Annotated in this window: 97 protein-coding genes (1 of these 97 running past the window's edge); 33 read left to right on the top strand and 64 right to left on the bottom strand. The window is 66.8% G+C overall.

Translation table 11 applies throughout. From position 1 onward, the window contains the following. Nucleotides 1-384, bottom strand: partial view of a PEP-CTERM sorting domain-containing protein gene (locus KF688_17050; protein MBX3427390.1) — the start only. It extends 417 nt beyond the left edge of the window; only the first 384 of its 801 coding nucleotides appear in the window; the start codon lies at nucleotides 382-384; its stop codon lies off the left edge, out of view. Nucleotides 385-806: 422 nt separating this feature from the next. Here KF688_17050 and sdhB point away from each other — a divergent pair, with 422 nt between their 5' ends. From sdhB to KF688_17035, 3 genes are all read left to right on the top strand, one after another. After that, entirely contained in the window at nucleotides 807-1661 is an 855-nt protein-coding gene (gene sdhB, locus KF688_17045) for a succinate dehydrogenase iron-sulfur subunit (protein ID MBX3427389.1), read from the top strand. A 447-nt stretch (nucleotides 1662-2108) separates the two neighbouring features. Continuing rightward, a complete protein-coding gene (locus tag KF688_17040) occupies nucleotides 2109-2447 on the top strand; it encodes an RNA-binding protein (GenBank protein ID MBX3427388.1) in 339 nt (112 codons plus the stop codon). Between the two features lie 423 nt (nucleotides 2448-2870). Next, a complete protein-coding gene (locus tag KF688_17035) occupies nucleotides 2871-3884 on the top strand; it encodes an alpha/beta hydrolase (GenBank protein MBX3427387.1) in 1014 nt (337 codons plus the stop codon). Between the two features lie 62 nt (nucleotides 3885-3946). Here KF688_17035 and KF688_17030 read toward each other — a convergent pair whose 3' ends face one another. Further along, a complete protein-coding gene (locus tag KF688_17030; GenBank protein MBX3427386.1) occupies nucleotides 3947-5401 on the bottom strand; it encodes a Gfo/Idh/MocA family oxidoreductase in 1455 nt (484 codons plus the stop codon). An 89-nt stretch (nucleotides 5402-5490) separates the two neighbouring features. Continuing rightward, nucleotides 5491-6117, bottom strand: coding sequence for a hypothetical protein (locus KF688_17025; protein MBX3427385.1), 627 nt, complete (start codon nucleotides 6115-6117; stop codon nucleotides 5491-5493). A 416-nt stretch (nucleotides 6118-6533) separates the two neighbouring features. Here KF688_17025 and KF688_17020 point away from each other — a divergent pair, with 416 nt between their 5' ends. Beyond that, the gene (locus KF688_17020; GenBank protein ID MBX3427384.1) at nucleotides 6534-6761 is read left to right on the top strand and encodes a small basic protein; all 228 of its coding nucleotides are present in this window, start codon (nucleotides 6534-6536) and stop codon (nucleotides 6759-6761) included. A gap of 66 nt (nucleotides 6762-6827) precedes the next feature. On the opposite strand, the gene KF688_17015 is transcribed toward KF688_17020, so the two are convergent. Continuing rightward, a complete protein-coding gene (locus KF688_17015) occupies nucleotides 6828-7271 on the bottom strand; it encodes a DUF393 domain-containing protein (GenBank protein ID MBX3427383.1) in 444 nt (147 codons plus the stop codon). A 204-nt stretch (nucleotides 7272-7475) separates the two neighbouring features. On the opposite strand from KF688_17015, the gene KF688_17010 reads away from it, so the two are divergent. Together KF688_17010 and KF688_17005 are read left to right on the top strand one after the other, a co-directional pair. Further along, complete coding sequence (locus KF688_17010; protein MBX3427382.1) at nucleotides 7476-9131, top strand: hypothetical protein; 1656 nt, start codon at nucleotides 7476-7478, stop codon at nucleotides 9129-9131. Nucleotides 9132-9254: 123 nt separating this feature from the next. Beyond that, a complete protein-coding gene (locus KF688_17005; protein ID MBX3427381.1) occupies nucleotides 9255-11513 on the top strand; it encodes a hypothetical protein in 2259 nt (752 codons plus the stop codon). A 6-nt stretch (nucleotides 11514-11519) separates the two neighbouring features. Here KF688_17005 and KF688_17000 read toward each other — a convergent pair whose 3' ends face one another. Further along, entirely contained in the window at nucleotides 11520-12452 is a 933-nt protein-coding gene (locus tag KF688_17000) for a histone deacetylase (GenBank protein MBX3427380.1), read from the bottom strand. 263 nt (nucleotides 12453-12715) lie between these two features. Here KF688_17000 and KF688_16995 point away from each other — a divergent pair, with 263 nt between their 5' ends. Next, nucleotides 12716-14083, top strand: a complete 1368-nt coding sequence (locus KF688_16995) for a hypothetical protein (GenBank protein ID MBX3427379.1) — start codon at nucleotides 12716-12718, stop codon at nucleotides 14081-14083. A gap of 13 nt (nucleotides 14084-14096) precedes the next feature. On the opposite strand, the gene KF688_16990 is transcribed toward KF688_16995, so the two are convergent. Next, nucleotides 14097-14645 carry a hypothetical protein gene (locus KF688_16990; GenBank protein ID MBX3427378.1) on the bottom strand — a complete coding sequence of 183 codons (549 nt, stop codon included), beginning with the start codon at nucleotides 14643-14645 and terminating at the stop codon, nucleotides 14097-14099. Nucleotides 14646-14822: 177 nt separating this feature from the next. Between KF688_16990 and KF688_16985 the strand changes: the two genes are divergently transcribed. Together KF688_16985 and KF688_16980 are read left to right on the top strand one after the other, a co-directional pair. After that, nucleotides 14823-15074 (top strand): hypothetical protein, encoded by a 252-nt coding sequence (locus KF688_16985; protein ID MBX3427377.1) that lies wholly within the window; start codon nucleotides 14823-14825, stop codon nucleotides 15072-15074. Nucleotides 15075-15078: 4 nt separating this feature from the next. Continuing rightward, entirely contained in the window at nucleotides 15079-15381 is a 303-nt protein-coding gene (locus KF688_16980) for a type II toxin-antitoxin system RelE/ParE family toxin (protein ID MBX3427376.1), read from the top strand. Between the two features lie 38 nt (nucleotides 15382-15419). On the opposite strand, the gene KF688_16975 is transcribed toward KF688_16980, so the two are convergent. Beyond that, nucleotides 15420-15974: a DUF4430 domain-containing protein gene (locus KF688_16975; protein ID MBX3427375.1), complete on the bottom strand. Its 555-nt coding sequence runs from the start codon at nucleotides 15972-15974 to the stop codon at nucleotides 15420-15422. A gap of 81 nt (nucleotides 15975-16055) precedes the next feature. On the opposite strand from KF688_16975, the gene KF688_16970 reads away from it, so the two are divergent. The 3 genes from KF688_16970 (at nucleotide 16056) to KF688_16960 (ending at nucleotide 19994) form a co-directional block, all read left to right on the top strand. After that, complete coding sequence (locus KF688_16970; protein ID MBX3427374.1) at nucleotides 16056-18233, top strand: enoyl-CoA hydratase/isomerase family protein; 2178 nt, start codon at nucleotides 16056-16058, stop codon at nucleotides 18231-18233. A 139-nt stretch (nucleotides 18234-18372) separates the two neighbouring features. Beyond that, a complete protein-coding gene (gene fadA, locus KF688_16965; protein MBX3427373.1) occupies nucleotides 18373-19533 on the top strand; it encodes an acetyl-CoA C-acyltransferase FadA in 1161 nt (386 codons plus the stop codon). A gap of 86 nt (nucleotides 19534-19619) precedes the next feature. Beyond that, entirely contained in the window at nucleotides 19620-19994 is a 375-nt protein-coding gene (locus KF688_16960; GenBank protein MBX3427372.1) for a hypothetical protein, read from the top strand. 59 nt (nucleotides 19995-20053) lie between these two features. On the opposite strand, the gene KF688_16955 is transcribed toward KF688_16960, so the two are convergent. The 8 genes from KF688_16955 to KF688_16920 form a co-directional block, all read right to left on the bottom strand. After that, complete coding sequence (locus KF688_16955) at nucleotides 20054-20377, bottom strand: divalent-cation tolerance protein CutA (protein ID MBX3427371.1); 324 nt, start codon at nucleotides 20375-20377, stop codon at nucleotides 20054-20056. A gap of 581 nt (nucleotides 20378-20958) precedes the next feature. After that, nucleotides 20959-21813, bottom strand: a complete 855-nt coding sequence (locus tag KF688_16950) for a hypothetical protein (GenBank protein ID MBX3427370.1) — start codon at nucleotides 21811-21813, stop codon at nucleotides 20959-20961. 147 nt (nucleotides 21814-21960) lie between these two features. Further along, nucleotides 21961-23172: a hypothetical protein gene (locus tag KF688_16945; protein MBX3427369.1), complete on the bottom strand. Its 1212-nt coding sequence runs from the start codon at nucleotides 23170-23172 to the stop codon at nucleotides 21961-21963. Further along, a complete protein-coding gene (locus tag KF688_16940) occupies nucleotides 23120-24625 on the bottom strand; it encodes a metallophosphoesterase (GenBank protein MBX3427368.1) in 1506 nt (501 codons plus the stop codon). Before KF688_16940 ends, KF688_16945 begins: the two co-directional genes overlap by 53 nt. A gap of 367 nt (nucleotides 24626-24992) precedes the next feature. Further along, the gene (locus KF688_16935) at nucleotides 24993-25232 is read right to left on the bottom strand and encodes a hypothetical protein (GenBank protein ID MBX3427367.1); all 240 of its coding nucleotides are present in this window, start codon (nucleotides 25230-25232) and stop codon (nucleotides 24993-24995) included. A gap of 308 nt (nucleotides 25233-25540) precedes the next feature. Continuing rightward, on the bottom strand, nucleotides 25541-25819 hold the full coding sequence (locus KF688_16930) for a hypothetical protein (protein MBX3427366.1): 279 nt from the start codon (nucleotides 25817-25819) through the stop codon (nucleotides 25541-25543). A gap of 425 nt (nucleotides 25820-26244) precedes the next feature. Continuing rightward, complete coding sequence (locus KF688_16925) at nucleotides 26245-26655, bottom strand: hypothetical protein (GenBank protein ID MBX3427365.1); 411 nt, start codon at nucleotides 26653-26655, stop codon at nucleotides 26245-26247. 192 nt (nucleotides 26656-26847) lie between these two features. Next, nucleotides 26848-27723 (bottom strand): CHAD domain-containing protein, encoded by an 876-nt coding sequence (locus tag KF688_16920; GenBank protein ID MBX3427364.1) that lies wholly within the window; start codon nucleotides 27721-27723, stop codon nucleotides 26848-26850. A 293-nt stretch (nucleotides 27724-28016) separates the two neighbouring features. Here KF688_16920 and KF688_16915 point away from each other — a divergent pair, with 293 nt between their 5' ends. Then, nucleotides 28017-29105 carry a calcium/sodium antiporter gene (locus KF688_16915; protein ID MBX3427363.1) on the top strand — a complete coding sequence of 363 codons (1089 nt, stop codon included), beginning with the start codon at nucleotides 28017-28019 and terminating at the stop codon, nucleotides 29103-29105. Between the two features lie 29 nt (nucleotides 29106-29134). On the opposite strand, the gene KF688_16910 is transcribed toward KF688_16915, so the two are convergent. Further along, nucleotides 29135-29806 carry a hypothetical protein gene (locus KF688_16910; protein ID MBX3427362.1) on the bottom strand — a complete coding sequence of 224 codons (672 nt, stop codon included), beginning with the start codon at nucleotides 29804-29806 and terminating at the stop codon, nucleotides 29135-29137. 573 nt (nucleotides 29807-30379) lie between these two features. Between KF688_16910 and KF688_16905 the strand changes: the two genes are divergently transcribed. Further along, on the top strand, nucleotides 30380-31168 hold the full coding sequence (locus KF688_16905) for an inositol monophosphatase (protein ID MBX3427361.1): 789 nt from the start codon (nucleotides 30380-30382) through the stop codon (nucleotides 31166-31168). Nucleotides 31169-31230: 62 nt separating this feature from the next. Then, the gene (locus tag KF688_16900; GenBank protein MBX3427360.1) at nucleotides 31231-31653 is read left to right on the top strand and encodes a DUF4405 domain-containing protein; all 423 of its coding nucleotides are present in this window, start codon (nucleotides 31231-31233) and stop codon (nucleotides 31651-31653) included. Nucleotides 31654-31741: 88 nt separating this feature from the next. Here the strand turns inward: KF688_16900 and KF688_16895 are convergent, their stop codons facing one another. From KF688_16895 to KF688_16850, 10 genes are all read right to left on the bottom strand, one after another. Beyond that, nucleotides 31742-32461 carry a sulfite exporter TauE/SafE family protein gene (locus KF688_16895; protein MBX3427359.1) on the bottom strand — a complete coding sequence of 240 codons (720 nt, stop codon included), beginning with the start codon at nucleotides 32459-32461 and terminating at the stop codon, nucleotides 31742-31744. Continuing rightward, entirely contained in the window at nucleotides 32458-34758 is a 2301-nt protein-coding gene (locus KF688_16890) for a cation-translocating P-type ATPase (protein MBX3427358.1), read from the bottom strand. Before KF688_16890 ends, KF688_16895 begins: the two co-directional genes overlap by 4 nt. A 91-nt stretch (nucleotides 34759-34849) precedes the next feature. Next, nucleotides 34850-35056, bottom strand: a complete 207-nt coding sequence (locus KF688_16885) for a hypothetical protein (protein MBX3427357.1) — start codon at nucleotides 35054-35056, stop codon at nucleotides 34850-34852. Nucleotides 35057-35138: 82 nt separating this feature from the next. After that, a complete protein-coding gene (locus tag KF688_16880) occupies nucleotides 35139-35465 on the bottom strand; it encodes a hypothetical protein (GenBank protein MBX3427356.1) in 327 nt (108 codons plus the stop codon). A gap of 67 nt (nucleotides 35466-35532) precedes the next feature. Continuing rightward, entirely contained in the window at nucleotides 35533-36381 is an 849-nt protein-coding gene (locus tag KF688_16875) for a cbb3-type cytochrome c oxidase subunit II (GenBank protein MBX3427355.1), read from the bottom strand. A 214-nt stretch (nucleotides 36382-36595) separates the two neighbouring features. Beyond that, nucleotides 36596-38011, bottom strand: coding sequence for a cbb3-type cytochrome c oxidase subunit I (locus tag KF688_16870; protein MBX3427354.1), 1416 nt, complete (start codon nucleotides 38009-38011; stop codon nucleotides 36596-36598). Next, a complete protein-coding gene (locus KF688_16865; GenBank protein MBX3427353.1) occupies nucleotides 38008-38643 on the bottom strand; it encodes a hypothetical protein in 636 nt (211 codons plus the stop codon). Before KF688_16865 ends, KF688_16870 begins: the two co-directional genes overlap by 4 nt. A 101-nt stretch (nucleotides 38644-38744) precedes the next feature. Continuing rightward, on the bottom strand, nucleotides 38745-39977 hold the full coding sequence (locus tag KF688_16860; GenBank protein ID MBX3427352.1) for a c-type cytochrome: 1233 nt from the start codon (nucleotides 39975-39977) through the stop codon (nucleotides 38745-38747). A 434-nt stretch (nucleotides 39978-40411) separates the two neighbouring features. Continuing rightward, the gene (locus KF688_16855; protein ID MBX3427351.1) at nucleotides 40412-40747 is read right to left on the bottom strand and encodes a hypothetical protein; all 336 of its coding nucleotides are present in this window, start codon (nucleotides 40745-40747) and stop codon (nucleotides 40412-40414) included. A gap of 329 nt (nucleotides 40748-41076) precedes the next feature. Then, nucleotides 41077-41847 carry a hypothetical protein gene (locus KF688_16850; GenBank protein MBX3427350.1) on the bottom strand — a complete coding sequence of 257 codons (771 nt, stop codon included), beginning with the start codon at nucleotides 41845-41847 and terminating at the stop codon, nucleotides 41077-41079. 909 nt (nucleotides 41848-42756) lie between these two features. Between KF688_16850 and KF688_16845 the strand changes: the two genes are divergently transcribed. Continuing rightward, complete coding sequence (locus KF688_16845; protein MBX3427349.1) at nucleotides 42757-43155, top strand: hypothetical protein; 399 nt, start codon at nucleotides 42757-42759, stop codon at nucleotides 43153-43155. Here the strand turns inward: KF688_16845 and KF688_16840 are convergent. From KF688_16840 to KF688_16820, 5 genes are all read right to left on the bottom strand, one after another. After that, a complete protein-coding gene (locus tag KF688_16840) occupies nucleotides 43064-44116 on the bottom strand; it encodes a hypothetical protein (protein MBX3427348.1) in 1053 nt (350 codons plus the stop codon). The two genes, KF688_16845 and KF688_16840, sit on opposite strands and share 92 nt — an antisense overlap. 98 nt (nucleotides 44117-44214) lie before the next feature. Further along, complete coding sequence (locus tag KF688_16835) at nucleotides 44215-44952, bottom strand: hypothetical protein (protein ID MBX3427347.1); 738 nt, start codon at nucleotides 44950-44952, stop codon at nucleotides 44215-44217. Between the two features lie 351 nt (nucleotides 44953-45303). Further along, nucleotides 45304-45786 (bottom strand): SET domain-containing protein, encoded by a 483-nt coding sequence (locus KF688_16830; protein MBX3427346.1) that lies wholly within the window; start codon nucleotides 45784-45786, stop codon nucleotides 45304-45306. Then, entirely contained in the window at nucleotides 45783-46178 is a 396-nt protein-coding gene (locus KF688_16825) for an S-adenosylmethionine decarboxylase (GenBank protein ID MBX3427345.1), read from the bottom strand. Before KF688_16825 ends, KF688_16830 begins: the two co-directional genes overlap by 4 nt. Nucleotides 46179-46632: 454 nt before the next feature. Then, complete coding sequence (locus KF688_16820; GenBank protein MBX3427344.1) at nucleotides 46633-47067, bottom strand: VanZ family protein; 435 nt, start codon at nucleotides 47065-47067, stop codon at nucleotides 46633-46635. Nucleotides 47068-47367: 300 nt separating this feature from the next. Here KF688_16820 and hemG point away from each other — a divergent pair, with 300 nt between their 5' ends. Next, nucleotides 47368-48840, top strand: coding sequence for a protoporphyrinogen oxidase (hemG, locus tag KF688_16815; GenBank protein ID MBX3427343.1), 1473 nt, complete (start codon nucleotides 47368-47370; stop codon nucleotides 48838-48840). Nucleotides 48841-48937: 97 nt separating this feature from the next. Here hemG and KF688_16810 read toward each other — a convergent pair whose 3' ends face one another. The 3 genes from KF688_16810 to KF688_16800 form a co-directional block, all read right to left on the bottom strand. Continuing rightward, a complete protein-coding gene (locus tag KF688_16810; GenBank protein ID MBX3427342.1) occupies nucleotides 48938-49597 on the bottom strand; it encodes a PEP-CTERM sorting domain-containing protein in 660 nt (219 codons plus the stop codon). Between the two features lie 300 nt (nucleotides 49598-49897). After that, on the bottom strand, nucleotides 49898-52765 hold the full coding sequence (gene uvrA, locus KF688_16805) for an excinuclease ABC subunit UvrA (protein ID MBX3427341.1): 2868 nt from the start codon (nucleotides 52763-52765) through the stop codon (nucleotides 49898-49900). 228 nt (nucleotides 52766-52993) lie between these two features. Then, the gene (locus KF688_16800; GenBank protein MBX3427340.1) at nucleotides 52994-53425 is read right to left on the bottom strand and encodes a hypothetical protein; all 432 of its coding nucleotides are present in this window, start codon (nucleotides 53423-53425) and stop codon (nucleotides 52994-52996) included. Nucleotides 53426-54103: 678 nt separating this feature from the next. Here KF688_16800 and KF688_16795 point away from each other — a divergent pair. Then, complete coding sequence (locus KF688_16795) at nucleotides 54104-54283, top strand: hypothetical protein (protein ID MBX3427339.1); 180 nt, start codon at nucleotides 54104-54106, stop codon at nucleotides 54281-54283. 93 nt (nucleotides 54284-54376) lie between these two features. Here the strand turns inward: KF688_16795 and KF688_16790 are convergent, their stop codons facing one another. The 6 genes from KF688_16790 to KF688_16765 form a co-directional block, all read right to left on the bottom strand. Next, complete coding sequence (locus tag KF688_16790; GenBank protein ID MBX3427338.1) at nucleotides 54377-54898, bottom strand: CBS domain-containing protein; 522 nt, start codon at nucleotides 54896-54898, stop codon at nucleotides 54377-54379. A 113-nt stretch (nucleotides 54899-55011) separates the two neighbouring features. Beyond that, a complete protein-coding gene (locus tag KF688_16785) occupies nucleotides 55012-56037 on the bottom strand; it encodes a 2-oxoacid:ferredoxin oxidoreductase subunit beta (GenBank protein ID MBX3427337.1) in 1026 nt (341 codons plus the stop codon). A gap of 186 nt (nucleotides 56038-56223) precedes the next feature. Further along, nucleotides 56224-58074 (bottom strand): 2-oxoacid:acceptor oxidoreductase subunit alpha, encoded by a 1851-nt coding sequence (locus KF688_16780; protein ID MBX3427336.1) that lies wholly within the window; start codon nucleotides 58072-58074, stop codon nucleotides 56224-56226. Nucleotides 58075-58274: 200 nt separating this feature from the next. Continuing rightward, nucleotides 58275-58766: a CBS domain-containing protein gene (locus tag KF688_16775; GenBank protein MBX3427335.1), complete on the bottom strand. Its 492-nt coding sequence runs from the start codon at nucleotides 58764-58766 to the stop codon at nucleotides 58275-58277. A gap of 385 nt (nucleotides 58767-59151) precedes the next feature. Then, the gene (locus tag KF688_16770) at nucleotides 59152-60063 is read right to left on the bottom strand and encodes a hypothetical protein (protein ID MBX3427334.1); all 912 of its coding nucleotides are present in this window, start codon (nucleotides 60061-60063) and stop codon (nucleotides 59152-59154) included. Next, nucleotides 60060-61043, bottom strand: coding sequence for an alpha/beta hydrolase (locus KF688_16765; protein MBX3427333.1), 984 nt, complete (start codon nucleotides 61041-61043; stop codon nucleotides 60060-60062). Before KF688_16765 ends, KF688_16770 begins: the two co-directional genes overlap by 4 nt. 150 nt (nucleotides 61044-61193) lie before the next feature. On the opposite strand from KF688_16765, the gene ribB reads away from it, so the two are divergent. Both ribB and KF688_16755 read left to right on the top strand, forming a co-directional pair. Continuing rightward, nucleotides 61194-62405: a 3,4-dihydroxy-2-butanone-4-phosphate synthase gene (ribB, locus tag KF688_16760; protein MBX3427332.1), complete on the top strand. Its 1212-nt coding sequence runs from the start codon at nucleotides 61194-61196 to the stop codon at nucleotides 62403-62405. Nucleotides 62406-62509: 104 nt separating this feature from the next. After that, nucleotides 62510-62944 (top strand): hypothetical protein, encoded by a 435-nt coding sequence (locus KF688_16755; GenBank protein MBX3427331.1) that lies wholly within the window; start codon nucleotides 62510-62512, stop codon nucleotides 62942-62944. Between the two features lie 25 nt (nucleotides 62945-62969). Here the strand turns inward: KF688_16755 and KF688_16750 are convergent, their stop codons facing one another. From KF688_16750 to purH, 4 genes are all read right to left on the bottom strand, one after another. Beyond that, a complete protein-coding gene (locus tag KF688_16750) occupies nucleotides 62970-63752 on the bottom strand; it encodes a hypothetical protein (GenBank protein ID MBX3427330.1) in 783 nt (260 codons plus the stop codon). Nucleotides 63753-63857: 105 nt separating this feature from the next. Next, complete coding sequence (gene glf / locus KF688_16745; GenBank protein MBX3427329.1) at nucleotides 63858-65006, bottom strand: UDP-galactopyranose mutase; 1149 nt, start codon at nucleotides 65004-65006, stop codon at nucleotides 63858-63860. Between the two features lie 212 nt (nucleotides 65007-65218). Next, on the bottom strand, nucleotides 65219-66340 hold the full coding sequence (locus KF688_16740; GenBank protein ID MBX3427328.1) for a DUF1559 domain-containing protein: 1122 nt from the start codon (nucleotides 66338-66340) through the stop codon (nucleotides 65219-65221). Nucleotides 66341-66733: 393 nt separating this feature from the next. Next, complete coding sequence (gene purH / locus KF688_16735; protein ID MBX3427327.1) at nucleotides 66734-68326, bottom strand: bifunctional phosphoribosylaminoimidazolecarboxamide formyltransferase/IMP cyclohydrolase; 1593 nt, start codon at nucleotides 68324-68326, stop codon at nucleotides 66734-66736. 573 nt (nucleotides 68327-68899) lie between these two features. Between purH and KF688_16730 the strand changes: the two genes are divergently transcribed. Together KF688_16730 and sdhA are read left to right on the top strand one after the other, a co-directional pair. Then, on the top strand, nucleotides 68900-69625 hold the full coding sequence (locus tag KF688_16730; protein MBX3427326.1) for a succinate dehydrogenase cytochrome b558 subunit: 726 nt from the start codon (nucleotides 68900-68902) through the stop codon (nucleotides 69623-69625). A gap of 134 nt (nucleotides 69626-69759) precedes the next feature. After that, entirely contained in the window at nucleotides 69760-71742 is a 1983-nt protein-coding gene (gene sdhA / locus KF688_16725; protein ID MBX3427325.1) for a succinate dehydrogenase flavoprotein subunit, read from the top strand. Between the two features lie 53 nt (nucleotides 71743-71795). On the opposite strand, the gene KF688_16720 is transcribed toward sdhA, so the two are convergent. The 7 genes from KF688_16720 to KF688_16690 all read right to left on the bottom strand — a co-directional run bounded on the left by KF688_16720 (nucleotide 71796) and on the right by KF688_16690 (nucleotide 77625). Then, entirely contained in the window at nucleotides 71796-72380 is a 585-nt protein-coding gene (locus KF688_16720) for a hypothetical protein (protein ID MBX3427324.1), read from the bottom strand. 77 nt (nucleotides 72381-72457) lie between these two features. Next, a complete protein-coding gene (locus KF688_16715; protein MBX3427323.1) occupies nucleotides 72458-73330 on the bottom strand; it encodes a serine/threonine protein kinase in 873 nt (290 codons plus the stop codon). A 267-nt stretch (nucleotides 73331-73597) separates the two neighbouring features. Next, a complete protein-coding gene (gene accD / locus KF688_16710) occupies nucleotides 73598-74446 on the bottom strand; it encodes an acetyl-CoA carboxylase, carboxyltransferase subunit beta (protein ID MBX3427322.1) in 849 nt (282 codons plus the stop codon). A gap of 98 nt (nucleotides 74447-74544) precedes the next feature. Next, on the bottom strand, nucleotides 74545-75153 hold the full coding sequence (locus KF688_16705; GenBank protein ID MBX3427321.1) for a histidine phosphatase family protein: 609 nt from the start codon (nucleotides 75151-75153) through the stop codon (nucleotides 74545-74547). Between the two features lie 119 nt (nucleotides 75154-75272). Then, a complete protein-coding gene (gene rpe, locus KF688_16700; GenBank protein MBX3427320.1) occupies nucleotides 75273-75962 on the bottom strand; it encodes a ribulose-phosphate 3-epimerase in 690 nt (229 codons plus the stop codon). Nucleotides 75963-76165: 203 nt separating this feature from the next. Next, complete coding sequence (locus KF688_16695) at nucleotides 76166-76864, bottom strand: SMC-Scp complex subunit ScpB (protein ID MBX3427319.1); 699 nt, start codon at nucleotides 76862-76864, stop codon at nucleotides 76166-76168. A 104-nt stretch (nucleotides 76865-76968) separates the two neighbouring features. Further along, on the bottom strand, nucleotides 76969-77625 hold the full coding sequence (locus KF688_16690) for a hypothetical protein (GenBank protein MBX3427318.1): 657 nt from the start codon (nucleotides 77623-77625) through the stop codon (nucleotides 76969-76971). Between the two features lie 127 nt (nucleotides 77626-77752). Here KF688_16690 and KF688_16685 point away from each other — a divergent pair, with 127 nt between their 5' ends. The 6 genes from KF688_16685 to KF688_16660 all read left to right on the top strand — a co-directional run bounded on the left by KF688_16685 (nucleotide 77753) and on the right by KF688_16660 (nucleotide 86717). Next, nucleotides 77753-78685 carry a mechanosensitive ion channel family protein gene (locus tag KF688_16685; GenBank protein ID MBX3427317.1) on the top strand — a complete coding sequence of 311 codons (933 nt, stop codon included), beginning with the start codon at nucleotides 77753-77755 and terminating at the stop codon, nucleotides 78683-78685. A 212-nt stretch (nucleotides 78686-78897) separates the two neighbouring features. Continuing rightward, nucleotides 78898-79269 carry a cupin domain-containing protein gene (locus tag KF688_16680; protein MBX3427316.1) on the top strand — a complete coding sequence of 124 codons (372 nt, stop codon included), beginning with the start codon at nucleotides 78898-78900 and terminating at the stop codon, nucleotides 79267-79269. Between the two features lie 95 nt (nucleotides 79270-79364). Further along, nucleotides 79365-80780 carry a class II fumarate hydratase gene (locus KF688_16675; protein MBX3427315.1) on the top strand — a complete coding sequence of 472 codons (1416 nt, stop codon included), beginning with the start codon at nucleotides 79365-79367 and terminating at the stop codon, nucleotides 80778-80780. Nucleotides 80781-81658: 878 nt separating this feature from the next. Then, on the top strand, nucleotides 81659-82297 hold the full coding sequence (locus KF688_16670) for an acyl carrier protein (GenBank protein MBX3427314.1): 639 nt from the start codon (nucleotides 81659-81661) through the stop codon (nucleotides 82295-82297). A gap of 102 nt (nucleotides 82298-82399) precedes the next feature. Beyond that, on the top strand, nucleotides 82400-83035 hold the full coding sequence (locus tag KF688_16665; GenBank protein MBX3427313.1) for a hypothetical protein: 636 nt from the start codon (nucleotides 82400-82402) through the stop codon (nucleotides 83033-83035). A gap of 238 nt (nucleotides 83036-83273) precedes the next feature. Next, nucleotides 83274-86717: a pyruvate carboxylase gene (locus tag KF688_16660; protein MBX3427312.1), complete on the top strand. Its 3444-nt coding sequence runs from the start codon at nucleotides 83274-83276 to the stop codon at nucleotides 86715-86717. Here the strand turns inward: KF688_16660 and KF688_16655 are convergent. Continuing rightward, nucleotides 86704-87573: a hypothetical protein gene (locus KF688_16655; protein MBX3427311.1), complete on the bottom strand. Its 870-nt coding sequence runs from the start codon at nucleotides 87571-87573 to the stop codon at nucleotides 86704-86706. The genes KF688_16660 and KF688_16655 overlap by 14 nt on opposite strands. Nucleotides 87574-88077: 504 nt before the next feature. Between KF688_16655 and KF688_16650 the strand changes: the two genes are divergently transcribed. Together KF688_16650 and KF688_16645 are read left to right on the top strand one after the other, a co-directional pair. Then, the gene (locus tag KF688_16650; protein MBX3427310.1) at nucleotides 88078-88467 is read left to right on the top strand and encodes a thioredoxin family protein; all 390 of its coding nucleotides are present in this window, start codon (nucleotides 88078-88080) and stop codon (nucleotides 88465-88467) included. 190 nt (nucleotides 88468-88657) lie between these two features. Then, on the top strand, nucleotides 88658-89896 hold the full coding sequence (locus KF688_16645) for a PQQ-binding-like beta-propeller repeat protein (protein ID MBX3427309.1): 1239 nt from the start codon (nucleotides 88658-88660) through the stop codon (nucleotides 89894-89896). A 21-nt stretch (nucleotides 89897-89917) separates the two neighbouring features. On the opposite strand, the gene KF688_16640 is transcribed toward KF688_16645, so the two are convergent. The 4 genes from KF688_16640 to cobB form a co-directional block, all read right to left on the bottom strand. Then, nucleotides 89918-93175: a discoidin domain-containing protein gene (locus KF688_16640; GenBank protein ID MBX3427308.1), complete on the bottom strand. Its 3258-nt coding sequence runs from the start codon at nucleotides 93173-93175 to the stop codon at nucleotides 89918-89920. A gap of 220 nt (nucleotides 93176-93395) precedes the next feature. After that, the gene (locus KF688_16635) at nucleotides 93396-94304 is read right to left on the bottom strand and encodes a PEP-CTERM sorting domain-containing protein (protein ID MBX3427307.1); all 909 of its coding nucleotides are present in this window, start codon (nucleotides 94302-94304) and stop codon (nucleotides 93396-93398) included. A gap of 46 nt (nucleotides 94305-94350) precedes the next feature. After that, nucleotides 94351-95067: a PEP-CTERM sorting domain-containing protein gene (locus KF688_16630; protein ID MBX3427306.1), complete on the bottom strand. Its 717-nt coding sequence runs from the start codon at nucleotides 95065-95067 to the stop codon at nucleotides 94351-94353. Nucleotides 95068-95500: 433 nt separating this feature from the next. Further along, a complete protein-coding gene (gene cobB, locus KF688_16625) occupies nucleotides 95501-96229 on the bottom strand; it encodes an NAD-dependent protein deacylase (protein MBX3427305.1) in 729 nt (242 codons plus the stop codon). Nucleotides 96230-96629: 400 nt separating this feature from the next. Here cobB and KF688_16620 point away from each other — a divergent pair, with 400 nt between their 5' ends. Both KF688_16620 and KF688_16615 read left to right on the top strand, forming a co-directional pair. Beyond that, nucleotides 96630-97877, top strand: coding sequence for a permease (locus tag KF688_16620; GenBank protein ID MBX3427304.1), 1248 nt, complete (start codon nucleotides 96630-96632; stop codon nucleotides 97875-97877). Nucleotides 97878-97915: 38 nt separating this feature from the next. Continuing rightward, a complete protein-coding gene (locus KF688_16615) occupies nucleotides 97916-99016 on the top strand; it encodes a glycosyltransferase (protein MBX3427303.1) in 1101 nt (366 codons plus the stop codon). A 76-nt stretch (nucleotides 99017-99092) separates the two neighbouring features. Here the strand turns inward: KF688_16615 and KF688_16610 are convergent, their stop codons facing one another. Continuing rightward, nucleotides 99093-99899, bottom strand: coding sequence for a glycosyltransferase family 2 protein (locus tag KF688_16610; protein MBX3427302.1), 807 nt, complete (start codon nucleotides 99897-99899; stop codon nucleotides 99093-99095). Nucleotides 99900-100269: 370 nt separating this feature from the next. On the opposite strand from KF688_16610, the gene KF688_16605 reads away from it, so the two are divergent. Then, entirely contained in the window at nucleotides 100270-101271 is a 1002-nt protein-coding gene (locus KF688_16605) for an N-acetylmuramoyl-L-alanine amidase (protein ID MBX3427301.1), read from the top strand. Nucleotides 101272-101364: 93 nt separating this feature from the next. Here the strand turns inward: KF688_16605 and KF688_16600 are convergent, their stop codons facing one another. From KF688_16600 to KF688_16570, 7 genes are all read right to left on the bottom strand, one after another. After that, complete coding sequence (locus KF688_16600) at nucleotides 101365-103791, bottom strand: PEP-CTERM sorting domain-containing protein (protein MBX3427300.1); 2427 nt, start codon at nucleotides 103789-103791, stop codon at nucleotides 101365-101367. 183 nt (nucleotides 103792-103974) lie between these two features. Then, a complete protein-coding gene (locus tag KF688_16595) occupies nucleotides 103975-104835 on the bottom strand; it encodes an HAD family hydrolase (GenBank protein ID MBX3427299.1) in 861 nt (286 codons plus the stop codon). Nucleotides 104836-105273: 438 nt separating this feature from the next. Continuing rightward, nucleotides 105274-105912, bottom strand: a complete 639-nt coding sequence (locus KF688_16590) for a hypothetical protein (protein ID MBX3427298.1) — start codon at nucleotides 105910-105912, stop codon at nucleotides 105274-105276. Between the two features lie 114 nt (nucleotides 105913-106026). Beyond that, the gene (locus KF688_16585; protein MBX3427297.1) at nucleotides 106027-108333 is read right to left on the bottom strand and encodes a hypothetical protein; all 2307 of its coding nucleotides are present in this window, start codon (nucleotides 108331-108333) and stop codon (nucleotides 106027-106029) included. Nucleotides 108334-108681: 348 nt separating this feature from the next. Then, the gene (locus tag KF688_16580) at nucleotides 108682-110772 is read right to left on the bottom strand and encodes a PEP-CTERM sorting domain-containing protein (protein ID MBX3427296.1); all 2091 of its coding nucleotides are present in this window, start codon (nucleotides 110770-110772) and stop codon (nucleotides 108682-108684) included. Nucleotides 110773-110969: 197 nt separating this feature from the next. Beyond that, nucleotides 110970-114476 (bottom strand): hypothetical protein, encoded by a 3507-nt coding sequence (locus KF688_16575; protein ID MBX3427295.1) that lies wholly within the window; start codon nucleotides 114474-114476, stop codon nucleotides 110970-110972. Nucleotides 114477-114950: 474 nt separating this feature from the next. Then, the coding region (locus KF688_16570) for a hypothetical protein (protein ID MBX3427294.1) at nucleotides 114951-115343 on the bottom strand (393 nt) is incomplete at its 5' end.

Below are 115343 nucleotides of genomic sequence, written 5' to 3'. Positions count from 1 at the left end.
GTCGGCCGCGGTGAGATACCACGGCAAGTCGTCTTCGCCCGCCTGACCGTCATACCCGCCGCTGGGGGTGTCGATGATCGGGATGGTCAGCGCCATCATGTTGTATTGGGGATTTCCGGGAGCGGCCACGAGATTGGTGACCACCTGCAACCAGTGAAATTCGGTGCACATGGTCAACCCGGCCCAAGCCTTGTCGAGCGTGAACGTCGCTGCCATCGTGTTGCCGTCGAGCGAGGCGTCGATCTTGCCGATGTTCTGAACGACGCCGTTGACCTTCAGATTGACGGGCGTGACGGCGATCGCCCCGGCGTGGGCGACCTGTTGCCAAGCGGCGCACGCCGCGACGACTGCGGCGACGCAGAATCGTCGAGTGAACGGACTCATGAGACTCTCCCTGGACTTCCCGGCAAGAACTAGCTGCGCTGGTCGCGGGGAAGGACGACTTCCCTGAACCGAGCAAAGCGGTGCGATGACCAGTCGACGAGCCTGCTTCTCCGAGCCTCCGTTCCGCCGGCGGCATTGTGGGGCGGGGCGAGGACGCCCGTCAAACCAAATACTTGGCAAATGAACTTTCGGCGGAACGGAATGCCTACGGCTTCGCCGCTCGGCGACCCTCGAAGCCCCCTGCCGCGCTGCGGCCCGACGGATTCCCGCCCTGAAGTCGCCCCAGCCCCTGACTGGTTCTCCTTGGCGGGTTTCGACGGGTGTCCTACAATCGGCAGTTGTCGGACTCGGCCCGTCGGCGGTTCCCATGATCAGGCCCTCCGCCGACGACCTTTTTCCCGCTCGATATGCCAGAGAACGCCATGATTGCCCACGCCGATCCCCACGCAAAGAAGCCCAACTCGTTCGAGGTTCGCATCTTGCGTCAAGCGGCCCCCGGCGAGCCAAGCTTCTGGGAACGCCATCGCGTCACCTATGAGCCCAATCTCAACGTGATCAGCGTGCTGCAAAAGATCGCCTCGCAGGCGACCACCTCCGACGGAGACAAAACCACCCCCGTCGCTTGGGACTGCAATTGCCTGGAAGAGGTCTGCGGCGCCTGCACGATGCTCGTCAACGGCCGAACCCGGCAGAGCTGCTCGACGCTGGTCGACACATTGCTCGAAGAGGACCCCGAAGGGTTCGAGCTGCGCCCCATGAGCAAATTCCCCGTGCTGCGCGATCTGTGCGTCGACCGGGGCCGGATGTTCCGGGCCCTGGAGCGGGTCCAGGCATGGGTCGAGGCGGACGACTACGGCGATCGGGGACCCGGACCGCGCGAGTCGCAAGAAATGCAGGGGACCCGCTACCCGCTGTCGGAGTGCATGACCTGCGGCTGCTGCGTCGAGGCGTGCCCGCAATACACCAAGGTCGAGCTGACTCAGCGAAGCGGCGAAAGCGACGCCGAGTTCGAGGCCCGTAAGAACGCCGCGTACGAGCAGGAATTCCTCGGCGCCGCGGCGATCAGCCAGGCGGTGCTGTTCAACGACCACGCGACGGGCCATTTGAACGCGTCGGCCCGGCTTGACGCCCTGACGGGTCCAGGCGGCATTCAGGTCTGCGGCAACGCCCAGAACTGCGTCGCCGTGTGCCCGAAAAGCATCCCGCTGACGACCAGCATCGCCCGGGCCGGCAGGCAGGCGACGATCCACATGATCAAGCGTTGGTTCGACCGGTAGGCAGCCCCCGCGGAACGAGCCGCGACCTCTCTGACGCTGCAAGCCGCAGCGTCCCTGCCGCAAATGGCCGCAAGCGGACGCTAGCGACTGGCCGAAAAGACGCATTTTGCCCCCTTGACAGAGTCGGGCAAATTCTCTCGACAAGGCGCACGGGAGCGTTACAATACGCGCACTCGGCGTTTTTTTGCGTTCGGACGACGGCCGGTTTTTGTCGCTTAACCCGCCGCCGTCTGCCCCGATGTTCGCCGGGGCGGTCACTGGTCGCACGAGGTGGGAGTTTGCAATTGTAGCGGGTCGAGTCGGCAACTCTCGCGGCGCATCCGGGGCTCGCGCCGTTCCCTCCCGACTGGCCTTCCGGTCCTTCTTTTCCCGCTTCCCGGGTCGCGCCTGCCGCGGCGCCCCGCTTTCGCCGGAAGAGTCCAGATCGGCGTTTGGAGCACGAGTTCGATGAAGCTGTACGTGGGCAACCTCTCTTATCAAACCACGCAGGACACCCTTTACAACGAGTTCGGGGCCTTCGGCCAGGTCCAAGAAGTGGCCGTCATCACCGATCGCGAAACGGGGCGCCCCCGCGGATTCGCGTTCGTCACGATGAACAACGACGACGAAGGACGCGCCGCCATCGACGGCATGAACGGCAAGGACGTCGATGGGCGCACGCTGACCGTCAACGAAGCCCGCCCGAAGGCCGATCGCGGCGGCGGCGGGGGATATGGCGGCGGCCGCGGCGGCGGAGGAGGAGGCCGGGGCGGATACGGCGGCGGCGGGGGAGGCGGTCGCTGGTAACGGCGCTCCGCACGGCCAACCTTCCGAGCGACGCCCGGCAATCTTCCCGCCGGCAGGTTCGACTTTTCGCTTCAACCCGTCGGAGACGCCCGCGCGCCTCCGACGGGCTTTTTCGTGCGAACTCGACAACGTCGGCGCATTGGTTGTTGGGCGGCGACTGTCGAGCTTTGTCTCGCCGCTTGAGAGCGCGCCGTGGATGCTAGCAGTCAGGTGAACAGCACAGGCACGCACGCACTGCGAAGCGATCCCAGAAACCGCAGAGCAATGCGGCTGGACGCAGATCAATCTCCGGTAAACCGCCTGCATCGGCGTTCCTCTGCGGTTTCTGAATTCGTCCCCCCTTCGCTCGCGGCGCGAGCCGGGTATGCTGTCCCGACGGGCGCACGGACGGAACGAGAAGTCTTAGGAACGAGTTCGATCACGATGCGCCTTCTTTCTCGCGACGCATCGTCGCGCCTGTCGTTGGCGCCGACGAGTTGCACCCCCCCGAACCGCCGGGCGGCGATCGCCCTGGGGCTGGCCCTCGTCTTCGGTCCCGGGATCGCCCGCGCCGAACCGAGCGCGGCCTCGGCCGGTCGCGGCGCCGTCACGCTCGCCGACGGTCGCCGGATCGAGTACAGCGAGTACGGCGACCCCCGCGGACCGCTGGTGTTGTTCTTCCACGGCACGCCCGGATCGAGGTTCGACGGACGAGTGGTCGCCGACGAGGCCCGGCGGGCCGGGATCCGGCTCGTCGCACCCAATCGGCCGGGGATCGGCGGTTCGACCTTCGCCCCCAGGCGAACGATTCTCGACTGGCCCGGAGACGTCGCCCAGTTGGTCGACGCGTTGGCCGGCAAAGGCGCCAAGTTCGGCGTCGTCGGCATGTCGGGGGGAACGCCCTACGCGCTCGCTTGCGCGAAAGTCATGCCGAACCGCGTGACGCACCTCGTGCTGGCGTCGTCCTACGCGCCGCGCGAAGCGCCTGTTCCGCGGGGGAGCGTCGACCGGACGCTCGATTTTCTCGAACGCCGGCCGCGGCTGAGCGAGACGGGGGTCGGCGTCATGCGGCGGCGTCTGGACAAGAAGCCCCAATCTGTGGTCGAGCGGATCGCCGCCAGTTGGTCCCCCCGCGAGCAGCAGGCCGTGCTCAGTTCGCCCCGGCTGCGCGACGACATTGCGGCGACGCTCGAGGAAGCGACCTTGCGCGGCTCGGCCGGGGTGGTGCACGACGCGCGGCTTCTCGGAGCCAACTGGGGCTTTCGCGTGAGCGAGGCGGCGACCGTGCCGATCGCCATCTACCACGGCGGCGACGACGCGGTGGCGCCGGCGGAGATGGCGCAGTGGCTGCACGCCCAACTCCCCGGCAGCAAGCTCTCGATCGCCCCCCCGTCGGGCCACGTGACGCTCATGCTTTCGCACGCCGGGGAGATGTTCGCGCGCTTCACGGCCGATTGAACCGCGACAGCGCGCCGGGGCGCAGCCTGGGCCTTGAACCTTCTCTTCGCCGCTCGGCTCGTTTACGCCTGGGCCGCGACCTGCGGGACCTCGAAGCCGGCGCGGTATTCGCGGGTCCACAACTTCGCGGCGGCGGCGTTGTCGACGACCTGCTCGGCGGTCGGATCGATCGTCAGCCAAGTCCCCGCGGTGAGGGCCCCGGGCGCCGAATCGACGTCGACCTCGTTGGCCCGCAGGTGGGCCGCCAAGCGGTCGAACGAACTGCTCAACAGCGGGTTGCTCGAGACCATCTCGGCGATCTCCTCGGCCGTCCGGACCTGGCCTGTGCGGTGGGAGACGTTTCCCACGTGGCACAGGGAGCTCGACAGGTGCCCGTCGCGCACCGGGCCGTTGAGCCGTGACGCATCGCCGGCGGCGATCGCTTCGACCCAGTTGGCAAAGTGGTTGCCGCCGCCGGTCCAGTGCTGGATCTGCTTGCCGTCGTTGTCGTAGGCCATCGCTTCGGTATACGTGTTGGGGGAGTAGACGCGGCCCCCTTCGCACTGGACGACCACGCCGATTTGCGAGCCGCGGTATCGCTCCATCCCCGAAGCCCAGCGCGCCTGGGCGGCCTTCGAGCGCGGCAGGCCGCGGGTCTCGAACACGATCGGCGCGTCGGGATAGTCGTGCAGCACGACTTGGCTGTTGGCCGTGTTGCCGGCGTCTTCGTAGCCCACGCGACCGCCGATGCTGATCGTCCGCGGCGGCAGCGCGTCGTGCCCCAGGAACCACCGCGCGACGTCCATCTGGTGGATCCCCTGGTTCCCCATGTCGCCGGCGCCGGTGTTGAAGTCCCAATGCCAGTCGTAGTGGAGATTCGGCCGGTAGAGGTCGACCTTGGCCGCGGGCCCGCACCACAGGTCGTAGTCGATCGAGTCGGGGATCGCGAGCGGTTGGTCGAGCTTGCCGATCGGCGGTCGCGGCTTGTAGCAGGTCCCCAGGGCGTACTGCACTTTGCCGAGCTTGCCGCTGCGGACGAACTCGACCGCCTGCTGCAGGCACCGGGCCGAGCGCGACTGCGTGCCGACCTGCACGATGACCCCGCTCCTCTCAGCGGCGGCGACCAGTTGGCGCCCTTCCCACACGTTGTGCGAAACCGGCTTCTCGACGTAGACGTGCTTCCCCGCTTGGATCGCGGCGATGCCGATCAACGCGTGGGTGTGGTTGGGCGTGGCGATCGCAACGGCGTCGTACGCGGGGCTGTCGATAATCTCGCGGTAGTCGCGAATCGCGGCGACTTTGCGGCCGTGGTCGGCCTCGAACTTGCCGACCCGCTGGGCGAGCACCTTGGCGTCGACGTCGCAAATGGCCGTCACGTAGCGCGACAGGCCCGCGAGGTGAGCCTGTCCGCGGCCGTTGACGCCGATGACGGCGACCCGCAGTCCTTTGGCCTGATCGGCTTGGGCCCAACGGGACGTGAGGGCGGCCCCGCTCGCGGCGGCGGCCAGCGACAGGAATTGGCGACGTGGAAGTGACATAGCGGGAGGAGGGGTGAAGGATGAAGGGATTAGGAGATGAGGCCTGAGACCTGCGGAGCGGGGACGTCGCTGGCGTCGGTTTGGTCGAGTTACTTCGGAGGTTCGACTTTCACGCCGCGGAGGACGACTTCGTCGAAGTTGCCGTGGTCATCGAACGTCCCCAGGCCGACGCGACCCCAGGCGAACGTTTTGTCCTCAGCCGTCATCAGCGGTTCGTCCATATCGTCGAAGTAGACCTCCATGGCCCCGTCGTCGACGCGGCGGACGACCTTCACCGTATGCCAGCCGTCGCGCCAGGGGGTTCCCTTGGCGGTCTTCACCGTGATCGGCGTGCGGGCCGCCTTGTTGACGATGAAGATCTGGCAGGCGTTGGGATCGCTGACCGCGCCGAAGTGGACGTAGTAGAACTTGGCCGGGTCCTGGTGGCCCCAGAACAAACACAGGTCGCGATGAGGGCCGGCGTCGGGCTTGGTGTTCTGGACCTTCACCGTCAGCTCAAAATCGCCGACGACAACATCCTTGGCTAAGGCGATGCTGTGGGGGCTGCGAAACGGGGGCTTGTAGTCGCTGAGGCCCGTCACCCGCAGGACATGCGTCGGCTTCTTGGCCGGGCCGGTCGTTTCGATCACTTTCCAGAACGGTTTAGCCGGGTCGGGGTCGGTCGTCTGCCAACGGTCCATCCCCTTCTCAAAATCGTCGGCGAAGACCACAGGCATTTCGGCCCGGACCGGGGACGCCAGAGCTAGCAGCAGGACGAAGCAGGGAGCGAATCGAGTCATGACGGGAGCCTATCGAGAAGAAGTCGAAAAAGTGCGCGTGACCGGAAAGGCCGCAAGCCCCTCTCGGGCCGCCAGTGGGGGTTGGCGAGATCGACCGGGGGCTCGGTTTGCCCCGACCCGGGCCGCCCTCCGGCGAGGGCGATCGGCCTGGCGACACGCCCTCCAGGGGCGATTGCGGGCCCCGGGGCAGCCCCCTATAATACCGGGCTGCCTTGGCTAAGGCGACCACCGTCCCTTGCAGGCCGATGACCAAACAGCGAACTGCGCCACGGTCCCGCGACCGGAGGCTCCCCCCTTACGAGACCGGCCGGCTGCCCGAATTTCGCAGCCCGACGCCGAGCGGAGACGATGCGATGACGATCGACAAGAGCCTCAAGGTGAAGCGCGGCGCCGTGAGCACCCGCACCGTGTTGACCCGCGCCGAGCGCGTCAAGAAGCTCCAGGAAATGGAGCGTTGGACCGAGGAATCGTCCCCCATCGGACTCCCCAAGGTGCGGGTCAAGAAGCTCTCGATGAAGAAGAAAAAGAAGAAGACCAAGGAAGACGATGCCGCCGCCGCAGCGCCGGCCAAGAAGAAGTAGCCGTCCGTCCCGCGGAACGGACTGTGCGTGCCGGCGCGCCCGTTGCGGCGACGATTGTTCTCGCTGCTATCGCACGTGCAGTTTGCACGCGCCGTTTTCGCACTGCTGGCCGCTGAGGCGGTAGCGGTTTCTGGCGATCCACCGGTACAGCGGCTTGCCCACGAGCATGCTGCCGGGAAAGTACGCCGCGGGCATCGCCCACCACAACCGTCGCAAACGCTTGGTGAGATAGCGGATCGCGTACGGCCCCCAGTGTCGCCGACCGGTGCGGTCGACGATGCACATCTCGTCGTAGAGCCGCTCGATCGGCAAGTCGGGCCAGCGCCGCGCCACCTCCGGGTCATGGAGCGACAGGTATGACAGCTTTCGCTGGCAATCCCACCAGAGAAGCCTGCGCACGCCGGTCGTGCAAATGCCGCAGGCCCCGTCGTACAGCACGACGTCGGTTCCCGGCCGCTCGGCCGGGGTCGGCAGCGGGGCGTCGGCGGCGGGAATCGAGCAAGACGTCATGGGATTGTCACGGGCGACAGGGGCGGCTGGCGTTCACGAATCGAGGGAAGCGGCCTGCTTGAGCCGCTGACCAATCCATTGTACCCCACAACCGGACGGACGGCTGGCGCCCAGCGTGACCCTGTCAGATCGCGGCGGTACAATGCCTGCTGGCGTGGCCGGCGCGGTCTTGCTCTCGCTCTTCCATTCCCAGGACGAATCGCCATGGACCAGTTGCGCGAACAGGTCGCTCGGGCGCGGCGGCGGATGTCGACCGAGTTGTTTCTCGACCGGCTCGTCGCCTGTCTCATGGCCGGGCTGGCCTCGGCGGTCGCGGGGATCGCGGTCCCCAAGCTCGTCGTCGTCGAGAACCTGCCCGCGAATTGGAACCTGCTCTGGCTCGTAGGCGGCGCGGGGCTGGCCGTTCTGTCGGCTCTGGCGTGGACTTGGTTCCGGGGGCGCAGCGATCTCGACGCGGCGATGGAAATCGATCGCCGCTTCGAACTCCGCGAGCGGGTGGCCAGCAGCCTGTCGCTCCCCCCCGAGGCGCTCGACACGCCTGCGGGCAAAGCGCTCGTGGCCGACGCCGTGCGGGCGATCGCCAAGGTCGAGATCGAATCGCGGTTCCAGGTCCGGCCACGGCGGCGAGCGTGGCTGCCGCTGGCGCCGGCGGTGATCGCCTTCGTCTTGGCGACCCTCGTCGACAACCGCGAGGCCAAAAGCACCGCGACCGACGCCGCGCTCACCAAGCAGCAGCTCGACGAGACCGCCAAAGCCGTGCGCGAACGGCTCGTCCAGCGCAAGGAGGAGGCCGCCAAGGCAGGGCTCAAGGACGCCGAGGAGTTGTTCAAGCAGCTTGAGAAGAAGACCGAGGAGATCGCGATCAAGGACAATCTCGATCGCAAGAAAGCGCTTCTCAAACTCAACGACTTGGCCCAGCAACTGGAGAAACGGCGCGAGCAATTGGGGGGCGACTCCGAGCTGCGCAAGCAGCTCGAAGGGATGAAAAACATGTCCAAGGGGCCGGCCGAGAAGATGGCCGAGGCCATGAAACAGGGCGATTGGAAGAAGGCCAAAGAGGAACTGGAGAAGCTCGCTCAGCAGGTCAAAGACGGCAAACTCGACGCCAACGCGAAAGAACAGCTTCAGAAGCAACTCGACCAGCTTGCCCAGAAACTGGGCGAAGCGGCCAAGCAGAAGAAGCAGGCGATGGAAGAGCTCAAAAAGCAAATCGAAGAAGCCAAACAGAAAGGCGACCTGCAACAAGCGGGGCAATTGCAGCAGAAGCTCGACAAGCTGGCCCAGCAGCAAACGCAGAACCAGCAAATGCAGCAGTTGGCCCAGCAACTGCAGCAAGCCCAGCAAGCGATGCAGCAGGGCGATCAGCAGGGCGCGGCCAAGGCGATGGAGCAGCTCGCCCAGCAGTTGGAAAACTTGCAACAGCAGATGGCCGAGGGAGAGATGCTCGAAATGGCGATGGACCAACTGCAGATGGCCAAAGACGCGATGGGCTGTCAGGAGTGCCAGGGCGCCGGGTGCGAAGATTGCAACGGCGCCGGCGGCCGGCAGTTGGGAAACAAGGGGGGCAAGTCGGGCGACGGCATCGGCAAGGGCCGAGCCGGATTCGGTCCTCGATCGGACAAGGACGACCCCGCCGCAGCTCGCGACTCGCAAGTGAAGCAGAAACTCGGCCAGGGCGCCGCGGTGATCGTGGGGGAAGCCGACGGCCCGAACCTCCGCGGCGAAGTCCTTGAGGCGGTCAAGGAGCAGATGACCTCGCAGGCCAGCGAACCGGCCGACCCGCTGGTGATCGAGCGGCTCCCCAAATCCCGGCTGGAGCACACGGAAGAGTACTTCCAACGTTTCCGCGACGGCGAATGACCCCCCGGCGAGAGCCGCGCCGCGCGCGGGCTCAAATGGCGGAAAGCCTTCCGTCTGGGTAAGATGGGCGGCAGTCGGCGGCCCCGGGTCGCTGGGACACGCTCCCCCGCGGATGAACGGTAGATGAAGGCGGCTTACACATTCTCGCGGCGCTTGAGCCTCTCGGGGCTGGCCGGCGTCGCCGCAGCTTGGTCGATCCTGGCCGGTGCGGGCGCCCGGTGGGCGTTCGCGGCCGATCCGGCGCCCTCGGCGGCTGCCGCACAAACCGCCGCCGCCCTGGCCGAGTTGCAAACGTGGCTCGGCGACGACGACAACGGCCGGCGGTGGAACGCTTACTTGCACAACGACCGGCTGGGCGAGTTGCTGGCCGATCCCGCCGACGCCCCCGCGGCCGATGCGGGGCGGGTCCTCGCCCGGTATCACGCCGACCGTCCGGGGCTTGCGGGGCCGAAGTTCCAGGCCGTCCGCTCGGCGCTCGACCAGTGGCATCGCGAGCTGCGTACCGCTCAATCGCAATCTGGTCGGCTGGCCGACGTCGCCGCGGCCGCGGCGGGGGACTATCGCACCGTCTCGCGGCAGGAATTCGAGGCGGCTCGGGGCGAGCTCCGCGCCCGGGCCGGCCAGTTGCACGAGCGGCTCGGCTCCGGCTCACCCCAGACGGAAAGCTGGAACAAATACCTCCGCTGGGACCTGCTCGCCCCGCAGCTTGCAGGGGACGACCTCCCCGACCGACGAGCGCTCGCCGATCTGGCCCTGGTCTCCGACCGTCTCTACGCAAACCATCCGGGACTTGAGCTGAAGGAGTTCCGCCGGCTGCGGCAGTCGCTCGATCGGTACCGGGCCGTCGCTGCCTGGCACGTCGCCGGCAAACAGCGCGATCCGGCCGCGGACTACGCCCGGTTGATCGGCCAATTGGGCCGCCAGTTGGAGCGGCTGAGCGATAAGCGAACGAGCGAAACCCCCTGGCTGGCGTCTCGTGTGCTGGGGGTCGTCGATGAACTCGGCGATTCGCCCGAGCTGGTCGCCACGGTGCGCCGCGAGCTCGCCCAACCGAATCTCTATGCGATCGTCTCGGGAGAGTTCGTCAATCGCGTCCCCCGTCCGCCGGTCGACACGGTCCGGCCGGTGCGGCAGACGATCCTGGGGACGCGGATCTACGGCACGTCGCGTACGCTGGGGGGCGTGCGGCTGCAGCCTGTGCCGTGGGACGATGCGATCGCGCTGGTCGCCCAATTCGAGGGCGACGCCTACGCCGACACCAACGGCTACAACGGCCCGGTGAAAATCCGCAGCACCTCGACCACCGCGCTGGCGGCCGTGAAGCGGGTGCACTTCAGCGACGCGGGATTCGTCACCGGGGCGGCGGTCAGCGACGCCGACACGCGGTCGAAGATTCACGCGATCAACAAGACCGGCGGTCAGTTCGCCCACAAGCTTATCGAGAAAGTCGCCTGGAAGCGGGCCGGCCAGCAGAAACGCCAATCGGAGATGATCGGCGCCCGCAACGCCGCGAACCAGCTTCGCGAGAACTTCGACGAGGAGCTGGCCGCCGCGGTCGCCGAAGGGCGGGCCCGGTATGAGGAGAAGGTACGCATCCCGCTCGTGCGGCAGGGATTCTTTCCCGAGGTGCTGCGGATGTCGTCGACGGCCGAGGATCTGCGCATCGTCGCGGCGCTGGCGCGACGAAACCAACTGGGCGCCGACGGCCCGCCCCCCGCGGCGAGCCGGTCGCGGGACCTGTCGGTGCGGCTCCACGAGTCGGCGGTCGACAACTACCTGGCTGTGGCAATGGCGGGCGTGCGACTGTCGCAGGACGCCGAGGACGCTCCGCTGAAAATCGCCGGCGACGCTCCCCCGTGGCTCAAAGAGGCCGCCGCGAAACCTCCTCGGGCAAAGCAAAACAATGTCGGAGCCGAAGACGCCCCGGTGCTGCATCCCCCGGCCGGGACGCCGCCGTTCAAGCCGTGGTCGATGCGGCTCAACGCCGAGGCGCCGATCGGCGTGACCTTCGACGACGACCTGCTGACGGTGCGGCTGCGGGCGGCGCGGCTCGCCTCGGACGAGGACGAGTACAAGGACTGGGACATCCTGGTGCGATACCGGCCGCAGCGTCGCGGCAATCGGATCGTGCTGGTCCGCACGGGAGACATCGAGGCGCTGCCCACCGGGTTCGATCCGGCCTGGGACACGCGGATGGCGGGCCGCGATTCGGCGTTTCGCAACACGCTGGCCAAGAACATGACCGCCCGCGCCGAGGCGGGGCAAGGATTCCCCGGCGAGATCGACGTCCCGCCGATCCGAATCGAGGGGCTCGGCGAATTGCGACTCGCCGATTTCCTCTGCGACGATCACTGGCTGACCCTCGGCTGGCAATTGCCGTAGTCCGGCTCATGCGCTCAGCAACTGTCCCAGGTGCAGGCTCACGCACTCAGCCAGCACGGCCGTGTTGTAGCCCCCCTCGAGCACGCTGACGACTCGCCCCGCGGCATGCGTCGCGGCGATCTGCTGCACGCTGCGGGTCAGTTCGATGTAGTCCTCGCTCTCCAGTCCCAGCGAACCGACCGGGTCGGCCCGATGGGCGTCGAAACCCGCGCTGACGACGATCAGTTGCGGCCGCACCCGGTCGGCCAGTTCGCCCAGGGCGTCGGCGAACCGAGTCAGGTACTCGCGCCGCGAGATGCCGAAGTGCAGCGGCAAGTTGCGCGTCGTCCCCAGCCCGGGGCCGGCCCCCGTCTCGTCCTCGTCCCCGGATCCGGGGTAAAAAGGCCACCGGTGAGCCGAGAAGAATCCGACCCGCGGATCGTCGTACAGCATCGCCTGGGTGCCGTTGCCGTGGTGGACGTCCCAGTCGACGACCAGAGCCCGCTCGAGCCCCAGGGCGTCGACGGCCAGCCGGGCGGCGATCGCCGCGTTGCCCAGCAGGCAAAACCCCATCGCATGGTGCGGCATGGCGTGATGCCCCGGGGGTCGCACGAGGCACAGGGCCGTGCGATCCTCGCCGGCGACGACCCGTCGCACCGCGTCGCACACGGCCCCCGCGGCGAGCAGGGCGACGTCGTACGACTCGGGCGAGACGACCGTGTCGGCGTCGGGTCGCCCGCCGCCGCGAGCGGCCATCTCGCACAAGGCGGCCAGATGGTCGGCCGTGTGGACCGCCTCGATTTCGGCCCGACCGGCCGGCTCCCAGGACGGTTGGACGCACCGCTCGGGCCAGCCGTCCGCTGTGAGCTGCCGGGCGATCGCCTTGAGCCGGCGGGGGGACTCGGGATGGACGCCCGTGTCATGGTCCAGAAATCGGGGCGAGGCGTACAGAAGCGTCATGGATCGCGGGGAGTTTGGACGTGAGGGGAATGCCGATTCGCGCCGCGACGGCCTGTTTTTCTCGGCCGGGATGCGAGGCCTAACTCCCTGCCAGCTTGACATTTCCGTCGCTCGGTGAGTAGTGTGCAAGAGGGGCGTTCTCGTCGCGGCGGCTCTGGCCGGGACCGGGGCGCTCCGCTTATCGACCCGCGCCGGCGATGGTTGCGTCGCTCTGTGCGCGGGACGTCCGGAACAGTCGATCTCGCCATCGAGGAGTCGAGGCCATGTGGGGATTCTCTCGCCAATGCCGCGTCGTCGGCCTGCTGGCCGCGGCGGCGGTCGGGCTGGCGCTCTTGCCGCGCGCCGGCGCCCAATCGGGTCGCTATGACGAAAGCGAACCGAAGCTCACCGACGCCAAGGGAAAGCAAGCGGCCCTTGAGGTCGGGAAGATCCTCCGTAACAGCGGCCCTCCGACCGACGCGGACAAGCGCGTGCTCGACGCCTTCTTCTCGGGATACTTCTTCCCGCTGATGACCAGCACCCGTGCCGACAGCCTGGGGAACCTCGCCAAGGCCCGCAAGGAGTTGTTCCAGCGGTACATCGGCTCGACCCCCTCGGCCGAGGCGCGGACGCATCTCAACACCTTGGCGATCAAGGAGTGCGGCAAAATCGCCTTCGGCAACTATCACCCCGCGTGTCGGTACAACGCGGTGCTGATCATCGGCGCCCTGGACGACAAGAGCGAGCGGGGCCAGGCGCCCGTCGTCTCGTCGACCGCCACCAGTGCGCTGTTGATCCTGGCCGAGAACGACGAATGGAAGGGGAACGAAATCCCCTCCTCGGTCAAGGTGGCCGCCCTGGTCGGGCTGCAGCGGCACGCCAAGTTCGGCGTCGACCCGAAGCTGGCCGAGCGCGTCGCCAAGGCGGCCCTGGGGGTGATCGACCGCGAGGAGATCCCGGACGACGTCACGCGAACGGTGTACAACTGGATGCGGGTGCAGGCGGCCGAAGTGCTTGCGAACCAATTCGCCCAGGGGCCGACCCCCGAGGTCACGGCCGCGTTTGCCAAACTGATCGGCGACGGTTCGATCAAGCTCCCCGAACGGTGCCAGACGGCGGCGCTGCTCAAGCAGATGAAATTCGCCCCCGGCGGGCCCGAGGCTCAGATCCTGGGCCCGGCCCTGGCCGACTTGGCGTGGGACGTGCTCACCGACGAACGCAAAGCGGCTCGCGATTACCAGGACGAATTGCTGGCCGGCGCCGGCGGGTTCGGCCCCGGATTTGGGGGAGGTTTTGGCGGCCCAGGAGGGGGGTACGGTAGAGGCGAGTTCGGCGGCGGTTTCGGCGGGGGCGGCATCGGCGCCCCGATGGAGACCGGCCCGCGCTACGAAAAGCGCCGGATGCTCGATCGGATCGTCGCGGTGGACGCCGGGCTCGAAGCGGTCCAGGCCGCCGCCCCGGAGCAACTTAAGCAGCGGATCACCGAGATGCGCGGCGTGATCAAGACGCTGGTCGCCGCGACGGTCGCGCGCGGAGCGATCGACGACGACGTCGCCGCAGCGGTGCTCGTCGCGGCCCGCGACATCAAGCCGCTGGTCGACGCTTGGCTGCCGGCGGCCGAAGAAGAGCCGGCGGGCGTCGCCGCGACCTAAGCGGCGCCCAAGCTCAAGCGAGTTGCCCGGCCGGAGCCGGCGTCTCGATCCACCGAGCCGCCGCCAGCGCGGCGACCACGGCGCCGACGTAAACCACGTCCCCCGCAAGCATCGTCCGGTAGAACGGAATCCCCGCGACATAGCACTCGGCCAGCCCCGCGAGGGTCGTCGGATAGTGGCTCTGAAAGGCCCAGACGGCAAAGTTCGTGACGAGGAAAAACGCCGTCGCGGGGACCACGCCCGTGGCGACCCAGCACCCGGCGCGGCGCCAACCGGTCGTCCGTTGGGCCAAACGCCCCAAGGCCAGCGGCAACAGCATCATCACGTGGACGCTCGCCAGGACGGCCAAGCTGTCGTGCGATCGCAAGCACAAGTCCGAAACGACCAGCGTCGCGACGGGCACAAGCAGCGCGGGAAGCCACTGCCGGAAGTAGAATCCGGCACACGCGGCCGTGGCGGCCAGCGGGGTGAAGTTCCACGTCGGCTGAGCCCAACGACCGGCGATCCCCAGGATCACCAACAGGGCGAAGACCAACACGTCGCGCAAGACCGATCGATTCACAGCAGACGCTCCCAGTTCGGCCGCTAGCCGCGGCAGGCGGGCAAGAATTTTCAGGGCCCCGAATTGTACCCCTCCGCGGCGAATGTCCACAAGACGCGGTCCGAGAGCGGAGGAAACCGGATTCGTTGGCCTGCCATCCCGCCTCAGGTATAATGCTCGACGAGGAGTTCACCGCGCATGTCTGCAAATTCACCCAGCGAAGTCCAGTTGTTCCACGACTTCATCGGTCCGCAGATTGCCGCCGGACGAGGGCCGGCGTCGCTTGAGGCGGCCGTCGAGCAGTTCCGCGAGCATCAGCGGCAACTCTTGGATCTGAAGGACAAAATTCGCGTCGCCGAAGAGCAAAGCGCCGCTGGTCAGAGCGCCCCGTTCGACGTCGAGGCGACGAAGGCGGCGCTCCGAACCCGGCTGGCGGCTGAAGGGCGCTAACGACGTGGCCTATGCCGTTCGTACCCCCGCCGCAGAGCAGGATCTGCAGGAGATCGCTCTGTTCATCGCCGTGGAGCAAGCTCGACCGCTCGCGGCCGAGCGGGTCGTCGAGAACCTCGTCGCAAAGTGCAACGAGTACGCCGCTCATCCGCTGATCGGCGAGGCGCGCCCCGATCTGGGTCTGAACATTCGCTGTTTTCCCGCACAGCGGTGGATCGTCGTCTATCGGCCAACTTCGGAGGGAATCGAAGTGATGCGGATTCTCGACGCAGCCCGCGACTACCCAGCCTTGTTCGACGATCGCTAGCGCTTTGCCTGCTCGATCATTTCGGGCTGGCGACAGGATCACTCCGTCGCCAGTTCGTCCTGCTCGTCCCCCGCGGCGAATCTCCACAAGACGCGGTCGCCGGGGTTGAGCTCGTGGACGCCGAAGCTGTCGTTGGCGGGGCGGTCGTTGACGAGGTATTGCCACCAGCGGCCCCCCGCGCCTTCGCCGGCCACCCCCTCAAGTGCGGTGAGGAACGCCCCGGCGCCGGTTCCTTGCTGCTCGTAGGCGATCCCCGGGCGGAATTCGCGCGCCGCCTCCATGAGATCGGCGACCGTCATCTGCGGGCGCCAGGGGAGGGCGGCGAACTCGCGCCGCGCGCCGTTGCCGAAGTCGATCGCCAGGCTCACCGAGTCGCCCTGCGGCGACGGCGAGGGGACGATCTGCGCGTCCGGGCGTCTCGTGTTGGGGAATTGTCCCCCGGTGGTCCAGAATCCGAAAGCCGCCACGACGCCGACCAGCAGCGCCAACATGAGCGGCAACGCCCACCACCGCTCCGCATCGACCGTGCGCACCGCTCCCCCGGCAAGCGCGGCGTCTGTGCGTAACGGGTCGGCGGTCATAAGATACAGCATAGCAATTGCGCGAGATCCGCAAGGCTGCGCCGCGCAGACGCATTCCGCTTTTCAAGACGCACGGTATTTTTGAGGCTTGTCATGGCCGACCCGGCGATTCTGTCGCTCGATTTCCCCGCGGAGGACATTGCGGTCCTCTCGATCAACGACCCGGCCAAGGGCGCGAACGTGCTGCTGCGGTCGGTGCTGCACGCGTTCGAGCAGAAGTTGGTCGCGCTGTCGAAGCGCCCCGGGCTGGCCGGGCTGGTGATCCGCTCGACCAAGCCGGGCAGCTTCATCGCGGGGGCCGATCTGCGGGAGTTTGCCGCGAGCATCAACGAACCGACCGCCGACGTGATGAAGCTTTCCCGCCAAGGGCACGAGCTGTTCGGCCGACTGGCCCGGGCGCCGTTCGTCACCGTCGCGGCGATCGAGGGGGTCTGCCTGGGGGGCGGGGCGGAATTGGCCATCTGGTGCGATCGCCGGATCATGGTGCGCGACGGCCGGACGAACTTCGGCTTTCCCGAGGTCAAGCTTGGGCTGCTTCCCGGCTGGGGGGGGACGGCCCGCACGCCGCGGGTGATCGGGCTGAGCAACGCGATCGAGCTAATCACCGGCGGCGAACCGATCGACGCCGACGCGGCCTGGGCCATGGGGCTCGTGTCCGACGTCGTCGCCGAGCATCCCGCCGGCGACGCCCTGTTGGCCGCCGCGGTGCGGCTGATTCGCGCCGAACAGACCTCGGGCGACTACCTCCGCGATCGCGAGCGGTGGTCGCAACCGCTGCCGATGTCGGACACGGAATTGGCGTTTCTGGCCGCGACCGCCAACGCGTACATCCAGGGAAAGACGGGGGGAAACTACCCAGCCCCGCTGGCGGCGCTCGAGGCGATGATCGGCGGCGCGACGGTCGATTTGCCCGCGGCGTGCGCGATCGAGTCCGAAGCGTTCGGCCCGCTGTGGGGCTCGCCGGTGAATCGGGCGCTGCTGCACGTCTTCTTCCTGCAGGACGGCCACAAGCGCAGCGCGAACAAGCTCGCCGAAACGGCGCCGCGAAACGTGCGGACCGCCGCGGTCGTCGGCGCCGGGGTGATGGGCCAGGGGATCGCCGCCGCGAACGCCAAGCGGGGCCTGCCCGTGACGCTAGCCGACGTCTCGATGGACGCGGTGCGGCGGGGCTTCGCGGCGACCGTCAACGAGGCGAGCTACGACCGCAAGCTCCGCGGTCCCGCGCCGGCGAAGGTGCTCGAAATCTCCTCGCTGGTGAACGGCACGATCGACGACGACGAAGTGGCGCTGGCCGATTTCGTCGTCGAGGCGATCTACGAGAACGGCGCCGCGAAACGAGCGCTCTACGCCCGACTCGAGCCGAAGCTCGCCCCGCACGCGATCCTGGCAACCAACACCTCGACGATCCCCGTCGCCCGCCTCGCATCAGGGCTCGCACATCCCGAGCGGTTCTGCGGGCTTCACTTCTTCAACCCCGTGCGGCGGATGCCGCTGGTCGAGGTGATCCGCGGCCCGGGCGCCAGCGACGCGACGATCGCCACGGCCGTCGCCTACGCGCTGCAACTGGGCAAGAGCCCGATCGTGGTCGAGGACGGCCCGGGGTTCGTCGTCAACCGCGTGCTGATGCCGTACATGAACGAGGCGTTGGTCCTGCTGTCCGAGGGGGCGTCGATCAAGCAGATCGATCGCGCGGCCAAGTCGTTCGGCATGCCGATGGGGCCGATCGAGCTGTACGACACGGTGGGACTCGACGTGGCGCTCCACGCCGGCGAGGTGATGCACGAGGCGTTCCCCGACCGGGTCGTTCAGGCGCCGCTCTTGTCGACGATGGTCGCGGCGGGCCGACTCGGCAAGAAAGCGGGCAAGGGGTTTTTCGACTACGCCAATCCGCACAAGCCCGACAAGGCGTCCCCCAGCGCCGCGGCGCAGGCGATCGTCGACGCCGCGGGCCCAGGGGACGCCGCCGCACGCCGCAAGCGGTCGGGGGACGAACTGGCCGACCGGCTCGTCCTGCCGATGCTGCTCGAGGCGACGCGGATCCTGGAGGAAGGGATCGTCGCCAGTCCGGCCGAATTGGATCTGGCGTTGATCTACGGCATCGGCTTCCCCCCGTTCCGCGGCGGGCTGTTCTTTTGGGCCGGCACGGTCGGGGCGCAGGCGATTCTGGAAAAACTCGAAACCTTCGCCCCGCTGGGCGGGCGCTACGAACCGACCGAAACCCTGCTCCGCGTCGCCCGTGCCGACGGGAAGTTTTATTCGCTGACGGGGTGAGCGATCCCGGGGGCGCCGCGATGCCTCTCGCGGGCCGCCCGGCGACGCTGACGCCTCAGCGAACGTTGCGACCGACTCAACAATCATCGGCGTTGATCCGCGTTCATCCGCGGCTGCCTTCTGCGAATCGAGCACCCCCATGAACACTCCCGTCATCATCGACGCCTGTCGCACGCCGATCGGCCGATCGCACGCCGAGCGCGGCGCTTATCGCGACGTGCGGGCCGACGACTTGGCCGCGCACGTCATTCGCACGCTTGTCGAGCGCACGCAGATCGACCCCGCCGAGATCGAGGACGTGCTGGTGGGCTGCACCCAGCAGCGGGACGAGCAAGGGTTCAACGTGGGCCGCATGGCGGCGCTGTTGGCCGGCATGCCGCACGCTGCGGGGGGAGCGACGATCAACCGGCTCTGCGGCAGCAGCCTCCAGGCCCTCGCGCAGGCCGCCCACGCCATCGTCGCGGGGGCCGAGGACGTGCAGATCGTCGCGGGGGTCGAGCACATGCACCACCTCCCGATGGACGCGGGGGCCGATGCGATCAACCCCAAGCTGTTCCGCACCACCAGCAAGGGCGCCCTGATGATGGGGCTCACCGCCGAGTTCCTGGCCCAAGCCTACGGCATCAGCCGCGAGGCGCAGGACGTGTTCGCCCTGGCGAGCCACGAAAAGGCCGCCGCCGCGACCGACTCGGGCGAGTTCCGCGCCGAGATCACGCCCGTCTGGGGCCGCAGCGAAACCGGCGCGCGAACGCTGATCGTCGAGGACCAGTGCATCCGTCGCGAGACGAGCATCGCGGCCCTGGCCGAGTTGTCCCCCGCGTTCATGCCGCAGGTGGGGACCGTCACCGCGGGCAATTCGAGCCCCGTCAACGACGGCGCCGCGGCGCTGTTGGTGATGAGCGATCGCCGCGCCCGCGAACTCGGGTTGGCGCCGCTGGTCAAGGTCCGCGCAACCGCCGTCGCTGGGGTCGACCCGGCCGTCATGGGAACCGGCCCCGTCCCGGCGGTGAAGACCGCGCTGAAGCGCGCCGGGCTGAAGCTGGCCGACGTCGACCTCGTCGAGCTCAACGAGGCGTTCGCCGCGCAAGCGCTCGCCTGCATCCAGCTCTTGGAACTCGACCCCGAGCGCGTGAACGTCCGCGGCGGAGCGATCGCCCTCGGCCACCCGCTCGGCGCCAGCGGCGCGCGGATCGTCACGACGCTGGTCCATGCGATGGTCGCCCGCGACGCGGCCCTCGGCCTGGCGACCATGTGCGTCGGCATGGGGCAGGGGGTCGCGGTCGTGCTCGAACGAGCGTAATCGCTCGCGGTGTTCCGCCGTGCCGGTCGGCAGCCCCCGATCGCCGGCCGCAGCAAATCCCCTGGCCGTCCTTCGGGCATGCCGCTATGAACTTCGTCCAACGCCTGTTCCGCTACGCCGGCGTCTACGGCCTTGCCGTGATCCTGCCGCAGTACTTTATGGAGGGCCGGCTGGGGCGCGACTTTCCGCCGCCGCTGAATCACCCCGAGCATTTCTACGGCTTCCTCGGCGTGGCCGCGGCATGGCAGATCGCGTTTCTGATGATCGCCCGCGACCCCGTACGGTTGCGACCGATCATGCTGGCCGGCGCCCTCGAGAAGTTCGGCTTCGGACTGGCCGCGGTCGTTCTGTTCCTGCAAGGCCGGCTCGCGGCGCCGATGCTGGCGTTCGGCGTCGTCGACCTCGTCCTCGGTGCGCTGTTCGTGTACGCCTGGCGGATCACGCCGGAGCGGGGAGCGTGAGCGGTGAATGGCGACGAGGCTGCCGGCGGTTGCCTGCTCTTCGCTTCAGCAATCCCCAGTCAACCATCCCCGATCTCCCCGCGGAGCCAGCCGAGGTAGTCGTCGCTGCCGGCGACGATCGGCAGCGCGACGATCTCGGGGCACTGGTAACTGTGCAGCTCGCGAATCGCCGCCTCGACCTGCGGATACGCCGCGGCGGTCGTCTTCACGACGAGCAACCGCTCCTCGGCCCGCTCGACCCGTCCCTGCCAGCGATACACGCTCGCCACCGGCCCGACAATCTGCACGCACGCCGCCAACCGCCGCTCGACGAGCGCGGCGGCGATCGCGTCCGCCTCGGCGGCGGAAGGTGCGGTCGCAAGGACGCAGAATTCAGTCGCCATGGCAATCACAAGGAAAAGGAATAAGGCTTCGACCACAAACCATGAGCCGCGCGGCGCGAGCCGCCAGCGAATTGTCGTCCCTGTCTCGATCAAGCTTCGTCGGGAACGGCGCGGCACGTTTTGCCAAACTGCCCTCGAATCGTTTTTCACGGAGCAAAACCCCCGCCGGCGCCACGGTCGTCGTCATCCGAGCTGCTTGCAAGCGTTGGACTTGCGCCCGACGCCGCCGATCGCCAGGGGGCAGTTTTGCAAGCAATATTCCATTTTGCTCGACCGCCGAGCAAAACCCCCGACGGGCCCGGCGCCGTCGGCTCGCCCCGGCCGACCGGCCGATCGCACAGCGCGGTTCGATGCCTTCGTTCTAGACGATGCGGCGGCCCAATTTCCAGCAGAATCCCGCGCGGCGGGCGGTACAATTCAAGCCGCCGCAGAGAAGCGGGCGCGCGTTCGCAGCAGACTGCGCGGCCGCGCCAGCGGACTTGGAACTGTGCCTCGCACTTGGCGGAGGCGTCGGTCCTAGCGGCGTAAACTCAAGCCCCGCCGCTGTCCGAAAGTCGTGGGCGATCGCAAGTAATCAGCGCTCACAAATAGCGGTCGCTCAAATATCGCAGGTAATTGCTGCGTTTCTCGTCCAAAACTCTAAATGCCTTAGCGATGAACTCCTGGACAGAGATGGGCTGACATCGGATCGGATCATCTACGATGATGTCGCTGAACCGACGTATCTCAATGAGGTGTTCACTATTATCAAAACCCGGGGCATCGTAGTAGAAGTACAGCAATCTGACATCTTGAGCGCGCTGATCAAACATCAAGCCAAGGACATGCTTGACTAGTTGCGCGGGGCCGAGTCTTTTGAATTCGAGATTGGACTTGCTCAGCTTGCTTGCCAGATCTCGCCATCGCGGAACTTCTTTCCAAGCATCGGATAGTTGCAAGTAACGATCTGACAGCAATGACTGGTTCTCCCTTCCAAATGGTTCGTGAAGTTTGCATTCAATGCCGACTCGCCCTCCTCTGGTATACTCAACGCAAACATCCACATGCGGAGGTTTCTTAAACCCCTGCGCTTTCGGATCGCTGCAAACCGGCAACTGTTTCTCGAAACTAATTTCTCGTATGCCAGTGCTTGGAATCGAAAGTATTTTCGCCAGCAGGCTTTGCTCTTGATGACAGAGCCAATACTGGAAAACGTTTACAGCCATGGCGGCAGAAGAGTGCAACGCCTGCAAAGAGCATATCTCACCTCTTAATTCACCCCCAGCACCAGCATTGAATGCGTTTCGGACATCGTCGTCCAACTGACCACCGAACAAATTCGCTTCAACAGACAACGTGTAGTTTTTCGCTCCACGTTTGTCTTTGGCCTGCAGCGGCATGTCTTGACGACGGGCCCACGCCTGAAACTTCGCTTGAATCAGTTCACTGGTATTCATGAATTCGACCTCACGTGGTTTGGTGCGGATTGATTCTAGATTCGCTGCTGCGCTGCCGTTGCATAGTGAGGTGACCCCATCTTAAGGAATTGCACAACACTGGCGCAGCCCATGGCGCGCACCGCGAGTTTGGTCGCTGATCCGCCCCTACTCGTCCCCCCCGTACAACTCCTCCGCAATGCGTTCGCATTGCCATGCCAGCCATCGGGTGCGGGTGTACAGGCCGTGGCCCCAGAGGTGGCGCAACGGGGAGCGGTCGGGGTCGGCGTAGTCGACGAGCAGCGTCGTCCCCTCCGCGGCGACGCGCACGCCGCGGCGCAAGCGGGGGCGGAGTCCTTCGCGGTCGACGCCGGCTTCCAGTAATCGCCCCAAGCGGCGGTTGGCCTTGAAGGTGCGCAGCGTCAGCGGGGTGACGCACAGGTTGGTGCCCGCAATGCCGATTTGCTGGACGTAGTCGCCGTGCCGCGCGGTCAACACGTCGCCGACCGCCGGCGGGTAGGGGGCGAGGTGCTCGGGCAGGTCCGCGACCGGGCGATGGTTGACGAAGTGGAGCAGTCGGGCGTAGCCGCCGGAGTCCCAGCCGTAGCGGATCGGCGTGCCGAAGGTGACGACGTCGAGCCGCAGGCGCCGCACGGGGCGATCCGGGTCGGCGAGAAGCTGTTCGGCCGCGCTCCACGCGGGGAGGTCGGCGCGGCCGGCGAGCCAACTGTGGTAGAACGGCCGCGCGGCGGCGAAGAACTCGGCCCGAGTCGCCTCGTCGGCGGCCAGCAGGTTCGTAAGGATCGCCAGCATGTTGCCGCCGTGGCTGTGCCCCCACAACTGCACGCGCGGCGGGCGGCGCGGGTCGGCCCAGGCCTCGGCCGGCAGCTCGGCGGCGCGACGGTCGAGTTCGACCAGCAGGTTCACCGCCCCGTCGGCTCGGGCCACGTGGTTGTTTTGCCCCGACCAGTGAAACAGCCGGACGGGGATCGAGCGGCCCGCGCCGGCCGAGAGCCCCCGTTCGAGCCGCGCGGCGTACGCGGGGGTGAAGTTGCCCGTCTCGCCGGCGACGAGGTCGACGGCGCCTTTGCCGACGCGGCGCAACACGTCGCACAACCCCGGCGCGACGCGGGCCAATTCGGTCACCAGCCCCAGCCAGTCGTTGCCCGCGAACGTGCCGTGGGCGAGATTGAGGGCGACGACCCCCGCGTCGGCGAAGGTTCGACCGCAGCGTTCGAGCCGGGCGTAGAACTCGCGGGCTGCGGCGACGGTTGCGGCCTCGCCCGGGGTCGAGGTCGGGCGCAGCGAGCCCCCGGAGAGGTCCGCCTCAGCGGACGCCGCCTGCCGCGGTTCCGGCCCGCACGGGCCGGATGGGAGCAAGCGGTACGGCGAAGCGGGGGGCTCGGACCGGTACGCTTGGTGTCGAAATCGGTTGGCCGGAGGCACGGCTCGTCTCGGGGGCGTCGAAGCGATAGACGGGGGTCGTGTGGGGCGAAATGCCCAACGTGCCGGTCCACGTTTCGTACGGTCGGCCCTTGCGTTCGTCGTCTTTGAAGAACGCCAGGTAGGTTAGCGTGTCCGCGGCGATGAACTCGTGTTCCCGCGGTGCGAACTGGGTTTGCTCGTACACCCGCCGCCAAGTGCCGCTGTTGAAGTACGCCTGATGCAGGACGTACCCCTCGGCGTAGCTCGCGTCGAGCGGGACGGTCTCGGCGTGGTGGGTGTGTCCGTAAACGATATGCTTGGCCCGGCGATTGCGGAAGTCCTGCTCGCCCAGGGCGTGCGTCGCGTAGGAGCTGTTGTCGGCCCCGCGCAGTTGGCAGATCCACCGGGCGACCCAACTGGCCCAGCCGACCGACAGCCGGCGGCTGAATTTGAGGGCCTTCTGCAGGCCGTCGACGATGTCGACCGGGCTCCAGGTGTCGCGGGCGCGGACGAACGCCAGGTCGAGAAACTCGTCGGCCAGGGCGTCCCAGATCTTCTTGACTTCCTTGCGGATCGCCGGCTGCGGGCAACTGCGCTCGAGCAGGCCGTCGATCCAGACGGGAATCAACAGCAGGGGGCGGATGTTGTCGATCTCGCGCAAACCGGCGAGCACGCTCGAGGGGAGCTCCTCGCCCAGGCGGCGCTCGACCTCGACGCCGAAGCGGTTGAGCAGTTCGACGACGATCGCGTCTCCCAAGCTGCTGGCGTTGCGATCGCCCTCGAAGTTGAACGGGTCGTAGACGTCGCCGTGCCGGGCGAAGACCTTGTGGCGCCGGAGGGTCTGCAGCAGCTCGTTGCTTTCCCACGGCTCGTGCGGGAAGGGTCCCTCGGGCGAGGTCGCCAGGCCCATGTGCTGGGCGACTTGCCGCCGCAGTTGGTCGTACGGGGCCCCCGGCAGGTGATAGAACCAGTCGTGGTTGCCGACCATGTAGTGGATTCGCACGGGCACGGGCTCGGCGGCGCCGCGAGCCATGCGGCCGTCGGCCAAGGCGGCCGGGACGGAGATCCCCTGTTCGGCGACGGCGCGGAAGACTCCCAGCGCCTCGGCGTTGCGGCGCAGAGTGTCGTCGGTGATGCGGGCGACCATCGCGGCGAACGCCGGGCCGGCCGGGTCGTCCCACGGTCGGACGCGCGACTCAAGCCAGCGGGTCGAGCGAATGACGTCGAGCACGTCGCCCAGCAACACCAAGTCGATGCGGTCGACCGGCCGGTACGAACCGTCGCGACGCTGCGAGGCCCCGCAGGCAAGGTCCTCGAGCCGATCGCGCAGCAACTGGAACGCCCCCGGCGAGATCATCGATCCGCTGGTGCCGTCGGTCAGGTGCAGGTCGCTGATGATGACCAGCATGGCGGACCCGTGCTCGCTTCCGTGCTAGCAACGAAGTGGTCGGAGACTGGCGTGATGCGCTTCCGGTGCGCACCGTCTCTCTATCGCAACCATCGGCGCCGGGGGCTGGGGAGATTGAGGATTCTCGGGAAACGACGGACCGGGGAAACGGGACCGGCACGCTGGCGCCGTTCGGCGCATGGCTTGAGACGACGGGTTGCCTTGGCGCCGGCGACGCGCGCAAAAAAATGAGCCGCCTGCCGACGGTTTCCCGCCGGCAGACGGCTCGGTCCGGTTTGCGAGGGCGCACACTTCCCGCAAACCAAACTGGCTTGCGCGAGCGGCGCCGACGGCGGCGTCGCTCCACTTCTCGTTCCGATTCAATCGCTTACCAACCGACGCGCACCGAGACGCCGGGCCCGCCGTAGTAGTACGGCGCGTAATACGGCCGGTAGACCGGTCCGACGACCGCGCGCCGCGCAATCGGGTACGGGGGCAGGACGGCTCGGGCGGCGACGTGTCGCACCGGGGCGACGCGACGATAGTAAATCCCCGCGTCAGCCGAGGAGGCGCCGGCGACGACCAAGCCGACGCCCAGCGCCGCGAGGATGAGCAGTTTTCTTCCCATGACAACTCTCCCGGACTCGGGTCGCCGGACGGACGCGTCGCGGCGACCTGTAAGAATTCGGCGGGGCGCGCCTGCGGGTCAGCCGCCCCTTCCTAGTCATGGTACGCGACGAGCGGGGAGAAGAGTACCGGGCGGGCCTGCAAGGCCGACGCCCGAGCGTGAAAAAGCAAACCGCCCGTCGACTCTTGCGAGCCGACGGGCGGCGCCAGGTTGTCCGTCACCCGCACACTGTTGACGAACAACCGCTTGGGGGGGCGAGGGGCCCTCGTCAGGGGGGGCCCTCGCTGGGCTGGGCTGAGCTGCGCTGATCACCAGCCGAAGCCGACCGAGACGCCCGGGACGGCGATCACGGGACTGTACACCGGGGCCCCGTAGACGCCCCCGTAGACCACCGGACCGCGGTAGACAGGTCCGACGACGGGGGTCGCCACCACGCGGCGAGCGACCGGGTACGGGGGCAGAACGGCCCGAGCCGCGACCCGACGCACCGGGGCGACCCCGACGATGACGCCCGCCTCAGCCGCGGGGGCGGAGACGAACAACGCGGAAACACCGACGACGGCCGCAGCGAACATCTTCTTGAACATGGTCATTTCCCTCTCTGAAGTGCGGTTGCCAGGCGATCTGGTCCTGCAAGGTTTGGCTCCGAACGGCCGAGCCCAGCGGCTCCAGGCGACTCGTTCGTATGGATCGCCTTAAAGCATCGGGCGTGCCAAACGCCTGAACAATTCTTATAACACCTTGATATTAAACGATTTGCATTCATTTGTTCGTGTTATAGCCTGGTGGAGAACAGGCTCGAATGAGATCATTCTGACAACTCACTCTCTCACAATGATTCTCTAGGCCGTGCGGCTATGTCATCATAACGACTTCACCTCACATCGAGGCCGCCGGGCCGGACATCCAGAGGACCCCAAATAACCCAAGTAAGAAGCGGCCTGCCGAGGCGATGCTCGACAGGCCGCGTGGTGGACCAGGGAGTTGGAAAGTGGGCCGTCGAGGCCCCGGGTCAGAACCCGATCGAGAAACTGACTCCGCTGCGGGGAGGATAGTACCGAGCCGGGCCGAAGCCGCCATACGGTCCGAACCCGCCGTAGTAGGGGGCGGGGCTGCCGTAGAACGAGTGAACCCGCGTGTAGCCGTAGCCGCCGCCGTAACCGCCTCCGTAGTAGGCGGCGCGGGGAGCGCCGTAACCGTACCCGCCGTGGTAGCCGTACCCTCCCGCGTGGCAGCCATGACCCGCTTCGGCCTTGGCGCCGGTCATGGCAAGCCCCGCGGTCGCCACAATCGCCAACAACAGTTTCTTCAGCATGGTTCTCTCTCCCGGGGCCGCGGCGGCCCGCTTGTGATCGCCCACGCGCGGTCGTTCCAGCGACGTGCAGAACTCTCGCGCGGCGAGCAGCTTCAGTGCACGGGGCATGCCAATCGCAGATCCGCCGAGCGCGCGTCGTGAATCCCGCGGCAATCTTCGCACCGCGAGCCAAGCGCGCCCGCGCAGAAGCTCCCGCACGCTTCGTCGAGGTGACGACATTCGTCGTCAATCATTGGGCGCACGTATTGGGCGCAAGCGCGGGCATTGGGCGCAAGCGCGGCGTCGACTCGCGCGATGCAATCACCACAATCGCGCGAGCCACCGCTCCATGTCGCGCGAGCGGAACGCGAAGAGCCGCTTGCCGACCTCCCGGGCGACGGCCTGTCGCTGGGCCCGAGCGTCCTCGGCCAGCTCGACGAGCCGGGCCGCGGCGGTCGCCTGATCGGCCTGCCGCCCCGCGTCGACGACGCGCACGGCAAGCACCGCCAAGTCGTGATCCTCGCCCAACGTTTCGCCGAGTTTCGTCGCCGCGCCGATCCACGGCTTCACCCCCCGCGGCCAGACGCGAACGACGAGTCGCAGGTGATAGCCGTGGTACTTCACCCCTTTGCGCCATTCGTGAAGCCGCTCGGGAGTCGGGTCGTCGAAGGCGACGTGCATCGCTTGCCGAGCAAGTCGATGCTGCTCGGCGAAGCCGCGCGCGACGGCTCGTTCGGCCTTGCCGCGCATGCGCCAGGCGGGGATTCGGTTCCGCAACTCGAGCATGTGCTGCCGGAACTGCTCGAGCGGCTCTCCGGCAGGCGACTCCGCCGCATGATTGGCGCCGGCCAAGGCCGCCCGGAGCGCGGCGACCGCATCGGGAGAGAATTCCTCAGCGGAATCGCCGACCAGCGCGTCGAACGCCGCCACGGCGACGGCGGCGTCGCGGGTCGTCGACAACAGCCGGGCGGCGTTGCGGATCGCCCGATTTTCGCGTTGATACGTTCGTCCCAGAGCGGGGCGAGCGAGCCTCAAGAGCCCGCGCAGCTTCTTGCATCGCTTGCGGACCTCGTGCACCGTGACTGCGGCGGAGAGTTGCGGATCGGCGATCTCGCCCAGTGCGCGGTCGACTTGTTCCAGCGCAATGCGGGACAATCCCGATGCGACGGGTTCGGCGGTCGCGAAACGATAACCCACGTTGTGCACTCTCAACGAGAAGCCGACGACGCCCGAGCGAACCGGGCTCGACGGACGGCCAGGACGCCTCCGGAAGGGTCGGCAGGCCGTCGGTTCATGATAAGCAGGACCAATGCGTCGTGGCCAGAGACTGCACAGCGGAGGTTGCGGAGATCGGCAACGACTCGGCCCACGGAAAAGCGGCTGTTTTGCCGAAAGGGCGATAGGAGGCCCGCGGGCGAGCGAATTACAATTTCCGCCAGGGCGGGCCGGGCAAAATCGGCGCCGCGAGGAAACAGCGAAAGGGTTCGAGAATGTTCGCCGTCGGGTTGTTGATCGTCGGATTGGTCGCGCTGACCCTCGGGGCGGAGGTGCTGGTTCGCGGCGCCTCGGGGATCGCCGCGGCCGCGCGGGTGTCGCCGCTGGTGATCGGGCTGACCGTCGTGGCGTTCGGCACGAGCGCGCCGGAGTTGGTCGTGTGTCTGCAGTCGTGCTTCACCGGCCAGCCGGACTTGGCGGTGGGGAACGCCGTGGGGAGCAACATCTTCAACGTGCTGTTCATCCTGGGGATCTCGGCGGTCATCGTGCCGCTGGTCGTCGCGCAGCAACTGATTTGGTTCGACGTGCCGTTGATGGTGCTGGCGTCGGCGGTCATGGGGGCGCTCGCCTGGGACGGTCGGCTGGGGCGCGGGGACGGCGTCCTGCTCTTCTCGGGTCTGCTGGCCTACACGGGGTGGGCGATCATCAAGAGTCGTCGCGAGGAGCAGGCGATCCGCGACGAGTACGCCGCCGAGTTCGGCGAGCCGGCGCCTGCGGCCCAGGCCAAGCTGCCGCTCAATCTCGTGCTGACGGTCGCCGGGTTGGGACTGCTGGTGCTCGGGTCGCGGTGGTTCACAGGGGGAGCGGCCGACGTGGCGCGGTGGTTCGGCGTGTCGGAACTGGTCATCGGGCTGACGGTCGTCGCCGTGGGAACGTCGCTGCCCGAGGTGGCGACCTCGATCATGGCCGCAGTGCGCGGGGAACGGGACATCGCGGTCGGCAACGTCGTGGGGAGCAACATGTTCAACCTGCTGGCCGTGCTGGGTCTGACCGCGACCGTGGCGCCGGAGGGGATCGCCGTCTCGCCCCAGGCGATCGCGCTGGACATCCCGGTGATGATCGTCGTGGCCGCTGCTTGCTTGCCGATCTTCTTCACGGGGCACGCGATCGAACGGTGGGAAGGGGCGCTGTTTCTCGGGGGGTACGCGGCGTACACGACCTATCTCGTGCTGGCGGCGAAGAACTCGTCGGCGCTGGCGGACTACCGGTACGCGATGCTGACGTTCGCGGCTCCGCTTGCGGGAATCGCCGTCCTGGCGAGCGTGGGCCTTGCGTTGCGCAAAGGCGCTCCGCGGGAAGCGTAGCGTCGCGTCCTGTCCGCCGCGCGGCGGAGTCAGGTCGTGAGCGGCGGGCTTTCGGCGCCGAGGGCGTCGCAGCTTTCCTCGGCCAGCGTCACGGCGTCGTCCGCGGGGAGCATCAACGCGCGGACTCGCACGCGGCGGATGACGCCCTTCTCCATGAACTCCTGTTCGAGCCGCCAGCGGGTGGCGATTCCGATCGCTTCGAGAGCGACCTCGGCCGGCGGAAAGTCGGCGCGCGGGGCAAGTTCGGCGAGCGACCAATTGCGCGTCGCCGGCACGATCGCCAGCGGGCGCGGTTGGTTGGCCACGATCGCCCGCTCGGAATGCGCCTGCGCCGGCACGAGACTGCTCACCGAGAACTGCGGGTGACACTCGAGCAATTCCGTCTGCACCGAGACGACGACTTCGAGCGCCAACCGGGCCCGCGGCTCGTCGACGACGCTCCAGTAGACCTCGACGGTAAACGGGCGCGCGGGCGTCGGGCCGTAAACGACCACCAGATCGCGTCCGCGGACGTAGGCATCGGCGATCGGCCAATCGGCGGCGGTCGTTTCATCGTCGCCCCCGACGCCGAGCAAGCGGTGCGCGACGAGATGACGATCGATGCACACGTTGGCGACGCCGCTGGCGGGTTCGGCGAGATTGACGGCGCCCTCGACGCCTTCGAGACGAAGTTCAGCGCGGCAGTCGACGAGTTTCCACATGGCAAGTCACTTGCGTTCGATCGAGCCGGTTGACCGCAGCCGACGCGGAAGGCGAGGTCGAGTACCGGCGAGGCGCTGATCCCGTGCGGGGCATCGGAAGTTCGGGTTTCGAAATTGTCTCGATGCCCGCGGATCGCGTTTCGCGCTCTGCGGCGCGTGCAGTCGGGATGCACGCACCCTATGCGAGATTGGCGCACAAAAAAACCCCGCCGAACGCCCGAGGGCGAATCGACGGGGCCGGAACAGAGAAGAGGCCGAAGCGTTTGTGGGGGGATAAAGAAGATCAGGCAGTCACGTTCACCGCGAGGCGAGCGATCAGGCTGAATAACGCCCTAGCCGATTTCTCCTCGTTCACCCATGATGATACTCGTTTGGAAGCCGAAGTCCAGCTTTTTGAGGCCCCCCCGGCCAGAAAGTTGCAGGCTTCTCGCGGCAGCACCGCTGCCACGAGCCGTTATTGCCTGACCGGCAAAGCTTTACGTCAACAGCGGCCGACCGGGCGGACGCCCCGAGCAGGGGCCGCCGCACCGCTCCGGCCCGATCGAAACCTCCTGCCCCCCCGCTGCGCCTCCCATGGATCGCCCCCTCGACTCGCTGTTGGACGTCTGCCTTGCCGCGGCCCGCGCCGGCGCCCGGGAGTTGGCGGCTCATGCGGCCACGTTCGGATTCCGCGAAAAGAACCCGGCCGACTTTGTCACCGACGCCGATCTTGCCTCTGAGCGGGCGATTCGCGACGCCGTGCTGGCCGCGTTCCCCGGCGACGGTTTTCTGGGCGAGGAGTCGGCCGATCGCAGCCAGTTGGACGAGCCGTACTGCTGGGTCGCCGACCCGCTGGACGGCACGACCAACTACGTCCACCGCAATCCGTGTTATGCGACCTCGGTGGCCGTGGCCCATCGGGGCGAACTGCTCGCGGGGGTCGTGCTCGACCCGACTCGCGAGGAATGCTTCGCTGCGGCGAAGGGCCAGGGGGCGACGCTGAACGGTCGGCCGATTCGGGTGAGTTCGGCGCCCGATTTGCGATCCGCCCTGGCGGCGGTGAGCCTGCCGTACGGCATCACGCGCGAGTCGCCCGACTTGGCGAGCTTCGTCGAGATGGCGATCCGCTGCCAAGCGATCCGTCGCACCGGCTCGGCGGCGCTCAACCTGGCGTACGTGGCGTGCGGACGATTCGACATCCATTGGGCGTACGAAATCCACCCGTGGGACGCCGCCGCCGGGGTGTTGTTGATTCAAGAGGCGGGGGGAATTGCCACCGGCTGCGACGGCAGGCCGTTCGTGTTGGCCGAGGCGGACTATATGACGGCGGCGACGGAGTCGCTGCACCGCGAGGCGCTCGAGGCGTTGCGGGGGGTGGGCTAAGCCGCCAGCGGGTGCGGCACGTTGCGTGGGTTGTTCCTCCAGGCGTTTGATTCGACAGTTCAATGGCACAGAAGTTTTCGAAGACGGACGTCAACTTTGTTCTCGACGCCTTGTTGTTGGCGGCGTTTATGGCGTTGTGCTGGGCGTCGGTCGTGGTGCGGTACGTGTTTCCGCCCGGGCCGAAGGCCGAGGGATGGACGCTGTGGGGCGGCGATTACCTCGTCTGGAGCGACATCCAGTTCGGCAGCTTGTGCGTGCTGGCGATGGGGGTGCTTGTGCACGTGATGCTCCACTGGAGCTGGGTCTGCGGCGTCGTCGCCAGCCGGACGTCGTCCAAGAAAAAGGGCGCCGGCAAAGCGGCCAACCGCGACGACGGCAGCCGCACCCTGTGGGGCGTCGGGCTGCTGATCGTCGTGTTCAACATCATCGGCCTGGGGGTCGCCGCGGCGGCGCTGACGATCACGGGGCCGGGGGGAGGGGGGTGATTGGCGATGGAACGTCGCCGCCGCCCTCTGCCGCAGCTGGCGGTCTCTCTTCCTTCTTCCGCCTTTGCCCCTTTTCCTCGGTCGCCAATCACTCGCCGTCCGCGGCCTCGCAGAGCGGGCACGGGGCCGTTGTCGCGCCGTCCGGCGGGGACAGTTGCGTCGCTCCGCGGGCGATCGTGATGGCGCCGGTGAGGACGACGCACCAAGCGGCGGCGTGGAACACGCGCTGCCGCGTGGCGATCGACAGCAGCGACGCCCCCGCTCCTGCGGCGATCATGAGCGGCATCGTTCCCAGCCCGAAGGCGAGCATCGTGAGGCCCCCCGCGAGCACGCTCCCCGTGCTGAGGGCCTTCAGCAGAAAGGCGTACACCAGGCCGCAGGGGATGAACCCCGTAAAGACGCCGGCCAGCAGCACGCCGGAGAGATGCGGCGCGGTGAGAAAACTCTTGAGCCCCGCCGCGGCGCCGCAGGGGACTCCCCCCAGCAGCTTCAAGGCCTTACGCGGCAAGATCCCGGCGGTCGCCAGCCCGACCAGCACGAGCGCCGCCCCGGCGACGATGCCGACCCACGCCTGCGACAAAACCACCGTGCGGTTGTTCTGGGCGAGCCACAAGCCGCCGAACCCTGCGGCGGCGCCGGCCGCGGCGTAGGTGAACAGCCGTCCCGCGCTGAACACGACTTGCCGCCGCAGGTTGTCCTTGGCCCCGCGCGCCCCGGCGCCCAGCGTGAGCGCAAGCGGCCCGCACATGCCGATGCAGTGGGCCGAGCCCAACAGCCCGCCGACGAAAATCAAGGGGAGCTCGATCATGGGCGCGGAAGGGCGCTGGCGGCGAGGTCGCCTGCAGCGCGCTGGGTTGCGGTTGGCGCCGCCGCCGGCGTCGTCGCCGGTCGGGATTCCGATTCGGCGGGCGTCGGGGACGCGGTCCACTGCGGCGGTTCGACGGGTTCCGGTTCGGGAAAGCGCGACAGGCGGAGCGAGTTGCCGATGACGATCAAGCTGCTGGCAGCCATCGCGAGGGCCGCCCACACGGGGGCGAGCTTGCCCGTGGCGGCAAGGGCCATCCCGCCGGCATTGTAGACGAACGCCCAGAACAGGTTCTGCCGGATCGTGCGGACGGTGCGCCGCGCCAGGGCGATCGCCCACGCGGCCCGGCGCAGGTCGTCCCCCAGCAGGCACACCCCCGCCGCGTCGCGCGACAGTTCGGCCCCGCACCCCAGGGCGATCCCCACGTCGGCGGCCGCCAGCGCGGGGGCGTCGTTGAGCCCGTCGCCGATCATCGCGACCGTTCCGTCGGGCTCGACGCCGGCCCGCAGTTCGGCCAGCGCCGCGACCTTCTGCTCGGGGAGCAACTCGGCGCGGACCGCGACGCCGAGGTCGTCGGCGATCCGCGCCGCGCGCGCGAAGCGATCGCCGGTGAGGACGATCGGATCGACGCCAAGCTGACGGAACTCGGTCAACGCGAGTCGCGTCGCGGGACGCAACTGTTCGTCGAACACAAGCACGCCCCGCACGTGCGAACCCCAGCCGAAGTAGGCGAGCGTCGCATCGCCGGCGTCGGCCTCGACAAGCGCCTCGATCAAGTCGTCGGGAACCGTCGCTCCCGCCTCGCGGGCAAGCCGCTCGTTGCCGAGCCACTCCTCGATGCGCCCCGTATCGTCCCGCAGCACCAAGCCGCGGCCGCCGAGGGTTTCGACGGCGAGGTCGGTCCGGAGCCCGGTTGCACCGCAACCGGCGGGCGCGTTTCGGTGCAACTCGCCCACGTAACCGACCGCGGCGCGCGACAGGGCGTGCGTCGACCCCGCGGCGAGCGCAGCGACGGTCTGCAGCGCGGCGACGCGATTCTCGCCGCGGCTCACCAGCGCCGTGCGGACGGTCGGCTCGCCGCTGGTGAGCGTGCCGGTCTTGTCGAGCGCCGCGGCACGGACGGTCGCCAGGCGCTCGAGCACCGCCCCGCTGCGAAACAGGGTCTGACCGCGGGCGGCGCGACCCAAGGCGGTCCAAACGGCCATCGGCGTCGCGAGTCCCAACGCACAGGGGCACGCGATGAGCGTCACGGCCAGCGCCGTCAGGATGCCGTAGTCGAGACCGTGGAGCCGCCCCTGCCACGTGCCGGCGACGACCACGATCACCGCCACCAACGGCACAAACCACGCGGCGATCGCGTCGGCGAGCCGCTGATGCCGGCCCTTGGCCCGGCGGGCGTCACGGACCAGCGCCAGCATCCGCGAGACGGTCTCCTCGCCGGCGGCGGCGGTGACCTCGATTCGCAGATCGCCGTCGACGTTGAGCGTGCCGCTGTAGACCGGGTCGCCGACGCGCTTGGCGGCGTAGCGGCTTTCGCCGGTGACAGTCTGCTCGTCGAACGCCGCGGCGCCGGCGACGATGCGGCCGTCGACGGCCAGCCGTTCGCCGGGGAGCGCCCGCAGCACGTCGCCGCGGCGAACTTCGGCGCGGGGGACCTCGCGCTGCTCGCCGTCAGCCAGTACGAGGCGGACCGCGTCGGGGAGCAGGCGGCTCAGTTCGTCGAGCGCGGCGCTGGTCTGCCGCTTGCCGCGGGCTTCGAGCAGCCGCCCCAGCGAGACGAACACCAGCACGACGCAGCCGGTCTCGAAGTACACGTGCCCCTCGCTGCGCAGCACGCTCACCACCGAGTATGCGTACGCCGCGGCGACCCCCAGCAGGATGAGCAGATCGGTGGTCACGGCCCGCCGGCGCATTGCATGCCACACCCCCGCGACAATCGGCTCGCCCAGCAAGAACAACACCGGCGCGGAGAACAGCAGCGACCCCCAGCGAAAGACGCTCCGCACGCTCTGGGCGAGCGGCGTTTGGAAGTCCTCGGCCCGGTAGAAGTCCTGGCTCCACAGGGCCATGCTGAACACCATGACGTTCATGGTGAAGAACACGCCCAACCCCAGGCGAAACAGCGGGCGGCGCGAATCCTCGTCGACCGTCGCGGCTTGCACATCGGAGGCGACGCGGCAGCCCGAGCAACAGTAATCGACGGCGTCCCCCTCGGCCGAGCCGCCGAGCGCCGGCGGCAAGGGCAAGCCGCAGAACGCGCAATACGCGGCGTCGTTCGGCGAGGAGGGAGAGGCGTTCACCGCAGAAACCCCAGGGGGCACGGAGCTCCAAAGATGCACAACCTGCCGTCGAGAAGCTGCTCCGTGTCCCCTGCGACCTCTGCGGCGACCGTCACGGAGGATCGGCGATTTCGACCGGCAGGATCGGGAACAGGTACTTGATGACGTACACGACCGCCAGCACCCAGAAACCCAGCCACAGCAACCGGACGTACCACGGAATGCGGTTGCCGACGTAATTGTGGAACCGGCTTTCGTCGACGGCGGAAGAATGCTCCACCGGCACGTTCTCAGCCGCGGTGTCGAGATAATCGCTCATGGCGTCCCAGGTCTCGGCGTAAAGGTCCGAACAACTCGCACATCCCCGCGAGCCGCGACGCACTTGGTCGCGGCGTCATTCGTTATTTCTTCTTCCCCAGCGTCACCGAGTCGGCGTAGTGAGCTTCGACGTGCCCCTCGTCGAGTTGCTCCTCGCGGTCGAGCATCGTCTGTTTGGGGCGCTCGATCTCGGTGAACATGCCGTTGGCTGCCGCCCAGAACAGCATGAGCAGGAAGCCGAACGTGGCCAACAGGTAATTGACGAGCGGCGTCACCGCGAACGCCCCCTCGCTGGATCCCGAATCCCACTGCCTCACGATCAGGACAAGCTCCCACAACTTGCCGCCAAATCCCCAGGCGCTCACTGCGATGACGAAGACGCCCATCACGGCGACGACGATGTTCTTCATGGCAAAACTCCGCGTGGAACGCATCAACCGCAGCACAAGGCGCCTGACAAGTCGACGTCCGACGACCTTACTCCAACGGATTGGCGATCTGCTCCTCGAGCGGCCGGTAACTTTCGTACAACGGGTAATCCTCCAGCCACGATCCGAGCCACTGGACGTAGGCGATCATCGCGAGGCCCCGTTCGTTGGGGGCGTCGGCGGACAGCTCGCGTTCCTTGGCCAGGGCGGGATATTTTTTGGCAATCGCGGCCCAGACCTTGGCGGCGTTCTTGGCGAGTTCCTCGTTCGTGGCGCCGAACTCGCTGCGGATCTCCGCGGCCAACTCGCCCGCCGCCGGGTCTTCGACCGCCAGCACGTCGAGTCGCCGCACCGCCGCCGGGGCTGAGAGCCCCTCGAAGAACCAGGGATACTTCGGCATCGGCGAGCGGGTCGAGACGGCCGGGGGATCGAAGAAGTGGACAGCGTGCCAGTCGTTGCCGCGGCGCCCCCCTTCGCGGCTTAGGTCGGGGCCGACCCGCCGCGTGCCCCACAGCACGGGACGCTGCAATTCGTTTTGGTACTCTTCGCTCCGCGAAACGGGCCCCCAACGGGTGCTCTCGTTCGACACGGGCCGAACGAACTGGCTGTGACAGTGCCAACACCCTTCGCCGACGTACACGTCGCGGGCGAGCAGCAGCGCCTTGGCGAGCGACTTCTCGTCCGCCTTGCCGAAGTGCTTCTGGAACGCCTCGGGGTAGCGGACGCTGAGGTCCTCCCACTGGTACAGGACGTTGGCGTTTTGCTTGGCCAGATCGGCGGCCGACTGCTCGGGCATGTCGCTGTACAGCAGAATGGGCACCAGCGCGTTCGACAGGAACGCGAACAAGAAGAATCCCAATCCGCCGATGAGCAGAATGCCGGATTTGCTTTCAAACATGACGTGCGATCGTTAGGGGCTTTGAACGAACTGGATTCGGCTCGTCCGCCAGAACCTCGCGCAAAGGCGCGACGGCGCACAGGGAGGAACGCGAATCAACAAGCGGCTTTCAACGTCGTGATTTGGGAATTGGGCGCCATGCGCCGTGGCAGAGGATGTTGGGACATGTCTTTGCGTCTTGGGACGAGCCGTTCGCGGCCGATCGGCCTTTCGCTCAGGTCGCGTACGCCGGGGTCGCGGCGGCCGGGTTCTTGCTCTTCCGCCAGGTCATCCACAAGTTGAACAAGAACACGACCTGACCGGCGATCATCGCCAGCCCCGCGAACAGGCGGACGATCCAGAATCCGATCACGCCGTCGACCGAATCCTGCCATGGCCGCAGCGAGACCCAATAGTAACCCTCGAACAACCCGGCGAGCGTGAGATCGAGGAACATCACGAAGATCCCGACCGCGCTCAGCCAGTAGTGCCACTCGCACAGGTTGCGGCTGTACCACGAGGTGCGCAGCAGCCGCGGCATCAGGTAAGTCATGATGCCGAAGAACCAGATGCTGAACACGCCGAACATGACGAGGTGAGCGTGGCCGACGACCCAGTCGCTGAAGTGGATCAGCTTCTGGAAGGTCTGGGTCACTTGCAGCGCGCATTGGGCGCAGGTGACGAAATACAACACCATGCCGGTGTAGAACCAGCGGATCGGCAGATTCGTGACGATCGCCCGGCCCGAACCCCACAACGTGCCGAAGAAATTGATCACCACCGTCATCACGACGAACTCGACGGCGATGGTCGAGACGATCGCCCCGTACTCCAGGAAGTCCGGAATCGGCGTAAAGAGGAAGTGGTGAATGCCTTGCAGCGGGTAAAAGAACGCCAGCCCCCAGAAACCCACGAGCGACAGGCCGTGGCTCCAGACCGGCTTCTTGAGCATGATCGGCACGAAGTAGTACATCATGCCGGTCGCCAGCGGCGTGACGAACAAACCCACGAGATCGTGAATGAACAGGCCTCCAACCGCCCCCGCCGAGGTGCCGGAGACGAAGTATTGCGGGACGAAGTTGCCCATCGCGTAGGTCAAGAACGTCCACACGAACGCCGCCATGTAGTACCACAGCGACACGTACATCGGGCCCTTCATCTGGATTATGGGGGCCATGAAGTTGATCGCCACCAGCGCCAGCCCGGCGAGCGCCAGCGGGTCGATCCACCAGGGCGTTTCGCCCCACTCGACCCCCTGGGCCTGCCCCATAAGGATCCCGCCGGCGGTCGCCAAGACGACGACCTGCCAAGCGAAGAAGATGAAGTACGACAACGCCCGGTTCAACACCGGCTTGAGCGTCAGCCGAGGGATCGACCAATGAAGCGACGCCAGAAAGCAGTTCGCCAGGAACCCGTACGCGACGGCGTTCGTGTGGATCATTCGCCATCGGCCGGGGGAGAGATATTCGCTCCCTTGCAACGGGTTCCACGAGACGAGCTGCAGCGCCATCAGCAGCCCCCCCGCGAACGAGACGAACAGATATCCCAGCCCGGCCAGAAAGTACCACAAGACGAGCCGCTCTTCGACCAAGTTGGCCGGGTCGATCGTCGGGAGTTCGCCCGTCGAGGAATGAGCTTTCGCTTCGGTCATGATTGCTCCGTCACCTGCTTGTATGCCACGTATTGTCCCAACGGATACACCAGGACCATCGTCCAGCCGAAGACGAGGTGAGTCGCCGCGGCGACCCACCAGGGGACGTAATTGACGATCAGATTCTCGGCGGAGGTTTTCGTCACGGCCGGCTGCAACCACGACAGAATGCCGTAGAAATTGATCGCCCAAATCGCCAGCGCCACGATCGTCGCGATCACGAACTTGGCGGCCAGCGACTTGCCTTCGCCCCACCGCACCAGCGCCAAGTACATGGGGACTCCCAGCAACATGCCCGTGCCCAGATACAAGCAGCACCCGATCGCCAGCATCAGGTTGCTTTGCGTCTCGGGGAGCGTAAAGGCTTGATCTCCCAACGGGAACGTCAAGTACGCCCGAATGATCTCCAGCGGCGGCCGCCCCGTCAGGGTCGAGCCAACGACGTTGAACAGCAAGCTCGCCATCGCGCCGAACACGCCCAGCAGAAACCCGGTCGTTGCGTAGTAGGCGGCGTAAAACCCCTTCGGCCGGAACGGCACGGGGCGCGATTCGTCGGCGATCTGCGATTCGAGCTGCGCGACGCGGGCCTGCAGCTCGGCGAGTTCCGTTCGTTTGGCGTCAGTCGCGTTCAAGGGAGCGGCTCCCAAGCGGGATAAGGGGTGGATCAGGCCAAAATCGCCACGCGGCGGGGCGAGCGCGTTGTCAGTTCGAACATGTTGCCTGCGTCAAAGCGCTACGACTCGGTCGTCTCCTCAGCGGCCGGCGTCTCCTCGCCCGCAGCCTCGGCGTCGTCGGCCGCCGGTTCCTCGCCGTCGTCAGCCGCCGCGCGATCCGCTTCGGCGGCCGCGGCGTCCTCCGTCTCCGCAGTCGCGGCAGCTTCGTCCTTTTCGGCCGACTCGACCTTGGGCTTCAACCGGCCGAGGCCCGTGAGGGTCGCCTCGACCGTCTCGCGACGGCGCTTCTCGCCGACGTCCTTGAGGAAGTGAACGATGTGCCAGATCCCGTCGGGATCGCTTTCGAACTCGACCCGCCGCGACGGCATCGGGGCGCCGTTGATCCCCACGAGCACGCGGCGATAGAGATCGATCGGCCGCCCCCCGCCGCGGAACATGCCCGAGGTGAGATCCGCGGCCGCGGCTTCGTAGCCCCAAGCGTCCTTGCCGACCTCGACGTTCCCCACGGAGCCGCCGCGACCGTCGTCGCCGTGACACTTGTTGCAACTGTATTTGACGAACAGCTCCTTGCCGTGGGCGATCGTCTCGGCGGACATCCGCGGCATGGGGGACAGGGGCATGACGACCTGCTCGCTCGCCCCGACCCACGGTTCGAGCAGTTCCGCGACGACCTCGTCGATTCCCTCGTCGTCGGGCAGCTCCTCGTCGTCGTAAGCAATCTGAGCGAGCCGCGATTCCAGGAGGCCCCGGAACGTGAGGGCGAAGACGTACTCGGCGACCGCCTCGAGATCTTCCTGCGAAAAGTCCTTGAAGGACGGCATCGACGTGCCGGTCACCCCCCGGCGCAGCGTGGCGACAATGTCGGCCTTGCGCGGCGGGACGCCGTTGTCGGTGGCGACGAACTTGAACACCCCCGCCGTATAGTTGCGCGGCCGGGGATTGAGATGGGCCGCCAGCGGGCCGTTGCCGTCGCCGTTCACGCCGTGGCACTGCGTGCAGTAATCGGCGTAGAGGACGTAGCCCCGCTTGAGCTGATCCTGGTCGACGTGGGGATTGCCGAGGACCTTGATCACATCGGACGTCCCGCAGCGCTCGGCCAAGACCTTGGCCACGTCTTGCTGCAGTTCGACCATGAGGTCGAAGTCTTCCTTCTCTTCCTTGGGATCGATTCCCTCGGTCAGCGCTGCGACTTGCCGACTCGCGGTGAACTCCGACGGCTCGGATTGCCGACACCCAGACGCGACAAGCGCCGCCAACACCAGAGCCGCGAACGGCGTGAGCCGAATCTGCATACGACGTCCTCGTGCAAACGTTCGCCGCAGGTCGGCTAAGAAGCCGCAAGCGACGAAGGAGCCAACGAAAGTGTGCGCCGCAAGCGAACGACGGGGAGAAGACTCGCCAGCCTCAACCAACCGCGGCGCCAAAACGAGCGATTGCCGGACCAGACGACGACTTCAGCGCAGCCTGCGAAGGGGTCGATCGTAAGAACCAAAAAAGCGAAAGGCAAGCGCTCGCGAAAAAAACGTGACAAGTCGTGGATTGAAACTCATCGCCGGCGGCGGGCCAATGGGCTCACTAGAAACGGCCAGCGCCGCACGCTGCGCACTTCAGTTGCGTGCGCTTCGACGATATGAGTGCCATCAGCGGAATCGCGACTGTGCGAATTGGCGCACTTACTGTGCGATCATCGGAGCTCGGACGGCAATCTCGAAACTGCCGGCGACGGTCATTCGACCTCCGCATCTGCAAATCGCTGAATGGAGAAATCCTCGCCTGTCGATTCGTAGTGGAAATCGCCGCCCGCGACCGGATCGACGGGAAGCTGCGACAAGAAGTCGGGAGCCAAATCAGAAAGTCTCGTCGGGCCGGCCCCACAGCCGACGGGGACGACGCTGGGCCGCTGCAAGATAACGCGAACCTCGGCGAGCGCCGGGGCGTTCGTCGCGACGACGCGCTGCAGCTCCGCGGCGTCCAAATCAAGCCCATTGCTGGCGGCAAGTTCAAGCCGTCCCGACAAGGCGATGAGCGCGTTGTCGGCGTTGTCGGACGGAACGGGAAGCATCTTGCTTGACGATCTCGTCAAGAGAACAACGCCAACGGCGATTGCTGCGACAACAAGCAGCGCTGCGACAAGCCTTCGCATTCGCCCAGCGCGGCCGCCCCCCACCCCCATCTCCCGAATCCGCGCCAGCATTCCCAGCCGCGTTAGAACGACATTCCCGGCAGTCAAATTCCCGCGGTCTATCAGGAGTTCGTGCGCACCGGTCTTCCGCGCGAAATGAATCAGATCTTGATGCGCAACGCGCTCGATCTGGCGACGCTGCTTGATCTGACCCTCCGGCTGGCCGGTCCGAAACGCAACAGGCGCGATCCGCTCGGCCGCGAGCGGGACTACTGCTCGACGGCTTCGAGTTCTTCGTCCATCGCTTCGTCGGCCTCGTACTCGCCGCCGAACTCGCCGCCAAACTCAGGCCCCGACATCTCGCCGTCGTCGCCAGCCTTCATCGCTTCGAGATCGATGTGCAGTTTCCAGCCGTCGGCCGATTTGCGGAACGCGATCGGCGCCGGCGGCTTGTCCGCGGCGACGATGGTGGCGGTCGCCTTGTCGCCGTCGATTTTCAGATCGGTCAGCTTGGCGGACGCGAGAGCGTCGATCATTTCCTGCGGGCTGGGGCCCGGGCCGTCGCCCATCGAGCTGAGCGCCTGGGCCATGTCGAGGATGAAGCCGGTCTTGTCGCTCAGCAACCCGGCGATTTTGGCCATCGCGGCTTCGTCTCCCATGCCCATCATGGGGTTGGTCTCCTCGCCGAGGCTCTTGAGCTTGTCCTCGTTGATCCCGTGCTTGTCCATCACCTTGGCGATGGCGGCGACGGCTTCCTTGGCCTTGGCGGCCTCCTCATCGCCCCCCATCGCGGCCGCCATGCCGGAGAAGGCCTGGATCATCGTCCCCGCCATGACCATGCCGGCCGCGACGATGTTTTGCGATTCGTCGGTCACGGAGTTCAAGGCGCCCTTGTAGTCCTTCTTGGCCAGCGAATCGCGGATCCCGTCGAAGCAGGCTTCGGGGGTGGCGTATCCGCCGCCGGAACCGCCCGAGCAGCCGGCGAACAGGACAAGGCAACAACACGCGACGGCGACCTGCGGACGTGTGCGGCGTAGCATGGCGGGGCTCCTGGACTCGAGAGTGGCAAGCAGCGGGCGGCGGCCGGGCGATCCGGCGACTCGCATGTGGTGAAACTAGCGAGTATTTCGCCGCGGCGTTACCCGTTCTTTGCCAAAAAAGCCAGGAATCGTACGCCCGGACTGGCGATTGGCGGATTCCCCGCCAGCGGAATCCCGCGCAGAGCCAGATCATGCGAGTCGCATGAACGCAAAACCGCGGCGTCGGAGGGTTCCGACGCCGCGGCTGGCGTGAATCAAACTTCCGGTCCGATTGCGACTGGGTGGAGTCGCTGGAAGAACGGCGCGCCTCGGACAGCGCTGCGCGCTGCCATGGTTCGTGACGGGCCGATCCGAATTATTGGTCCTCCCGACGGAATCTTGACCAGGAAGTTTGGCTTGGGTGCGCCCGTCGCTCGGCCAAAGCCAGGGCGACAAGCGCGGGGTGGATTGTTCGCAGCACAACGGCCGCGGTCAAATGCTTGCTGTCGGTCGCAAACGTGGTATCGGTTTGGCAACCGCATCGGCGTGAGCCGATTTCACCGCGGACGCTTTCGCTCGCGGGGACGCGGACGATACCTCCTAATTCTAGTTCACGAAAGGGGCAAATCGAATGAATTCCGGTCGAGCAAAAGACATGCCGGACGGACGGGGAGCAGGGGGACTATGGGGACGAAAGGACAGCGGGGCAGTCGGCCTTTGGGACCTCGTGTCGACGGCACAACGGCGCCTCGCCAAAGAAAGACGGGTAACACATGGTCCCTCGCCTCACGGTCAACTTGTTCCGTCGTCCCATGATCGCACTGGCCCGGGCTTCTCGTCTCAAGAATCGCCCCAAACCGCCCTTGCCGACCGAGGCGGAACGCCCTACAAGCCCCTGCGGACCCGTACCTTTCGTTGGGGAGAATTGAAATGACGCCAATCGCCGCCGCGAGTCGATTCGCCGTTCGGCCTGCCATCACCGCTGCGGTCGTGGCGCTGGCCCTGTTGGCAGGAACGCGGTTGGCGGCTCTGCAGCCGGTGACTCCGGCGACCATCGGGCGCACGACGGGCGAGAACGGTCGCCAAGTGCAACTGCGCGACCAGTTGCGCGTGGGACTCAAGGCGACGACGCAAGCCGACATTGAGTTCATCAATTTGGTCGTGCTGCGCGTCGAGCAGGGGGTCCTGCCGCGCAAGCTGGTCGACAGCACGTTCCTCTGGGCTCGCAACCGGTACATCACGCGGCCCGGCAGCCATCGCCTGCGGCCGATGGTCTACTTCCAGCCGGCGCTGACGCTGCGTGCAAAGCAGTTGGGCATTTCGTTATAGTCGGCGACGGCCATGCCGTCGCGGCGGCCGGCCGGCCGGGACTCGGCCGTTGAGCGGCCATGCGGCCGGCGCGCAGCGTGCCGGTCATCAACGTCACGGTGACGACCAGCAGCCAGCCGGCGCGGCGGATCCCCCGCGGTTCGAGCTCGCCCAGCGCGAGTCCGGCAAGCACTTGCGTGAAGTAAAGGGCCGCCGCCACCCCCGCTGCGAAGCAAACCGCGGCCAGCGGATCGCCCCCCATCGCGGCCGTGCGGATCGCGGGCGTGACGCCGACGAGCACCCACGCCCCGACCGGCAACTGCAAGACCGTGGGCACGAGGGCCCACATCGCCAGCCCGCGCGCCGTGCGGACGCGGCCGTCCGCGGTGGGAAGTTCGGCCAGCTTCGATTCGCGGCGAAAGGTCGCCAAGGCTGCGAGCGCCGGCACGACCAGCGACGCCAAGACGACGTGGGCCGACAGCGACATCGGCTCGCTGCCGCCCATAAGCTGCAGGAGTTGCTTCCGGTCGATCACGCCGCGGGGCCCCCAGGTCGGGTCGACGGCCATCCGGCCGATCACCGCGAGCCACGGGAGAAAGTGGTAGAGCAGATTCGTCGACGCCACGAGCGCCATCAGCCACGCGGCGACGGCGTGCCGACGAAACCACCCGCGCCACGCGAGCATCGCGAGGATGCAGGCCGCGGAGAAAAGGAGTTCGAGCCCGGCCCACATGTAGGCCTTCGCGGGAAATCGTCCGAACGCTTCCCGCAGCCCCAGCCCCGGCAAGAGCAACGTGACGCCTCCCAGCAGCGAGCCAATCGCCAGAGTCGCGAGCGACCAGCGCAGAAGCCGAGCGCCCAAGTTGGCATCGGCCTCGGAGCGTCCCAAGAGCCACGCCGCCACGAGCGGTCCGCCGCTGGCCAAATTGACGGCCAACAAATGGGCCGCCAACAGCAGGCTCGATGCAAACCACAAGCTCATCGACGACGGTCGCAGGGGGCGAAAACCAAGATTGTATCCGGCCCGTCGCCCTCGGTGGAGGCGCAAATCGGCTCGGCCGCCAAGCCCCTCAAACCTCGCTACCTCTTCGCCGTCCGATAGGTCTCGTTGTCGACCTTGTCGTAGTTGGCGATGAACCGCTGGGCTTCGTCGATCCTGGTCCGGTCCTCGCGCGACAACCGCCAGGAAAAGAGGTGGGCGGCTCGGACTTGCGAGTCCTCGTCCTTGCCAAGCGTGCGGCGGATTTCAACGGGGATGACGCCGTGCTTCTCGAGCGCTTCGTTGAGCGCCAGCCGCGGCCCCGGGGGGAGCGAGCCGTACACCATGGCGTTGAGCTTGGCGTAAGCGTCGGTGAAATCGCGATATCGGATCAGCGCCGCAGCGTCCTCGACCGGCACGGTGGCGACCTGGTAGGTCCACTCTTTGCTGGCGAGGGTGAGCTGACCAAAGTCGCGCTGGAACGTCACGTCGAACTTCGGCGCGGCCGAGAACTTCATCAGTTTGTCGTCCTGCGTCGCCGCCCACGAGTTGATTTTGTCGAACAACGCGTTGAGGCGATCGACCGGCACGTCGGTGCGGCGCTTCGTCTGGCCGTCGAGGAGGATGAACTGCCCGGGACGATCCTCGTTGCCGCGACGATAGACGACCACCTGCGGCGGCGAGTCGGAGAAGTCGTACACCGCCCCTTTCTCGAAGAGCGTCACCGAGGTGCTGGTCGGCTCGGGCTGGGAGCCGACGAACACTTCGGTCTCGACGCGAAACTCCTGCGCCGCGACGGGCGAGGGTCCGACGAGCTTCATGAGGATGACGGCTGACATGACAAACAAACTGGGACGGAGCATGGCAGGTCTCGCTTTCGTTCGGCGGCGCGTGCGCGAATCGACGGGGGGCGAGAATAGTGATTGTTCGCGATCGCGTATACGGCGATCGCGAACGCGCGGCGGCGATGCATGCACGCGCTTGCTAGCAGTCGCCGGGGGGGAGACAAGCTGACCCGTGCGCAGAGATCCGCGAGCCGCCGCAACGAGAGACGACCGCACGCAGCGTCGTCCGACAAAACGAACAACCCCGGCCGATCGCGCCCGCGGGGCCTGTCGCCGCAGGAACGGGACAAGCCTCGGGGGTCGCAACCGGCCGGGGCGAAACTTCAAGCAAACGTCGTTTCGGGTCTATTCGGCCGCAGCCAAGGCCGCGGCGTCCTCGACGGCGACCAGCGGGGCGAGCGTCGTCGGCACATTGCGTCCGGCGATCAGGCCCCGACAGGACGGCGCTCCGCAGCAACATTCGAAGCTGCGGAAGAGGACGTCCTCGGTCTCGTCGTAGTCCATGGTGAGCAGATCGCCGGGGGCGATGTCGCGCACCGCGTAAAACCTTCGCGTCTTGACGTCGAGTCGCGAGTTGGGTTCGCAGCTGTGGAGCACCTTGCCGGCGACCCAGGGATCGTGCAGATGCCGCCCCGGCCCCATTTGCAGGGTGTGTTGCGTGATTTCGCGTTTGGGGATCCCGTTCATGCGGAACAGGGGCTCTCCGGCGGAGAACCTCCGTTGTGCAATCACCCCTTCACCCCGCTCGGCGTCGATCCGTGCCACCTCAAAATCGCCGACGACAGGTTCGCCGGAGATCACGGGCAGAAAGTCGGGATAGAGTCTCATTTGCGGTACATCACCTCGCAATCCACGGAAGTCGGAAGCAGGAATTCGTCGAGCACGCGCCGGACGGTCTCTTCCTTGAAACTCTTGCAACTGAACACGTCGAGATACATGTCGCGGTGAGCGTCGTTGGTGTGAATGACGATCGCGCTGGTCTCGATCAGTTGGACGCCGGAAATCCCGGTCTCGATGCCGCCGCCGAACCGCGCCACGAGCGGCTCGCCGTAGCGCACCATGTCGATTTCGTCCGCCATGACTTTCAAAAACTCGCTCATCCGTTCGATCGACAGGATCGCCTCGTTGCACCCCAGGCAGGTGGCGATCAGGTGCTGACCGTAGTGCGGCCGACCGTTGTGGATGATGCGACGATACTCAGCAAGCGCAGCAGTCGACACAGGACTCCTCCAAGGGGGGGAAGCAGCTCAAGAGAGCCGAAATTGCGTCCGGCAGATTTCGGTAGGCGGGTAGCCGTCAGAGAACGGCTATGAGCGGATGCCGAAGGCGCCGAACATTCCGGTCCAGGAACCGAAGGCGGCCGCCTTTTGTGCTCCGTCGCCGTCGCGTCAGGCGAGGCGTGCGGGCACGACGGAGATCGTTGAAGATCGCGAAGAAGTTTACGAACGAGCCGCCGCGGGAGTCAATGGCGATGGCGCCTGTTTGGGCCTATTTTTACCGAATCGGATCGCTGTCGATTGTTCAGAATGTGGTCAATTCCGCGACGCGTTTTCTGAACGTTCAAACGGCGGCCGAGGTCGAGGTCTGCGCCGCCCCCAGACGAGCGACGTCGCGTTCCCGAGGGCTCCAATCGCTGCGACCGCGAGCGGCTTGATCCGGCGAGCGGAGCGGCGCTCACTGGCCCGGCGCGGCTTGCACGACGGGAGGACAGAACATCCGTCGCGCCAGTGCCCGGCCCGCTTGATAGACGAGCAGTCCGAGCACGATCCCCAACACATCGGCCAGCCAGTCGTGAACGTCGCAATCGCGACCCACGGGCGTCTGCAGCACCTCGTCGAGGATTCCATACAGCGTCCCGGCGAGCCACACCGCGAAGAAGTGCTTCGGTTCGAGCCGCCCGATCGTCAGTTCCCAACCCAGCAGCGTCAACACCGTCAGCATCAAGTAGGCGCCGAGGTGGATGACCTTGTCGCTTAGCGAGAAGCCGCCGGTCGAGACGTCCGGCCAGTGGGTCGCGGTGGCGAGAACCAGAAAGTAAGCGACGGCCAGCGTGCGGGCGCGAACCGCGTAACGCCGCCAGCGAGGGTCGTCGGAAGTCGGCTCGGTCATGACGGATGTTCGGGGTTCTCAGTCGTGCGGCCGACCGGCGAGGCGACGGCGCCGGTGCTGGCGCCGCTGCGTTTGCAGGTATCGCGACCTATTCGATTGTAGTTGAGAAGCGAGTATCGGCGTACCCCCGAATCGACTCCGGGGCGGCGCGCTCTCCGTCATACGGGTCGCGACGCCGCTCGGTTCGCCGGCCATGCCGCCGGTCGACAATCGCCTCTCGACGCCCCACAATGCCGTCTGACGACCGCGGCGATCCGTGGGTTTTTTCTCGTTCGCCGACAAACGTCGGCAAGCAGGCCTGTGAGCGGTTCTACGCAACCTGAATCCGCGTCGCGACCCCGGGCGGCGATCATCGGCGGGGGGATCGCGGGGCTGGCCGCCGCCCACCGCTTGCATTCCTTGCGCCCCGACGTCGAACTGCGACTTCTCGAACGGAGCTCGCGCCTGGGAGGCCCGCTCGATACGGTCCGGCGCGACGGCTGGCTCGTCGAGCGCGGGGCCGACAGCTTCACGACCAAACTGCCCGAGGCGATCGCGCTGTGCCGCGAATTGGGAATCGCCGAACAGATCGTCGGCACGAATTCCGAGCACCGCCGAGCGCTCGTCGTGCGCGACGGCCGACTGCTGCCGACCCCCGAGGGGTTCGTGTTGATGCGGGCCAACACGATCGGCGGCGTTCTCAAGAGCCGCGCGCTGAGCTGGCCCGGCAAACTGCGCCTCCTCGCCGAACCGCTGGTTCGCGTCCCTGCGACGGTGCGCCAGCCGGGATACGACGAAAGCGTGGCGCGTTTCGCGACGCGCCGTTTGGGACGCGAGGCGTTCGAGCGGCTCGTGCAACCGCTCTTGGCCGGAATCTACGTCGCCGACGCCGAGCGACTCAGTCTCGCGGCGACGATGCCCGAGTTCCTCGCCGCCGAGCGCGAGCACGGCAGCCTTACGCGCGCCGCGTGGCGGAGGCTCGTCAGGCGTACGACCCAATCCGAGTCGCCGTCGACGGACGAGCTTGCTCACGGCGCCCGCTACGGACTGTTCGTCTCGCTGCAAGGGGGACTCGGCGAACTGATCGACGCGATCGCCGCGGCGCTCCCCGGCGGAACGGTGCAACGGGAGACGAGCGTCGAACGACTCGCTCGCAACGAGGACGGTTCATGGCGGTTGACGCTGGCGAGCGCCGGGCGGCAGTGCGAGGAAACGTTCGACGCCGTGATCCTCGCGACCCAGGCGCCGCTTGCGGCTAAGCTCCTGGAATCGACCGACGTCGAGCTCGCAGGGCTTGTCGGCCGCATCCGGTGCGCATCGAGCGCCGTGGTCGGGTTGGGGTTCCGCCGCGAGCACCTCGCCCATGCGCTCGACGGATTCGGCTTCGTCGTCCCGGCGATCGAGAGGATGGCCCTCGTGGCGGGCAGTTTCGCGAGCGTGAAATATCCAGGCCGCGTCCCGGAGGAGTGCGTTCACCTGCGGGCGTTCGTCGGCGGGGCGCTCGCGCCCGAACTGGTCGATCGCGACGACGCCGAACTGGTCGCCACGGTCCGGCGCGAGTTGGACCGGCTGCTGGGGCTGCGGGGCGAACCGCTGTGGAGCGACGTCGCCCGCTGGCGCGACGCGATGCCGCAGTACGACGTAGGGCACGTGCAACTGGTCGAGGCGATCGAAGCCCGCACGACGGCGCTCGCGGGTCTCGCGCTGGCCGGCAACGCCTACCGGGGCGTCGGCATCCCGCAATGCATCGCCAGCGGCCGCGCCGCGGCGGAACGCCTCGCCGCGCTACGGTAGCTCCGTCTCGCCGAGGAGGGCGGGCCGAGCCTCAGTGAGACTCGGCCCCCGCAACCTCAAGTTCTATTTCGTACTTCAGGACATTGCACGAAGACTGCTACGTCGCCGGACACGACATGCGTCGCAGCACAATCGCTGCACAACCGCCGATCCCCAACAGGACGATCGTCGCCGGCTCGGGAATGTTGACGTAACGCACGGTCGTTTGGACCGACGCCTGGATCGCTTGTCCCGCAGAATTGAAAACGTTGGCGTCCGCACGGCCAGTCCCTGTCCCGTGCCAAGTGGGAATGACCCCCGAGTTGAACGTGCCACGGGCGAGCGTGGCGGCGCCCGTGAAGGAACCAAGATTGGAGTTGCCGGGAGCGATCATCACGCTAGGCGGATCAACATAGGGGCCGCCGCCAAGCCCAACCCCCAGGACAGGCGCCGGAAAAAGATCGTCTCCTTCGACAATCTGGCGGAACGTTCCCGAGAAGATCGCCGACACGGCGACGTCGAAACTCGGCGGCTTGACGTCAAAACCGGTCACGGGGTCGAAGTTGACGGTGGCTACAACAAAGTTGTAGGAGATGCCTGCGAGTCCCGACTCGTCGGCCTTTGCGACTGTGATCCATGTGCCGCCGGAATGGATATCTCCCGGAGTATTGAACGTGACGTCGACCGTTAGTGAAACGCTCGCGGCCTGCACCTGGGCGCCCAGGCACGCGAGCAAGACGAGCGCGGTCGCTCGTAGCGGAACGTAGGTTCGGTTCATGAGATCGACTCGATGTTGGAAGATTAGCGATCGCAAAAAAAGTAAAACACGTGCCCCGACGATCGCAACTGGCACGGTCATCCGTAAAGTAGACGGACTTCTCCGAGTCCGCAAACTTCTGCGCAAAAAAGACCTTCTTGCAGGGAGTCGCGGCCGTTTGAAAGCGACTTGCCCTGCGAACGAAACGGGCTAGATCTCGGGGAATTCCAATGAATCGAGCGATCCGCCGGCTGTTCCGAAAGGCCGAAACCTCACCGGATCGTCACGCATAAGGGGGCGAACACCCCACGATTGAGGGGTTTACGCACCCCGCAGCCACCGCCCCGTGTGGCTCGCCTCGCATGCGGCGACTTCCTCCGGGGTCCCCGTGATCAGGATCTCCCCCCCGCCGGCGCCTCCCTCGGGGCCGAGGTCGACGACCCAATCGGCGCAGCGGATGACGTCGAGCTGGTGCTCGATGACCACCACCGTGTGGCCCAGGTCGACCAGCTTCTGCAGCACCCCCAGCAATCGGCCGACGTCGTCGGTGTGGAGCCCCGTGGTCGGTTCGTCGAGAATGTACAGCGTCTTGCCGCTCGCGGGGCGGCCCAGTTCCGAGGCGAGCTTGATCCGCTGGGCTTCGCCCCCCGAGAGGGTCGTGCTCCGCTGTCCTAGGGTCAGATACCCCAGCCCCACGTCGCGCAAGCTTGTCACGACGCCGTGGATCGCAGCGTGGTTCTCGAAGAACTCGACCGCCTCGTCGACGCTCATCGCCAGCACGTCGGCGATCGACTTGTCCTTGTACCGCACTGCCAGGGTCTGCCGATTGAATTGTCGTCCGTGGCACGCGGGGCAGGGGACGAACAGATCGGGCAGGAACCGCATCTCGATTCGCTGCACCCCTTGGCCTTGGCACTCCTCGCAGCGGCCCCCCTTGGTGTTGAAGCTGAACCGTCCCAGTTTGTACCCCAGTTGCTTGGCATGTTTCGTGCCGGCGAAGACGCGGCGGACCTCGTCGAAAATGCCGGTGAACGTCGCGGGATTCGAGCGCGGCGTGCGACCGATGGGAGACTGGTCGACATGGACCAAGCGGTCGAGCTTGGCCGCCCCGCGCAGCGCGGCGAAGGCCCCCGGGCGCCCCCCGGCGCCGTTGAGCTTGACCGCCAGGGCCCGGGCCAGCGTATCGATCACCAGCGAGCTTTTGCCCGAGCCGCTCACCCCCGTGACGCAGGTGAAGCACCCCAGCGGAACCGCCAAGCTCACGTTGCGCAAGTTGTGGTGCGTGGCGCCTTCGAGTTCCAGCATCCGGGTCTTCGCCGGTTTGCGGCGCGCGGAGGGAGGCTCGATCCGCAGTCGGCCCGACAGGTACCCGCCCGTCAACGAGGCGGAATCCTCGGCAATGTCGGCGGGCGTTCCCTCGGCGATCACCTGGCCCCCGCGGTGCCCCGCGCCGGGTCCCATGTCGACCACCCAGTCGGCCGCGGCGATCAGCGCTTCGTCGTGCTCGACGACCAGCACGGTGTTCCCCTGCCGCTGCAAGTTGCGCAGCGCGGCGATCAACCGGGCGTTGTCGCGGGGGTGAAGTCCGATCGACGGTTCATCGAGAATGTACAGCACTCCCACCAGCCCCGAGCCGATCCCCGTAGCCAGCCGCACGCGCTGCATTTCGCCGCCGGAGAGCGAGTCGGCCGCCCGATCAAGCGACAGGTACTCGACCCCCACCTGCTGCAAGAACGCCAATCGCTTCTTGATCTCGGCGACGAGCGGTTCGCCGATCGGCGCGAGCGACGGATCGAACGTCAGACGGGCGAAGTATTCCGCGGCGCCGTCGACCGTCAGGGCGACGATTTCGTGGATCGCCTTCCCCGCGAGTCGGCACGAGCGGGCCTCGGGCCGCAGCCGCGAACCGCCGCACTCGCCGCAAGCGAGCACCGAGCGAAACGCGACGAGTCGCTGCCGAACCGCGTCGTTCTTGGCCCCGGCGTAGTCCATCTCCAAGTGGGCCAAAAGCCCCGGCCATTTGCCGTTGTCCCCGGACAGCAGCTTGGTTCGCGCCCCCTCGGGCCATTCGGCCAGCGGGGCGGTCCACTCGACCTTGGCCCGCGCCAAAAACGGGGTCAGCAGCGCCTCCTGCTTCGTCCGCGCCGCAGCCGAGGACGCCCGCCACGGCGCGATCGCCCCCGTGGCCAGCGACAGGCTCGGATCCGGCACGACCAACTGCGGGTCGAACCCCTCGCGGGCCGCCAGCCCTTCGCACGCGGGGCAGGCGCCGTACGGGCTGTTGAAGCTGAACATCCGCGGCTCGACTTCCGCCAGGCTGAGCTTGCAGTCGGGGCAGGCGTATTGGGTGCTGAACACCCGCTCGCACCAGCCGTGCTCGGCGGTCGCCTCGCGGGTGTCGGCGCCGCCGGCCGACTCCTTCGCCTCGGGGGTGAGGTACACCAGCCGCAGCGCCCCCTCGCCGTGCTTGAGCGCCAGCCGCACCGACTCGGCAAGCCGGCTGTCGAGCCCCTCGCGGAGTACGACCCGGTCGACGACCGCCTCGATGTCGTGCGCCTTCGCGGCGGCCAACTCGGGGACGTCCTCGACCTCGAACGTCACCCCGTCGACCCGCACTCGCAGGAAGCCTTCCTTGCGAATCCGCTCCATGACTTCGGCGTGTTTCCCCTTGCGCCCGCGGACCATGGGGGCGAGCACCATCGCCTTGGTCCCTTCGGGCAGGCCGAGGATCGCCTGCTGGATTTCCGCCGGCGTCTGCTGCGCGATCGCCGTGCCGCACTGCGGACAAGAGACGTCCCCCGTACGGGCCATGAGCACCCGCAGGTAATCGTAGATCTCGGTCACCGTGGCGACCGTGCTGCGCGGGTTGGCGCTGGCCGCGTGTTGGTCGATGGCGATCGTCGGCTGCAGCCCCTCGATGACGTCGACGTCGGGCCGCTGCATTTGCTGAAAGAACTGCCGAGCGTACACGCTCAGACTCTCGACGTACTGCCGCTGCCCCTCGGCCAGCAACGTGTCGAACGCCAGCGAGCTCTTGCCCGATCCGGAGAGCCCCGTGATCGCCACGAGCGCGTGCTGGGGAATGTCGAGATCGACGTTCTTGAGATTGTGAGTCCGCGCACCGCGAATGCGAATTGCAGTCGGAGCCGCCTCGCGCTCGTGCTCGATCTCCACGTCCGCCGTCGCCATCAGCCCCAGTCCCCCGGCCCCGGCCAGTCTCCAGCGAGCCCCCGCGACCAGGGGCCAAACAGGTCAGAGTACCTCGCAGGAGCGGGGGAGACAACACAATGCGCGAGGCGGGGCGTCCCTGGACCAGTATTTCGGGGAGTCGTGAACGGGAGGGCGCTCACGTCGGCGAGACCTGTCTGTCGAGCAGGTCGATCGAGCGCCACGCGGGTCTTCGTTCGTGAAAACTCGCTACGGGGCCCCGATGCGTTTTGCTAGGAGCAAAACTTCGCGATTTTTCGGAGCACGAATCTCCGGCGGCGGGGCGCCGAGAACGCGTTGCCATTTTGCCGGCGAGCAAAACTCCATCATTATCTCGTGCAAAACCCCGGGCTGCGGAGCGGGGGAGGGTTTGCCGAACTTGTTGGGAGTCAACATCTTGCGTGCCGGGACGGCGGTCGCGGGGCGGCTGGTTTTGCTAGCAAAACTCGCGGCGGGCGAGCAAAACTCGCGACCCGTCGCGGCTCGCGCCCGGCGCGCGATTGCGTCGCAAGCGCAGGCGAAGCGCGCGGCTGGCAGGATCTGTTCTACGCGATGCGGCGGCCCATTTTCTACCGGAATCTCGCGGGAAATTGAGCGGACGATTCCGGCCTTGTCGCGCCCCCTGAGGGTCTTCGAGACCAAGTTCGGTTCGTGCCATGCTCTCGTCCTCGTGAGCATGCTCCGCGTGGTTCACCCAGACATGCCTACGCGGACGAAGGCATGGCACGCAGACCTCCGCCCCGACCGTGTGCCATGCTCTCGTCCTCGTGAGCGGGCAGCGCCGGTTGTCCTCAAGGGAGTGCGCAAGCAAGAAGCATCTCTCCCACCGTCGCTCCGAACTGGAGTCCCGCGTGGCAATGGGATGCCTCCCGCGCGCAGGCAGCCCCGGCCTCTGGCCGGGGGTTTCGCACCAAAGGCGTAACGCTTGCCCCAACGGTAATCGCCCCCCCGGCAGAGCCGGGGGCTGATGTTGCCATTGGCAACGTCGCGCGCTGCGTCGCAAGCGCGGGCGAAGCGCGCGGTTGGCAGCCTCTGTTCTACGCAATGCAGTGGCCCATTTTCCACCGGAATCTCGCGGGAAATTGAGCGGACGGTTTTGGCCTTGTCGCCGGGCGCCATTGCATGCACTGGCGCCGATATCAGCCCAATCACCAATCGCTGGGCTTCCGCTGTTAGTGTACCCTCTGTTCTGTAAGAGTCCCCGTCAGGGGGCCGCGTTGGCGCGGCGTGCGAACACCAAGCGGCTTGAAAAGGGCGGGCCAAGACGGTTTCCGCGTGGGGATTGGTTCTCAATCACTCCCTCGGAACGGAAGCTCCGCCATGCCCCGCGAACTGCAATCTACCGTCGTCGACGAAGTTGTCCAACTCCGCGCCGCGCACGGCTTCGACGGCCTCGCCCAAGTCCTCGAAGTCGTCCTCAACGAAGCGATGAAGCTTGAACGAACCCAGGCCCTCGGCGCCGCGGCCGCGCCGACGGGTTCAAGCCCAAGCCGGTGCTGAGCCGGCTCGGCAAGCCTCCTGCTGGGAGGGGCTGTGTCCCGGCCATGCTGCAGGGAGCAGGGACTCGACGACTCACGGACGGAGGTCGCCCTCTCACCCCGTCGCCGCGTTGCGCTGGGTGAGGTACGCCAGGATGTCGCGGATCGAGATCACGCCGACGAGTTGTTCGCCGTCGAGGATCGGCAGGTGGCGGTAGCCGCCGACGTTCATCCGATGCAGGGCCAGGGCGATCTTGTCGTCGGCCTTGAGCGTCGCCGGGTTGGGGGTCATCACCGTCGAGATTGGCCGATCGGCCAGCTTCGCGGCGTCGGCGTTCACGCGCAGCAGGGCGTCCCGCTCGGTGAAGATGCCGACCATGCGGCCCGCTTCGGCGACGACGACGCAGCCGATCCTCTCGGCGATCATCGTCTGGAGCACCGAGGCCAATGCGGCCGTCGGGGGGACCGTCACCGGGACGTGCGGGCGGAGCGTGTCGACCCGGTCGCGCAGCAGCCCCCGCTCGACCTCCGAGACCGGCTCGGGGAAGCTCATGTCGGTGAGCGAGTGCTGGCACTCGTCGCAGACGTCGGCGCCCTCGAGCACCTCGGCGCCGCAGTAGGGGCAGAGCATGTTCATACGGGCGGGTCCGGGGGTCGCTGAGGGCGAAGGAAGCGGTCCAGGCGGAACGGGTCAAGGACGCAAGAACGAAAGGCGACTTCTCTGTTTCTTTGCTCCGTTTTGCCGTGCGTTTAGGCTACGGTCCAAGTCTCGCCGCTGTGGAGCAGCTTTTCCAGGTCGCCGGGGCCGCGGGTTTGGATCGCTTCCTCGATCTGCTTGTTGACTTCGACGTCGTACAGCGGGGCGTCGACCGCGCGGAACACGCCGATCGGCTCGGGGAAGCCGTCCTCGTACCGCATGCGGGACAGCAGATACGCGAGGGTCGGCTCGACGGCCTTCTCGTCGTGGAACAGCAGATCGTCCTCGTTGATCCCCTTGCCCAACTCGACGACTTCGGGGTTCATGCCGTTGAGGCGGATCCCCTTGGTGCGATCCTTGCCGAAGATGAGCGGCTTGCCGTGCTCGAGTTCGAGCGTCGTGTCGGCCTTGCTCTCCTTGTCCTTGGCATAGTCCCAGGCGCCGTCGTTGAACACGTTGCAGTTCTGGTAGACCTCGATGAACGAGGTCCCCTTGTGGGCGGCGGCGCGGGCCAGGGTGTCGGCCAGGTGCTGGATGTTGGTATCGATGGAGCGGGCCACGAACGTCGCCTCGCACCCGATGGCGATCGACAGCGGGTGGAGCGGGTTGTCGACCGCCCCCATCGGGGTGCTCTTGGTCTTCTTCCCCAGGGGGGACGTGGGGGAGTACTGACCCTTGGTGAGCCCGTAAATTCGGTTGTTGAACAGGACGATGTTCAGGTCCATGTTCCGGCGGATGCAGTGCATCAGGTGGTTGCCGCCGATCGACAACCCGTCGCCGTCGCCGGTGATGACCCACACCTGCAGGTCGGGACGGCAGGTCTTCAGCCCCGAGGCCACCGCCGGCGCCCGGCCGTGGATGCTGTGCATGCCGTAGGTGTTCATGTAGTACGGGAACCGGCTGCTGCAGCCGATGCCGCTGATGAACACGATGTTTTCGCGGGGGACTCCCAACGAGGGGAGGACCTTCTTCATCTGGGCGAGAATCGAGTAATCGCCGCACCCGGGGCACCAGCGCACGTCCTGATTGCTGGCAAAATCGGCGGGTTTGAGGACCGGCAACGGAGCGTCAATAGCCATGGCAGTGAGGATGACCTTGAGTGTTCGCCGCAGAGAGCGCGGAGGCCGCCAAGCAGGGAATGACCCATGCCCAAGTTCCCAGGACCCGGTTCGACGAAGAATCGGTCTTGGGATTCAGGCAGCCTGCTCGGCGAGCTCTGCGCACTCCGTGGCGAAAAAAGGAACGACTTGGATGGAAGGGAATGATTAAGCCAGCAGGTTTTCGATCTTCTCGACGATCTCGGCCACGCTGAAGGGCTTTCCTTGCACCTTGTTCAGGCCGATCGCGTCGACGAGGTAGTTGCTGCGAATCACCGTGCGGAGCTGGCCGAGGTTCAATTCGGGAATCAGCACGGTTTTGAAGTTATCGAAGATTTCGCCCAGGTTGCGGGGGAGCGGGTTGATGTACCGCAGATGGCAGTGGCTGACCGACTTGCCGGTGCGCTGCACGCGGTGGACCGCCGTGGCGCAGGCGCCGTAGGTGCCGCCCCAACTGAGCACAAGCAGGTCGCCCTGTTCGGGCCCGTCGAGTTCCTGCGGCGGCACGTCGTCGGCGACCAGGGCCACCTTCTTCGCCCGGGTGTTGACCATGTGCTGATGATTCATCGGGTCGTAGCTGACGTTGCCCGTGCCGTCCTGCTTCTCGAGGCCGCCGATGCGGTGCATCAGTCCGGCGGTGCCGGGGATCGCCCACGGCCGAGCGAGCCGCTCGTCGCGTTTGTACGGGAGGAATTCGTCGCCGTTGTCGGTCCCCTCCGGATGCGTGACGGCCACCTTGGGCAGTTCATCCAACTCCGGCAGCTTCCACGGCTCCGACCCGTTGGCGATGTAGCCGTCGGTCAGCAGCATCACCGGGGTCATGAACCGCACGGCAAGGCGCCACGCTTCTTGAACCGCGTCGAAGCAATCGGCGGGGCTGCGGGCCGCGATCACGGGCATCGGGCACTCGCCGTTGCGGCCGTACACGGCCTGGAACAGGTCGGCCTGCTCGGTCTTCGTGGGGAGCCCGGTCGAGGGTCCGCCGCGCTGGACGTTGATGACGACCATCGGCAGCTCGGTCATGACGGCCAAGCCCATTCCCTCGCCCTTGAGCGCGATGCCCGGGCCGCTGGAGGCGGTGACCGCCATCTCGCCGGCGAACGCGGCGCCGATCGTCGCGGTCATCGCCGCGATCTCGTCCTCGGCCTGGAAGGTGAGGACGTCGAAGTTTTTGTGCTTGGCAAGTTCATGGAGGATGTCGCTGGCCGGGGTGATCGGGTAGGCGCCCAGGAACAACCGCTTCCCCGACAGGTGGGCGGCGGCGATCAGCCCCATGGCGGTCGCCTCGTTCCCCATGATGTTGCGGTACTTGCCGGGGACCAGTTTCGCCGGAGCGACCTGGTACTGAGTGTTCATCGCCTCGACGGTTTCGCCGTAGTGGTACCCCGCTTTGAGGGCGGCCGTGTTGGCGCCGGCGATCTCGACCTTCTTGCCGAACTTCGCCTCGATGAACCGCAGCGTCGGCTCCATCGACCGGTCGTACAGCCAGAACGTGAGTCCCATGGCGAAGAAGTTGCGGCAACGGTCCGCCTCCTTCGTCCCCAGGCCGAACGGCTCGACCGCCAGTCGGGTGAGCTTGGTCATTTCGACGGCGTGAAACTTGTACTTGCCGCTGAGACTGCCGTCGTCGACGGGATTGCTCGTGTAGCCGGCCTGCTCGAGCCCCTTCTTGTCAAAGGCGTCCTTGTTGACGATCAGCACGCCGCCGTCGCGCAGGTCTTGCAGATTCGTCGCCAGGGCGGCGGGGTTCATCGCCACCAGGGCGTCGACCGTGTCGCCGGGGGTGAAGATCTCGCTGCTGGAGAAGTGGATCTGAAAGCCCGAGACCCCCGCCTTGGTGCCGCGGGGAGCGCGGATCTCGGCGGGGAAGTCGGGGAACGTGGCGATGTCGTTCCCCGCCAGCGCCGACGTGTTGGTGAGCTGCGTCCCGGCCAACTGCATGCCGTCCCCCGAGTCGCCGCAGAAGCGAACGGTGGCGTCTTCGAGTTGCGAAACCGACTTGGAAGCGACGGTGCTCATGGTTGCCGAGGGGTCCTTAACTGTGCTTGGCATGGCGAACGCGGGGGGAATGCTCGGAGAATCGCGAGGGATGCGAGCGAGTTGGGAGGAAAACGCGGGGTCGCGGGGCCCGCTGCAGCGACGCGGGCGCGGCGCTTCGTAATGCTCGGGCAGTCGAAGCGCTCGCGTCGTTCGCGTGCGCCGCTCACCTCAGGATTGTTCTAGGCGCCCTCGCGCTCGTCGGGCGATTTGCCCGGGTCGGGAGGAAGCGTGTAAATCGTGTTGGGAAAGTGATCGACCAAGTAATGCACCAACCCGCGGACCGCAGTCACGCCGGTCGGTTGCCCCTGTTCGTCGACGATCGGCAAATGGCGAAAGCCGTGCTGCGCCATCTTGGCGATGGCTTGCCCGACGGTGGCGGCCGGGCTGATCGTCGCGGGGCCCGGGGTCATCGAGTCGGTGATCGGCGCCTCGAGCGACGCGCCGTCGGCCATGCACCGCAGCGCGTCGCGCTCCGTGAAGATCCCGACGATGCGACTGACCGTCCCGACGCCGTCGGCCGCGGGCACGTCCTCGCACACCAGCACGGCGCCCGTACGATGCTGCTTCATCAACTGCAGCGTCGCCCCCAGCGTGCACGACGGGGCCACGGGGAGCGCTTGCTCGGGATAGGCCGTCGTCACACGGTCGGTGGTCAGACTTAGAAAACTCACGGCCGAACCGAAGCCTTCGTCGAGCGCCCGCGCACAGGCGCGGGGCCGAGCTTCTGCAAAGGGGACAGCGGCGACGCAGAGAACCGAAGCGGTTGAGCCATGGGGGCGTAGGGCGCTGTCGCGTCGAAGCTCGTCGGGGGGGAAACGCCGCCCGTCGAGCCGAATTGGCGGGCCTGGGCGGCCGTCGACGGGCGACTTTCTGCCGGCAACTCTGCCGACCTTGCGGACTCAACCGTCCTCACTCTCAAAACTTTACCACGCCGCAGATTTTGGTTGAACCGCAAAACCCCCGGGATTTTCCTCGCTTTTTTGCTTTTTGCGCCCCAGCTTACGCACGACCTCGCGACGGACGCGCGGCAGCCGTCCCATTGCGATGACGTCGCACTTACCCCCGTTCCGCCGGCGGCTCGGGGGGCTTTTGATAGAACTTCGTCAGGTCGAAGCCCCCGCGCTGCTCGTCCTCGACCAGCTTCAGCCGCGACTCCAACAGCTCGATCCGCCGCGCCAGCACCGGCAACAGCCGCTCCTCGGGGTCTTCGGCTCGCGGCCGGGGGACCTCCGGGTACCCCAACTGCCGGTGGAGCGCCGCGAACAGGTACAGCGGGTCCTTGCGGCGATTCGCCCAGGCGATTCGCCCCTCGCGTCGGCCGAACAGCACCGCGACCTCCGGCTCGGCTGGAGACTCCTCCCCCAGGGAAAGCGCCGCGGCCCGCTCTCGGTAGTACTCGCTGCGGACGTAGATCAGGTCGGCCGTCTCGACCAACCCGATCTGCCGACGGACCGTAAGAATCCACTCCCGCCACGCTTGGTCGTAGGAAGGATCCCCCGCGATCGCCTCGAGTCCCCGGTCGTACCCCAGCCGGTTGCGACTGAGCGCTTCGAGCTGATAGAGAAACAACCCCTGCCGGCTGATCCCTTGGGCCCGATACTCCGCCTCGCGGGCCAGGATTTCCAGGGCGATTCGCATGTCGAACCGGCGCCGATCGTCCTCGGCCTCGGCCGTCACGTAGCACTGAAACGGCGTGAAGTAGTGCCCCAGCCGCTGCATCGCCGTGCTGAAGGTCCCCAAGTGCCGCAGCTCGGCCAGCATGAAGTCGATCGCCATCGGCAGCTTGGTCGTCGCCAGCACCTCTTCGCGGATCCCAGCCAGCATGTCCTGGGCGGGGACGTTCTCGCGGATCTGCTCGCCCATCGTGCGGAACAGGTGCCGTTGTTCGACATACTCCTCCCGCGGCAGCGGCGACAGCGGCGCCGGCTGGTCCTCGGCCCCGGGCTGGTCGGCGCCGGGATCGCTCATGGCGCCGCTCCGGCCTCGGACGCCGAGATCGAGGCCGGGCTCTGCCGGTCCTCGGCCGGGGCGGCCTCGCCTTTGAGGTGCTTCTCGAAGAACGCCAACCCGCGGACCAGAGCCTCGGGATTGCCGGCGCTGGGGGTGTGCCCCAGGTCGGCCACCATGAAGAGATCGTTCGGCACCCCCGCGTCGGAAAGTTCCCGGCACATTTCCTGCGGACTGAGCACGGGGACCAGCATGTCGGCCTCGCCGTGATAGAAAAACATCGGGGGATCGTCGGGCGTCACGAACGCCGCGGGCGAGGCGAGGCGGTAGGCGTTCGGCCGGGCGCGTCGCGTTCCTCCCAGCCAGTAGACCAGCCGGAACGAGTCGAGCGGCATCGGCCGGAAGTCGCACGGCGCCCCGCCGGCAATGACGGCCTGAAGTCGGATCGACTCGTCGATCTCCGGACTCCCGGCCGATTGCGATTCGCCGGCCGCGGCGTCCTGGTCGTCCGCCTCCTCGGCGGCGACCTGAGCGGGGAGAGTCTGGCCGTTGAGCGCCCCCAGCAGGGCCACCAGATGCCCTCCCGCCGAGTAACCGAGCCCGCCGATTCGCTCGGGGTCGAGTTTCAGCCGCGGCGCTTCGCGGCGCATCCACCGCAGGGCGTCCTGACAATCAAGGACCTGTGCCGGGAACGGATGCGCCGGCGCCAACCGGTAGTTGATCGCCACGGCCGTGTAGCCGTTGTTCGCCAGCCGGCGGGCGATCCCTCCCAACTGCGCTTTGGAACCCATTCGCCATGCGCCGCCGTGGACGACCAAGACTCCGGGGAACGGCCCCTCGCCCTGCGGCAAGTAGGCGTCGGCTCGCAGCGGCCCGTCGTGTCGCTCGGCGTACGTTTCGCCGTACAGGGTTTCGACGGGCTCCTTGGCTCCAAGCGCCGGCGGCTGCGACGAACCGCACCACGAAACGACGAGCAACAACGGCAGCGACAAGCGAATCACGGTTTTCTCCCCCGGCAGGGCGTTGGTGAGCCGCCGTGCGGCCTCCTATACTATTTGCGCAAGGAGTGCGTCGCGGCAACGGCATTTTCGCCGTGACGACACGCCCGCCTTCCGCCCCCGCCCCGCGTCCCCGTCCCCCCGACCACGCCCGTGAGCAGCCAGTTTTCGACCATCGAGGAAGCCGTCGCCGCGATCTCGCGGGGCGAAGTGATCATCGTCGCCGACGCCGAAGACCGGGAGAACGAGGGAGATTTCGTCTGCGCCGCCGAGAAAGCGACCCCTGCGGTGATCAACTTCATGATCACCCACGGACGGGGTCAGCTTTGCATGCCGATTCTGCCCGACGTGAGCCAACGGCTCGACTTGGCCCCGATGGTCGAGTCGAACACGGCCCCGCTGGGGACGAATTACACCGTGCCGGTCGATCACCGCTCGAGCCGCACGGGGATCACCGCCGCCGAGCGGGCGACGACGATCCTGGCGATCTGCGATCCGGCGAGCAAGCCGAGCGATTTCAACCGCCCCGGACACTTGTTCCCGCTGGTGGCCAAAGAGGGGGGCGTGCTGCGGCGGGCGGGGCACACCGAGGCGGCCGTCGACTTGGCCCGGATGGCCGGCCTGCAACCGGCCGGCGTCTTGTGCGAAATCCTCGACGACGACGGCGACCGCGCCACCCGCCCGCGGCTGTTGGAACTGGCCCGGCGCTTCGCCCTGCCGATCATCTCGATCGAGCAGCTCATCGCCTATCGCCGGCAGCGCGAAAAGCTCGTCTACCGAAAAGCCGAGGCCCTGCTGCCGACCAAGTACGGCCACGGGCGGATTATCGCCTACGGCGTGAAGTACGAAACGCAGGAGCCGGTCGTCTACGTCATCGGCGATCTGGCCGCGGCTGAGGCGCCGCTGGTGCGGTTGCACTCGTCGTGCTTCACCGGCGATTTGCTCGAGTCGCTCCGCTGCGACTGCGGCGACCAATTGCACATGGCTCTCGACATGATCGCCCGCGAGGGTGCAGGCGTCTTGGTCTATCTGCCGCAGGAAGGGCGCGGCATCGGGCTGGTTGAAAAAATCAAGGCCTACGCCCTGCAGGACCAGGGGATGGATACGGTCGATGCGAACCTCGCCCTGGGCTACATGGCCGACCCCCGCGACTACGGCGTCGGGATCCAACTGCTCAAGGACCTGGACCTGCGGAAAGTGCGACTGCTGACGAACAACCCCAAGAAGACCGAGGCGTTCGTCTTCGGCGGGTTCGATCTCGAGGTGGTCGATCAGGTGCCGATCGTCTCCCCGATCACGCCCCACAACGCGGCATACCTGGAGACGAAGCGGACGAAGATGGGGCACAAGCTGCCGGAAGCGTGACGTGCGCCGCGGGCGGGGACGCCGCGGCTCGCTTGACGGATTGCGCTTGAACAACAACTCGCGAGCCGCGGCGTCCCCGCCCGCGGGCAGTGCATCAGACGCGCATGCTCAACTTCCACGCGAACATCTACGCCGTCCCCGCGGGGGTCGCTCCCAGCGCGCCGCTTCTGCTTCGCGGCAGCGAGCTTGCGCCGCTGCGCACCCCCGACGGTCGCCCGCCGACGTTCGACGCGTTTCACTCCGTGACCTTCGAGACGGCGTACGATGCGCTGACGGCGCTGCCGCGGCTCGACGCCGAGCCGGACGGGTTCTTCGTCATCGCCGGGGACGCCGAGGAACGCCGCTGGCAGCTCGACGGGCATCTGTTCGACTTCGGGGAGCGGCTCCATCGAGTCGAGCTCCACGGCGACTGTCCGCCGGAAACGCTCGACGCCGTGCTCGCTTGCCTCGGCTGGCCGGCGACGACGCTGGCGTTCGAGCTGGTGCTCGAAGGGATCGTGCTCGACGAACCGTCGTTCCGCAGCTATGCGGCAGGGTGAGCCGGAGTTTGGCCCGCAAGGTTGTTCACGCCGCCTTGCGGCCGAACCAGTCCTGCCACCGCGAGCAGGTCCACACCTCGTTCCCGGCGACGTCCAGCCCGCGGAGTCGGGCCGTATCGCGGACGATGCGGCGATGGAACCGCCGATTACGGATGCCGTACTGCTGCATGAGCGCGGCGTGCTCGGCGCCGGGATCGACCCCCATGCTTTGCAGCCGGGCGTGAACTCCCCCCGCTTTGAGCGGTCGCGTGTGGTGCACTGCCGCCGCGTCGACGATCCCCACCTCGTCCTCGCGGAACAGCGACGACCAGACCCAATCGATCCCCCACGCCGACTTGTTGGCCGCGAACAACGGCATCGCCCGCACCAGCGCCTTGCGGGTGAACAACGGGCACATGATCTCGACGAATCGCGTGTAGCGCAGCGTGTATCCGGCATGCGCCCGGGTGGCTTCGAAGCTGACGTCCCCCCGGCCGATCGCCGGCTGGCAGATCTGCAGCCGGTGCTTCGCGGCCAGCGCGAACAGCCGGTTCACCGTGCCCGTGTCCGCGGCGACGTCGTCGTCCGGCAGCCAGAATCGGTCGTACTCCTCGACCAGGTGGGCCAGTTCGTCCTGGAACAGGTCGTACAGCAATTGGTACTTGATCCCTTTGCGGCGCAGATAGTACTGGCCGTCCCCCGCCCACTGGTCCCAGCGGTCGCCGAAGTAGACGAGACACAGGTCGAACGACCGCGGCTCGGTCCCGGCGAGCCAGGTGCGATGGACCGATTCGTCGCCGACGATGCTAATGACGAGATTGCGGTTCATGGGAAGAGAGTGGTTGGTGACTTGAGTCTGGAAAATCCGGGGCATGGCGGCGAGCGGTTTGCGAGCCGAATTGATCGGCGAAACGCAAATCGCCAATCGTTCCTCCTAGGCCGCTCGCGCGTCCGTCGCCGCTCCCGGGGCGAGGGCCTTTTCCGCGGCGGCCATCGCCTGGGCGATCACTTGGTGCATGTCGTAGTACTGATAGCTTCCCAACCGGCCGCCGAACAACACGTTCGACCCCGCGGCCAGCCGGCGATATTGCTCGTACAGGGCCGCGTTGCGCTCGTCGCGGATCGGGTAGAACGCCTCGCCCCCCCGGCTGTACGCCTGCGGATACTCGTAGGTGAGCACGGTGGCGTCGCACGACTGCATCGCGAAGTGCTTGTGCTCCACGATCCGCGTGTACGGCACGGCGGCGTCGGCGTAGTTGACGATGGCCGCCCCCTGAAAGTCGCCGCGGGTTTCGATCGTTTCGAATCGCAGCGAGCGATACTCGAGCTCCCCGTAGCGACAGTCGAAGAACTCGTCGATCTTGCCGCTGTAGACGACCCGCTCCGCCGCGGCGGTCAGTTCGGCTCGTTCGGCGAAGAAGTCGACCCCCGTCTCGACCCGAATCAGGTCGTGGTCGAGCAGGTTCTCGAACAGCCGCGTGTAGCCGTCGACGGGGATCCCTTGGTGCTCGTCGTCGAAGTACCAGTCGTTCCAAGCGAGTCGCACGGGGATCCGCTTGATGATCGACGACGGAAGCTCGCGCGGGTCGCGTCCCCACTGCTTGGCGGTGTAGCCGCGGACGAAGATCTCGTACAGCTCGCGTCCCACTTGGCTGACGATCCAGCTTTCCAGGTCGTCGGCCCCGAGCGGCTGCGGCTCGCGAACGGCGGCGAGCTTCGCCTCGGCCGCGGCCGGCGTCGCGGTCCCCCACAGTTGATGGAGGGTCGCCAGATTGATCGGAAACGAAAACAGCCGCTCGCCGTGCCGCACCACGCCCCGATGGCGATAGTGGTTGAACCGGGCGAACCGGTTGACGAACTGCCACACGCGGGCGTTGTTCGTATGGAAGATGTGGGGCCCATAGCGGTGGACCTCGATCCCCGCGACCCGCTCGCTGTAGCAGTTGCCGCCGATGTGCGGCCGACGATCGACCACCAGCGCCCGCTTGCCCGCATCGGCGGCGCAGCGCGCAAAGACCGAGCCGAACAGCCCGGCCCCGACGATCGCAAAGTCATACGGCGGATGGTTCGCAGCAGCCCGCATAGGGGACCGCTTGTAGCAAACCCCGTGAACCGGCGAAACGGCGATACGCGCCGGGGCGAGCCGTGCTGGCGCCGCTGGCGCAAGACGCGATCGAGACCGCAAGCGGACGGCGCGAGCCGCCGACGCAGCAGGCAACGGTCGGCAAGAAACGGCCGCCGTCGTACATCGGGATCTAGCGCCCGCCGCGCATGGATTGCAGTCCAGAACGGCTTCTAGAAGTCCGACTCGGACAGCGACTGGCCGATGTTGTAGAACGGCTCGGGCATGACCGCGTCGGGGGTCGTCCCCGCGTACCCGTTCCAGCGGCACTTGCTGCCGTTGGGAGTCATCAGTTGCTGATAGACCCGATACTCGATCGTATCTTTGACCGTGCGCACGGTCCCGTCGACGAAGACCATGACGACCGCCTCGGGATGCGACGACGCCGGCCGGCTGTAGACCGACTCGGCTTGAGCAAACGGAGTATTCAACGAGTCCGCATCACGCAACTTGCTGATCGGCGCCTGTTGCGGAGTGCCTCCCAGAGAGGGGGCGAACGGGTTCGCACTGTTGAACACCCACGTCAAACCGTACGGCTGCTCGACCGCAGCCAAGGGAACAGGCCATTGACCCGATGGATTAGGCAATAGACCCGGTGAAAGTGTCAGCCAATTTGAATTATCCTCGTCCTTGTGGATGTTCTCGCTGGCCAGCAGGGTCATCGAGGCGCCGTCGCTAATGTCCTTCGTGCCGAAGCGAACCGTCGGCGAGTTGTTCAGCAGTCGGTTGTAGAAGATGCCGTTGGCCGGGAAGTCGGCCGGGCCCGAGCCGTTGGCGTCCGGGGCGCCGCAATTCACGCTATAGGTCAGGTACGCCAAGTTGGGATTCGTCTTCGCGTCGCTCGGGCAGATGAACGCGTCGATTCGCTGCGGGTTCCCAAGGTTGTTCATACCCCCGCTGAGCAGCGTGTCCCATTCTCCCTGTCGATCGAGCTGCGGCAGCAACTTCGCTGCCCAACTGATGATCACACTGCCCGCAGGATGACCTGCAGGATGTTGAGGAGGAAGGTAGGACGCTCCGGGCGCGAGCTTCTGAGCCTGAATGAACCCGGGAAACTCGTTGTTCTTCGCCGCGGTCGTCAGCGCCACGAACGCTCGGCCGATCTCCTTGAGGTTGTTCGTGCAGGTCGCCCGGCGAGCGTTCTCGCGGGCGGCGCCGATCGCCGGCAGGAGCAGCGCCATCAACACGCCGATGATCGCGATGACCACCAGCAGTTCCACGAGCGTGAAACCATGTCGGGATCGAGGCGCGAAGCGTCGGCGCGGCAAGGGGGCGAGGCGGGTCGAGCTCTTCATCGTTCCGGTTCCTGACTTAGCGTACAAAGCGTGCCCCTGAGGGACCGCAGGCGGTCCCGCGCCGCAAGACGAGCGCACCCGACCCCGCGACAGGGCCGGGGACGGCGCAGACTGAAATCGACGGCGATGCCGTGGATTATCGCCCAAGAGGCCGAAAAAAGCCAGCAAGAGGGGGGAAGGGCCGCAGACTTCCGCCTGGGACGGCGGCTTGGTGGTCGTGATCCCATTTGCCAAATTGAGGGGCGCAAATGGGATCACGACCCGGCTTGGCCGTTCTGCCGGCGAAACCCTCGCGTGCTGCGCCGGCGGCTCGCTCTGTCCGCTCATGGCATGGGGGCAAGCCGGCAAAGCACGAGCGCTTTGTCAAAGGCTAGTTTTTGGGCTGGCAAAGCGCTAATGCCGAAAATGCCGGCGGCCGGTGAAGATCATCGGCAGGCCGTGCTGGTTGCAGGCGGCGATGACCTCCTCGTCGCGGCGGGAGCCCCCCGGCTGGATGATCGCCTTGACCCCGGCGGCGGCCGCCGCGTGGATCGAGTCGTCGAACGGGAAGAAGGCGTCCGAGGCGAGCACGGCCCCGACGCTGCGGTCGGCGGCCTTGCGGATGGCGATCTCGACCGAGTCGACGCGGCTCATCTGCCCGGCGCCGGCGCCAACGAGCGAGCCGTCGCGGACCAGCGTGATCGCGTTGGATTTCACGTGCCGGCAAACGGCCCAGGCCAGTTCCAGGTCGGCCAACAGTGCGCGGCTCGGCTGTACGGCGGTCACGGTCTGCCAGTGGGCGGGATCGTCGGGCAGATCGTCGGCGTTTTGGGCCAAGTAGCCTCCGTCGATCGCTCGGAGCTGGATCGCCGCTGTGCCGGGGGTAATTTCGCCGACGCGGAGCAGCCGCACGTTTTCGCGCCACTTGGGCTTGGTGGTCAGGATCTCGCGCGCCGCCGGAGTGAAGTCGGGCGCCACGATCGCCTCGACGAACTTGCCCGGCTCGGCCAGGAACTCGGCCATCGCCTCGTCGACCGGGACGTTCACGCCCAGGACCGAGCCGAACGCGCTGAGCGGGTCCCCCTCCCACGCCTTGGCCGCGGCTTCGGCGACCGTGGCGCCCGTCGCGGCGCCGCAGGGGTTGTTGTGCTTGAGGACCGCCACCCCCGGCGCCGGCAGCGAGCGGGCGATCGCCAGCGCCGCGTCGAGGTCCAGCAGGTTGTTGTACGACAACTCCTTGCCGTGCAACTGCTCGGCGTTCACCAAGGCGTGCGGCTCGGCATGGGGCAGGGCGTACAGCGCCGCCGATTGATGCGGGTTCTCGCCGTACCGCAGCGGGGCCTTGCGAGTCAGGGTGAGCGACAGCCGGGCCGCGTGCCCCGCGGCCGAGGCGGCCTCGGCGTCCTGCACCCGGGCGAAGTAGCTTGCAATCGCCGCGTCGTACTCGGCCGTGCGGGCGAACGCCGCGGCGGCCAACTCGCGCCGCAGCTCGGGGGTCGTCGAGCCGGAGGTTTGCAGTTCCTCGACAATCCGCCCGTACTGCCGGGGGCTGGTCGCCACGGCGACGAACGCATGGTTCTTGGCCGCCGAACGGACCATCGACGGGCCGCCGATGTCGATCTGCTCGATCGCCGCGTCGAACGTCACGTTCGGGTCGGCGACGGTCTGCTCGAACGGGTAGAGGTTCACCACGACCAGCTCGAACGTGGCGATGCCGTGCTTCGCGACCGACGCCATGTCGTCGGGGCGATCGTGCCGGCAGAGCAGCCCGCCGTGCACCAGCGGGTGGAGCGTCTTCACCCGGCCGTCCATCATCTCGGGGAAGCCGGTGTACTGAGCGACGTCGCGGACCGGCAGGCCGGCCTCCTCGAGCGCGCGGCGGGTTCCGCCGGTGCTGAACAACTCGACCCCGGCGGCGACCAGTTCGCGGGCGAAATCGACGAGCCCCGTCTTGTCGCTGACGCTCAAGAGCGCCCGGCGAAGCGGGGGCGAGGCGGGGGCGGTCATGGGACGATCTCGACGGCGAGTGAATACGATGCGAGACGCTGGCTGCGCACGCCATCCCTGGCCGCTGGACCGTCACGATAGCACTGCCGGCGCGGAGTGACAACGAGCCGCGCCCCGGGGCGGGGAACGCCGGCGGCGAATCCCCGCCCCGCCGGCGCCGGCGGCGCCGATCAGGCAAACCCCGCGGGGGAAAACCTGGCAATGAATCGGCTTCCCGCAGCGACGGACCACGGACATCGAGGCGCGCCGAGTCGTCCGCCGAAGCGCCCGCGAGACACGCAAACAATCGCAATTGGCTTGAACGAGTGCGCACCCGACAAAGGCTCCGCGGCGGCGGCGCAACTGCCGTGCTTGGCGTCGACTCGCCTCGTTCGGGGGCCGAATCCCCGGCTGTCGGCCGTCCTTGCGACTGTTCCTTCCTCCCCTATACTGGGGTTTCTTGCCTTGGCGCCCCGCAAAACCGACGGAAACTCAGCCGCCGTGGACAGCTCGCAGACCTCGTTTCTGGCCCGTCACGACTTTCTCATCCGCCGGCTCCACTCGCTCAGCGGGCTCATCCCGGTGGGGGCGTACATGGTGGTTCACCTGAGCGTGAACGCCAGCGTGCTGAACAGTCCCGCCACGTTCCAGAACAACGTGTTCAGCATTCACGCCCTCGGCAAGATTTTGCCGGTCGTCGAGTGGGGTTTCATCTTCCTGCCGCTGCTGTTTCACGCGATCATCGGCATGGTGATCGTCGCCGGGGCGCTGCCCAACACGAATCACTACCGCTACGCCGCCAATTACCGCTATACGCTGCAGCGAGCGACCGGCGTGATCGCGTTTTTCTTCATCCTGTGGCACGTGTTCCACATGCACGGTTGGTTCCATTGGGACCCCTGGCTGGAGCATGTCGCCGGGCCGCTGGGGGGCGCCCAGTTCAAGCCGTACAACGCCACCTCGACCGCGGGCGCCGCGTTGCGGGGGCCGTGGATGACCGCGTTCTACGCCGTGGGGGTCCTGGCGTGCGTCTACCACCTGGCCAACGGGCTGTGGACGATGGGCATCACCTGGGGCGTGTGGACGAGCCCCAAGGCCCAGGAAAAGGCCTCGATCGTCTGCGGCGCCTTCGGCGTCGTTCTGGCCGCGGTCGGGCTGAGCGCCCTGTGGGGAGTTCGCGCCGCGGTCGCCACGCCGGAACAATTCGAAGCCGTGCAGTCCGAGGAAGCCGCCCTGCGGGAAGAAAACATCAAGATCGGCAAGATCCTGCCGGACGAACACAAGATCGTGCATCCCCCAGAACCCGGCGACAGCAAGTAAAGATCGGCGCACGTCGGCCCCTCGTCGACGACGCCGGTCTGAGACTGAAAACATGACTCCCGTTTCCCTTTGCGCCTGCGCGCCCTTGCGCGAGACGACAAGCGGAACAATGCGAACGAAGAGCAGGTTGACCGATGGCAAAGCAGCGCGTGTTGGTGGTCGGCGGGGGATTGGCGGGGCTCGCGGCGGCGATGAAGCTGGCCGAGGCGGGCGTGCCGGTCGACCTGATGAGCCTCACTCCCGTGAAGCGCTCCCACAGCGTCTGCGCCCAGGGGGGGATCAACTCGGTCAACGAGCTCACCCGGCAGCAGGGGGACAACGAGTGGAAGCACTTTGACGACACGGTCTACGGCGGCGACTTTCTGCAGCATCAGCCGCCGGTCAAGGAAATGACCGAGTGGGCCCCGCGGATCATCGACCTGATGGATCGGTTGGGGGTCCCCTTCAATCGCACCCCCGAGGGCTTCCGCGACCAGCGCCGCTTCGGCGGCACGCTGTACAAGCGGACCGCGTTCGCCGGGGCCACCACCGGCCAACAGTTGCTGTACGCCCTCGACGAGCAGGTCCGCCGCTGGCATGCCGCGGGGATGGTGAGCATGTACGAGGGGTGGGATTTCCTCGCCCCGGTGATCGCCGAGGACGGTCGTTGCCGCGGGGCGATCGGCCAGAACATGATCACGATGGAAATTCGCGCCTTTCCGGCCGACGCGGTCGTGATGGCCGTCGGCGGGTGCGGTTTGATCTACGGCCGCAGCACGATGTCGATGGCGTGCACCGGCTCGGCGGCGGCCCGCGTCTGCAAGGCGGGGGGGCTGTACGGCAACGGCGAGTTCATCCAGGTCCACCCGACCGCCATCCCCGGCGCCGACAAGTGCCGCCTGATGAGCGAGTCGGCCCGCGGCGAAGGGGGCCGGGTGTGGGTCCCGCGCAAGCCGCACGATCCGCGCGCCCCGAAGCAAATCCCCGAGAGCGAGCGGTACTACTTCCTCGAAGAGCGGTACCCCAAGTACGGCAATCTCGTCCCCCGCGACATCGCCACGCGGGAGATCTTCGACGTCTGCGTCAACGACGGGCTGAGCGTCGAGAGCGACCGCCAGTGCGTTTATCTCGACCTGACTCACATCTCGCGAGCCGAACTTGATCGCAAGCTCGGGGGAATCCTGCACATTTACGAGAAGTTCCAAGGGGTCGACCCGCGGGACGAACCGATGAAGATCTTCCCCGCGGTCCACTACTCGATGGGAGGCCTGTGGGCCGACTACGAGCGGGCGGCGGACGGCGGGCTCGTTCCCGGTTCGCCGCGCAACCACCAGACGAACATCCCGGGGTTGTACGCCATCGGGGAGTGCGATTACCAGTACCACGGCGGCAATCGGCTGGGCGCCAACTCGCTGCTGTCGTGCATCTTCAGCGGGCTGTTCGTCGCCCCGTGCGTCGAGACGTTGCTGGGGTCGCTCCAGGACTCGGCCGGCGACGAGAAATACCAACAGCTTCTTCGCGGCGAACGGGCCAAACAGCAGATGGAGCACGACGCCCTGCTGAAGCGCGAGGGGGGCAAGGAGAACCCCTACCTCATCCACCAGCAACTCGGCGACGTGATGACCAAGGCCGCCACCGTGGTGCGCCGCAACGATCAACTGCGGGACGCGATTCGCCAAGTCGACGAACTGTGCGAGCGGGCGCAGCACTGCTCGCTGTCGGACACCGGCAACTGGACCAATCAGAACGTCCTGTTCACCAAGAGCCTGTTGGACATGTTCCCGCTGGCCAAGGCGATCCTCAAAGGGGCGCTCGCCCGCGACGAATGCCGGGGCGCCCACTACAAGCCCGACTTCGATATGCCGGGGATCAAGGCGACCGATCCCGCCGAGCGCAAGCGTCAGGCCGAGGCGTGGTGCGACGACTTCGAGGCGCGGACTCGCAAGTGGCTCAAGAGCACGATCGCCACGTTTGATCGCGACGGCGAGCCGACCCTGTCGTACGAGGACGTCGACACCTCGCTCATCCCCCCGCGGCCGCGGCTGTACGGGCTGGTGGGCGCCGAGGTGATCGAGGAGGCGTGGAAAGCCCGCGCCGCCAAGGCGAAGGAAGCGCAGCTCGCTGGAGCAGCCAAATAGCCGGGGCTTCGCGCTCGGCAATCAGCGACCCTCGGGCGTCGCTCGCGCGCGGTTCAACAGCCTGCTTCACGGTTCGGCTTGACGATGCCCGCAATCGCCGCGGCCATGAGGGCGCCTTCGACGACGAAGAAGATGATGTTCCCCGCGGCGTAGCGGAGCGAGTGCATCCACCACACGACGTCGCCGAGGTTCGCCCACACGGCGGCGATGATCCCGACCAGCAGCACGAACGCGAATCGCCGGCCGAAGGTCGGCAAGGCGCCGGCGGCGAGCGCCGTGAGCGTCGCGGTCAGCAGCGCGACCAGGGCCATGTGGGCGAACCCCAGCCCCAGCAGTTTTCCGTCCATCGCCGGCCCCCCCTCCTTGACGTAGGCGAGCTGGAACCGCGGCCCTTCGGCGGCTTGGCGTTCGACCTCCGCTGCGGCCTGCTGGTCGTTCATGTCGGCCGGGAACGGATAGACGTACATCCCCGTCACCATCTCCGAGGAGCGCATCACCGCGAGCAAATCGAGCTCGTTGGCCGCGGGGATCGCCTGGAGGGTCTGGGCGCCGGCGCCGATCACGACCCAATAGACGAATCCCCAAATGAACATGAGCACGGCGGAGACAATCGCCGCGGCAAAGACGCGAATCGGCATGGCAAGACTCCTGAAGCGACCGTTTCCCACGGCGTTCCGGTGCACGAACCTCGAAATCCGAAGCGGAAGCAGCGCGGCTACGCCCGCTCGCTCTTCACGGGGCGGATCGCGTTGAGAAACGCCTTCATCGACGGCCAGCGCTTCTCCGGCTCCGCCTCGATGCACTTGTGGATCGCCTCGGCGATCCGCGGCTCGATCCAGGGGCAGTGCTTCGCCAGCGGCGTCGGCTTCGATTGGCCATGGCTCATCGCCGCCAGACCGTCGCTGCCGCGCATCCAGGGGAGCTCGAACGAGAACATTTCGTACATCGACACGCCGAACGCGAAAATGTCGAGCCGCAGGTCGGTCGGTTTGCGGCGCACCACCTCGGGGGCCATGTAGTTGGGGGTCCCCGTGCGAATGCCCGGCTGCATGAACTCCTTGCGGGCCGGCACGGTGAGGCCGAAGTCGATCAGCTTGAGGCTCTTGGCGTCCTTCGTGCAGACGAAGTTCCGCGGACAGACGTCGCGGTGAATGAACCCCGCCTCATGAACGACCATCAGCGCCTCGCCCGCCTCGCGCACCAGTTCGAGCCGGTTGCCGTCCAGCAGGGGGCTCTTCGCCACGATGAGCGAGTTGAGCCCCGGGCCGTCGAGGAACTCCATGACGACGAACTGCTCGCCCTTGGTCGTCAGCCCGTGAGCCAGGGTCGTGACGATCCGCGGGTGATTGAACAACATCGAGACTTCGCCCTCGGTGGGCTTGTCGAGCCCGCGGAAGCGCATCTCCAGTTGGTCGGTCTTCGACTTGTCGAGGATTTTCAGACCGACGATCTGCTCGGTCTGGCGATCGCGAGCCATGTAGAAGTCGCTCATCGTCCCGGAGACCGCTTCGCGCAACAGCTCGAACCGCTTGGCGACGTCGACCTTGCCCCCTTCGATCAGCGATTTGAAGAATCCGCCGAGGCCCATGGCAATGGTCAGGGTGCGAGAGTGGGGAATTGCGAGAGAGCGAGGACCGATGCAACACGGCCTAACCTTACTGTAAGTGCCCGAGGTGTTGCGGGCAACCGACGTGCACCACGCAACCAGGGCCGATCCGTTGTCCCCGGGGCGCCATGCCCTCGTCCGCGTGGGCATGAGAAGCGTCGGGAACGCATGGCCACGACGGCGGACCGTCGAGGCCATGCCGCACGTCCGTTGGAACAACGGATCGGCCCTGGGACGCTCGAGCCGTCGCTACCGCTTGCCGCAGTAATCGATCACCCGCGCGATCTCGCTCTTGAGCTCCTTGCGGCGCACGATGCGATCGATGTAGCCGTGGGCCAGCAGGAACTCGCTCGTCTGGAAGCCTTCGGGGAGTTCAATGCGGATGGTGGCCTTGATCGTGCGCGGGCCGGCGAAGCCGATCAGGGCCTTCGGCTCGGCGAACGTGACGTCCCCCAGCGAGGCGAAGCTCGCGGCGACCCCCCCCATCGTCGGGTTAGTGAGAACCGAGATGAACAGTCCCCCGGCCGCGTCGTAGCGGGCCAGGGCGGCCGAGACCTTGGCCATTTGCATGAGCGAGTAGATCCCCTCGTGCATCCGCGCCCCGCCCCCCGAGCCGCTGACGATGATCAGCGGCAACCGCTGCTCGGTCGCCCGCTCGATGAGCCGGGCAAGCCGCTCGCCGACGACCCCCCCCATGCTCCCCATGATGAACGCCGAGTCGGTCACCGCGAACGCCACCCGGCGAGCGCGAATCATCCCGGCGCCGGTCAGGATCGCGTCCTTGAGCCCGGTGCGCTTCTGCTCGGAGATCAGCCGCTCGCTGTACTTCTTCTTGTCGGAGAAGCCCAGCGGATCGAGGGCCGTGAGGTCGGCGTCCCACTCCTCGAAGGTCCCCGCGTCGAGGACCGAGTTCACGCGATCGACCGCCCCGATGTACATGTGGAAATCGCACTCGGGGCAGCAGGAGAGGTTCTCCTGGCACGTCTTGCGATAGACCGTCGCGCCGCACCCCTCGCAGCGGAGCCACAACCCGCTGGGGACGCCGCGCTTCTCGCGGGGCGGCTTGGGGGGTTCGCTCATCGGCGCGGATTCGCTCATGGCGACGGCGGGGAGGGTCATGATGTGCACCGCCGACGGCGGCCCGATGTCGAAGTCAGCAGTATATCAACGCCCCCGCGGGGCAGCCATGGCGAGCCTCATGGCGCGCTTGTCGCCGGCAGGGCATGCCACAACGGTTCCCCCGCGGCGAGCGGGCGCCAAAGGTCGCAAATCTCCTCGCCGGACAGGACTCCCCGGGCGACGGTCGCCAGCGGGTCGGGGAGCACCAGGATCACGGCGCCGGTCTTGTGCTTCTTGACGAGTTTGGCGACCGCCGTGCGGATTCGCGCCTTGGCGTCCTGGAGCGTCTCCCCCTCGGGGGGACAAACGGCGCCCGGCTCCTCCTGCCATTTGCGGAACACCCGCGGCTGCTTGTCGCGCACGTCGCTGACCAGCAGGCCCTGCCACAGGCCCTGATCGAGGTTCTGCAGCTTCGCCAGTTGCTTCGGTTTGAGCCCGAGACGCGCGCCGAGGATCGCCGCAGTTTGAGCGGCGCAAGTGCAATCGCTCGCGTAGAGCGCCCCGATCGTCGCGACGGCGTCCTTCAGCTCAACTGCGGTCTGCTCGGCCTGGGCTCGGCCGTCTTCGCACAGCGGCACGTCGAGCGTCCCCTGAATCCGACCCTGCCGCTCGTACTCGGTCTGCCCCGAGCGCACCAACAGCAGGGTAAGCGTCGACGGCGACACGGCAGGAGTCGGAGAAAACATGGCTAGCGACGGGCTGGCTGACGCAGGGAACGATCGTCAGGGAAAAAATTGGAACGGGACGTGGACGAACGCGGTTGAGCGGACAAGCGAAGACGCTGGGATGCTGGAAGGCTTGCCGTTCACATCGCTCCGGCAAGTTGATTCAGGCGGGCGAGGCTCTCGGCGTAGGGTGCGGCGGCTTTGAAGATCGCAGAACCGACGACCAGCATCGTCGCCCCTGCGGCTGTGCAACGGGCGATCGTGCCGGCGTTGACCCCGCCGTCGATCTCCAAGAGCAACTCGGCGTCTCGCTCGTCGCGCAACTTCTCAAGCTTCTCGAGCGCAACGGGGTCGAACGGCTGAGCGCCGAACCCGGGGGGGACGCTCATCGCCAACACCATGTCGCACAACGGCAGCAGGTCGCGGATCGACTCCAGCGGCGTGGCCGGGTTGAGCGCGAGCCCCGCGGCGAGCCCTCGCCTGCGGATCGTCTCGAGGGCCCCGCGCGGGTTCTTCGCCTCGACGTGCACGGTGAGCAGATCCGCCCCCGCATCGGCGAACGCGTCGACGTAGTCGATCGGGTTGTCGATCATCAGATGGACGTCGAGCGGCAGTTCGCTCGCCTTGCGCACGGCGGCGATGATCGGCATGCCGTAGGTGATGTTGTCGACGAACACGCCGTCCATGACGTCGAGGTGGAGCGCCCGAGCGCCGGCTTCCTCGACCGCGCGGACCTCGCGCTCAAGATTCCCGAAGTCGCACAGAAGCAGCGACGGCAGGATCACCGGCGCGTGACGGCGAAGTTCAAGGACCCGATCGCGAGAGGACATGCAACGTCGGCGGGAAGGGGAGGCGGGGTCTCCGGACAGCCTGGCCAGCAGGTTCGGCAGGTCGCGATTTTACTCAAGCCGCAGCCGGGCACTAGGGCGCTGGCCGCATGGGGCGGGGTTAACCCGAACGTGCAATTCCACTTACGGCTCGCGACCGGTCTTGGTCCCCAACCGGCAGTGCGGCTGCTCGCCTCGCCCGCTGCTCAACAATCGTCCAGGTCCTCGCTCCGCGGCAAGTCGGCCGGCGCGGCGACGCGGAACGCTCGGTTGAACCGCTCGGTCGTGTGGTAGCGGGCCTCGACGGTCCCCTTGTCCGAACGGCCGCGCTCGACCCGAACCAACTCTCGCCGCACGAGCCCTGCGAGGATCGAGTGGCTGCGATGGCCGCGCAGGCGGTCGATGTCGTTGATCGTAATCCCCTGGCGATAAGCCACCAGCGACAGCACCTCGACCGCCGCGGGGGTGAGCCGGGCGGCACGGGTCTCGCCGCGGAGGCGGCGGCGCACGGAGGCGAACTCGTCCCGCAAGCGCATGCGGTACCCGCGCGACTCGCCGACGATTTCGTAGGGGGCGCCCGCCGCGGCGTAAGATTGGTTGAGCCCCGCGACGATCGCATCGACCTCGGCGGCGTCGACGCCGCGGATCGGGTCGGCAATCTCGCGAGCCGACAACGGGCTCCCGTCGGCTCGGCCGACGAACAACATCCCCTCGACGATCATCTGGGGGGTGGGGGGCGTCGCCTCGCCGTCGTCGATCACCAGCGTGCCGTCGCTCGCGGGGGGCGCCGTCGCGACCGCCGGTTGCCCCGCGGGGGCCCCCATCAATCGCGCAAAAGCCGACGACAGCCGCTCGATCGAAAACCGCGGCGCCGCGTCGTCGGCAGAAGCCTGGGGAGGATCCATAGCGGGATCATAAGTCGCGGCGCCGAAGCTCGAAATCCGAATCTCGCAGCTGAGTCGTTCTCCACGACTTGCGAGCGACCTCGGCGCGGTTCTCGCTCAGCAGGTCACAGTTCCGCTGGCGCCGCTAGCAGTTCGTCGGTGCGCTCCGCAACCGCGATCCGAGCCTCGGGAAGAATCGCCGCGAAGGACTCCGGCAACTCGGGCAGACGAACTCGCTGCATCACTTGGTTCAGCCGGAACACAAGCCGCTGGTCGTCGGCGTAGTCGAACAGGAACCTCAGTTCGCAAAACCGCGGAATGATTCGGCCGAGCTGCCCCGCATCGGCGCCGGCGAACTCGCTCACGCGGCGGGCGACCTCGCTCGGGTCGACCTCGGCGAGGCGGTCGTAGTAGCGGTCGAGCAGTTCCGGCTCGCGCTCGGCGAGCGCGGCGTCCAGCAGCAGTTCCACCAAGATGTGCCCGAGAAACTTCGGCCGCATGCCGTCGTCGTCCCGAGTGGCCAGCCGCACGGCCCGGGCGAGCTGCAATTCCAGCTCGGCGAACGCCCGGCTGTTGTGGAACCAGTCGTCGTCGGCATGGTGGCGGACGATCCCGCGGGCTAGGGCGGCGACCGCCGGTTCAGGGTGCTCGACGTACGGCGCCGCGGACCGCGATCGGCACCGCACCCGAGGCCGCGTCAGCGGCAGCCAGTCGGGCGCAGCCGCCCCGGCAATTTCATACGGATCGTCGGCGACGAACAGACTGTGAGCGAGGAAGTTCATCGGCAGCTAGCAGCAATCGGCGATTCAGCGATTCAGGGCGGGAAAGCGTCGGGCTCGACGCGCCGCGGGCAAATCGGTACTTACCCGGGCCGTTTCCGCTTGTGCATCCTACGCCAACCCGCTTGCCGTGACGACCGCCATGTTTGCCCTGCTGGCCGCCGAGGCCGTCGATCCGCTGAAGACGTCCGACGAGTTCAAACGGTGGAGCGCCGAGACGCTCGCCAAGTTTCGCGCGCTCGATTTCCGCCACCTGACGCAGGAGGAGTGGCTCCACATCGCCACGTATTACGGGCTGCGGATCGCCTTCGTGCTGGTGCTGATGTCGCTCGCCTGGACCTTGTCCGGCTGGGCCTCGGCGATCGTCTCGCGGGCGATGACCCGGGTCAAGTTCGACGAGACGCTCACCAAGTTCTTCGCCAAGCTGGTGCGGTGGCTGATCCTGCTGATCGTCGGGCTCACTTGCCTGAGCTACTTCGGCATCGAGACGACCAGCTTCGCCGCGGTGGTGGGCGCCTTCGGTCTGGCGATCGGTCTGGCGTTTCAGGGGACGCTGTCCAACTTCGCCGCGGGGGCGATGCTGCTGATCTTCCGCCCGTACAAGGTGGGCGACATCGTCAACGTCGCCGGGTACACGGCCAAGGTCTTCGAGATCGAGCTGTTCACCACCACGCTCGACACTCCCGACAATCGGCGGATCATCGTTCCCAACAGTTCCATCTTCGGCGCGGTGATCGAGAACATCACCTACCACAAGTCCCGGCGGGCCGACGTCGACGTGGGGATCAGCTACTTCGCCGACATCGACGAGACTCGCCGCGCCCTCGAATCGGCCGTCAAGAGCGTCCCGTTGGTCGAACTGCTGCCCGAGCCGAAGGTGGTCCTCCTGGGATTCGGGGCCTCGAGCGTCGACTGGCAGGTGCGCGGGTGGGTCAAGACCGACGCGTTCATCGACGGCAAGCAGGCCCTCGTCCGGGCGATCAAGCTGGAGCTCGACCGGGCCGGGATCTCGATCCCCTTCCCGCAGCTCGACGTCCATCTCAACCAACTCGACGCAGCGTAGCGCCGGTTCGTTCCCGCAGCGGCGCGAAGCTCGGCGAAGCGTTGTGCGCCCTCGCGCCTGTGCGCGAGGGCCGCTTCTCGGTACGGCCGGACGGTGTGCGGAAACGGGCGCGGAAAACGCGCACGGCACGGATTGAGCGCGCGGGGTTCTGGGCGGAGAATGGGGCTCGGCCGTTTGGCCCGCGACTTGCTTTCCTCGCCCCGCGTGCCGCCATGGACGTGATCAACCTTGCCGCCGCGCCGCCGTTCGCCACCAAGGACGGTTCGGAAATCCGCGAGCTGCTGGCGCACCGCAATTCGGCGATCCGCAACCAGAGCCTCGCCGAGGCCCGGTTGCCGCCGGGAGCCGCGACCGCGCCCCATGTTCACCCGCAATGCGAAGAGATTTACTACCTGCTGGAAGGACGCGGGCGGATGCAGATCGAAACAGAGACTCGCGACGTCGGCCCCGGCGACGCGATTGCGATTCTCCCCGGCCGACGGCACCAGATTACGAACATCGGCTCCGAGACGCTGCGGTTTCTCTGCTGCTGCGCCCCGGCGTACGAGCATGACGACACCGTGATGGTCGAGGACTGGCCATGAGTTCCGGCGCGCCGCGGGCGGGGACGCCGCGGCTCGCAACGTGTTCGCAGTTCAACAGTCAAACACCGCACATCCCACATTTCCGCGAGGCTCCGATGACCAAATTCCGCGTTGAACGCGACACGATGGGCGAGATGCAGGTCCCCGAAGATGCGCTGTACGGCGCGTCGACCGCCCGGGCCGTCGACAACTTTCCGGTCTCGTTCGAGCCGGTCCCCGCGACGGTGATCCATGCGTTCGGACTTCTCAAGGCGGCCTGCGCGATCGCCAATCGCGAACTGGGCAAGCTCGACGCCAAGCGGGCCGAGGCGATCGTCGCCGCCGCCCAGGACGTGGCCGCGGGCAAGTTCGACGTCCACTTCCCGGTCGACGTCTACCAGACCGGGTCGGGCACCTCGACCAACATGAACGCCAACGAGGTGATTGCGAACCTCGCTAACCAGCGGCTCGGGCTCGGGCTGGGGGCCAAGGGCTCCGACGGGGCGGTTCACCCCAACGATCACGTCAACATGGGCCAGTCCTCGAACGACACCTTCCCCGCGGCGATGCACATCGCGGGGGCGGTCCAGTTGCAGCAGGCCCTCGTCCCGGCGCTGAACCGACTCGCCGCGGCCCTCGACGAGAAGGCCTCCCAGTGGGATTCCGTGATCAAGATCGGCCGCACCCACCTGATGGACGCCACGCCGATCCGCGTGGGGCAGGTCTTTGGCGGGTACGCGGCCCAGGCCGGCTACGCGGCGACGCGAGCCGGCCGGGCGCTGGCGCGGCTGTTGGAGAACATGCCGATCGGCGGCACCGCGGTCGGCACGGGAATCAACACCCATCCGCAATTCGCCGAGAAGGTGTGCGCGGCCTTGTCAACGGATCTGGGGATCGAGTTCAAGGAGGCCGAGAACCACCCCGAGGCCCAGGCCGCCAAGGACTCGTTCGTCGCCGCACACGCCGAGCTGAAGACGATCGCCGTGTCGCTCACGAAGATCGCCAACGACATCCGCTGGCTGGGGAGCGGCCCGCGGTGCGGGATCTTCGAGCTGTTGCTCCCCGAGACGCAACCGGGCAGCTCGATCATGCCGGGCAAAGTGAACCCGGTCATCTGCGAATCGGTCATCCAGGTCGCCTGCCGCGTGATCGGCAACGACGCGGTGGTCACCACCTCGGGCTTGGGGGGCGTCGGCTCGCTGTTCGAGCTCAACGTCGCGATGCCGGTGATGATCGACGCCTTCGTCGAGTCGGTCAAGCTGCTGGCGAACGTCTCGAACGTGTTCGTCGACAAACTGCTCACGGGGCTCGTCTGCAACGCAGACCGCTGCGAAGCGCTGATCGACCAATCGCTGATGATGGTCACCAGCCTCGCCCCGGTGCTGGGCTACGAAAAGTGCGCCCAACTCGCCAAGCAGGCGTTCAAAGAGAACACGACGATCCGCCAACTCGTGCTCGCCGAAAAGCTGGTCCCCGAGGACAAGCTCAACGAACTGTTGGACCCGGCGTCGATGACGCGCCCGGCGTCATGAAGCGAACGCATCTTGTCTCGAAACCGATCAAGCAGCCAAGTAGCTTCCGATCTCTTCGGACGGAGTTCGGCTGGATCACACCGGACAACGGCGTACTCAACGGCGCCGCGCCCCCTTTGCAGAAACTTGTCGAGGGGGTCGGTCGCCGATACGATGTTGCCGTAACAGGAGTTCCGTCGAGGAGTGGAGCGGCGGCAGGCCTGTGCTAGACGTCTGCATGCCACATAATTCCTTCCTGTCAGGCGCTATGCGGCGCTGAGCCGTAGAATGCTTGTTATACCCGTGAGAAACACAATGTCGTTTCAACTTGCCCATCGACCTGCAATCGTAGCGTTATCATGCTTTCTCATCGGTTGCAACGCATCCACCACGCCACGCCCAGAACCGTCTGTTGCACCAACTACTGAATCATCCGTTTCGCCTACACAATCACAAGAGAATGCCATGGGCGGAGAAGAACCGACCGTCAAGGTCTATCTAAATCCGTTAATGACGTTGCTCGCTGGCAAGGAGCGACAGAAAGGCTCGCCTCTACCGAGGCGGAGGTACTTGCTGTTCGCGATTCCACTGTGTCTGTGCAAATGACCAAAGCTCAAGCCCGGAAATTCTACGAATCGCTCGACAGTCAGGTGCCCGTCCACCGGATGGATCCTGAACGCATATGGGAGGAGTGGCAAGAAATTCGAGACAAAATTGAATTCTAGTCTGCGCATCGCTTGTCAAGGTCAAAAGATTGTTGTCGAGAGGCGGCAACGTTGATCACAAGATCGGATGCGGTATAATAACGCGTTGGACGCGGAGCCGCCGATCGCGTCGTTCGTGAGGTCAATGTTGATCGGCGGCGGCCCGGTCAACGCCGCCGTTCGGTCACAAACATCATGGCGCGCCTCGGCATACTTCTGATCGCCAGTGTTATCGCCGGGTGCGGCCCGTCGCGAGCACCCGAGACGATAGCACCGCATTCGTCAATGTTGGCAAACGTTCAATCCATCATCGCTAAACAGCTCGGCCTAAAAGACGCAGACGTAATTCCAGAGATGACCTTTGGCGGCGTCGGTGCCGATGACCTTGATCTCGTTGAAATCACGATGGAAGTCGAGGATCGTTTTGGCATCACGATCAGTGAAGATGCGTTGGTAAGCGCCGCGGGAATACGAGACACTGACTCGCTGTGCGACCATTTGACGATCCGAAAGTTTGCCACAGTGGCGGAAGCGGCACCAAAACAGCCACAAGAAAGACCATCACCGGTCACCGATGACGGAACACTTCGCGAATCACAAGTTGGCGCATTTGGTGACCTCTCGAAGCTTCCTAATCCCAACGGACTTATGCTGGTGTTTGTCCCAAGCTTCGAGGAACTCACGCAGATTCAAGCACAACGTCTTGGCCGTGAACTTGACGACACCGAGATTGAAGCACTCCGTCAAAAGGCTGCCGTAATCGCGCTTCCGCAGGAGATGGCTGAGAAACTGAAACAGCAGAAATCCGAGCGCGACGCCAACAAGAGAGAGTGACCGAACAAAGCGGTGAACCCGAGCGGCGGATCGAGCGGGTTCTGAAATCAACGTTGCTTGGCCGCCGCCGGGTTACCTTGGTCGTTCGCTGGTGGAGGCGTCATGAACCGGGAATACCTTCTCGACAGCCTCGACGGGTTGAAGGCACTCGTTTTCCGCTTGTTGCCTGCAGAGGTTGCTGGCTCCATCGCCTGCGTTCCAATGACCACCGACGGGCCCTGGGCCGATGCCGAGAAGGCAGTTTTCGAGACCGCGATTGGGATTCCTGCCGACCGCACGTTCTGGAAACCCGGTGGCTTCGTGAATGTGCCCTCTTCCAATGACCCCGGCAAACGACAAAAGTGGGTCGCAGCGGTGGGGGCTATCAACCATCGCTTCTTGTTCCTGGATCCCGACACTGGTTTCTACACGCACCATAACGGCAAGTCCGAGAAGAAGATCCTGATCACCGAGCTTGCTGCAATGCTCTGCAATCGGCAGGCATTGATCGTTTACAGACATCAATACTGGCCGAACCCTAGGCTCAATGACGTTCCGCCGTCTGCGAATCCATACGTCTGGCATGGCTTGCGTATGCTGACGACTGCGGGCCTCGCAGCGTTTGCATATCAGTCACAGGCCGCAAGCTTCTTCTTTGTGTCGAAGAACCCGGATGGCATCCAGCCATTCCGAGCCGGTCTTCAGTTCGCATTCTCTGGGGTGTCGCCCGCTGTAATCGCGAGGCGGTTGGTTGGCTAGGCGTGCCGCCGCGAACCAGCCGTTGCACCTGGCCGCGGCGGCAGGACGGTTTTTCAGAGTTCAACGTCTTACCAGCCGCCGCAGCAGGTGAACGGGGTCGTTCCGCTTGCTGTGCGCCTTCACGCCCGCGCACAAGCTTTTTCGCCGCCGCCGCGACTCTGCCGCACCCTGCCGGGGCAGGGTATACTGGGCGATCTGCGCGCTTGCCGTCTCGTCCTCTTGCCGCCAGTCGTCTCGCATGAAGCCCATTCGTCGTTTGCTCGCCGCCAATCGCAGCGAGATCGCCATTCGCGTCTTCCGCAGCGCCCATGAGTTGGGCATTCGCACCGTGGCGATGTACTCGCACGAGGATCGGTACGCGCTCCATCGGTTCAAGGCGGACGAGGCGTACCCGATCGGCGAGCCGGGCAAGCCGTTGGCCGCGTATCTCGACGTCGAGCGGATCGTCGAGTTGGCCGTCGAGCGCGAGATCGACGCGATCCACCCGGGCTACGGCTTTTTGTCCGAGAACCCGCGGTTCGCGCGGGCCTGTCGCGCTCACGGGATCGCGTTCGTCGGCCCGCGGACCGAGCTGCTCGAACAGCTTGGCGACAAGCTGTCGGCGCGCCGCGTGGCGACCAAGGTCGGCGTCCCCGTGCTGGGGGGGAGCGACGCGCCGATCCGCGACGCGGCCGACGGGCTCAAGACGGCCGAGACGCTGAAGTTCCCCGTGATCCTCAAGGCGGCTCACGGCGGCGGGGGGCGCGGCATGCGGGTCGTCCCGCGGGCCGAGGACTTCGCCGACGCCTTCGAGGCGGCGCGGCGCGAGTCGCTCACGGCGTTCGGCAGCGACGAGATCTTCGTCGAAAAGTTCATCACCCGCGCCCGGCACATCGAGGTGCAGTTGCTGGGGGACGGCCACGGCAACCTGGTCCACCTGTTCGAGCGCGACTGCAGCGTGCAGCGCCGCCACCAGAAGGTGGTCGAGATCGCGCCCGCGCCCAACCTCGCTCCCGCGGTGCGGCAGAAGCTGTGCGACGCGGCGCTGGCGATCGGTCGCGAGGTGAGCTACGACAACGCCGGCACGGTCGAGTTCCTCCTCGACGCGGACACGAACGAAATCTACTTCATCGAGGTCAACCCGCGGATTCAGGTCGAACACACCGTCACCGAGGAGGTGACAGGGGTCGACGTGGTGCGATCGCAAATCCTGGTCGCCCAGGGAGAGCGGCTCGACGGCGAGGTCGTCGGCCTGCCCGCGCAGGAGGACATCGCGACGACCGGCTTCGCGATCCAGTGCCGCGTGACCACCGAAGACCCGGCCAACAAGTTCATGCCCGACTACGGCAAGCTGACCCATTATCGTTCGTCGGGCGGCATGGGGGTGCGGCTCGACGGGGGGACTGCGTTCTCCGGCGCCGTGGTCTTCCCGTTCTACGACTCGCTGCTGGTGAAGGTAAGCTGCTGGGGGCGCCAGTTCGTCGAGGCCGCGGGGCGCATGGAGCGCGTCCTGCAGGAGTTCCGCATCCGCGGCGTCAAGACGAACATCCCGTTCCTGGTGCGGTTGGTGACCGACCCCACGTTTCTGGCGGGGCAGTGCACGACGCGATTCATCGACGAGTCGCCGCAGTTGTTCGAGTTCCAGCCGCGGCGCGATCGGGCGACCAAGCTGATGCAGTACGTCGGCGATTGCATCGTCAACGGCAACCCAAGCGTCAAGGACGCCCCGGTCGCCAAGCGACGCGAGCCGGCCCAGGTCCCCGCGATCGACTCGGCTGCGCCGCTGCCGCGCGGCACGCGCGACCGGCTGAAGGAGTTGGGGGTCGAGAAGTTCTGCGCGTGGATTCGCGAGCAGAAGCCGCTGTTGTGGACCGACACGACGATGCGCGACGCCCACCAGTCGCTGCTGGCGACTCGGGTTCGCACGTACGACCTGCTGCAAATCGCCGACGCCTACGCCCATCACTGCGCCGATTTGTTCTCGCTGGAGATGTGGGGCGGGGCGACGTTCGACGTCTCGATGCGGTTTCTCAAGGAGTCTCCCTGGCAGCGGCTCGAGCAGCTGCGGACGCGGATTCCCAATATCCTGTTCCAGATGCTGCTCCGCGCGTCGAGCGCCATGGGGTACGCCAACTACCCCGACAACCTGGTCCGTGAGTGCGTCCGCGAGGCGGCCGCGGCGGGGATCGACGTGTTTCGCATCTTCGACGCCCTGAACTGGACCCCCAACATGCGGGTCGCCATGGAGGCGACGCGCGAGGCGGGCGCCGTGTGCGAGGCGGCCATCTGTTACACGGGCGACATCCTCGACCCTCGGCGCCCCAAGTACGACCTCAAGTACTACGTCGCCCTGGCCAAGGAGCTCAAGCAACTTGGCGCCAACATTCTGGCGATCAAAGACATGGCCGGGCTGTGCAAGCCGCACGCGGCGGCCGTATTGGTGAAAGCCCTGCGCGACGAGACGGGGCTGCCGATCCACTTCCACACCCACGACACGGGGGGCGTGCAGGCGGCGACGATCCTCAACGCCGCCGGCGCCGGGCTCGACGTCGCCGACGCCGCGATCGCCGCGATGTCGGGGGGAACCTCGCAACCGAATCTCAACACGCTGGTCGAGGGGCTGCGCCACACGCCTCGCGAGGGGTCGCTCCGCGGCGCGGCGCTCGACGAGATCAGCGAGTACTGGCGCGAGACCCGCGAATTCTACGCCGCGTTCGAGAGCCCCGTGCTCGCCGCGGGATCGGATTTGTACCAGCACGAAATGCCTGGGGGTCAATACACCAATTTGTTCCAGCAGGCCCAGTCGTTGGGGCTGTCGTCTCGCTGGCCCGAGGTGTGCCGGATGTACGCCGACGTGAACCGGTTGTTCGGCGACATCGTCAAGGTGACCCCCACCTCGAAGGCGGTGGGGGACATGGCCCTGTTCCTGGTGGCCAACGACCTAAGCTGCGACGAACTGATGGCCGGCAATCGCGAATTGGCGTTCCCGCGGTCGGTGCTCGACCTGTTGGGGGGCCGGATGGGGCAGGTCGAAGGGGGCTTCCCCCCCGAGGTCCGCGACCGGATCCTCCGCGGGGAGAAGCCGCTGGAGGGCCGGCCCGGCGAGAGCCTTCCCCCCGCCGACCTCGCAAAGACCCGCGCGTCGGTCGCCGCGCTCGTCGACCGCGAGCCGACCTCGCAAGACGTCGTCAGTTACTTGATGTACCCGCAAGTGTTCGAGCAGTTCGCCGAGCACCAGCGGCAGTTCGCCGACGTCAGCGTGTTGCCCACCCCGGTGTTCTTCCACGGCATGCAACCGGGCGAGGAGATCGCGGTCGACATCGAGCCGGGCAAGACGCTGATCTTCAAGTTCCTGACCGTGGGAGACGCCCATCACGACGGCACGCGGAGCGTCTTCTTCGAGCTCAACGGCCAGCCGCGCGAGGTGACGGTCCCCGACCATGCGCTCGAGGGGGACGTCGTCCAGCGGACCAAGGCCGACCCGAAGAACCCCAAGCACCTCGGCGCCGGCATGCCGGGGCTGGTGGTCGTCGTCGCCGCCCAGCCCGGCGACCGCGTCGTGGCGGGGCAGAAGCTGCTCACCCTGGAAGCGATGAAGATGGAAACCACCATCCTCGCCGAGGCCGAAGGCAAGGTGAAAGACGTTCACGTCGCCGCGGGGACGCAGGTCGAGACGGGGGATTTGCTGATCACGCTGGAGTGACGGGGCGACGACGGCTTCGACGCCCCCAGGCCAATCCCGCCGCGACGATCCCGAGGATCAGAGTCGCCGGTTCGGGCGCCACGGCGACGGACGCGATCGTCGCGGCGTCGCTCGACGACGCCAAAGCGGCGGAGATCGCCGCGTCGAGGGTCGCAAAGTCGGGCGGGGCTGCGCTCGCCTCGCGCTGCCAAGCGAGGAAGTCGCCGCCGTCGACCACGCCGGCGCCGAGGGCGTTCGAGTCGTCCAACGCCGCCGCCGCCGGCAGTCCGAAATCGCTCCCCCACTGCGTCAGGTCGCCGCGATCGACCTGCCCGTCGCGATTGCGATCGGCGAGCGTGGCGAGTCGGGCGACGGCCCGCACCTCGTACTTGAAGAAGTCGCAGCACGGGGGGCTCGTCTCGCCGCGCAGGTAGAGCCACCGGCCGACCGAGGCCGTGTACAGCTCGACCGGATGCCCGTCGTCGTTCGAGCCGGTGAAGCGGTAGACGTCGATCGGCAGCCCCAACGGCGCCAGCGTCCCGGAAAGGGTCGACAGCCCCAGTTCGCGATCGACGTTCAGCACGTACGCCAGAATCGGGTGCGACGCCCAGGCTTCAACGTCGTCGAACAACGCCTTGCGGACGATCGACGGCTCCGGGCCCGAGCCGTAGCCGTAATACGTGACGAAGTCGAACGAGCCGCGGATCGTGAAGTCGGTGACGAACCCGGCGAACCCGCCCGACTCGCGCAGCGTGCTGAGCGCCGGGACGAAGCGATAGGAGCGGAGAGCGTCCGGCCCGTCGCTTGCCTGGGCGGACGGGGGACAAACGACGGGGAGCGTCAGGAGCAACGGGGCGAACAACCGAGCGGCGTTCATGGCGGCGCCTCGTGAGAAGTCGTGGGGAGACGATGACGAGCAAGCGCCCCGTGGCGACGGCCCGGGCGCAGGGGCTCAGGTCGATAGGCCCGTTGGGGCGGGGCGTGTCACGCTCCTCTTTCCAAAAACCTACCCCCGGGATCGAGGATTGGGCAAGCATTGCCGGCAAACGGCCGGGCTACTCGGAAAGAGGGAGGTCGTCGTTGTCCTCAGCGGAACGGCGCACCGACTGGCGCGGCGCCCCCCGGAGACTGGTCGAATCCGAGCAGATTTCATGTGGTAATATATCGAAATATACCGATATGTTTTTCATCGCCCGGCGTGCTCGGTCGGGCCTCGGCCACGCTCTCCGACTGGAAAGACTCCCCCATGCGATCCTTGCTCTGTGCAATCTCGCTTGCTTTGCTGCTGGCGCCTTCGCTCGCGCGAGGCCAAGCCCCTGCCGGCCCGACGGGCTCGGCGACGGTCCGGCCCGTCGGGGAGGAGACCCGACGCGAGCCGCCCTTGTTTCGTCACGTCGACGTTCAACGCGCCTGGCAAGCGACCCGCACGACCGGACGACCGATGCTGGTGTTCGTCACCTCGAACAACTGCGCCTTCTGCAAGAAGATGGTTCGCGAAACGTTCGCCCACCCGCAGATTCGCGACAGCGTCGTCGGTTCAAGCGAACCGGTCGTGCTGAATGCGTCGCACGCGCCGGAGCTGGCGAAGCGCCTGGGGGTGCGGTCGTATCCGACGACGCTCGTGATCTCGTCCGACAGCCAATTGCTGCAGCGCATCGAAGGGTTCGTCGAGCCCCAGGAGTTCGCCGACCGGGTCTGGCCCGTGTTCGTCCAGACTGCCGCGGCGCGGCAGGCGGCGCTTGCCAACCCCGCGGCGACGATCGCCAATTGAATCCGCGATTCGGGGCAGGGCGTCCCGCCCTGTCGAAAACGGGAGCGAAGGTGCGGCAGATCACGATGTCCGGCGGGTTGCGGCTCCCGCGGTCGCAAGAAACTTCGCGCGGCGAGTATCATGGCGACTCGCGGTCCGACCAGCGAGCGACGCGGGCCCGTCCAGGCGATTTTTCCCAAGGCGACATCCCATGTCACGTTCGGCAGCTCTCGCAGCGGCGTTGATGGCGGCGGTCTGGGGTTCGGTCGTCTCCGCCGAAAACTGGCCCCGGTTTCGCGGCGACAACGGCGACGGGCGGAGCGAAGCGCCCGGGCTGCCGGTCGAGTGGACCGCGGACGATTACCTGTGGCGCGCGTCGTTGCCGGGGTTGGGACACAGCTCGCCGGTCGTGTGGGAGGGGCGGGTCTATCTCACGTCGGCCGATCCCGCGACGGGCGAGCAGATCGCCCTGTGTCTCGACGCAGCCGCCGGCGACGAAATCTGGCAGAAGCGCCGGCCCGCGGCCCCGCACCCGCAACACGCCACCAACAGCTTCGCGACTCCCACGCCGGCGGTCGACGCCGAGGCGATCTACTTGGCATGGAAGTCGGGGGACGACGTCCACTTGGCCGCGCTCGGGCACGACGGCGACGAGATTTGGGAGCACCGGGTCGCCCGACTGGCCGAGCGCCACGGCTACGGCACGTCGCCGGTGGTCGTGGGGGACGTCGTCGTGCTCGACAACCAGACCGCCGACGCCGCCGACAGCGAGGTGTTGGGCTTCGACCGCCGCACGGGTCTGGAACTGTGGCGCCTCCCGCGCTCGCCGGGCAAGACGACTTACGCCACCCCTTGCTTGCGCCGACACGACGAGCGAACGCTCGTGCTGGCCGTCAGCATGGGGGCGGGGGTCACGGCGCTTGACCCCGCGAGCGGCGAGGCGGTCTGGAACGCGCTCGCCGGCGATCTCCCCGATCGCTGCGTCAGCTCGCCCGTGCTGGCCGGCGATTTGGTCCTGGCCTCGTGCGGCTCGGGCAACAACGGCCTCCACCTGATCGCCGTCCGCTGCCCCGCGGGGACGGGCGAGCCGCAGGAGGTCTACCGCGTGAAGAAGGGAGTGCCGAACATCCCCACGCCGCTGGTCGTCGGCGATCTGGTCTTTCTGTGGCACGATCGGGGGACCGTGTCGTGCCTCGACGTCGCCACCGGCGAGCCGCATTGGACGCGGCGAGTCGGCGGCAACTTCCACAGTTCGCCGGTGCTCGTGGGCGACGCGATCTACGGAATCTCGCTCGACGGCCAGGTGCACGTCCTGGCGGCCGACCGCACGTACCGTCCGCTCGGCAAGACCGATCTGGGCGAGTCGGTGACCGCCACCCCGGCGGTGGCCGACGGACGACTCTACATCCGTTCTGAGCAGACGCTGTTCTGCCTGGGGCCGAAGCCGTAAGAGCAGTCGCCCAAAGTCCGCTTACGAGCGCGGACTCGTCGCGGCGATCTCAACCCGCGCCGGCAGGCGATCGACGATCACGCGGCCGTCGGCGTCGACCTCGGCCGGGGCGCCGCCGAGCGTCGCCCGCTCGACGCGACGGCCCGGCACGCTCAGCCGCAGCTTGCCGGCCGGCACGGGGCAGGTTCCGCTCAACTCGGCGACGAACCGCTCCGTGACTCCGTCCGTCTGGGCCAACGTGCACGACAATCGTCCGCCGTAGGTCGGCAAGTCGCGAAAACCGATCGCTTGCGGCGACAGCCACGCGGCCGGGACCCCGGCCAGCAGGACCGCCGCCCCGTCGTCCCGCTCGTACAGCAGCATCGTCCGCACCGAGTTGACGAAGTCGGACCCGCACCACGTGTGGGGCAAGTCGCCGAGGAACCGCGGGGTGCGCGGCTCGCGGTAGATCACCTCCGGCCACTGGTTCCACGCCGGCGGACGGCGATCGGCCATGAAGTACGCCAGCGTCTGTTCGACTCGCTCCGGCTGGTCGAGCAGCACGAAGCTGCCGATCGTGCGCATCTCGTATGGGGTGTAGTCGAACCACTCGAACGCGGGATCGTCGCGGCGGCTGACGAACCGCTCCCAGTACTTGTCGAACGTGCGGGTCAGGGCGTCCGCCGGCAGGCGATGCCGCTCGCCGCACGGCCAGAGCGCGACGGTCGTCGACGTCGCGTCAAAGTCTCCCAGCTCGACGCAGCCGGGAATGTAGTCGATGCGATGATCCGCTCTCGCCCAATGGATCGACTCGTACAGCGAGCGGGCGAAGTCCGCGGCAAGCGCCTGATATTGGACGCCTTGGGCCCGGTCGCCCTGCACGTGGGCCATCTCGGCGGCGTCCTTCAGCCCCTTGAGCGTGAAGAAGTCGTCCCAGTACGAATGCATCGGCTTGGCCGAGTACCCCTCGTGGCTGATCGACTCGGGCATGATCCCGTAGAACGCCCGCAGCTTGACGGGAGGCTTGCCCGGCTCTTGCCGCGTGAAGGCGCCGCTCGCGACGAACTCGCCCGTCATTCGCTGCAATCGCAACTGTTCGATGTACGCCACGGCTCGGCGCACGTGCGGCCAGTGGCGGCGCAGAAACTCTTCGTCCCCCGTAAAGCGGTAGACGTTCATCACCGCCATGACGTACTGGCCGTGGCTGTCGTTCTCGGGCACGGGGTCGGGGCCGCGCCGGTCGACGACGCACGGCACCTTGCCGTCGGCGAACTGGAAGTCGGCGTACCAGTCGACGAACTCCCGGGCCTCGCGCGTGAGCCCGAACCGCAACAGCGCCGCCGAGGTGAGCGACCCGTCGCGAATCCACGATCGTTCGTACGAACGCGAGCCAGGGTGAATCGCTCGTCCGTCCTGGTTGATCAGCACGTAGGCGAGCGTCGAACGAACCGCGTCGGCCACGTCGGCCGCCTCCGCGGGAAAGAGGAGCTCGACAGTCGAAACGGCCTGCCGCCAGCGGTCGATCGTCGCCTGCTGGCGCTCGCGGACGTGCCGCACCGGGTTCGCCGCGGCGAGCAATTCGTCAGCCAGTTCGCGAACGACCGCCCTCTCGGCGCCAAACGGCACGACCACGGCCCACGAGCGGCTTTCGCCGGGCGACAGGCGGAAGTCGTATTGCACCGCGGCCGACGCCCCGCGCTGCAAATCGGCGACCGCGGCGTGAGGCGGCATGGCGCCCGCGAACAGAAACTCGACTGCTTCCCCCTCGTCAAACGTCGCGGCTCCGCACGCGTCGGGCGTGGCGCCGAGCGCCGCCACCCGGCCGTCGATGCGCACCTCGCGCTTCGCGGCGTCGAGCTCGATTCGCTCGACCGGCGCCGCTCCCCCCGGCGTGTTGAGCCACTGGTACGGCGGGTTCACCTGAAACGGTCGCAGGGCGAGCAGCAAGGCGCCCTCGACCGGCGCATGGCTTGCGTTGGTCGCCGTGTACAGCAGCGTCAGCGCCGAACGTCCGGCCGCCCCGTCGGCCGCGGCCGTGACGCTCAGTCGCACGTCGTCGAATCGCTGCTCGACCGTCGGAACCGGCACGAACCCCGCGGCCAACGAGTGCGTCGTCTCGGCAGCGTCGGCCCACGTGAACAGCCGCCCCCCCAGCTTCACCAGCGGCTCGATCGAAAACGCCTGCTTGTCGACCTCGACCGCTCCGTCCTCCGAGACCAGCGCCTCATGTTCGTCGGCCGGGACGCCGACGATGGTCCAAAAGCCCCCCTCGCCTGCGATGGTGCGCGGGTACCGTCCGCGTGGCGCCCGGTCGGCGATTTCTCGCCAGAGCGAATTCGCATGCTGCGTCGTTTCCAGCGGCAGGACCTCGATCTCGCGAATTGCCGGCGGTTCGCCGCTCGCATCGGCGGAAAAAACGAGTCGCACCGCCCGCGCCTCGGCGTCGGGCAGCGACAAGAACTGCGGCCGCCCCGAGTTTGCGTCGACCGCGCGAACCTGCGTCCACGCGCTGCCGTCGTCCGACAGCTCGACCGCATAGCGGCGCGCGTACGCTGCTTCGTCCCAATGCACGACCAGTCCGCCGAACTCGCGCGGCTGGCCGAAGTCGATCGTCAAGCTCGGCTGAGGGTCGGCTGCCGCGGGGCGCCAGGCGGTTTCAGGCCGGCCGTCGAGCGCCGCCTGGGGGGGATGCTCCTCGGCGGCCGAGCTTGCCGCGGCGGTCGGCGTCCCGTCGTACGGCCGGGTCTCCGGAAGCGGCCGAAACGTCAAGTCCTCGAGCCACACCGTTCCGCGCCCCCCTTCGGCCGACGCGACGACGATCTCGAGCGCCGAGGCGTGCGAGAGCGGGGCGCTGGACGGTCCCCAGGCGAACTCGAAATGGCGGCGACGCGAGGCGAGCCGCACGGCCTCGCGGGGAAATTCGAACCCCCGCCGATTGACCCACCAGACGTTCTCGCCGCCAGGATCGACGAGCTTGACCTCAAGATTGTTCTTCGGCAAGTCGCCGCGCACCGAGAACGCCAGCTCAAAGTTCGCCGGCAGTTCGAGCGGTACGGCGCGGCGGACTCCGGCATAGCCCGCGCCGGTGACGAACTGAAAGTCGAGTCGCAACGCGGCGCCGGTTCCGTCGGCTTGCGGCTCGCTGCTCACGTGCAGATCGACGCCGTCGGCGGCCTGCACTTGCCAGCGCGCGGGATCGCTGAAGTCGTCGAGCACGGCGCGAGACTCGCCGCGCACGGCCGTCGGCAACGCCGCCAGGACCAGGGCCAGACGCCAACCGCTGACAAGAACTCGATGCATCGCGCGCGGGTTCCTCAAAGACGATCGAACGGCCTCGCTGACATCATGATTATGCAACTGCCAGCGCCCTGGAAACAAGGAACGCAGCCCGGGGCTCGATTCCAAGAAAACCAACACGGCGTGATCGCAGTTGCACAATCCGGTCATGGCACGAGACCGACCGCGGCTCCGCGACCGGCCGGCGACGCGCGCCGACCGGTCGGGAGCTTTGTCGACCCGATCACGCCCGGCGGCGGGCTCGCCACGCCGCCCCCAGCGCACCGAGAACCGCCAGAGCGAGCGTCGTCGGTTCCGGAATCTGCCGGGCGGCGATCGTATCGGCCAAGCCGGTGAGGAACACCCCGTCGGCCGCCGTCAGCCCCAGCGGAGTCAGAATCGTGCTGAGGTTGATGTCGCTGGTCGTCGGGTCGTCGTAGATCGCCGTGTACAGCACCAGGGCGTTGAGCAACGTGCCGCGATTGCTGGCGTGGTAGTCGCCGTCGCCGTAGAAATTGGCGGGCCAGTTGGCCAATTCCCACGCGTCCCCCGCCGCGGCCAACCGGGCCGCTTGAGGTCCGCCGACCGACTGGATGTTGGCGGTCGACGCCTGATAGCCGTCGCGCAGCTCCTGTTGCATTTGCGCGGGGCCGCCGGGAAACGCGGGCGAACCGCCCGTGTAGAACCCGTTGCCGTACCCGCGGGCCCAGGTCTCGTACATGACCGCCTGGACCCCGGGGCTGTGAGCCGCCACGGCCTGATACAGCCCCAGCGAACTCGACAAGTGCTGCGCCATGTTGCCGATGTGGGTCGGAATCGTCGAGAAGTCCTGCAGGACGACGTGCTCCCACTGCTCGCCGGCCACGATGCCGGTCGTGATGACGCCCGTGTTCGACGTGAGATGGAACTGAAGCGACTGACCGTTGACCGCCGCGTTGCGATTTCGCGGCGCCGGATGCCCCGCGGCGACGGCCAGGGCCCCCAGCGTCACCGGGACCGAGACGCTGCTGCCGCAGCAAGTGGCGTTGGTAAAGCTGTTGCCGTACCACAGGATGTCCTTCGGATCCGCCGCCCGACAACAGTCGCCGAGCGCCAGCGCGAGGACGCAAGTCAAGCTGGCGACTGCTCGCCAGCGGCGCATGTGAAGTCTCATTGCGGGTACTCCCTGCAAGCACGAGTGACGTGAAAGGAGAAACCGACTACGAGACCCGCAGACGCCGACGCACCGCGACGCCCGCCAAGCCGACGACGCCCAACGCGATCGAAGCCGGCTCGGGAACGCGCGTCGACTCGATCTGCATCGCGCCGAGGTAGTAGAAGAAGCTGTCGGTGTTGGTGTTGTTCGGACCGGCGCCGACCGTGATCGACACCGTGCCGCCGGCCGTGGGGACGATTCCCGAGGCGACGGCCACGTTGTTCACGTTGTTCGAGGAGTCCAGATAGACCGTGCTGGCGTTGGCGCCCGTGACGGCATACGCCGTTTCGCGGTTGTCCGAGACGCCGAGCCTGGACCCGAAGAACGTGAATGAATACGCAGTGGCGCCCGAGCCGTCGAGCCCGGTGAGATTCAACAAGCCCTGCGGGCGCGGCGAGGGGGCGTTGAAGTTGGTCGAATGACCGAACAGGTTGTCGCGAGTCGCCTGCGCGTCGAAGATCGCCGCGGCGCCGCCGGGGGCCAGAGTGCCGTTCGTGTTCGGGCCCAGTTCATTGAAGCCGCTGCTGGTCAGGCCGATGCCAGTGGGGGCGCCGCTTGAGTCGATGGCGTTGAGGATCGGCTGCTGCGAGGGATCGATGTTATTGTAGTTGCCGCCGGTAGGGGTGGTCGCGGAGCCGAAGTCGAACAACAGCGTCGCGGCTGAGGCGTGAGTCGCGGCGACCAAGCAGGTCCCCAAGACGGCACAGATGAGCTTTTTCATGAGATCGGTCCTTTCAAGAGCACGTCGCACAGAAGAAACAACAATCGCCGCGCCGCCGGGACCTCGCCCGAATCGTGCACAGCGAAACAACCAAGACGAGAACGAAACCATTCACGGACAAGGAACGAGCACGACCCGCCTGAGGGTGCGGCCATCGAACGACAAAGCGAAAAGAGCAGGCGTCTAGCGCCGACACGGCGCTAGACGCCAAGCGTACGGAGCGGGTCGGCGCAATGACCTCGCCCCCCGGGGTTGAGCGCCGAATTGACGCTGAACTTGATCTCGTTCTACACGAAGAAACAGGGATTGCAAGCGTTTTCACTCCTGTCCCGTGAAATGACCAACCCAGGGCACGAGCGCCAAATGTCCATCATCTGCATGGACGTTCGACGCCAAGACCATCGCCCGTTGCCGCAGCGTTGCCGCCGCGACCTCAGCGCACTGCGAGCAACTCGGCGACAAGCTGCGGAACCGTCTCGCTAGCCGGACCGAGGCGCCGCTCATGGAAGTCAGTCGCCACGGCGCTCGGCTCGACGTTGAGCTCGATCGTCCAAGCGCCCGCCGACTGTCGCGCGGCGGCGACAAACCCCGCCGCGGGGTAAACGTGCCCCGACGTTCCGATCGAAACGAACAAATCGGCGCTCTCAAGGGCCGCGTAGATGCGATCCAGTTCCAGCGGCATTTCGCCGAACCACACGACGTGCGGCCGCAAGCGATCGGCGCGTCGGCACGACCGGCACGCGGACTCCGCAGCGACGTCGTCGCGCCACTCGTGCAGCGCACCACATGCCGTGCAGCGAACCTTCAGCAGTTCGCCGTGCATGGGAACCAGTCGCTGCGAACCGGCCCGCTGATGCAAGTCATCGATGTTCTGCGTAACCAACAAAAACTCGCCGGGCCAACGGCGCTCAAGTTCGGCCAGCGCACAATGGGCCGCGTTGGGCGCCACGTTCGCGGCGAGCAGATTCCGCCGTCGCTCGTTATAGAACCGCTGCACCAACTGCGGTTGCCGGGCGAAGGCCTCCGGGGTCGCGACCTCCTCGAGGCGATGCCCTTCCCACAGCCCGTCGGCTCCGCGAAATGAGGGGAGCCCCGATTCCACAGAGACCCCGGCGCCGGTGAGGACGACGATCGAAGCGTCAGGTTTGAAGTCGTCTGACATTCGCCTTGTCGGATAGAATGAACGCTGTGAATCGGATTCGATCCTGCTCGGCACGACTGAAGCGAGCCATTGCAGGAGAATCGGCTTCGACAAAGACCTTCGGACAATGCTGAATCGACGATTGACGGTCGAGCGGGACGATCGCGTCAATCCGATCCTCCTCGGGACATGGCAACCCCCGGGACCGGATCTCCTCGACGTCGTCCGCCTGCATGTCCAACGCTTTGACGCAATTGAAAAAGGGGACAGGCGCGCTCAGGGATTGTCAATTGCAAGAAAGCAGAGCATAGGCCCGCGAGCCAGTCCCCTGGTTCAACAGCCTGCCAGTCAAGCCGGCGCTTTGCCTTCGCTCCCTCCCCTTGGCCCTACGCCCCTCAAGCCAACGGGTTAGAATAACTCCATGCTCGCTGCGTACATCCAATCCGTCTGGGCCACGCTGCTGGAACTGGCGCCGTGGCTCTTTCTGGGCGCCGCGGCGGCCGGGGCGCTGCACGTCCTGTTGCCGGCCGACTTCGTCCGTCGGCATCTGCAGGGACGGGGCGGGGCGGCCAAGGCCGTCTTCTTGGGCGTCCCGCTGCCGTTGTGCTCCTGCGGCGTGATCCCCGTCGGGCTCGGCATGAAGAAAGACGGCGCCAGCGACGGCGCCGTGGTCGGGTTTCTCATCGCGACGCCGCAGACGGGGGTCGATTCGGTGCTCGTCACCGCGTCGTTCCTCGGCTGGCCCTTCGCCCTGTTCAAGGTGCTGGCCGCGCTGACGACGGGGATCATCGGCGGGTGGATCGCCAACGGTCGGCAGCCCCCCCCGAAGGCGCGCGACGCGAGGCCCGGCTCGACGCCTGCAGCGCCGCTGATGCCGATCGTCGACGCCCCGCCGTCCCCTTGGCGACGAAGTTGGCGGGCGTTTTGGGATCACGCAATGATGATCCTCGAGTCGGTTTGGCGCTGGCTGGCCTTCGGGGTTCTTGTCTCGGCGGCGATTGCCGTCCTCGTGCCGGAAGGGTCCCTCGCCGGGCTCGGCCGCTACGGCGGGGTGCTGGCGATGCTGGCGGCCCTGGCGGTGTCGCTGCCGATGTACGTCTGTGCGACGGCCAGCGTGCCGATCGCCACGGCGCTTGTGGCCGGCGGATTGCCCACCGGGGCGGCCCTGGTGTTTCTGATGGCCGGTCCCGCGACGAACGTGGCCACGATCGGCGCCGTGGGCAAGACGCTCGGCCGCCGCGCGCTGGCGGTCTACCTGACCGTGATCATCGCGGGGAGCATTGCGTTCGGGCTGACGTTCGAGTGGCTGCTCGCCGGCGCCGGGACTCACGCCGGCCATCACCATCACGGGGACTCCTGGTGGGCGACGGTCGCGGCCGTCGCGCTGGCGGCGTTGTTCGGTCGATTTGCTTGGAAAGACGCGCGCCGGCTGGCGGCCGCCCGCGGGTTGAGCCGGCCCCTCGACGCCGGTGCGCCGACGATGCAAATCGACGTCGCGGGCATGCACTGCAACTCGTGCGTCGACCGCGTTGCGTCGGCGCTGGCCGCCGAACCGGGCGTCGAGCATGTTCGCGTCACGCTTCAACCGCAACAGGCGACCGTGCAGGGGACGATCTCCCGCGAGCGCGCCGCCGAGATCATTGCGGCGACGGGATTTGAAACGCGGTAAGAGGCCGGCGAGCCGGCTCGATTGATACGGGATTTCTGGTGAAGCTCTTCTACGTTTCCACCGAGCGCGGCTGGCATGGGGGGGAAGAACAGTTGCGGCTGCTCGTCGAGGGGGCGCGCAGCGCGGGGCACGAGTGCCTGGTCGCGGCCCGCGGGTGCGGCAAGTTCGCGCCCCGCATGCGCCGCGCGGGGCTGCCGATCGTCGAGTTGCCCGACCGCGTGCGGGACCCTCGCGGCGCGATTCGGCTCCGTCGGGCGGCCCGGGACTTTCGTCCCGACGTCATCCACGCCAACGACCCGCACGCCGTGTCGCTGACCAACGTCGCGTGCTGGGGTTTGCCGCGCGTCGACCGGGGCGGACCGGTGCGCATCGCTTCGCGACGGGTGCTGTTTCCCATTCGCTCCCCGGGCAAGTACCGTCGCTGCGACCGGATCGCCTGCGTCTCGCACGCCATCGCCGAGCTGTGCGTCGCCGGCCGATTGGCGGCCGAGTTGCTGACGGTCGTCCACGACGGCGTCGACCCCGCGCGCATGACGACCGGCGATGCGGCGCAAGGCCGGGCGGCGCTCGGGCTGGCGAACGACGCGCCGCTGGTGCTGTGCGTCGCCCAGTTGTCCGCGTACAAGGGGCATCGCTACTTGCTCGATGCGTGGCCGACGGTGCGGGCCGCCTTTCCCGCAGCGGTGCTCGCCCTGGCCGGCGACGGACCGCTGCGAAGCGATCTCGAGTCGCAAGCGAGGGCGCTGGGCGTCGCCGACTCGATTCGCTTTCTGGGCTACCGCACCGACGTCCCCGATCTCGTGCAGGCATGCGACCTGTTCGTACTCGCCTCGCCGGAAGAGGGGCTCGGCACGAGCGTGCTCGACGCGATGTTCGCCGAGCGACCGGTCGTCGGCGCCGACGCGGGGGGAATCCCCGAAATGCTCCGCGACGACGCGGGCGTCGAGTGCGGCTGGCTCGTCGCGGCGCGCGACCCGAGGGCGCTCGCGCGCGGCCTGAGCGCCGCACTGTCCGACGCGGCGGAGCGCCGCCGCCGCGCCGCGCTGGGCAGGTCCCGCGCCGAGCAGGAATTCACCGCCGCGACGATGATCGCGCGCACGCTCGCACTGTATGAATCGCTGCTGGGCCGACGAGGATGACGAAACGCGACGTCTGTCGACAACCTCGCCGGACCGCGCGCAATCGCGCGCGGCGGAAGAGAACCAGTCGCGCCGCCTATGCGGCGCGGCGCGATTCGCGGCTCGACTCAAACTCGCTGTGCTTCTTCCCTGAGTGCAACTCCCACAGCCGGGCCTGTTTCATAAAGCTGTAGAACGCGCTCGACCAGGCGACCTGCAGCCCGACGGCCCCGTCGAGGAAACCGCGATGGAGGACGTAGTCGCGCAGGAACCGCAGCGGCGGCTGCAAGAGCAACCGGCGGTAGCTCGGCTTGCGCCCCGCGGCAAGCCACTGTTCGGCCTGCACGAGCGAGTAACGATCGAGCTTGCGGAGCCAATCGCCCCACGACCAGAGCGTGTAGTGATCGAGCCGCCCGGCGAGCGCGCCGACGCGGCCGGTGCTGATCTCGACCTCGCCGTGATCGCTGGGGCCGTCATAGCGGCCGAGATCGCGGCGAAAGAACCGCAACACGCGATCGCGACCCCAACAGGTGTGCCGCACCGGGCGCCCCATCAGGTGATTGGTGCGGGCGACCCAGTACCCGTCGCGCTCCGGCCCGCGGCTCAAAAGCTCGCGCACCTCCGCGGCCAACTCGGAGGTAATTCGTTCGTCGGCGTCGACCAACAGCACCCACTCGTGCGCGGCCTGGGGAATCGCCCAGTTCTTGAAGTCGCCCGAGGTGCGATACTCGCGCTCAATCACCCGGCAATCGCCGCGGCCGCGCAGGTACTCGAGCGATCCGTCCGTCGACCCCGAGTCGGCCACGAGCAACTCGTCGGCGACCTGCCGCGCAGCGTCGAGGCACGCCGGCAAATTGGCGAGCTCGTTCTTCGCGGGAATCAGAACGGTCAGCTTGGCGGACATGGGCCAAAGAGTAGCGACTGGCCGTATCTCGGCCAATTCCAGTCTTTCCCGGGCAGCAAGCACAGCGAATTCCCAATCCCTTCGCGGACCGGGATGGCTAAGCCATCTCGCGCCGTATCGCGAGTCCCTTCCGCCCTCGGGCTGGCGACCCCGCAGCGCGTCCTTGCCCGCCGGCGCCAGCAATCTTTCTTGCGTAACCGGTTCGCGATGTCGCGCAGAATGGGCGATCTGGCTTGGGAAACGGTTGAGATCGGTCGCGCCGGGCGCCATCATCCCATTCATCCCCGGTCTCGGAGAGACAAGTCCGCGAAGAGCCGTTTCCGGCGAAACTGCCGGATCTTCGCGGCTCGCCCACTGGCAGGTGTTTTCCATGTCTTCTCGTCGCTTCCTTCTGCAATGCGCCGTTCTGCTCGTGCCCCTCGCGATCGGCGCGACGCCCGCTCCCGCCGCCAAGGTCGGCCAGCACGCCCCTCGCCAGGGGGACGAAATCGTCGTCTGCGGCCAGTTCTTCCACACCACGGCGCCGGTCGTCTTGTGGATGGACCCGGGGGGGTACGACGCCTACCGCGTCGAACGGCGGTTCAGCCCCTTCGATCGGTCCGACTGGCGCAGCAGCGTCGCCGACGCCAATCTCGACACCCCCAACCGCTACGGCCTGCGGCTCGGCGCCCTGTCTCCCGAGCAGATCGAGAAGTTCCGCGGCGGGGGATGGGATCTCGATTCCCTGCGCGAGGTCGTCGACCAGTTCGTCATGCACTACGACGTCTGCGGGGTGAGCCGTACGTGCTTCAAAGTGCTTCACGACAATCGGTGTCTGAGCGTCCACTTCATGCTCGACATCGACGGCACGATCTACCAGACGCTTGATCTCAAGGAGCGGGCATGGCATGCGACCACGTCGAACACCCGCTCGGTGGGGATCGAGATCGCCAACATCGGCGCCTACCCGCGGGGAGACGACGCCCAGCTCGCCCGGTGGTACATGCCGCATGCCGACGGCGGGGTGTTCATCCGCCCGCCGCTGGCCGACCACGGCATCCGCACCCCGAACTTCGTCGGCCGCCCGGCCCGCAAGCAGATCGTCGCCGGGACGATCCAGGGACAGGAGCTGTCGCAATACGACCTGACGCCCGAACAATACGACTCGCTGATCAAACTCACCGCGACGCTGTGCAAGGTGTTCCCCAAGATCAAGTGCGAACAACCGCTCGACGAGCGCGGCAAACCGATTCCGCACAAACTGCCGGACGACATGCTCAACGCCTACGGAGGCGTGCTGGGCCACTACCACGTCCAGACGAACAAAACCGACCCGGGCCCGGCGTTCGACTGGGACAAAGTCATCAACGGCGCCAAACGGTTGATGCGATAGCGGCCGGTCGCGCTGCAAGTCGTCCCCGTCGCCGCCCAAAGGCGAACGACGGGGACGTACTGTTTCGATCCCCGTTGCGAGCTGCACCGGCGGCTAACGCAGTCCGCTCATGGGATCGAACCGACGCTTGGCTCGCCAGGCGAACGTCGCCGCGAGAGCCGCGCCGGCGAGGGCCCAACTCGCCGGCTCGGGCACGGGCCCCGCGACCGGGACGAAGGACGACGGGGGCTCCGCTGTGATGTACCGGCGCTGCCATCCCAGGAAATCGCCGCCGTCGAGCACCTTCCCCGCGTCGGGACCGGTTTGTCCCGGCGATAGGTTTCGGCGGCCGTAGTATTCCTGCCAGACGGTCAGATCCTCGGCGTCGACGTCGCGATCGCCGTCAAAATCTCCTTCGACCGTGACGAACAGGCGTCCCTGGCTGACAAGCTGCGAGGTCGACCAGATCAGCCCGTCGGCCAGTTCCGGGAGTTCCATCGCGGCGAACGCGCCGGTCGTCGAGGTCGCGTCGAACAAGTCGAACGCCTGCCCGCCGTACGGGTGAATCCCCTCGGGCAGCGAGAGCCGCAGCGTGCCGCCAAGCGTCAGCGCGCCCCAGGTCGCGAGCTTGCCCGTCGTCCCGGCGGAATCGGCCGCGAAGTCGAGCACGGACGAAGCCCCCAGCGCGATCCCCTCGAGCGCCGTCAGCGTCACCCCCGACTGCAACGCAAGAACGTGTTCATGGGGACCGGCGTCGCCCAGCGCGAGCGAGCGAACGGTCGTATTCGCGGCGGGCCCGAGGATCGTCGCCGCGGCGGCCGGCGCAATCGTGATACGATGCAAATTCGCAGGAGTCGTGCTCAGGGTCCAATTGCGATTGTCGTCCCACGCTCCTCCGACGTCGAACCGCCAGCGGACGTCTTCCTGCGTGAACAGAAAGACGCCGTTGCGACCGTTCTCCAAGCTGGCGTTGAACGCGACCTGTCCGTGGCGGTTGATCCCGCGCTCGCTCATCACGGCAAAGAAGTCGACGACGCTGCTGCCGAGGGCTTGTCCCGTGCGAGTCGCCTCGACGATTTCAACGCCGTCGGAGATGTAGATCCCGTGGCCGACGAAATCGCCGTTGGCGTTCCGCAACGGTGCGGTGAAGGCGACTTGCCCCGAGTCGTTGATCGAAATGTCGCTCGCCAGCGTCGAGGCTCCGGGGAGCCCCAGAAACAACGCCCCGTCGGGTGTCGGCGTCCCCATCCGGGCAATCGTCGTCAATTCGTCTCCGTCGCCGCGGAAGACGCCGTAGTCCTCGGGACCGAAGCTGGAGTTCTTCAGCGACGATTGAAACACGGCTTGCCCGCGATTGTTGAGCTGCACGTCGGCGAAAAACAGGTAGTCGAGCACGCCGTCGCCCCCCGGGGCGGGGGTCCCCTTGCGGGCGATCTCCGTCAACCCGTGGGCCCCGGCCTGAGCCGCGGCGGTCGGCGACCACCGATACACCCCCAGGTCGGGCAAGTTGCCCGGGCTCCCTGGATTCAACAGCGCGAGGAAAGCGACCTCGCCGGCGTCGTTCATGTCGACCCCCATGCGCCCGATGAACGGCGGCGTGCCGATGACCAGCTTCATCGTCCCGGGAGCGCCGGGGAGCAGCGTCTGGCCGTCCCGAGCGACGGCTCGACGCCGATTCTGCCCCGGCACGGACGACGTGTTCGACCAGAACAACCCCTCGTCGCCCGTCCCGGCGATCCCTGCTCGAAACAGCGTGTGCCCGGCGGCGTTGACCAGGGCCGTGTTGTGATTGATGGGCGGCGGACCGACGTAAGGCCCGATCGTCCCCGCGGTTCCTCCGCCTGCAGTCGGCGCCGCTGAACCGACCTCGCTGGCGACGCTGATCGTCCCCCCCGCGTTGGCCCGCAGTCCCGCAATGCGATAGACCGTCGTCGTGCCGTTGATGATCGGCTGCTCGGCCCTGTAGCTGCCCGTGAACGCGACTTGCCCTGCGTCGTTGAGGACCCGCCCTTCGAAGAACGACAGATCGTCGATCGAGGTCAACTGGTGATTGACCAACCCGACCGCGACGTCGGGAACCGCGAAGGCGTGGCCCTTGCGCGCAACCTGCTGCAGCGGCCCGCCGGAACCCAGGTAAATCGCCCGATTGTCGTTTCCGCCCCCCGGCGTAGCGAACAACTCGGCCTGCATGACGACCTGCCCGTGGTTGTTGATGTCGATGAAAGTGACCGAGCCGATCGCCCCGCTTCCGGACGATTGCCCCGAGCGAGCGACAAGCGTCGTCGGCCCGCCGGCCTGGGCGCGAAACACCCCGTGGTCGATGAAATTGGCGTTGGTGATCGCGTTGAACCCCACTTGCCCCGCGTCGTTAAGCTTGACCAGGGAAAAATCGAAATACTGCCCGCCCCCCGGCGCCGCGTCGCCGGTGAGGGCGAGCGTAACGACCGCGGCCCGCGCGACTCCGCCCTGCAGCATCAAGCCGACGACCATCAGGGCCGCCGACGCGCCAAACAACCATCCGCCTCGAAAACTGGTTCTCATCATTCTCGCTTCGCCTAAGGGCGGTCGATCGACTTGCCGTGGCAAGGCAAGCCCGAACCGCCGAACCCGACCCCGGCACGCGCCGCGGGTCACAGGCACTCGAAGCGTAAGAAAACGCGGGCTGCAACAGCCCGACGGAGAGAAACAGGCGCGTTACGGAACGCTCTTATACGGAAACAGGTCTCACGCGTGCATCCGCGCCCATTCGCGCAGGTCGTGGGGGGTGTCGTCCTCGCGGTTCATCGTGGGGAGGATTTCGTGCAGCAGGCCCCCGTCGGCGTCGAGGTCGGCGACCGAGTCAAGCACCACGTCGGGCTGATAGGCGTACTTCACGAGGTCCGCGCGGCAGGTGCCCCCCGAGAGAACCAGGATCGTGCGGTAGCCCATCTGCACGCCGCCGACGATGTCGGTCTCCATGGTGTCGCCGACCATGATCGTCTCGCTGGTGGCCATGCCGAGCTCCTTGCGAGCTTGGCGCATCATCACGGGGCTCGGCTTGCCGACGCTGAAGGCGCGAATGCCGGTCGCCTCCTCGATAAGCTTGACGATCGCCCCGCACCCGGGTCGCGTGCCGCCGGGAGTGGGACAATTGGGGTCGAGATTCGTCGCGATCAGCTTCGCCCCGTCGATCACCAACTGCACCGCCTGCTCGACCATCTCGAACGACAGCGTCCGCCCCTCGCCCACCACGACGTAATCGGGCGACTTGTCGACGATCGCATAGCCGTTGTCGTGCAGCGCGTTCAGCAAGCCCCCTTCGCCGATGACGAACGCCGTGCCGCGCGGCTTCTGGCTCGCCAGGAACCGCGCCGTGGCCATCGCACAGGTGAAGATGTGCCGCGGCTCGACCGGCACCCCCATGCGAACCAGCTTGGTCGCCACGTCGCGGCGCGTGCGCTGGCTGTTGTTCGTGAGAAACAGAAACGGGATTCGCGCGGTCAGCAGACTCTCAATATAACGATCGGCGCCGGGGATCAGCTCGCTGCCGCGATAGATCACGCCGTCCATGTCAATGAGAAAGCCCTTCTTGGTTCCAATCGGCATCACAAACTCAACTTGCGGGTGACGGCGGCCTGCGATCGCGCGCAAGGGCGCACGACCGCAAGCGGCCAAGATTTTCAGATACGGCGACAGGGCGCCGTAGGCAGCACAGCAATGGCGGGCCGCGAACGTCGGGCTCTCGCCGGGCGACGTCGCGAGTCGGATTCGTCCGACGCAGCGAGAGTACGCAACCGCCATGCCAAAAAACGCAACGTGATGCGCCGAACGCACGGCGACGCGGCGGTCCTCGACGCAACCGCGGCAATCGCCCGGGCGCTGGGCGGGGCGAGATTTCAGCCGCTGCAGGTGCTGGCGCCGGCGATCCCCCGCATGACGGCCGGCAGGGCGCCTAAGAAACAGGCAGCGGGCGCGAGCGGCGACCGATCCCGGCAGGTCCTCGGCGTCGCAGCAAGCAGTGCGAGACTCGGCAGCTCTCAGAAATCACGCGGCAGCGCGTCGACCGAGCGTCGAAACGAGATCGTCGAGACAGCGATCGCTCTTCCCCCAGTCGTACCATTGGCCGGGGATCGCCGTGACCCCCTCGACGCTCGCCCCGGTCGGCGTTCGCACGATCGTCAACGTCAACGTCCCGGCGAACGCGAACATGTCGGAAGGGAGCTCGGCGTCGAGCACGCAGCCGTCGGCCAGTTGCCGCACTCCCGTCAAATTGCGGCCGCTGCGAGCCAGCCAGCAGAGCGACTCGACGATCGCCACGCCGATCGGCAGCGGGACGTCGATCCGACGGGTCTTGCCTGTCTTGAATCCCAGCTTCACGTGCAGCGGCTGAGTGAGCTTGGCGATGGCCCCCAGCGGGACGCCCGGGACGAAGCCGCCGAGCATGCTCTCGCACAGGCCAAGAAAGTCTTCGCCGCTCATCCGCTTGGCGACGTTCACGGCAGAGCGAGTCACTCGCTCGCGCACCGCGGGGTGGGCGATGAGCGTTTCATAGTCGCAAGTTTGCGTCCAGTCGATCGCTGCGTCCGTCGCGCCGGTCGAGCCTGCCGCACCGCCTGCGACGCGCGTGCCGCACTGGCCGCAGAACTTTCCGGCGACGGCAGTCCCGCATTCGGTGCAATACATGACGCTTCCTCCGGCTTGTTTCGCCCGCGACCAGCGCAGCGACGCAGTTCGTCGCGAACTCGCGCAGGCACCAGAGAAGTATCGGCGCACAACAGCCGCGAAATGACGCGTAAGTCACCGGCCGAGGGTCGTCCGACGATTGGCTCTGCTAGCAACGGCGCCAACGCCCAGGTTGGCAGCCAGCGCCAGCAGCAGCGACGCCGGCTCGGGGACGTTCGCCGCGGCGGGGTTTGCGGGCGGCGTGACGCTGAACTGCCGCTGCCAGACGAGGAAGTCGGCGCCGTCGGTCTTGCCGTCGCCGGTGGCGTCGCCGTCTAACTTCGCCGCTCCGGTGCTGACGCCGTAGCCCGCCTGCCAGAGAGCCAGGTCAGTGCCGTCGACGGCGCCGTCTTCATTAAAGTCGGCGTCGAGAAAGTTCACTGCAGCCAATTCCAGAACCAACTTGGTGGGGTCGCTCACGTCGATCGGATGCCATGACAACTTGCGACCCAAGCCAGTCGCGGGCAACGAAATGTTCTGGAACATGCCCACGATCGGATTGGGGGAATCAATGATCGTGAATCGTTCCCCCGCCGTCGGAACATAGCCGTTGTCAAGATCGATTAGAGAGACTTGAAGGTCCGTTTGCGTATTGCGAATGGTGAACTTGTTGCTGGGATCCGTCGAAACGAGTTGATCGTATTCCGTGCCAGCCGTTGTGCCGCCGATCTCGATGACCAGCCGGTTGGTGCTGTTGATGCCGGGGCCGTTGCCGAAATTGTATTCCCCCTCCACAGGGACGCTGGCCGTGGGATTGCCGGTCTGGGGATTTCCCGGCGCGTGAATGCCGTCGATGAAGACGTCTCGCAAGAGCCCGCTGCCCGTCAGGATGACGTTGACGTCCATCATCTCGGTGCTTGAAGTCCCAGCCAACGTGCCGTTGTTGATCAGCGTGCCCGAGACGCCCAGCAACTGCCCCCTGCCTCGGATCGTATGCCCCGCGGCCTGAGTCACGGTGACGCCTGATTCAATGGTCAAGGTGGAAGCGCCGATCGGTCGACTCAAGACGATTTCGCCTCCCCCGCTCAATTCCAACGATGAGGTGAATCGAATTCTTGCATTACCCGAGACCGTGCTGTTCACATTGACAAGACCGTCGTTGACAAACATGGTTCCTCGAACCGAAAGCACTTTTTCTGAGCCTCCTCCAGGGATTTCTAAGGTTCCCTTGTTGGCGACGTTCTCGAAATCCGTGCTTGTTTCGATCTTGGCTGCGCCCGACCCTTCGGTCTCCAAGGAACCCCCGACAAGCGTAGCGCTGCGAAATTGCACCACCCCCCCGTCGCGGGCGATCAAGCGGCCCGTGGCCGATTGGTCGAGCCGGCTGTTGAGGTCGATCGTGGCATTGCCGGTCGTCCGAAAGATATTGTTATTCGTGGCATTGGCGCTGCCGTTGGAATTGGCGGCAACTCGCAACAGTCCCTCGCCGTCGCCGTTAGCATCCATGGCCTCGACGAGTCCGTTGTTGACCAGGGCGCTCGCCAATAGCCCCTCGCCGCGAATCGTATGGCCGGCGGCTTGGGTCACTGTCGCTCCCACCGACGTCGAAAACGTGGCGCCGGGCGAACCGCTCGTGTTCCAACGATTGAGAACGATCTCTCCGCTCCCATCCAACGTCTGAGTCGTTTGAAACGTGATGATGCAAGAACCGTTCATGTTGTTGCTGTTGATCGTGATGGCGCCGTTGTTGGTGAGCCCCGTGCCGGCGACGAACAGATCGATCCCCGTCGCCCCCGTGACGACGTTAATCGGTGCATTATTGGTGAGGTTTTGGATCGTGCCGTCGACCGGCCACAGAAAACTGCCGCCGTTCTCCGCCTCGAGCGTGCCGCCCGAGACGGTCCCCAGTTGATACTGCACGGTATTGCCGTCGGCGACGATGCGGCCGCTGGCACTTTGCGTAATGCTTCCCGCGATGCGAATCGTCCCGGAGGCCGACGTGCGGATGACGCCGTGATTCTGGATCGCATTTCCGATCACGAGAACCGAACCCGCGGCGCCGTCCTGATCTTCCGCCAGGATCAGGCCTTCATTGACGAGATTCGCGTTCAGCAACCCTTCGCCGCGAATGGTATGCTCGGGGCCATGGGTAGCGGGAATTGTGCCCGTCGAACCGAAGACCGCGTGCGCCACGCCTATGCCTCCCGTGCGCCGCAGCAGAACTTCGCCGGTCCCGCCCAGCGTCGAGCCTTCCCCTACGCTTAACGAAGCGCCGGAAGCAGGGCTGTCGTCATCGCCCACGACGGCGATCGTCACGTCGCTATCGAAGGAACCAAAAACGGTGAGCGATCCGTTGATCGTCAGGTTCGTGGAACCCGCATCAAGCGTGGCGGCAAACGCAGTGTTGCCGTCCTGGACCTTCACCAATTCGGTCGTAAGCACAACGTGGTCGACGCCGGTCGGTACGGTATCGGTATCCCAGTTGAAACGGTCGCCCCAGCTAATGCCGTCTCCGGATGGAGGAGCATTTGGGTTGAAACCATCGTCCCAAGTCACGGTGGCTGCCCAGAGAGCTTGCGGCACGAGCACAATAGCAAAGAGGCACGCCAGCAAGCGAATTGCCGGAAGAGCACGGACGGACTCGCCGATGGCTCCAGACATGGGGCTGACTCCGTGGGCATGGGGTCATCGAAATACACGCCCGATCCACAGTCGCGCGCTGGAAACGATGAGGCCGCATTTTGAGTCAGAATCGGCCGCGGATGCAAGAATAAAATCGCCCCGCCGCGATCAACAGATCTGCCGCCGCGCGTAAGCCACGCTCACCGCTAGGGTTAGGAGAAAGAGACTAGTCGGTTCGGGCACGGCGGCCTTCGCCGCGAGAGCGGCTGGCGGCGCGCTGCCGAACTGCCGCTGCCAGACGAGGAAGTCGGCGCCGTCGCTCTTGCCGTCGCCGGTGGCGTCGCCTTGGGCGCCCGCACCGTAGGCGTTTTTCCAAATCGTCAGATCGGCGCCGTTCACAAATCCGTCCTGGTTGAAGTCGGCCTCGAGGAACCCGCCCCCCGTGACGGCCAACAACACGGCGTCGGACGTGTACTGCACGTCGAACGCGAATCCGCCCCCCAGCGTCGGCAGCGACTCGACGGCGAACGTGCCGGAGACCCCCTGCGAGGCGCGCAGAATCGGAAACACGTCCCCCGCCTGGGGGACGTACCCGGCCAGCGACACCGCCAACGTGCCGGCGAGGGTCGTCGATCCGCCGACGCTGACCAGCCCGTGGGCGTCGGTCGGGTCGCTCAACTCGTCGACCGGGGCCAGTTGAATCGACATGATCGACGAGGGGACGAAGCCGAGGTTCTCGAGCGTCACGATCTCGCTCCCCGGGGAGACGAAGATCGTGCCGTTGTTGGTCACCGCGTCGTGAAAGACGGCCGTCGATCCGCCAACGACGGCGATTTCGGCGCCCGTGTTGTTGGTCACGGCGCCGAACACGTCGACCACGCCGCTGGTGATGGAAAGCTGACCGCCGTTGTTGTTGACGAGCCCCGCGCCGCCGACGCGGAGCACGGCGCCGTTACGGGCGTCGATGTCGGCGGTGGGGTTGTCGTTGACTAGCGTGCCGGCGACGTCCAACTCGCCGCCGGCCAGGTCGATCAAGCCGTTGTTCACCGCCAAACCAGTCAGTCGCAGGCGATCGCCCGCAGCGGTCTGCAGGCGGCCGCGGGCTGCGCCGCCGGAGATGGTGACGCCCTGGGCGTCGACGACGCCGGAACCCTCGAACAGACCGCTGACGATGACGGCCGAGTTGGACGCTGAGGCGGCTTCCCAGCGTCCCCCCGCCAGCGTGACGCGGCCGCCGGCAGTAATCGACAAAGTCGTCGAGCGGACGACCCCGCCGTTGGAGACCGTGACGTAGGCTTCGCCGAGGGAGGTTGAGAACGCCCCGGCCACTGTGAGCCGCGACCCGTCGCCGTCGACCGTGAGATAACCGACCGACGCGGCGGTCGAGGCGACGGTGATCGCCGAGGAGATCGTCGCCCGTCCGCCGTTGCGAATCGTCAGCGAGCCGGTCCCGCTGGCGCCGAGCGTGACGCTAGAACCGGTGCTGGTCCATTGACTGCCGACGCCGGAGATTTCAACCTCGCCGACGCTGCCGGCCGACGACCCGAGCCCGGCGACACCCGTGGACGTCAGTCGTCCGCCGTCCGAAAGAACCAGCTTTCCCCGTCCCGAGTCGCCGATGGCGACAGTCGAGGCGGTCCAGCGGGACAATTCGCCGTTGATCGTGACGAACCCTTGCCCCGTCGCGCCGCCGCCGACGAAGAACTCGTCGCTCTCGCCGGCGCCGCCGTTGAGCACTTCGACGATCCCCACGCCGCCGACGCCGACGGTGACCTGATCGCCCCCGTCGTACAGGCTTCCTAATCCAGTGACGACGAGCTTGCCGCTGCTGGTCGACTGGGCGGCGATGAACGTGTCGTCGGGGACGATGAGCCGCGCCGAGTTGGCGATCGTAACTTGCCCCATCCCTTCGTCGCCCAGGGTCAGATCGCTCGCGGAGCCAGTGATTGTCCAGTCGGAACCAAAGCCAGTCAGGCTCACCACGCCGACGCCCGCCAGGTTGTTGCCGATGGTCGCGCCGCCGGTGCTGGTGATCGCGGTGCCGGCATTGACCGTGACCGAGCCGAACGCGCCGTCGCCGATCGTAAACGCCCCCACAACGGCGCCGCCGCCGACCGGAGGCGCGTTCGGCACGGCGCCGACCGTCGTCACCGCCGCCGCGGCGAGCTGCGCCCCGACTCCCAGCCACGACAAGGCGACCGCGACTCCCCTGGACAGCCAAATCGAGACGGAGCGCGACGGACGGCGGAAACGGTTCATGATCCGAGAGCCTTTAAGAAGATGGTCGTGGTCGGTTCGCGTCGCCTCGCCCTTGTGCTATGACGCAGCCTAAACGACAGCCTGCGTCAAAGCATCCGGGACGTGCGACCTTCCAGCGTCCATTCTGCTTGCGGACTCCGTCGCCCGCGAATCGCGCGAGCCCTTCTAGTCCAAGATGCCGACCGGCGGCCGTTTCGTCACGCGCGGCGTCGCCCACAGCCGAAAACGGCCAACCCGGCCCCCGCCAGAATTAGCCCCGCCGCGGTCGGCTCGGGGACGGCCGCGATCGTCGCGTCCGCAATCGGCACGGCCGGCTTGCTGCCGAACTGCCGCTGCCAGACGAGGAAATCGCTGCCGTCGGATTTGTTGTCGCCGGTGGCGTCGCCAAGCTGATTGAGATGGTAGGCATTCCGCCAGATCGTCAGGTCGGTGGCGTCGACGTCGCCGTCTTTGTCGAAGTCGGCGGAAAACAAGGGCGTGTTCACCACCTCCAATTGCACGATTGTCGGCAGATAGTTCACCTTGACGGTCAAGCCCAAGGGAAAACCCTGGATGTCGACCTGATTGAACGTCCCGGAGATTCCCCCCGTAGCCGAGATGATGCTGAACGTGTTGCCCACGGCAGGGACGAATCCGCCGTCGATGTCGACGTTGAGATAACCGTCGAGTTGAGCAATGCCGTCGACCACGAGGCGATCGAACTGATTGAGACCCGTCCCTTCGATTTCGGCGAAAAGTCGTCCGGTGCTGCGCTGCTGATAGTCCCGCAGGTCAACGCGACCGACTCCCGAAAAGCCGCCGGGATAGACCGTACCGGCGTTGTCGACCAATACGTTCACGTTGGCGTTGGGATCAAGAACCAGGTTATTAGGGCCTTCAGGGACCACGATCGCGCCCGTACCGCCAAACGTGGCGCCAGCCTTGATGCGGGCGTTGTTCGACTCTAGCCGCAAATTGCCGTTGAGAGTGACGGTGGCCGTCGGTTCGATATCAAGAAAACTGTTGAGCGCCACCTTGGCGGTCGACGGGGCGCCCGCCCCGATCACGACCGTTCCGGCAATGTCGACACTGTTGGTCGATTCGTACGTCCCCTGCGTGAGCAACAGCGACGAGCCGCTGCTGTAGTTGAGTCCGAATCCGTCGGAGAAAACCCGGCTGTTCTCCACGGCAATGAGAGTTCCCCCGAAACCGACCGTGGCGTTGTCCTGAATGTGCAGCGTGCCTCCGCCCGAGGCCCGCAACTGCCCGGCGTTCGTGCCGCCGTCCCAATCGTTCGAGAAATTGTTGACAAGCAGCGTGCCTCCCTGGGCTTCGAGGGCGCCGTTGTTGACGATCGGATTGGTTACCGTACCCGTGCCGCGGATGCCCTGAGCGATTGACGCGACCGTAATCGTGCTCCCCTGCAACGTACCTCCTGAGATCTCGATGCCGTTGTTAGTAACGGAGGTCGACATCGAGTTGGTCAGGTTGAGCGTGGCGCCGGAGTTGACGCGCAGCGTGGCGACGTCGGCCACGACGCCGGTAACGTTGAGCGTACCGCCGTCGGCGATGAGTTCCGCGGTGCCCTCGAACTCAACCCGCGCGTTGATCGTACCGAAGCCCTTCAAAGCGCGGCCGGTTGACGCCCGCAGCGCGCCTGGTCCGTTGATCAAGGCGCCAGCGCTCGTGTTGGGGTTGGCCAACGAACCGCCCTGCAGCATCAGTCCGCCATTGGGGAACGCGGTGAGGATGTTGACGGTTCCGCCGATGTCGATCCGTGCGGCCGTGCCGACCTGGCCGACGATGTTGAGCGATCCGTTCATCGCAACATCGGATCCGGCCAGCAGCGTGGCGAGCGAATTGGTGTTCGAGAGGGAGAGGGTGCCCTGGGGATTGATCGTCCACTTGCCGCCGGGGCTATCGAGATTCACCGTCAAGCTTCCCGTGCTGCCGGCCGAGAGGGCGTCGACGTGAATCACGTTGACTCCGCCGCCGACGTTGGTGCGGCCGAAGCTTTCCATCGTGGCCGCGTTGATCGTCAGGGCCGCATTGACCGAAATCAGATCGCCCGTACTGTCGACGCCGTCCAAGTCGACCGTGCCGCCGACCATGTTGAGCGTCGTCGCCTCGTTCACGTTGACGGCGCCGTTGAATTGCATTCTGCCCGCTCCGGTGAATTGTCCGGTGCTGGAGACCCCTACGGGCTCGAACGTGACCGTGTTGTTAAAATCGAGAGTCGCGCCCCCGGCGACGTTCACGACCGCGTCGGAGCGAAAACGCACGGCGCTGCCGAACCGCGAGGTTCGATCGCCCGTGACGTTGAGTTGTGCTGAGCCGATCAGATCGTTGCCGATGTCGATCGGCTGGCCGCTCCAGACGGTCACGCGGCCCGCGATGTTCGAGAGCATGTTGAGCACGCCGTTCATCACGAAGCGGGCGTCGGCGGTTTGGACCGTGGCGTCGCCGTTGTTGAGATTGACAACGCCGTCGAAACCATTGGCGCCGATATCCAGATCGTAGTCGTTTGAGTTCACGACGAGCTGCCCGAGAGCTTCGACGGTAATCGTGGTGACGCCGCCGTTGGGTCCGTCCAAGTCGAAATTCGCCTGATTGATCACGAGCGACGCGTCCGGCCCGACGGTGAATCCGGCGCCAGGCGAAGCGAGGCTGAAGTTGGCTCCGGCGGCGATCGTCGCGGCGCCGTTGAAGCGGACCTGACCGTGATTGATCAAACTGCCGCCGTTCATCGTGAAGTTCGAGTTGAGATTCAATACGCCGTCGGTGTCGAGTACGGAGATCGTCCCGCCAGTCTGCGTCAGCGTCCCGCCGGCAATCGTCGACGGCCCGGCAGGAACGCCGGGGATCCCGCCCACGAGTCCGTTGTCGACGACGATCTGCCCTCCGGCGCCCAGCGTCCAGGCGTTCGCCATATTGAGCGTCGTGCTCTGGAACATGTTCATCGTGCCGTTGAACGCGTCGGAGAGCGTGCCGTTGATCGTGAGCGTCTGGTTGCGGTTGACGTTGACGACGCCCGACTCGCCGGAGCCGTCGAGATCAATCCGCGCGTTGGCGTTGCCGGCGTTAATGACAAGCGAGCCGACCGGCGGGGGCAGGAGGATGCCCGAAGATCGCGACAGCGCCGTCAGCGTCCCGTTATTGTTCAGGACCGTCGTTGTCACGAGCGAACCGTCCAAGTTGACGATCCCATTGCCTTGGAGCGCCCCGCCTGAGTTGATCCCCAGCACGCCGACTGCGGCCAACGACGGGTCAAGTACCTGAAGCGTTCCTCCCGTCAATTCGACGATTCCGCCCCCTCCGCCGCCGGTCGACAGGTTGAGGGCGCTCAAATCCGACCCGGCCCCGCCGACGAACAGATTCGTGCTCACGCCCGAAAGTTGCACGAGCCCGTTGACAGTCAAATCGAATCCGTTGGTCGACAAGTCGATCCCCCCCGACATCGTCAACCCGTTGACGACGTTGTCCGATCCCAGGTTGACCGCGTTGGAGGAGTTGAAAATCGCCTCGTCGTCGGAGTCCGGTTCGTCGGCCGGGCTCCAGTTGGCCGTGCTGCCTCCGTCGATCCAGTCGTTGTTGCCGCCGATCCACGTCCGCGGGGCCGCCCCGACGGTCGCCGCCGCAAGGCACCACATCGCTGCCGCAAAGCGCCATGTCGCCGCCGAAGTCGCCCCCGACAGCGATCCGCGAAACAGAGTCCGAACGTTCATAGTCGTATTGATCCTGGTGAAGTTGTCCGGCGATCCCAGTGGCCCGCTCGGCGGAAGCGTGGCGGGCAATCTGAAGTCTTATAAACTCAAGAGAACGGCATGCCGCGACGATCGTCGAACCGGCAAGCGCACGAATAACCGATTTGCAACATCCCGCGGCGACGGTTCGCGTCCGGAACGGGTCGGCAGCGCCGCCAGTTCGTACGGCTCAGTCCGCCGCACCGCAAATGCCACGCAATCGCCGCAGACCCGGCGCAAAGACCACCCGCGCCGACCAACCTCCGGTGCAGAAACAGGGCGCACTCAGGCAACCCTGGGAAGGACTCTCGTCCCCCCGACCCAGCAGGCAAACAGCCCGCAATATACGCACGGGTTGCCGCCAGAGCAATGAATTCTCACCTGGCTGCTGGCAATCGACCGGGCGCGGGGAGAACCCCCCAAGGCCGCCTCGGAACGGGGCCCCGCTTGGCGGGGTCACACGAGCCAGTCGTCGTCCGCCTCGTCTTGCGGCTCGATCCGGACCGACTCGCGCGGGCTGGGGGGGTCCAGCGGCCGCAAATCCTCGGCCGAAAACCAGTTGGGAATCGCGCGGTCGTTGTCGCGAACCTGATATCGCAGGCCCCGGGCGCGGTCGTCCCAGTGGATCTCGCAGACCACCCCGGTGCGCGGATCGTTGGCCCGCATCCGCGAAAGCACTTCGACCCAATCTCCCATCTCGAGCCCCTCGCTGGCGACCTCCTGCCACAGCGTCGGCTTGACCCGCAAGCACACGTCGCCGTAACGGAGCCGAGCGTAGGGCCCCGACCCCCCCTCGCGACGAAACACGCGCGGACTGGGAATGAGTCGCCGGGCCAGGGCGACGTCCTC

This window comes from Pirellulales bacterium (assembly GCA_019636345.1).
Taxonomy (GTDB): Bacteria; Planctomycetota; Planctomycetia; order Pirellulales; family Lacipirellulaceae.
The sequence above is the reverse complement of the archived record's forward strand: the minus strand, read 5'-3'. Positions and strand labels throughout refer to the sequence as shown.

Excerpts from the sequence above, each read along its gene's own strand:
- purH (MBX3427327.1), bottom strand. The coding sequence starts at position 68,326 with ATGACCGCCCCCGCCTCGCCCCCGCTTCGCCGGGCGCTCTTGAGCGTC.
- KF688_16955 (MBX3427371.1), bottom strand. The coding sequence starts at position 20,377 with ATGGCGACTGAATTCTGCGTCCTTGCGACCGCACCTTCCGCCGCCGAG.
- KF688_16840 (MBX3427348.1), bottom strand. The coding sequence starts at position 44,116 with ATGAGCTTGTGGTTTGCATCGAGCCTGCTGTTGGCGGCCCATTTGTTG.
- KF688_17000 (MBX3427380.1), bottom strand. The coding sequence starts at position 12,452 with ATGACGCTTCTGTACGCCTCGCCCCGATTTCTGGACCATGACACGGGC.
- KF688_16575 (MBX3427295.1), bottom strand. The coding sequence starts at position 114,476 with ATGAACGTTCGGACTCTGTTTCGCGGATCGCTGTCGGGGGCGACTTCG.
- KF688_16985 (MBX3427377.1), top strand. The coding sequence starts at position 14,823 with ATGTCTGCAAATTCACCCAGCGAAGTCCAGTTGTTCCACGACTTCATC.
- KF688_16835 (MBX3427347.1), bottom strand. The coding sequence starts at position 44,952 with ATGTCAGCCGTCATCCTCATGAAGCTCGTCGGACCCTCGCCCGTCGCG.
- rpe (MBX3427320.1), bottom strand. The coding sequence starts at position 75,962 with ATGTCCTCTCGCGATCGGGTCCTTGAACTTCGCCGTCACGCGCCGGTG.
- KF688_16675 (MBX3427315.1), top strand. The coding sequence starts at position 79,365 with ATGACCAAATTCCGCGTTGAACGCGACACGATGGGCGAGATGCAGGTC.
- KF688_16810 (MBX3427342.1), bottom strand. The coding sequence starts at position 49,597 with ATGAACCGAACCTACGTTCCGCTACGAGCGACCGCGCTCGTCTTGCTC.
- KF688_17035 (MBX3427387.1), top strand. The coding sequence starts at position 2,871 with ATGCGCCTTCTTTCTCGCGACGCATCGTCGCGCCTGTCGTTGGCGCCG.
- KF688_16960 (MBX3427372.1), top strand. The coding sequence starts at position 19,620 with ATGAACTTCGTCCAACGCCTGTTCCGCTACGCCGGCGTCTACGGCCTT.
- KF688_16620 (MBX3427304.1), top strand. The coding sequence starts at position 96,630 with ATGCTCGCTGCGTACATCCAATCCGTCTGGGCCACGCTGCTGGAACTG.
- KF688_16720 (MBX3427324.1), bottom strand. The coding sequence starts at position 72,380 with ATGCCGATTCGCGTCTTTGCCGCGGCGATTGTCTCCGCCGTGCTCATG.
- KF688_16875 (MBX3427355.1), bottom strand. The coding sequence starts at position 36,381 with ATGTTTGAAAGCAAATCCGGCATTCTGCTCATCGGCGGATTGGGATTC.
- KF688_16690 (MBX3427318.1), bottom strand. The coding sequence starts at position 77,625 with ATGAACTTCCTCGCTCACAGTCTGTTCGTCGCCGACGATCCGTATGAA.
- KF688_16785 (MBX3427337.1), bottom strand. The coding sequence starts at position 56,037 with ATGGCTATTGACGCTCCGTTGCCGGTCCTCAAACCCGCCGATTTTGCC.
- KF688_16940 (MBX3427368.1), bottom strand. The coding sequence starts at position 24,625 with ATGCTGGTCATCATCAGCGACCTGCACCTGACCGACGGCACCAGCGGA.
- KF688_17010 (MBX3427382.1), top strand. The coding sequence starts at position 7,476 with ATGGACCAGTTGCGCGAACAGGTCGCTCGGGCGCGGCGGCGGATGTCG.
- KF688_17005 (MBX3427381.1), top strand. The coding sequence starts at position 9,255 with ATGAAGGCGGCTTACACATTCTCGCGGCGCTTGAGCCTCTCGGGGCTG.
- KF688_16590 (MBX3427298.1), bottom strand. The coding sequence starts at position 105,912 with ATGTATTGCACCGAATGCGGGACTGCCGTCGCCGGAAAGTTCTGCGGC.
- KF688_16850 (MBX3427350.1), bottom strand. The coding sequence starts at position 41,847 with ATGCTACGCCGCACACGTCCGCAGGTCGCCGTCGCGTGTTGTTGCCTT.
- KF688_16605 (MBX3427301.1), top strand. The coding sequence starts at position 100,270 with ATGTCTTCTCGTCGCTTCCTTCTGCAATGCGCCGTTCTGCTCGTGCCC.
- KF688_16880 (MBX3427356.1), bottom strand. The coding sequence starts at position 35,465 with ATGAAGAACATCGTCGTCGCCGTGATGGGCGTCTTCGTCATCGCAGTG.
- sdhA (MBX3427325.1), top strand. The coding sequence starts at position 69,760 with ATGGCAAAGCAGCGCGTGTTGGTGGTCGGCGGGGGATTGGCGGGGCTC.
- KF688_17040 (MBX3427388.1), top strand. The coding sequence starts at position 2,109 with ATGAAGCTGTACGTGGGCAACCTCTCTTATCAAACCACGCAGGACACC.
- KF688_16820 (MBX3427344.1), bottom strand. The coding sequence starts at position 47,067 with ATGACCGAGCCGACTTCCGACGACCCTCGCTGGCGGCGTTACGCGGTT.
- cobB (MBX3427305.1), bottom strand. The coding sequence starts at position 96,229 with ATGTCAGACGACTTCAAACCTGACGCTTCGATCGTCGTCCTCACCGGC.
- glf (MBX3427329.1), bottom strand. The coding sequence starts at position 65,006 with ATGCGGGCTGCTGCGAACCATCCGCCGTATGACTTTGCGATCGTCGGG.
- KF688_16870 (MBX3427354.1), bottom strand. The coding sequence starts at position 38,011 with ATGACCGAAGCGAAAGCTCATTCCTCGACGGGCGAACTCCCGACGATC.
- KF688_16860 (MBX3427352.1), bottom strand. The coding sequence starts at position 39,977 with ATGCAGATTCGGCTCACGCCGTTCGCGGCTCTGGTGTTGGCGGCGCTT.
- KF688_16715 (MBX3427323.1), bottom strand. The coding sequence starts at position 73,330 with ATGGGCCTCGGCGGATTCTTCAAATCGCTGATCGAAGGGGGCAAGGTC.
- KF688_16995 (MBX3427379.1), top strand. The coding sequence starts at position 12,716 with ATGTGGGGATTCTCTCGCCAATGCCGCGTCGTCGGCCTGCTGGCCGCG.
- KF688_16925 (MBX3427365.1), bottom strand. The coding sequence starts at position 26,655 with ATGCCCCGTGCACTGAAGCTGCTCGCCGCGCGAGAGTTCTGCACGTCG.
- KF688_16655 (MBX3427311.1), bottom strand. The coding sequence starts at position 87,573 with ATGAACGCCGCTCGGTTGTTCGCCCCGTTGCTCCTGACGCTCCCCGTC.
- KF688_16600 (MBX3427300.1), bottom strand. The coding sequence starts at position 103,791 with ATGAGAACCAGTTTTCGAGGCGGATGGTTGTTTGGCGCGTCGGCGGCC.
- KF688_16915 (MBX3427363.1), top strand. The coding sequence starts at position 28,017 with ATGTTCGCCGTCGGGTTGTTGATCGTCGGATTGGTCGCGCTGACCCTC.
- KF688_16630 (MBX3427306.1), bottom strand. The coding sequence starts at position 95,067 with ATGAAAAAGCTCATCTGTGCCGTCTTGGGGACCTGCTTGGTCGCCGCG.
- KF688_16695 (MBX3427319.1), bottom strand. The coding sequence starts at position 76,864 with ATGGATCCTCCCCAGGCTTCTGCCGACGACGCGGCGCCGCGGTTTTCG.
- KF688_16830 (MBX3427346.1), bottom strand. The coding sequence starts at position 45,786 with ATGAGACTCTATCCCGACTTTCTGCCCGTGATCTCCGGCGAACCTGTC.
- KF688_16680 (MBX3427316.1), top strand. The coding sequence starts at position 78,898 with ATGGACGTGATCAACCTTGCCGCCGCGCCGCCGTTCGCCACCAAGGAC.
- fadA (MBX3427373.1), top strand. The coding sequence starts at position 18,373 with ATGAACACTCCCGTCATCATCGACGCCTGTCGCACGCCGATCGGCCGA.
- KF688_16885 (MBX3427357.1), bottom strand. The coding sequence starts at position 35,056 with ATGAGCGATTATCTCGACACCGCGGCTGAGAACGTGCCGGTGGAGCAT.
- KF688_16645 (MBX3427309.1), top strand. The coding sequence starts at position 88,658 with ATGTCACGTTCGGCAGCTCTCGCAGCGGCGTTGATGGCGGCGGTCTGG.
- KF688_16665 (MBX3427313.1), top strand. The coding sequence starts at position 82,400 with ATGAACCGGGAATACCTTCTCGACAGCCTCGACGGGTTGAAGGCACTC.
- KF688_16795 (MBX3427339.1), top strand. The coding sequence starts at position 54,104 with ATGCCCCGCGAACTGCAATCTACCGTCGTCGACGAAGTTGTCCAACTC.
- sdhB (MBX3427389.1), top strand. The coding sequence starts at position 807 with ATGATTGCCCACGCCGATCCCCACGCAAAGAAGCCCAACTCGTTCGAG.
- KF688_16950 (MBX3427370.1), bottom strand. The coding sequence starts at position 21,813 with ATGAATACCAGTGAACTGATTCAAGCGAAGTTTCAGGCGTGGGCCCGT.
- KF688_16855 (MBX3427351.1), bottom strand. The coding sequence starts at position 40,747 with ATGCTTCCCGTTCCGTCCGACAACGCCGACAACGCGCTCATCGCCTTG.
- KF688_16740 (MBX3427328.1), bottom strand. The coding sequence starts at position 66,340 with ATGAAGAGCTCGACCCGCCTCGCCCCCTTGCCGCGCCGACGCTTCGCG.
- KF688_16790 (MBX3427338.1), bottom strand. The coding sequence starts at position 54,898 with ATGAACATGCTCTGCCCCTACTGCGGCGCCGAGGTGCTCGAGGGCGCC.
- KF688_16930 (MBX3427366.1), bottom strand. The coding sequence starts at position 25,819 with ATGTTCAAGAAGATGTTCGCTGCGGCCGTCGTCGGTGTTTCCGCGTTG.
- KF688_16595 (MBX3427299.1), bottom strand. The coding sequence starts at position 104,835 with ATGCCGATTGGAACCAAGAAGGGCTTTCTCATTGACATGGACGGCGTG.
- KF688_16905 (MBX3427361.1), top strand. The coding sequence starts at position 30,380 with ATGGATCGCCCCCTCGACTCGCTGTTGGACGTCTGCCTTGCCGCGGCC.
- KF688_17015 (MBX3427383.1), bottom strand. The coding sequence starts at position 7,271 with ATGACGTCTTGCTCGATTCCCGCCGCCGACGCCCCGCTGCCGACCCCG.
- KF688_16895 (MBX3427359.1), bottom strand. The coding sequence starts at position 32,461 with ATGATCGAGCTCCCCTTGATTTTCGTCGGCGGGCTGTTGGGCTCGGCC.
- accD (MBX3427322.1), bottom strand. The coding sequence starts at position 74,446 with ATGAGCGAATCCGCGCCGATGAGCGAACCCCCCAAGCCGCCCCGCGAG.
- KF688_17030 (MBX3427386.1), bottom strand. The coding sequence starts at position 5,401 with ATGTCACTTCCACGTCGCCAATTCCTGTCGCTGGCCGCCGCCGCGAGC.
- KF688_16755 (MBX3427331.1), top strand. The coding sequence starts at position 62,510 with ATGCTCAACTTCCACGCGAACATCTACGCCGTCCCCGCGGGGGTCGCT.
- KF688_16730 (MBX3427326.1), top strand. The coding sequence starts at position 68,900 with ATGGTGGTTCACCTGAGCGTGAACGCCAGCGTGCTGAACAGTCCCGCC.
- KF688_16660 (MBX3427312.1), top strand. The coding sequence starts at position 83,274 with ATGAAGCCCATTCGTCGTTTGCTCGCCGCCAATCGCAGCGAGATCGCC.
- KF688_16900 (MBX3427360.1), top strand. The coding sequence starts at position 31,231 with ATGGCACAGAAGTTTTCGAAGACGGACGTCAACTTTGTTCTCGACGCC.
- KF688_16970 (MBX3427374.1), top strand. The coding sequence starts at position 16,056 with ATGGCCGACCCGGCGATTCTGTCGCTCGATTTCCCCGCGGAGGACATT.
- KF688_17025 (MBX3427385.1), bottom strand. The coding sequence starts at position 6,117 with ATGCCTGTGGTCTTCGCCGACGATTTTGAGAAGGGGATGGACCGTTGG.
- KF688_16845 (MBX3427349.1), top strand. The coding sequence starts at position 42,757 with ATGACGCCAATCGCCGCCGCGAGTCGATTCGCCGTTCGGCCTGCCATC.
- uvrA (MBX3427341.1), bottom strand. The coding sequence starts at position 52,765 with ATGGCGACGGCGGACGTGGAGATCGAGCACGAGCGCGAGGCGGCTCCG.
- KF688_16770 (MBX3427334.1), bottom strand. The coding sequence starts at position 60,063 with ATGAGCGATCCCGGCGCCGACCAGCCCGGGGCCGAGGACCAGCCGGCG.
- KF688_16935 (MBX3427367.1), bottom strand. The coding sequence starts at position 25,232 with ATGGGAAGAAAACTGCTCATCCTCGCGGCGCTGGGCGTCGGCTTGGTC.
- KF688_16750 (MBX3427330.1), bottom strand. The coding sequence starts at position 63,752 with ATGAACCGCAATCTCGTCATTAGCATCGTCGGCGACGAATCGGTCCAT.
- KF688_16635 (MBX3427307.1), bottom strand. The coding sequence starts at position 94,304 with ATGAGACTTCACATGCGCCGCTGGCGAGCAGTCGCCAGCTTGACTTGC.
- KF688_16640 (MBX3427308.1), bottom strand. The coding sequence starts at position 93,175 with ATGCATCGAGTTCTTGTCAGCGGTTGGCGTCTGGCCCTGGTCCTGGCG.
- KF688_16670 (MBX3427314.1), top strand. The coding sequence starts at position 81,659 with ATGGCGCGCCTCGGCATACTTCTGATCGCCAGTGTTATCGCCGGGTGC.
- KF688_16975 (MBX3427375.1), bottom strand. The coding sequence starts at position 15,974 with ATGCTGTATCTTATGACCGCCGACCCGTTACGCACAGACGCCGCGCTT.
- KF688_17020 (MBX3427384.1), top strand. The coding sequence starts at position 6,534 with ATGACGATCGACAAGAGCCTCAAGGTGAAGCGCGGCGCCGTGAGCACC.
- KF688_16910 (MBX3427362.1), bottom strand. The coding sequence starts at position 29,806 with ATGTGGAAACTCGTCGACTGCCGCGCTGAACTTCGTCTCGAAGGCGTC.
- KF688_16780 (MBX3427336.1), bottom strand. The coding sequence starts at position 58,074 with ATGAGCACCGTCGCTTCCAAGTCGGTTTCGCAACTCGAAGACGCCACC.
- KF688_16705 (MBX3427321.1), bottom strand. The coding sequence starts at position 75,153 with ATGTTTTCTCCGACTCCTGCCGTGTCGCCGTCGACGCTTACCCTGCTG.
- KF688_16610 (MBX3427302.1), bottom strand. The coding sequence starts at position 99,899 with ATGTCCGCCAAGCTGACCGTTCTGATTCCCGCGAAGAACGAGCTCGCC.
- KF688_16580 (MBX3427296.1), bottom strand. The coding sequence starts at position 110,772 with ATGAACCGTTTCCGCCGTCCGTCGCGCTCCGTCTCGATTTGGCTGTCC.